General features: G+C 72.7%; 110 protein-coding genes and 5 tRNA genes (1 of these 115 running past the window's edge). 77 read left to right on the top strand and 38 right to left on the bottom strand.

The window, feature by feature from the left end:
* Positions 1–32: the beginning of a sensor histidine kinase gene (locus ACWDD9_RS32170; RefSeq protein ID WP_449813524.1), read on the bottom strand. The gene continues 3757 nt to the left of window position 1, outside the view; 32 of the gene's 3789 nt are visible here — the first part of the coding sequence; the start codon lies at positions 30–32; its stop codon lies beyond the left edge, outside the window.
* A gap of 638 nt (positions 33–670) precedes the next feature.
* Here ACWDD9_RS32170 and ACWDD9_RS32165 point away from each other — a divergent pair.
* From ACWDD9_RS32165 to ACWDD9_RS32110, 12 genes are all read left to right on the top strand, one after another.
* Positions 671–889, top strand: coding sequence for a hypothetical protein (locus ACWDD9_RS32165; protein ID WP_449813523.1), 219 nt, complete (start codon positions 671–673; stop codon positions 887–889).
* Between the two features lie 243 nt (positions 890–1132).
* Entirely contained in the window at positions 1133–1933 is an 801-nt protein-coding gene (locus ACWDD9_RS32160) for a fumarylacetoacetate hydrolase family protein (RefSeq protein ID WP_049658604.1), read from the top strand.
* Entirely contained in the window at positions 1926–3425 is a 1500-nt protein-coding gene (gene gltX, locus ACWDD9_RS32155; RefSeq protein ID WP_074001506.1) for a glutamate--tRNA ligase, read from the top strand. Before ACWDD9_RS32160 ends, gltX begins: the two co-directional genes overlap by 8 nt.
* A gap of 287 nt (positions 3426–3712) precedes the next feature.
* A tRNA-Gln gene (locus ACWDD9_RS32150) sits at positions 3713–3784 on the top strand.
* 36 nt (positions 3785–3820) lie between these two features.
* A tRNA-Glu gene (locus ACWDD9_RS32145) sits at positions 3821–3893 on the top strand.
* A 27-nt stretch (positions 3894–3920) separates the two neighbouring features.
* Positions 3921–3993 (top strand) — tRNA-Glu (locus tag ACWDD9_RS32140).
* A gap of 26 nt (positions 3994–4019) precedes the next feature.
* A tRNA-Glu gene (locus ACWDD9_RS32135) sits at positions 4020–4092 on the top strand.
* A gap of 49 nt (positions 4093–4141) precedes the next feature.
* A tRNA-Gln gene (locus ACWDD9_RS32130) sits at positions 4142–4216 on the top strand.
* A 389-nt stretch (positions 4217–4605) separates the two neighbouring features.
* The gene (gene leuC, locus ACWDD9_RS32125; RefSeq protein WP_388051555.1) at positions 4606–6030 is read left to right on the top strand and encodes a 3-isopropylmalate dehydratase large subunit; all 1425 of its coding nucleotides are present in this window, start codon (positions 4606–4608) and stop codon (positions 6028–6030) included.
* Positions 6031–6033: 3 nt separating this feature from the next.
* Positions 6034–6630 carry a 3-isopropylmalate dehydratase small subunit gene (leuD, locus tag ACWDD9_RS32120; protein ID WP_049659169.1) on the top strand — a complete coding sequence of 199 codons (597 nt, stop codon included), beginning with the start codon at positions 6034–6036 and terminating at the stop codon, positions 6628–6630.
* Between the two features lie 182 nt (positions 6631–6812).
* A complete protein-coding gene (locus tag ACWDD9_RS32115; protein ID WP_369808362.1) occupies positions 6813–7160 on the top strand; it encodes an SCO5555 family protein in 348 nt (115 codons plus the stop codon).
* 133 nt (positions 7161–7293) lie between these two features.
* Positions 7294–8058, top strand: a complete 765-nt coding sequence (locus tag ACWDD9_RS32110) for an HU family DNA-binding protein (RefSeq protein ID WP_449813522.1) — start codon at positions 7294–7296, stop codon at positions 8056–8058.
* A gap of 236 nt (positions 8059–8294) precedes the next feature.
* On the opposite strand, the gene ACWDD9_RS32105 is transcribed toward ACWDD9_RS32110, so the two are convergent.
* Both ACWDD9_RS32105 and cofC read right to left on the bottom strand, forming a co-directional pair.
* Positions 8295–8516 carry a hypothetical protein gene (locus ACWDD9_RS32105; protein WP_030257846.1) on the bottom strand — a complete coding sequence of 74 codons (222 nt, stop codon included), beginning with the start codon at positions 8514–8516 and terminating at the stop codon, positions 8295–8297.
* Positions 8517–8601: 85 nt separating this feature from the next.
* A complete protein-coding gene (cofC, locus tag ACWDD9_RS32100) occupies positions 8602–9294 on the bottom strand; it encodes a 2-phospho-L-lactate guanylyltransferase (RefSeq protein WP_388051558.1) in 693 nt (230 codons plus the stop codon).
* A gap of 219 nt (positions 9295–9513) precedes the next feature.
* Here cofC and ACWDD9_RS32095 point away from each other — a divergent pair, with 219 nt between their 5' ends.
* From ACWDD9_RS32095 to ACWDD9_RS32085, 3 genes are all read left to right on the top strand, one after another.
* Positions 9514–10344: a lysophospholipid acyltransferase family protein gene (locus ACWDD9_RS32095; protein ID WP_049656319.1), complete on the top strand. Its 831-nt coding sequence runs from the start codon at positions 9514–9516 to the stop codon at positions 10342–10344.
* Positions 10341–11342 carry an NAD(P)H-dependent glycerol-3-phosphate dehydrogenase gene (locus tag ACWDD9_RS32090; protein WP_074001509.1) on the top strand — a complete coding sequence of 334 codons (1002 nt, stop codon included), beginning with the start codon at positions 10341–10343 and terminating at the stop codon, positions 11340–11342. Before ACWDD9_RS32095 ends, ACWDD9_RS32090 begins: the two co-directional genes overlap by 4 nt.
* Positions 11343–11431: 89 nt before the next feature.
* The gene (locus ACWDD9_RS32085; RefSeq protein WP_375877281.1) at positions 11432–12577 is read left to right on the top strand and encodes a D-alanine--D-alanine ligase family protein; all 1146 of its coding nucleotides are present in this window, start codon (positions 11432–11434) and stop codon (positions 12575–12577) included.
* Between the two features lie 66 nt (positions 12578–12643).
* Here ACWDD9_RS32085 and ACWDD9_RS32080 read toward each other — a convergent pair whose 3' ends face one another.
* Both ACWDD9_RS32080 and ACWDD9_RS32075 read right to left on the bottom strand, forming a co-directional pair.
* Entirely contained in the window at positions 12644–13162 is a 519-nt protein-coding gene (locus ACWDD9_RS32080; protein ID WP_375877282.1) for a DUF3515 family protein, read from the bottom strand.
* An 83-nt stretch (positions 13163–13245) separates the two neighbouring features.
* Positions 13246–13479: an Lrp/AsnC family transcriptional regulator gene (locus ACWDD9_RS32075; protein WP_049656326.1), complete on the bottom strand. Its 234-nt coding sequence runs from the start codon at positions 13477–13479 to the stop codon at positions 13246–13248.
* A 207-nt stretch (positions 13480–13686) separates the two neighbouring features.
* On the opposite strand from ACWDD9_RS32075, the gene ACWDD9_RS32070 reads away from it, so the two are divergent.
* The 3 genes from ACWDD9_RS32070 to thiD all read left to right on the top strand — a co-directional run bounded on the left by ACWDD9_RS32070 (position 13687) and on the right by thiD (position 16658).
* Complete coding sequence (locus ACWDD9_RS32070; RefSeq protein ID WP_049656327.1) at positions 13687–14652, top strand: thiamine-phosphate kinase; 966 nt, start codon at positions 13687–13689, stop codon at positions 14650–14652.
* Positions 14653–14811: 159 nt separating this feature from the next.
* Positions 14812–15837, top strand: a complete 1026-nt coding sequence (locus ACWDD9_RS32065) for an ATP-dependent 6-phosphofructokinase (protein ID WP_049656329.1) — start codon at positions 14812–14814, stop codon at positions 15835–15837.
* Positions 15838–15860: 23 nt separating this feature from the next.
* On the top strand, positions 15861–16658 hold the full coding sequence (gene thiD / locus ACWDD9_RS32060) for a bifunctional hydroxymethylpyrimidine kinase/phosphomethylpyrimidine kinase (RefSeq protein WP_049656332.1): 798 nt from the start codon (positions 15861–15863) through the stop codon (positions 16656–16658).
* Positions 16659–16840: 182 nt separating this feature from the next.
* Here thiD and rpmB read toward each other — a convergent pair whose 3' ends face one another.
* A complete protein-coding gene (gene rpmB, locus ACWDD9_RS32055; RefSeq protein ID WP_014138233.1) occupies positions 16841–17026 on the bottom strand; it encodes a 50S ribosomal protein L28 in 186 nt (61 codons plus the stop codon).
* A gap of 298 nt (positions 17027–17324) precedes the next feature.
* Between rpmB and ACWDD9_RS32050 the strand changes: the two genes are divergently transcribed.
* The 10 genes from ACWDD9_RS32050 to mutM all read left to right on the top strand — a co-directional run bounded on the left by ACWDD9_RS32050 (position 17325) and on the right by mutM (position 27323).
* Positions 17325–18956 carry a DAK2 domain-containing protein gene (locus ACWDD9_RS32050; protein ID WP_449813521.1) on the top strand — a complete coding sequence of 544 codons (1632 nt, stop codon included), beginning with the start codon at positions 17325–17327 and terminating at the stop codon, positions 18954–18956.
* Positions 18957–19012: 56 nt separating this feature from the next.
* Positions 19013–21232, top strand: coding sequence for an ATP-dependent DNA helicase RecG (recG, locus tag ACWDD9_RS32045; RefSeq protein ID WP_074001511.1), 2220 nt, complete (start codon positions 19013–19015; stop codon positions 21230–21232).
* A gap of 115 nt (positions 21233–21347) precedes the next feature.
* Positions 21348–21881, top strand: a complete 534-nt coding sequence (locus tag ACWDD9_RS32040; RefSeq protein WP_049653379.1) for a hypothetical protein — start codon at positions 21348–21350, stop codon at positions 21879–21881.
* Between the two features lie 168 nt (positions 21882–22049).
* The gene (rsmD, locus tag ACWDD9_RS32035; RefSeq protein ID WP_449813520.1) at positions 22050–22634 is read left to right on the top strand and encodes a 16S rRNA (guanine(966)-N(2))-methyltransferase RsmD; all 585 of its coding nucleotides are present in this window, start codon (positions 22050–22052) and stop codon (positions 22632–22634) included.
* A 49-nt stretch (positions 22635–22683) separates the two neighbouring features.
* Positions 22684–23175, top strand: coding sequence for a pantetheine-phosphate adenylyltransferase (gene coaD, locus ACWDD9_RS32030; RefSeq protein WP_049653382.1), 492 nt, complete (start codon positions 22684–22686; stop codon positions 23173–23175).
* A 187-nt stretch (positions 23176–23362) separates the two neighbouring features.
* Complete coding sequence (locus tag ACWDD9_RS32025; protein WP_449813519.1) at positions 23363–24583, top strand: ATP synthase F0 subunit B; 1221 nt, start codon at positions 23363–23365, stop codon at positions 24581–24583.
* A 174-nt stretch (positions 24584–24757) separates the two neighbouring features.
* Positions 24758–25402, top strand: a complete 645-nt coding sequence (locus tag ACWDD9_RS32020; protein ID WP_449813518.1) for a YceD family protein — start codon at positions 24758–24760, stop codon at positions 25400–25402.
* A gap of 2 nt (positions 25403–25404) precedes the next feature.
* Complete coding sequence (gene rpmF / locus ACWDD9_RS32015) at positions 25405–25578, top strand: 50S ribosomal protein L32 (protein ID WP_030056747.1); 174 nt, start codon at positions 25405–25407, stop codon at positions 25576–25578.
* 20 nt (positions 25579–25598) lie between these two features.
* Complete coding sequence (rnc, locus tag ACWDD9_RS32010; RefSeq protein ID WP_049653387.1) at positions 25599–26390, top strand: ribonuclease III; 792 nt, start codon at positions 25599–25601, stop codon at positions 26388–26390.
* A 54-nt stretch (positions 26391–26444) separates the two neighbouring features.
* The gene (gene mutM / locus ACWDD9_RS32005; protein WP_387830473.1) at positions 26445–27323 is read left to right on the top strand and encodes a bifunctional DNA-formamidopyrimidine glycosylase/DNA-(apurinic or apyrimidinic site) lyase; all 879 of its coding nucleotides are present in this window, start codon (positions 26445–26447) and stop codon (positions 27321–27323) included.
* A 6-nt stretch (positions 27324–27329) separates the two neighbouring features.
* Here mutM and ACWDD9_RS32000 read toward each other — a convergent pair whose 3' ends face one another.
* Positions 27330–28250, bottom strand: a complete 921-nt coding sequence (locus tag ACWDD9_RS32000) for a DMT family protein (RefSeq protein ID WP_049653392.1) — start codon at positions 28248–28250, stop codon at positions 27330–27332.
* 319 nt (positions 28251–28569) lie between these two features.
* On the opposite strand from ACWDD9_RS32000, the gene ACWDD9_RS31995 reads away from it, so the two are divergent.
* The 5 genes from ACWDD9_RS31995 (at position 28570) to ftsY (ending at position 36015) form a co-directional block, all read left to right on the top strand.
* Positions 28570–29922 carry a hypothetical protein gene (locus ACWDD9_RS31995; protein ID WP_449813517.1) on the top strand — a complete coding sequence of 451 codons (1353 nt, stop codon included), beginning with the start codon at positions 28570–28572 and terminating at the stop codon, positions 29920–29922.
* 137 nt (positions 29923–30059) lie between these two features.
* Entirely contained in the window at positions 30060–30359 is a 300-nt protein-coding gene (locus ACWDD9_RS31990) for an acylphosphatase (protein WP_049653395.1), read from the top strand.
* A 424-nt stretch (positions 30360–30783) separates the two neighbouring features.
* Complete coding sequence (locus ACWDD9_RS31985) at positions 30784–30987, top strand: hypothetical protein (protein WP_045702518.1); 204 nt, start codon at positions 30784–30786, stop codon at positions 30985–30987.
* Positions 30988–31141: 154 nt separating this feature from the next.
* Positions 31142–34741 (top strand): chromosome segregation protein SMC, encoded by a 3600-nt coding sequence (gene smc / locus ACWDD9_RS31980; protein ID WP_449813516.1) that lies wholly within the window; start codon positions 31142–31144, stop codon positions 34739–34741.
* A 47-nt stretch (positions 34742–34788) separates the two neighbouring features.
* Positions 34789–36015, top strand: coding sequence for a signal recognition particle-docking protein FtsY (gene ftsY, locus ACWDD9_RS31975; protein WP_416875924.1), 1227 nt, complete (start codon positions 34789–34791; stop codon positions 36013–36015).
* 89 nt (positions 36016–36104) lie between these two features.
* Here ftsY and ACWDD9_RS31970 read toward each other — a convergent pair whose 3' ends face one another.
* Entirely contained in the window at positions 36105–36794 is a 690-nt protein-coding gene (locus tag ACWDD9_RS31970) for a bifunctional DNA primase/polymerase (RefSeq protein ID WP_074001515.1), read from the bottom strand.
* Positions 36795–37423: 629 nt separating this feature from the next.
* Here ACWDD9_RS31970 and nsdA point away from each other — a divergent pair.
* From nsdA to ftsH, 7 genes are all read left to right on the top strand, one after another.
* Positions 37424–38878: a transcriptional repressor NsdA gene (gene nsdA / locus ACWDD9_RS31965; RefSeq protein WP_181970686.1), complete on the top strand. Its 1455-nt coding sequence runs from the start codon at positions 37424–37426 to the stop codon at positions 38876–38878.
* A 289-nt stretch (positions 38879–39167) separates the two neighbouring features.
* Positions 39168–40595, top strand: coding sequence for an ammonium transporter (locus ACWDD9_RS31960; protein WP_449813515.1), 1428 nt, complete (start codon positions 39168–39170; stop codon positions 40593–40595).
* Positions 40592–40930 carry a P-II family nitrogen regulator gene (locus ACWDD9_RS31955; RefSeq protein WP_049659191.1) on the top strand — a complete coding sequence of 113 codons (339 nt, stop codon included), beginning with the start codon at positions 40592–40594 and terminating at the stop codon, positions 40928–40930. The genes ACWDD9_RS31960 and ACWDD9_RS31955 overlap by 4 nt, the downstream gene beginning before the upstream one ends.
* A 190-nt stretch (positions 40931–41120) precedes the next feature.
* A complete protein-coding gene (locus tag ACWDD9_RS31950) occupies positions 41121–43574 on the top strand; it encodes a [protein-PII] uridylyltransferase (protein WP_449813514.1) in 2454 nt (817 codons plus the stop codon).
* A gap of 180 nt (positions 43575–43754) precedes the next feature.
* Complete coding sequence (gene ffh / locus ACWDD9_RS31945) at positions 43755–45320, top strand: signal recognition particle protein (protein ID WP_387975838.1); 1566 nt, start codon at positions 43755–43757, stop codon at positions 45318–45320.
* Positions 45321–45397: 77 nt separating this feature from the next.
* Positions 45398–45922 (top strand): GNAT family N-acetyltransferase, encoded by a 525-nt coding sequence (locus tag ACWDD9_RS31940; RefSeq protein ID WP_082346170.1) that lies wholly within the window; start codon positions 45398–45400, stop codon positions 45920–45922.
* A gap of 92 nt (positions 45923–46014) precedes the next feature.
* Positions 46015–48024 (top strand): ATP-dependent zinc metalloprotease FtsH, encoded by a 2010-nt coding sequence (ftsH, locus tag ACWDD9_RS31935; RefSeq protein ID WP_380779989.1) that lies wholly within the window; start codon positions 46015–46017, stop codon positions 48022–48024.
* Between the two features lie 108 nt (positions 48025–48132).
* Here ftsH and ACWDD9_RS31930 read toward each other — a convergent pair whose 3' ends face one another.
* Positions 48133–48957, bottom strand: a complete 825-nt coding sequence (locus ACWDD9_RS31930) for a class I SAM-dependent methyltransferase (protein ID WP_449813513.1) — start codon at positions 48955–48957, stop codon at positions 48133–48135.
* Positions 48958–49146: 189 nt separating this feature from the next.
* Between ACWDD9_RS31930 and proS the strand changes: the two genes are divergently transcribed.
* From proS to ACWDD9_RS31840, 18 genes are all read left to right on the top strand, one after another.
* Entirely contained in the window at positions 49147–50559 is a 1413-nt protein-coding gene (gene proS, locus ACWDD9_RS31925; protein ID WP_049650399.1) for a proline--tRNA ligase, read from the top strand.
* Between the two features lie 444 nt (positions 50560–51003).
* Positions 51004–51582: a hypothetical protein gene (locus ACWDD9_RS31920; protein WP_049650398.1), complete on the top strand. Its 579-nt coding sequence runs from the start codon at positions 51004–51006 to the stop codon at positions 51580–51582.
* A 476-nt stretch (positions 51583–52058) separates the two neighbouring features.
* Positions 52059–52487, top strand: coding sequence for a 30S ribosomal protein S16 (gene rpsP, locus ACWDD9_RS31915; protein ID WP_049650397.1), 429 nt, complete (start codon positions 52059–52061; stop codon positions 52485–52487).
* Between the two features lie 2 nt (positions 52488–52489).
* Positions 52490–52729: an RNA-binding protein gene (locus ACWDD9_RS31910; protein ID WP_030056773.1), complete on the top strand. Its 240-nt coding sequence runs from the start codon at positions 52490–52492 to the stop codon at positions 52727–52729.
* 172 nt (positions 52730–52901) lie between these two features.
* Positions 52902–53474 (top strand): ribosome maturation factor RimM, encoded by a 573-nt coding sequence (rimM, locus tag ACWDD9_RS31905; protein ID WP_074001521.1) that lies wholly within the window; start codon positions 52902–52904, stop codon positions 53472–53474.
* Positions 53475–53575: 101 nt separating this feature from the next.
* Complete coding sequence (gene trmD / locus ACWDD9_RS31900) at positions 53576–54394, top strand: tRNA (guanosine(37)-N1)-methyltransferase TrmD (RefSeq protein WP_375877492.1); 819 nt, start codon at positions 53576–53578, stop codon at positions 54392–54394.
* 154 nt (positions 54395–54548) lie between these two features.
* Entirely contained in the window at positions 54549–54899 is a 351-nt protein-coding gene (gene rplS / locus ACWDD9_RS31895; RefSeq protein WP_030306736.1) for a 50S ribosomal protein L19, read from the top strand.
* A gap of 78 nt (positions 54900–54977) precedes the next feature.
* On the top strand, positions 54978–55886 hold the full coding sequence (lepB, locus tag ACWDD9_RS31890) for a signal peptidase I (RefSeq protein WP_449813512.1): 909 nt from the start codon (positions 54978–54980) through the stop codon (positions 55884–55886).
* Positions 55887–56109: 223 nt separating this feature from the next.
* Complete coding sequence (gene lepB, locus ACWDD9_RS31885; protein ID WP_074001522.1) at positions 56110–56874, top strand: signal peptidase I; 765 nt, start codon at positions 56110–56112, stop codon at positions 56872–56874.
* A 242-nt stretch (positions 56875–57116) separates the two neighbouring features.
* Positions 57117–58124, top strand: a complete 1008-nt coding sequence (gene lepB, locus ACWDD9_RS31880) for a signal peptidase I (RefSeq protein ID WP_387830492.1) — start codon at positions 57117–57119, stop codon at positions 58122–58124.
* A gap of 160 nt (positions 58125–58284) precedes the next feature.
* A complete protein-coding gene (gene lepB / locus ACWDD9_RS31875) occupies positions 58285–59037 on the top strand; it encodes a signal peptidase I (RefSeq protein ID WP_449813511.1) in 753 nt (250 codons plus the stop codon).
* A gap of 112 nt (positions 59038–59149) precedes the next feature.
* Entirely contained in the window at positions 59150–59623 is a 474-nt protein-coding gene (locus ACWDD9_RS31870; RefSeq protein ID WP_049650392.1) for an NUDIX hydrolase, read from the top strand.
* A 55-nt stretch (positions 59624–59678) separates the two neighbouring features.
* Complete coding sequence (locus ACWDD9_RS31865) at positions 59679–60005, top strand: DUF2469 domain-containing protein (RefSeq protein ID WP_030056781.1); 327 nt, start codon at positions 59679–59681, stop codon at positions 60003–60005.
* 168 nt (positions 60006–60173) lie between these two features.
* Positions 60174–60677: a YraN family protein gene (locus tag ACWDD9_RS31860; RefSeq protein WP_079271927.1), complete on the top strand. Its 504-nt coding sequence runs from the start codon at positions 60174–60176 to the stop codon at positions 60675–60677.
* A gap of 1 nt (position 60678) precedes the next feature.
* Complete coding sequence (locus ACWDD9_RS31855; RefSeq protein ID WP_117489673.1) at positions 60679–62394, top strand: YifB family Mg chelatase-like AAA ATPase; 1716 nt, start codon at positions 60679–60681, stop codon at positions 62392–62394.
* Positions 62391–63587, top strand: a complete 1197-nt coding sequence (gene dprA / locus ACWDD9_RS31850; protein ID WP_117489675.1) for a DNA-processing protein DprA — start codon at positions 62391–62393, stop codon at positions 63585–63587. Before ACWDD9_RS31855 ends, dprA begins: the two co-directional genes overlap by 4 nt.
* A 470-nt stretch (positions 63588–64057) precedes the next feature.
* On the top strand, positions 64058–64981 hold the full coding sequence (whiG, locus tag ACWDD9_RS31845) for an RNA polymerase sigma factor WhiG (protein ID WP_241852776.1): 924 nt from the start codon (positions 64058–64060) through the stop codon (positions 64979–64981).
* A gap of 197 nt (positions 64982–65178) precedes the next feature.
* Entirely contained in the window at positions 65179–65763 is a 585-nt protein-coding gene (locus tag ACWDD9_RS31840; protein ID WP_117491975.1) for a TetR/AcrR family transcriptional regulator, read from the top strand.
* A gap of 69 nt (positions 65764–65832) precedes the next feature.
* Here ACWDD9_RS31840 and ACWDD9_RS31835 read toward each other — a convergent pair whose 3' ends face one another.
* On the bottom strand, positions 65833–66537 hold the full coding sequence (locus tag ACWDD9_RS31835; RefSeq protein WP_449813510.1) for a murein hydrolase activator EnvC family protein: 705 nt from the start codon (positions 66535–66537) through the stop codon (positions 65833–65835).
* A gap of 665 nt (positions 66538–67202) precedes the next feature.
* On the opposite strand from ACWDD9_RS31835, the gene rpsB reads away from it, so the two are divergent.
* From rpsB to ACWDD9_RS31810, 5 genes are all read left to right on the top strand, one after another.
* Positions 67203–68081 (top strand): 30S ribosomal protein S2, encoded by an 879-nt coding sequence (gene rpsB, locus ACWDD9_RS31830; RefSeq protein WP_049657635.1) that lies wholly within the window; start codon positions 67203–67205, stop codon positions 68079–68081.
* A 129-nt stretch (positions 68082–68210) separates the two neighbouring features.
* Entirely contained in the window at positions 68211–69050 is an 840-nt protein-coding gene (gene tsf, locus ACWDD9_RS31825; RefSeq protein WP_449813509.1) for a translation elongation factor Ts, read from the top strand.
* Positions 69051–69311: 261 nt separating this feature from the next.
* Positions 69312–70076, top strand: a complete 765-nt coding sequence (pyrH, locus tag ACWDD9_RS31820) for a UMP kinase (RefSeq protein WP_030056790.1) — start codon at positions 69312–69314, stop codon at positions 70074–70076.
* Positions 70077–70174: 98 nt separating this feature from the next.
* Complete coding sequence (gene frr, locus ACWDD9_RS31815) at positions 70175–70732, top strand: ribosome recycling factor (RefSeq protein WP_049657639.1); 558 nt, start codon at positions 70175–70177, stop codon at positions 70730–70732.
* Positions 70733–71016: 284 nt separating this feature from the next.
* The gene (locus ACWDD9_RS31810; protein ID WP_449813508.1) at positions 71017–72234 is read left to right on the top strand and encodes a phosphatidate cytidylyltransferase; all 1218 of its coding nucleotides are present in this window, start codon (positions 71017–71019) and stop codon (positions 72232–72234) included.
* A gap of 192 nt (positions 72235–72426) precedes the next feature.
* Here ACWDD9_RS31810 and ACWDD9_RS31805 read toward each other — a convergent pair whose 3' ends face one another.
* The 22 genes from ACWDD9_RS31805 to ACWDD9_RS31700 form a co-directional block, all read right to left on the bottom strand.
* The gene (locus ACWDD9_RS31805) at positions 72427–73668 is read right to left on the bottom strand and encodes a tyrosine-type recombinase/integrase (RefSeq protein ID WP_449813507.1); all 1242 of its coding nucleotides are present in this window, start codon (positions 73666–73668) and stop codon (positions 72427–72429) included.
* 3 nt (positions 73669–73671) lie between these two features.
* Positions 73672–73902, bottom strand: a complete 231-nt coding sequence (locus tag ACWDD9_RS31800) for a helix-turn-helix domain-containing protein (protein ID WP_449813506.1) — start codon at positions 73900–73902, stop codon at positions 73672–73674.
* Between the two features lie 257 nt (positions 73903–74159).
* Positions 74160–76148: a DUF3987 domain-containing protein gene (locus tag ACWDD9_RS31795; protein ID WP_449813505.1), complete on the bottom strand. Its 1989-nt coding sequence runs from the start codon at positions 76146–76148 to the stop codon at positions 74160–74162.
* 82 nt (positions 76149–76230) lie between these two features.
* Positions 76231–76500 (bottom strand): hypothetical protein, encoded by a 270-nt coding sequence (locus ACWDD9_RS31790; RefSeq protein WP_449813504.1) that lies wholly within the window; start codon positions 76498–76500, stop codon positions 76231–76233.
* 17 nt (positions 76501–76517) lie between these two features.
* Positions 76518–76877, bottom strand: coding sequence for a hypothetical protein (locus ACWDD9_RS31785; protein ID WP_449813503.1), 360 nt, complete (start codon positions 76875–76877; stop codon positions 76518–76520).
* Entirely contained in the window at positions 76874–77986 is a 1113-nt protein-coding gene (locus tag ACWDD9_RS31780; RefSeq protein ID WP_449813502.1) for a DNA cytosine methyltransferase, read from the bottom strand. Before ACWDD9_RS31780 ends, ACWDD9_RS31785 begins: the two co-directional genes overlap by 4 nt.
* Entirely contained in the window at positions 77983–78552 is a 570-nt protein-coding gene (locus ACWDD9_RS31775) for a hypothetical protein (RefSeq protein ID WP_449813501.1), read from the bottom strand. The genes ACWDD9_RS31780 and ACWDD9_RS31775 overlap by 4 nt, the downstream gene beginning before the upstream one ends.
* Positions 78553–78672: 120 nt before the next feature.
* On the bottom strand, positions 78673–79071 hold the full coding sequence (locus ACWDD9_RS31770) for a hypothetical protein (RefSeq protein ID WP_449813500.1): 399 nt from the start codon (positions 79069–79071) through the stop codon (positions 78673–78675).
* A 14-nt stretch (positions 79072–79085) separates the two neighbouring features.
* Positions 79086–79535, bottom strand: coding sequence for a hypothetical protein (locus ACWDD9_RS31765; RefSeq protein WP_449813499.1), 450 nt, complete (start codon positions 79533–79535; stop codon positions 79086–79088).
* 53 nt (positions 79536–79588) lie between these two features.
* On the bottom strand, positions 79589–79783 hold the full coding sequence (locus ACWDD9_RS31760) for a hypothetical protein (protein ID WP_449813498.1): 195 nt from the start codon (positions 79781–79783) through the stop codon (positions 79589–79591).
* A 31-nt stretch (positions 79784–79814) separates the two neighbouring features.
* A complete protein-coding gene (locus tag ACWDD9_RS31755) occupies positions 79815–79994 on the bottom strand; it encodes a hypothetical protein (RefSeq protein ID WP_449813497.1) in 180 nt (59 codons plus the stop codon).
* A gap of 39 nt (positions 79995–80033) precedes the next feature.
* Positions 80034–80228, bottom strand: coding sequence for a hypothetical protein (locus tag ACWDD9_RS31750; RefSeq protein ID WP_449813496.1), 195 nt, complete (start codon positions 80226–80228; stop codon positions 80034–80036).
* 152 nt (positions 80229–80380) lie between these two features.
* The gene (locus tag ACWDD9_RS31745) at positions 80381–81127 is read right to left on the bottom strand and encodes a hypothetical protein (protein ID WP_449813495.1); all 747 of its coding nucleotides are present in this window, start codon (positions 81125–81127) and stop codon (positions 80381–80383) included.
* A gap of 11 nt (positions 81128–81138) precedes the next feature.
* Entirely contained in the window at positions 81139–81573 is a 435-nt protein-coding gene (locus tag ACWDD9_RS31740; RefSeq protein ID WP_449813494.1) for a hypothetical protein, read from the bottom strand.
* 16 nt (positions 81574–81589) lie between these two features.
* The gene (locus ACWDD9_RS31735; protein WP_449813493.1) at positions 81590–82405 is read right to left on the bottom strand and encodes a hypothetical protein; all 816 of its coding nucleotides are present in this window, start codon (positions 82403–82405) and stop codon (positions 81590–81592) included.
* Between the two features lie 170 nt (positions 82406–82575).
* Complete coding sequence (locus tag ACWDD9_RS31730; protein WP_449813492.1) at positions 82576–82749, bottom strand: hypothetical protein; 174 nt, start codon at positions 82747–82749, stop codon at positions 82576–82578.
* A gap of 16 nt (positions 82750–82765) precedes the next feature.
* On the bottom strand, positions 82766–83152 hold the full coding sequence (locus ACWDD9_RS31725; protein WP_449813491.1) for a RapZ C-terminal domain-containing protein: 387 nt from the start codon (positions 83150–83152) through the stop codon (positions 82766–82768).
* A gap of 50 nt (positions 83153–83202) precedes the next feature.
* The gene (locus ACWDD9_RS31720) at positions 83203–83343 is read right to left on the bottom strand and encodes a hypothetical protein (protein ID WP_387822847.1); all 141 of its coding nucleotides are present in this window, start codon (positions 83341–83343) and stop codon (positions 83203–83205) included.
* A 17-nt stretch (positions 83344–83360) separates the two neighbouring features.
* A complete protein-coding gene (locus tag ACWDD9_RS31715) occupies positions 83361–84632 on the bottom strand; it encodes a hypothetical protein (protein ID WP_449813490.1) in 1272 nt (423 codons plus the stop codon).
* Positions 84629–85276, bottom strand: coding sequence for a hypothetical protein (locus tag ACWDD9_RS31710; RefSeq protein WP_449813489.1), 648 nt, complete (start codon positions 85274–85276; stop codon positions 84629–84631). Before ACWDD9_RS31710 ends, ACWDD9_RS31715 begins: the two co-directional genes overlap by 4 nt.
* Positions 85273–85566: a hypothetical protein gene (locus ACWDD9_RS31705; RefSeq protein WP_449813488.1), complete on the bottom strand. Its 294-nt coding sequence runs from the start codon at positions 85564–85566 to the stop codon at positions 85273–85275. Before ACWDD9_RS31705 ends, ACWDD9_RS31710 begins: the two co-directional genes overlap by 4 nt.
* Positions 85567–85675: 109 nt before the next feature.
* Positions 85676–86380: a hypothetical protein gene (locus tag ACWDD9_RS31700; RefSeq protein ID WP_449813487.1), complete on the bottom strand. Its 705-nt coding sequence runs from the start codon at positions 86378–86380 to the stop codon at positions 85676–85678.
* A gap of 327 nt (positions 86381–86707) precedes the next feature.
* Between ACWDD9_RS31700 and ACWDD9_RS31695 the strand changes: the two genes are divergently transcribed.
* Positions 86708–87835 carry an XRE family transcriptional regulator gene (locus ACWDD9_RS31695; protein ID WP_449813486.1) on the top strand — a complete coding sequence of 376 codons (1128 nt, stop codon included), beginning with the start codon at positions 86708–86710 and terminating at the stop codon, positions 87833–87835.
* On the opposite strand, the gene ACWDD9_RS31690 is transcribed toward ACWDD9_RS31695, so the two are convergent.
* Positions 87819–88625: a GntR family transcriptional regulator gene (locus ACWDD9_RS31690; protein ID WP_449813485.1), complete on the bottom strand. Its 807-nt coding sequence runs from the start codon at positions 88623–88625 to the stop codon at positions 87819–87821. The genes ACWDD9_RS31695 and ACWDD9_RS31690 overlap by 17 nt on opposite strands.
* A gap of 235 nt (positions 88626–88860) precedes the next feature.
* On the opposite strand from ACWDD9_RS31690, the gene rlmN reads away from it, so the two are divergent.
* Positions 88861–89961: a 23S rRNA (adenine(2503)-C(2))-methyltransferase RlmN gene (rlmN, locus tag ACWDD9_RS31685; RefSeq protein WP_074001525.1), complete on the top strand. Its 1101-nt coding sequence runs from the start codon at positions 88861–88863 to the stop codon at positions 89959–89961.
* 26 nt (positions 89962–89987) lie between these two features.
* Here the strand turns inward: rlmN and ACWDD9_RS31680 are convergent, their stop codons facing one another.
* The 4 genes from ACWDD9_RS31680 to ACWDD9_RS31665 form a co-directional block, all read right to left on the bottom strand.
* Positions 89988–91139, bottom strand: coding sequence for a hypothetical protein (locus ACWDD9_RS31680; protein ID WP_449813484.1), 1152 nt, complete (start codon positions 91137–91139; stop codon positions 89988–89990).
* A 60-nt stretch (positions 91140–91199) separates the two neighbouring features.
* Positions 91200–91955, bottom strand: coding sequence for an ABC transporter ATP-binding protein (locus ACWDD9_RS31675; protein ID WP_049651896.1), 756 nt, complete (start codon positions 91953–91955; stop codon positions 91200–91202).
* Positions 91956–92178: 223 nt separating this feature from the next.
* Positions 92179–93573: an aspartate aminotransferase family protein gene (locus ACWDD9_RS31670; protein ID WP_049651897.1), complete on the bottom strand. Its 1395-nt coding sequence runs from the start codon at positions 93571–93573 to the stop codon at positions 92179–92181.
* Entirely contained in the window at positions 93570–94043 is a 474-nt protein-coding gene (locus tag ACWDD9_RS31665) for an Lrp/AsnC family transcriptional regulator (protein ID WP_030306695.1), read from the bottom strand. Before ACWDD9_RS31665 ends, ACWDD9_RS31670 begins: the two co-directional genes overlap by 4 nt.
* 250 nt (positions 94044–94293) lie before the next feature.
* Between ACWDD9_RS31665 and ACWDD9_RS31660 the strand changes: the two genes are divergently transcribed.
* The 3 genes from ACWDD9_RS31660 to ACWDD9_RS31650 all read left to right on the top strand — a co-directional run bounded on the left by ACWDD9_RS31660 (position 94294) and on the right by ACWDD9_RS31650 (position 98635).
* Positions 94294–95787, top strand: coding sequence for a gamma-aminobutyraldehyde dehydrogenase (locus ACWDD9_RS31660; protein WP_049651898.1), 1494 nt, complete (start codon positions 94294–94296; stop codon positions 95785–95787).
* A gap of 219 nt (positions 95788–96006) precedes the next feature.
* Positions 96007–97365 (top strand): aspartate aminotransferase family protein, encoded by a 1359-nt coding sequence (locus ACWDD9_RS31655; RefSeq protein ID WP_049651899.1) that lies wholly within the window; start codon positions 96007–96009, stop codon positions 97363–97365.
* 67 nt (positions 97366–97432) lie between these two features.
* Positions 97433–98635 carry a polyamine ABC transporter substrate-binding protein gene (locus ACWDD9_RS31650; RefSeq protein WP_449813483.1) on the top strand — a complete coding sequence of 401 codons (1203 nt, stop codon included), beginning with the start codon at positions 97433–97435 and terminating at the stop codon, positions 98633–98635.
* Positions 98636–98638: 3 nt separating this feature from the next.
* On the opposite strand, the gene ACWDD9_RS31645 is transcribed toward ACWDD9_RS31650, so the two are convergent.
* Positions 98639–100291, bottom strand: a complete 1653-nt coding sequence (locus ACWDD9_RS31645; protein ID WP_074001528.1) for a PucR family transcriptional regulator — start codon at positions 100289–100291, stop codon at positions 98639–98641.
* 313 nt (positions 100292–100604) lie between these two features.
* Between ACWDD9_RS31645 and ACWDD9_RS31640 the strand changes: the two genes are divergently transcribed.
* The 9 genes from ACWDD9_RS31640 (at position 100605) to ACWDD9_RS31600 (ending at position 111143) form a co-directional block, all read left to right on the top strand.
* Entirely contained in the window at positions 100605–102116 is a 1512-nt protein-coding gene (locus tag ACWDD9_RS31640) for a gamma-aminobutyraldehyde dehydrogenase (RefSeq protein ID WP_449813482.1), read from the top strand.
* A 54-nt stretch (positions 102117–102170) separates the two neighbouring features.
* Positions 102171–103421, top strand: coding sequence for a polyamine ABC transporter substrate-binding protein (locus ACWDD9_RS31635; protein ID WP_375877697.1), 1251 nt, complete (start codon positions 102171–102173; stop codon positions 103419–103421).
* Positions 103422–103461: 40 nt separating this feature from the next.
* Positions 103462–104604, top strand: coding sequence for an ABC transporter ATP-binding protein (locus ACWDD9_RS31630; protein ID WP_074001531.1), 1143 nt, complete (start codon positions 103462–103464; stop codon positions 104602–104604).
* Complete coding sequence (locus ACWDD9_RS31625; RefSeq protein ID WP_049651905.1) at positions 104601–105530, top strand: ABC transporter permease; 930 nt, start codon at positions 104601–104603, stop codon at positions 105528–105530. Before ACWDD9_RS31630 ends, ACWDD9_RS31625 begins: the two co-directional genes overlap by 4 nt.
* Positions 105530–106333: an ABC transporter permease gene (locus ACWDD9_RS31620; RefSeq protein WP_049651906.1), complete on the top strand. Its 804-nt coding sequence runs from the start codon at positions 105530–105532 to the stop codon at positions 106331–106333. The genes ACWDD9_RS31625 and ACWDD9_RS31620 overlap by 1 nt, the downstream gene beginning before the upstream one ends.
* Positions 106334–106396: 63 nt before the next feature.
* A complete protein-coding gene (locus ACWDD9_RS31615; RefSeq protein ID WP_049651907.1) occupies positions 106397–107791 on the top strand; it encodes an NAD(P)/FAD-dependent oxidoreductase in 1395 nt (464 codons plus the stop codon).
* Between the two features lie 226 nt (positions 107792–108017).
* Complete coding sequence (locus ACWDD9_RS31610; protein ID WP_049651908.1) at positions 108018–108449, top strand: hypothetical protein; 432 nt, start codon at positions 108018–108020, stop codon at positions 108447–108449.
* Positions 108450–108573: 124 nt separating this feature from the next.
* Positions 108574–109347 carry a nucleotidyl transferase AbiEii/AbiGii toxin family protein gene (locus ACWDD9_RS31605; protein WP_117489683.1) on the top strand — a complete coding sequence of 258 codons (774 nt, stop codon included), beginning with the start codon at positions 108574–108576 and terminating at the stop codon, positions 109345–109347.
* 272 nt (positions 109348–109619) lie between these two features.
* On the top strand, positions 109620–111143 hold the full coding sequence (locus tag ACWDD9_RS31600; RefSeq protein ID WP_049660358.1) for a CoA-acylating methylmalonate-semialdehyde dehydrogenase: 1524 nt from the start codon (positions 109620–109622) through the stop codon (positions 111141–111143).
* Positions 111144–111557 lie beyond the last annotated feature (414 nt).

Genomic DNA, 111557 nt, shown 5'->3' with positions numbered 1-111557 from the left:
CCGGGGGCCGCCGCCTGTTGGGGGGCTGCCACAGGCTCGCGCGACTCCGGGTTCCCCGCGGCGCCGCTACCCCTTTTGAAACGTCCCTGCACTGGCGTCGCAACCTCTGGACCGGGCGTCCCGCCGCGTCGCCACGGCCTGGACGGTGTCGAGTTTCCATCCGCCCCCCGGCCGGTCCGGGAGAGCGGGCACCGGGGTGGACCACTCCCTACCCACGGTCCGTCGCATTCCAGCACAGCCGGGGAATCCCAACAAGGGCCGCAGGTACCGGGGGTCCGGCGCTACCGACCGCTTGTGCGATCTCACTGACTGTGCGGTAACAGGACCGGAATACCGCCTTTTTCGGACACTCGCCGGATACATGCCAAGCAGACCCGGGATCGGGAAGAGTCACAGACCTTCCGGAATGCCCCTTATCGGGTGGAATGTCGGAAAGTCCCGGAGCGACGATATGTCGGATATCTGTATTTTGCTCGTCAATTTGTGAGCAAAATCACAGTCTAATGTGTAGCTTTGGTCACGGTCTCTATGGAATGAGATCTCGTAACCTGGCTGTCTCCGGAGCACGGCCCCGATCAGCCTGCCCAGAACCCCTCCGAATCAATCGGAATCCATCAGGCCGGTGCCGATCCGCCGCGGTCGGCCAGGCCATGACCACGAGGTGCTCTCGATGTCCCAGGCGAAGAACGCCACCAAGTCCACGCTGTCCTGCCGCCCCACGGCGAACCCGCGCCGGACGACGCTGGCCTCGGTCGAGGACTTCAGCACGATCCCGGGTGCCCGCAAGCCCGAGGACGTCCTGACCTACGGCACCGAGCTGCCGGTCGCCACGGCCAACCCGCGCCGCACCCAGCTGATGGTCGCCCCGGTCGTCGTCCCGCAGGACTGACCCCGCACGGCACCGCACCGCACCGCGCCGAGGGCGCCGTCGTCACACCGGTGGCGGCGGCGCCCTCGGCGTCGCGCGGTGCGCGCTTCCGTCCCGACCGTCCTGAACAGGGGCAAAGCGGTCAGCCGGGGCCCCACGCGATAGCCTGGAGGCCGATTGACGGGGCCGCGCCCACTGCGGGCGGGAGCCCACCAGCGCCCGGGCGCGCCCCGGGCGGCCGACGAAGCGAGGGGTAGCCCAGCCGTGCGCATTGCCAGGTTTTCCGTCCGGGAAGGGAGCCCTGCCGCCGGCAGCGTCTCCTTCGGCGTAGTGGAGGGCGACCCTTCCCGGCCCGAGTCGCTGGTCGTCCACGCGCTGGCCGGCCACCCGTTCGGCCAGCCCCAGCCCACCGGCGAGAGCTACCGCTTCCAGGACGTCCGGCTGCTCAGCCCGATGCTCCCGAACAAGATCGTGGCGGTCGGCCGCAACTACGCGGCGCACGCGGCGGAGCTGGGCAACGACGTCCCGGACGTCCCGCTCACCTTCTTCAAGCCGTCCACCTCGGTGATCGGCCCGACCGAGAGCATCGCCTACCCGCCGTTCTCCTCGGACGTCCACCACGAGGCCGAACTCGCCGTGGTGATCGGCCGGATGTGCCGCGAGGTGCCGCTGGACCGGGTGCCCGAGGTGATCCTCGGCTACACCTGCGCCAACGACGTCACCGCCCGGGACGTCCAGCAGCGCGAGGGCCAGTGGGCCCGGGCCAAGGGCTTCGACACGGCCTGCCCGCTGGGCCCGTGGATCGAGACCGACCTCGACCCGAGCGACCTCGCGATCACCTGCACGGTCAACGGCGAGCTCCGCCAGACCGGCCGCACCTCCCTGATGGTCCGCTCGGTCGCCGAGCTGGTCGTCCACATCTCCGAGGCCATGACGCTGCTGCCCGGCGACGTCATCCTCACCGGCACGCCCGCAGGGGTGGGCCCCCTCAACGTCGGCGACGAGGTCGCCGTCTCCATCGAAGGCATCGGCACTCTCACCAACAAGGTGATCAAGCGTGGCTAACACTGACCCGGCCGTCCGGGTTCGCTTCTGTCCCTCCCCGACCGGCAACCCCCACGTGGGCATGGTCCGCACGGCCCTGTTCAACTGGGCCTACGCCCGCCACAACGGCGGCACGCTGGTCTTCCGGATCGAGGACACCGACTCCGCCCGCGACTCCGAGGAGTCGTACAACCAGCTGCTCGACGCGATGCGCTGGCTCGGCCTGGACTGGGACGAGGGCCCCGAGGTCGGCGGTCCGGACGCGCCGTACCGGCAGTCGCAGCGGATGGACATCTACGCCGATGTCGCCCGCCGCCTGCACGAGGCCGGCCACGCCTACCACTGCTACTGCTCCACCGAGGAGCTGGACGCCCGCCGCGAGGCCGCCCGCGCGGCCGGCAAGCCCTCCGGCTACGACGGCCACTGCCGCGAGCTGACGGAGGAGCAGGTCGCCGTCTACAAGCTGGAGAAGCGCGAGCCGATCCTGCGCTTCCGGATGCCCGACAAGACCCTCTCCTTCGACGACCTGGTGCGCGGCACGCTCACCTTCGAGCCGGAGAACGTCCCGGACTACGGCATCGTCCGGGCCAACGGCGCCCCGCTGTACACCCTGGTCAACCCGGTGGACGACGCCCTGATGGGCATCACCCACGTGCTGCGCGGCGAGGACCTGCTGTCCTCCACCCCGCGGCAGATCGCGCTGTACGCCGCGCTCGCCGAGATCGGCGTCGGCGACGGCACCACCCCGCGCTTCGGCCACCTGCCGTACGTGATGGGCGAGGGCAACAAGAAGCTCTCCAAGCGCGACCCGCAGTCCTCGCTCAACCTGTACCGCGAGCGCGGCTTCATCCGCGAGGGCCTGCTCAACTACCTGTCCCTGCTGGGCTGGTCGCTGGCCGAGGACCGCGACCTGTTCGACATGGACGAGATGGTCGCCGCCTTCGACGTCGCCAAGGTGAACGCCAACCCGGCCCGCTTCGACCTGAAGAAGTGCGAGGCGATCAACGCCGAGCACGTCCGCCGGCTGGCCCCGGAGGACTTCGTCCGCCGTCTGGTGCCGTTCCTCCAGGGCGCCGAGCTGCTGCCGGCCGAGCCCACCGCCGAGCAGCTGGACCTGCTCGCCAAGGTGGCGCCGCTCACCCAGGAGCGGATGGTCGTGCTGAGCGAGATCGTGAACATGGCCGGCTTCCTGTTCGTGGCGCCGGAGAAGTTCGCCCTCGACCCGGACGACGCCGCCAAGGTGCTGACCGCGGACTCCCGCCCGGTGCTGGAGGCCAGCATCAAGGCGCTGGAGGAGCTCGCGGACTTCACCCCGGAGCCGATCCAGGCCGCGCTGCGCGAGGCGCTGGTGGAGGGGCTGGGCATCAAGCCCAAGTTCGCCTTCACGCCGCTGCGGGTGGCCGTCACCGGCCGACGGGTCTCCCCGCCGCTGTTCGAGTCCATGGAGCTGCTGGGCCGCCCGGAGACGCTGCGACGGCTGCGCGCCGCCCTGGACGCCCTCCCGGCCGCCTGAGGCGCCCTCCTGGGCGCTCTCTGACGGATCCCTGCCGGACCGGCCCTCCACGGGCCGCCGAGCAGGCCGCGGGCCCGGCCTCGTGCCGGGCCCGCGGCGTACCCGGAGGTCATCCGCAGGCCTCCCGCAGGCCGCCCGGGGTTATCGATTTTGGAGCCGGGGCCGACGTCGGGTAATGTTCTTTCTGCGCCGCCCGGGAGGGAACGGACGAGGGAACGAAAGCCCCTCGGAAGGGACCGACCGAGAGGCGCAACGCCTGAGAAGGGCCCGCAGGGGTTCAACTCTGGTGGGGTATGGTGTAATTGGCAGCACGAGTGATTCTGGTTCATTTAGTCTAGGTTCGAGTCCTGGTACCCCAGCGCAGTACGTGAGTACAGCACACAAAAGAAGATCAAGCCCCCGTTGTGTAGCGGCCTAGCACGCTGCCCTCTCACGGCAGTAGCGCCGGTTCGAATCCGGTCGGGGGTACGGATCCCGCAAGGGATCACCTGGAAAGCCCCCGTTGTGTAGCGGCCTAGCACGCTGCCCTCTCACGGCAGTAGCGCCGGTTCGAATCCGGTCGGGGGTACGGATCCTGCAAGGGATCGCCAGGAAGCCCCCGTTGTGTAGCGGCCTAGCACGCTGCCCTCTCACGGCAGTAGCGCCGGTTCGAATCCGGTCGGGGGTACTTCAGAGCAGGAAGCCGGTGGGCTCGCCCATCGGCCCTTGCTTTGTGTTGGGGTATGGTGTAATTGGCAGCACGAGTGATTCTGGTTCATTTAGTCTAGGTTCGAGTCCTGGTACCCCAGCCAGAAATTGGAAAGGCCCCGGTTGTCCGGGGTCTTTTTCGTTGTGCGTCGAAGGCTTTCCGAAAGGGCCCCACCCGGTCACGGGTGGGGCCCTTTCGGCGTTCCGCGAGGCCTCCGCGCGACCCTTCCCGGGGGTCTCCGCAGGCTCCTCCGGGCAGCCCTCGCGGAGCCTCCGCGGAGCCCGGCCGGCCAGGGGCGGACGGGGGGGCGGACGGGGGGTCGCGCACTGTCCATGCGCTAAGACCGCGATCTCACTCCGCGAGACACAAGTTCAATCTCCGGCGAAAAGCGCCACTCTGGACGGGAGCGGCCCGGGAGTCTCAGGGCGGCGCACACGCTTTGACCTCGACGACACGAGAAGGCCGGCAACGCGGCCGGCTGGAGGGAATCCGATGGGACGGACACTCGCAGAGAAGGTCTGGGACGACCACGTCGTGCGGCGCGCGGAGGGCGAACCCGACCTCCTCTTCATCGACCTCCACCTGCTCCACGAGGTCACCAGCCCGCAGGCCTTCGACGGGCTGCGGCTGGCCGGCCGTACGGTCCGCCGCACCGATCTGACGATCGCCACCGAGGACCACAACACCCCCACCCTCGACATCGACAAGCCGATCGCCGACCCGGTCTCCAAGGTGCAGCTGGAGACGCTGCGCAGGAACGCCGCCGAGTTCGGCGTCCGGATCCACTCGCTCGGCGACGTCGAACAGGGCGTCGTGCACGTCGTCGGCCCGCAGCTCGGCCTGACCCAGCCCGGCATGACCGTGGTCTGCGGCGACTCCCACACCTCGACCCACGGCGCTTTCGGCGCGCTGGCGTTCGGCATCGGCACCAGCCAGGTCGAGCACGTGCTGGCCACCCAGACCCTGCCGCTGGCGCCGTTCCGGACCATGGCGGTCACCGTCGAGGGCGACCTGCCCGAGGGCGTCACCGCCAAGGACCTGATCCTGGCCGTCATCGCGAAGATCGGCACCGGCGGCGGCCAGGGCTACGTCCTGGAGTACCGCGGTTCGGCGATCCGGAGCCTCTCCATGGAGGCCCGGATGACCGTCTGCAACATGTCGATCGAAGCCGGCGCCCGGGCCGGCATGATCGCTCCGGACGAGACGACCTTCGCCTACCTCCAGGGCCGCCCGCACGCCCCGCAGGGCGAGGACTGGGACGCCGCCGTCGCGTACTGGCGGACCCTGGGCACCGACGAGGACGCGGTCTTCGACCACGAGATCTTCATCGACGCGAGCGAGCTGACCCCCTTCGTCACCTGGGGCACCAACCCGGGCCAGGGCGCCCCGCTGGGCTCGAACGTGCCGGACCCGGCCTCCTTCGCCGACCCGCAGGAGCGCCTGGCCGCCGAGAACGCCCTGACGTACATGGGCCTGGAGGCCGGCACCCCGCTGCGCGAGGTGAAGGTCGACGCGGTCTTCGTCGGCTCCTGCACCAACGGCCGGATCGAGGACCTGCGGGCCGCCGCGGCCGTCGTGGAGGGCCGCCGGATCGCCGACGGCGTACGGATGCTGGTCGTCCCCGGGTCCGTCCGGGTCGCGCTCCAGGCCGTCGAGGAGGGGCTGGACAAGGTGTTCACCGCGGCCGGCGCCGAGTGGCGCCACGCGGGCTGCTCGATGTGCCTGGGCATGAACCCCGACCAGCTCGCCCCGGGGGAGCGCTGCGCCTCCACCTCGAACCGCAACTTCGAGGGCCGGCAGGGCAAGGGCGGCCGCACCCACCTGGTCTCCCCGCAGGTCGCCGCCGCGACCGCCGTGCTGGGCCGCCTCGCGTCCCCCTCCGACCTGACCGCCGACGTCGCTCCCGTGGAGGCCTGAGCCATGGAGAAGTTCACCACCCACACCGGCCGGGCCGTCCCGCTGCGCCGCAGCAACGTGGACACCGACCAGATCATCCCCGCCCACTGGCTCAAGAAGGTCACCCGATCCGGTTTCGAGGGCGGCCTGTTCGAAGCCTGGCGCAAGGACGAGTCGTTCATCCTCAACCGGCCCGAGCGGCAGGGCGCCACGGTCCTGGTGGCCGGTCCCGAGTTCGGCACCGGATCCTCCCGGGAGCACGCCGTCTGGGCGCTCCAGAACTACGGCTTCCACGCGGTCATCTCCTCGCGCTTCGCCGACATCTTCCGGGGCAACTCCCTGAAGAACGGCCTGCTGACGGTCGTCCTGCCGCAGGAGACCGTGGAGCGGCTCTGGGCGCTCACGGAGAGTGACCCTTCGGCCGAGATCACCGTCGACCTGGAGGCGCGCGAAGTACGGGCCGAAGGCGTCACGGCGGCCTTCGAACTGGACGACAACGTCCGGTGGCGGCTGCTCAACGGGCTGGACGACATCAGCATCACGCTGCGGAACGAGGCCGACATCGCGGCCTTCGAGGAGACCCGTCCGGCCTTCAAGCCCCGTACTCTGCCGGTCGCCTGAGTTCCCCTCAGAACAAGCATTCTGACGATCCACCGCGTGGCCCGTGCCCCCCTCGGGGGGGCCGGGCCATCCGTCGTTCCGGAGCACGAGTTAGCGCCGGGGCCCGCCCCGGATTGCCCATTTGGCTTTGCGGAAGAGGGGCCCGCGCAAGTACAACTGCGGGTAGATGGCACAATCAGTACATGCACCGGCACCATGAACCTCCGTACGCGGGCGGCGAACCCGCGACTGAGGACTCCATGGGCCGGCCATCCGAACGCCGAATTGACGACCGGCCGGACGTCACCTCCGCACCAGCTGAGGGGCCGGACGACCAGGAAGTCGTAGCGCTCTACGCGCTTGTGGCCGAGCGGTTGAAGCAAGCTCACGCCCGCGTGCATGCGCTGAACGTGTCTGCCGATGCAAAGACCGCTCTCACCCGTCAACTCCTCATCGTCACCGAGACCGCCAAGCGCGATCTTCCGGAGGCGGCAAGGCGGTTGAGTCGCTTTGTACATGACCTCGACGAGGGGCCCCCGCCGCTCGACTGAGGTCGCCGACGCGCAAATCCATTGCGACACTAGGGTGATTCGCGCGTTTGGTAATTGAAAGTCCGCAGATACATACCTAACGTGCGAAAAGAACGGATGGAATCATCCGGCGCCCGTTTCCGAAGGGGAAGACGTGAACAAGGCTCAGCTTGTCGAAGCGGTGGCCGAGCAGCTGGGCGGTCGCAAGGCTGCCGCAGAGGCCGTCGACGCAGTGCTCGACACCATGGTCCGTGCCGTTGTGGCCGGTGACCGGGTCTCGGTGACCGGGTTCGGCACCTTCGAGAAGGTGGAGCGCTCCGCGCGCTTCGCCCGCAACCCGCAGACCGGTGAGCGCGTCAAGGTCAAGAAGACCTCGGTCCCGCGCTTCCGTCCGGGCCAGGGCTTCAAGGACCTGGTCAGCGGCAGCAAGAAGCTGCCGAAGGAAGGCCCCTCGGTGAAGAAGGCCCCCAAGGGCTCCCTCACCCCGGGCAAGAGCGGCGTGGCCGCCACCCCGGCCGCCAAGCGTGCCGCCACCAAGCGCGCCGCCGCCGCCGCTGCCGCCGCCCCGGCCGCCAAGAAGGCCGCCGCCAAGAAGACGGCGACCACGGCCGCCGCCAAGAAGGCGACCACCACGGCTGCCGCCAAGAAGACCACGGCGACCGCCAAGAAGTCCGCCGCGAAGACCACCGCCGCGAAGACGACGGCCGCGAAGACCACCGCCGCCAAGAAGGCGACGGCGACCGCGACCAAGGCCGCCGCCACCAAGAAGACGGCCGCCGCGAAGAAGGCGACCACCACGGCCGCCGCCAAGAAGACCACGGCCACCGCCAAGAAGGCGGCCGCCACCGCCAAGAAGACGGCGCCGGCGAAGAAGACCGCCACCCGCAAGACCACCGCGCGCAAGACCTCTGCCAAGTAAGTCCCGCGCGACCGTCTTCGGACGGCCTTCGGCCCAGAGCCGCGGCACCCCCCCTCCCGTGAATTCGCGGAGACCGGTCGCCGCGGCTCTTTCGATTTCCGGGCGCTTAGTCAGGAATCCGCGGCGTGCGTCGGCAGGGGGCGGTTCCGAGCGGGGTGGCGGGGTGCGGGCCGGTCCCCGGCGGGGCCGGTCGGGCCCGAAGGTTCCGCGGGCCTCGGCGGAGCCCGACGGGGCCGTCAGCCCTCGGCGGGGTCGGGGAAGGTCTGGAGCGTCACGAAGACCACCCGGCGGGCCTCGCCGGTGCCCTCGGTGCGGATCCGCACCCGCTGTCCGGGGCGCAGCAGCCGCAGGCCGCCGGCGTCGAAGGCGGCCGCGTCGAACGGCACCGGGGTCCCGTCGTCGAGCAGCACGGAGCCGGCCCGGGTGGCGGGGTCGAAGGTGAACGCGGTGGCCTGCATGCGTGCAGCATAGCGAGCGGCCCCGCCCGGGCCGGGGAGCAGGTCGGCGCCGGGCCGGGCGGGCTCCGGAGGGGCCGGGACGGGCTCAGCGCAGGCTCAGGCGGGCGAACAGCGCGCTGGTGTGCGGGCCGAGGCCGAGCGCCGCGGCCTCGCCGAGGTCCGTCCCGGTGTCCACGTCCCGGCGCACCGACTCCACGTCCGGCAGGCGCAGTTCGAGCGCGCCGCCGGCCGCGTGCCGGGCCCGTGAGCCGTCCCCGAAGGCGGGGGAGAGCGGGCGCCCGGGCGTGCAGGCGAGCAGGGTGGTGCCGAGGCCGGGGGAGTCCGGCAGGAAGGCCCGGCCGTCCGGCGGCACCGCGCCCAGCACCCGGGTCAGTTCGGCCGGGCGCAGCGCGGGGAGGTCCGCCGAGAGCGCCGCCAGCGGGGCCCGCGGGGCCAGGGCCAGGGCGGCCGCGGCGCCGTGCGCCAGGGCCCGGTTGAGGCCGCCGCCGGGCTCGTCGGCGACCACCAGGGCGCCGAGCGCGGCCAGCCGGGCGCCGGCCTCGGCGTCGCGGGTGACCACCAGGACCCGGTCGACGTCCGGGGTGGCCAGGGCGGCGGCGACGGTGTCCAGGGCGAAGGACAGCGCCAGGTCGGCCCGGTGCGGCCCGGCGTACGGGGCCAGTCTGCTCTTCGCCAGGGCGAGCGGCTTGAGCGGGAGCACCAGCGACCAGCCGGCCGTGGGTGCGGGGGGCGCGACGGGCTCACTGGGGCGTACGGTGTCCTGGGTCACCGGCGTCATTCTGGCGCCGGTCCCGGAGCCCTCGCCAGGCCGTTCGAGCTGTGCGGACGTGCGTTTGATCACGCCCGCCGGGCGGGTTGGCGCGGTTGCTCGACAGCCGGTGAGCGGGCGGGCGACACTGTTCCGCGCCCGTGGCCCGGGCACCGGCGGAAGCGGTGCGCGGCACCGGGACACCATGACCGCGGTAATCCGTGCCGCATCGGATGAGAAGGAGCTGGGGTGGCCCGCCGCTCGTACGCCAAGTTCGGCAACGCCGACTACGGCATCTGGTACCGCTTCGCGGCCGTGCTGGTGAAGCCGGTGACGACCGCCCTGGTGAAGCCCGACTGGCGGGGCTGGGAGCACGTTCCGAGGAACGGCGGCTTCATCGCCGCGGTGAACCACAACTCGATCATCGACCCGGTGATCTACGCGCACTGGCAGTACAACAGCGGGCGTCCGCCGCGCATTCTCGGCAAGTCCTCGCTGTTCTCCGTCCCCTTCATCGGGTTCATGCTGCGCAAGACCGGCCAGATCCCGGTGTTCCGCGAGTCCACCGACGCCGCGCAGGCGTTCCGGGCCGCGATCGACGCGGTCAACGGCGGCCAGTGCGTGCAGTTCTACCCGGAGGGAACGCTCACCCGGGACCCTGACCTCTGGCCGATGACCGGCAAGAGCGGGGTCGCCCGGGTCGCGCTGATGACCGGTGCGCCGGTCATCCCGGTCGCGCACTGGGGCGCCCACGAGATCATCCCGCCGTACGGCCGGCCCGGTTTCGGGAAGGGCCGGTTCAACCTGTTCCCGCGGCACCGGGTCACCGTCGCGGCCGGGCCGCCGGTGGACCTGAGCCGGTACCAGGGGCAGGAGCTCACCGCCCAGGTGCTCGCCGACGCGACCGAGGACATCATGACGGCGATCACCGCCGTGCTGGCCGAAGTCCGGGGCGAGGAGCCGCCGGCCGAGCGCTACGACATGCGCAAGGCCGCCCGGGAGCGCGCCGCGGCAGCGCTGGCCGAGCGCCGGCGCGCCAAGGGCGAGCCGGGCAAGGGCACCGAGGAGGCCGGCAAGTGACCCGTTGCGCCGTGATGGGAACCGGCTCCTGGGGCACCGCGTTCGCGATGGTGCTCGCCGACGCGGGCTGCGAGGTCGTGCTCTGGGCCCGCCGCCAGGAGCTGGTGGACGCCGTCAACTCCACCCACGAGAACCCGGACTACCTGCCGGGCGTCCGGCTGCCCGACACCGTCCGGGCCACCACCGACGCCGCCGAGGCGCTGGCCGGCGCCGACTTCGCGGTGCTCGTGGTGCCCTCGCAGACGCTGCGCGACAACCTGGCCGCCTGGACGCCGCTGATCGAGCCGCAGACCGTGCTGGTGAGCCTGATGAAGGGCATCGAACTCGGCACCGCCAAGCGGATGAGCGAGGTGATCGACGAGGTCACCGGGGTCGGTCAGGAGCGCGTCGCGGTGGTCAGCGGGCCCAACCTGGCCAAGGAGATCGCCAACCGGCAGCCCGCGGCCAGCGTGGTCGCCTGCTCCGACGAGGCGGTCGCCAAGCGGCTCCAGGCGGCCTGCCACACGCCGTACTTCCGGCCGTACACCAACACCGACGTGGTGGGCTGCGAACTCGGCGGCGCGGTCAAGAACGTGATCGGCCTGGCGGTCGGCATGGCGGCCGGCATGGGGCTGGGCGACAACACCAAGGCGACGCTGATCACCCGCGGGCTGGCCGAGACCACCCGGCTCGGCGAGGTGCTGGGCGCGGACCCGCACACCTTCGCGGGGCTCGCCGGGATGGGCGACCTGGTGGCCACCTGCTCCTCGCCGCTGTCCCGCAACAACACCTTCGGCATGAACCTGGGCCGGGGCATGACGCTGGAGGAGGCCCGCGCGGCCACCCGGCAGACCGCCGAGGGCGTCAAGTCCTGCGAGTCGGTGCTGGACCTGGCCCGGCGCAACGGGGTCGACATGCCGATCGTCGAGGCCGTGGTGGACGTGGTGCACAACGGGCGGCCGACCCAGGAGGCGCTGCAGGCGCTGATGTCGCGTTCGGCCAAGCCGGAGCGGCGCTGACCCGAGCGGCGCTGACCGGAGCGGCGGCGCCGAGGGTGCGGCGCCGCTGACTTCCCGGAAGGGCCTCGCACGGTAGTCTCAAACCCGATATGAGCATCGAACAGTCCTCCCCGAACCGGTCCGACCGGAAGCCGCGCGTCGCGCTGGTCTTCGGCGGGCGCAGCTCCGAGCACGCGATCTCGGTCTCCACCGCGGGCAGTGTGCTCAGGGCGATCGACCGCGACAAGTACGACGTGCTGCCGATCGGCATCACGCACGAGGGCCGCTGGGCGCTGACCAGCGACGAGCCGGCCCGGATGGCCATCACCGACGGGAAGCTGCCGGACGTGGCGCACGTCGCCGAGGGCGTCGACGGCCAGGTCGCGCTGCCGGTCGCCCCGGGCGACCGCGAGGTGGTCCTGACCGAGCCGGGCAGCGCCCCCAAGGCCCTCGGCGAGGTCGACGTGGTCTTCCCGCTGCTGCACGGCCCGTGGGGCGAGGACGGCACGCTCCAGGGCCTGCTGGAGCTCTCCGGCGTCCCGTACGTCGGCAACGGCGTGCTGGCCAGCGCGGCCGGCATGGACAAGGAGTTCGCCAAGCGGATCCTCGCCTCGCACGGTCTGGACGTCGGCCGCTACACCATCGTGCGGCCGCGCGACTGGGAGACCGAGGCGGGCCGCGCGGCGGTGCGCGAGCGGGCCGCCGAGCTGGGCCTGCCGCTGTTCGTGAAGCCCTGCCGGGCCGGCTCCAGCATCGGCATCACCAAGGTGAAGGACCTGGCCGACCTCGACGCGGCGATCGAGGAGGCCCGCCGGCACGACCCCAAGCTGATCATCGAGGCGGGCGTGACCGGCCGCGAGATCGAGTGCGGCGTGCTGGAGTTCGAGGACGGCCCGCGGGCCAGCGTGGCCGGCGAGATCCTGGTCGGCGAGGGCTTCGACTTCTACGACTTCGAGGCCAAGTACATCGACTCCTCGGACGTGAAGATCCCGGCGGACCTCACCGCCGCGGAGCTCGCCGAGATCCAGCGCCAGGCGGTCGAGGCCTTCGAGGCGCTCGGCTGCGAGGGCCTGGCCCGGGTGGACTTCTTCCTGCTGGAGGACGGCACCTGGATGATCAACGAGATCAACACCATGCCCGGCTTCACCCCGATCTCGGCCTTCCCGAAGATGTGGGAGGCCAGCGGGGTCTCGTACCCGGAGCTGATCGACCGGCTGCTCGCGACGGCGCTGCGGCGCTCGACCGGACTCCGTTAGCGGATTTGTGGAGGGCGGGCCGGGAGCTTCCCGGCCCGCCCTCGGTGCGTCGGGGACCCGTTCGGCTCAGCCCGGGACGTTGGCCTTGACCGCGCCGCTCAGGGCGGCCGCCGGGTCGAAGGGGTTCTTCGCGGCCCCGGCCGGGACGGTCACCTCGACGTAGGCGGCGCGCATGGTCGTCACGAAGCGGTAGCCGCCGTCGGCGAGCTTCTGCGACCACCAGGTGACGTCGTCGACGCTCGGGGACCAGTCCGAGGCGTGGTCGCCGTCCAGCTCCTCCGGCCGGTCGATGCCGCAGCGCAGCACCGTCCGGGGCGAGTCGCCCCAGCCGGCCACGTACGGCGAGGCGGGCGACGGGTCCCGGCGGGCGTGGCCGAGTAGGTCGGCGGGCAGCGCGGCGGCGAGCGCCCGGCAGTACCCGGCCGCGCGGCCGGTCGGCTGCGGGACCTCGACCGCCGGATCGGCCGGGCCCCAGCTGCCGACCAGCGCGACGACGGCGCAGGTCAGGGCGACGGGCAGGGCCAGCCAGCGGACCGGGGCCGGCAGGGCGGTCAGCGCCTCGGGGACGCGCAGTTCTCTGGCCACCCGCCGATGGTAGCCGGGGCCCGGACGGCCGGGACGGGCCGGTGCGCCGGCTCACGGGCACACCGGCTCACGGGTGCACCGGCCTACAGGTGCACCACGGGACAGGTGAGCGTGCGGGTGATGCCGTCGACCTTCTGGACCTGGGCCACCACCATGCGGCCCAGCTCGTCCACCGTCTCGGCCTCGGCCTTGACGATCACGTCGTAGGGGCCGGTGACGTCCTCGGCGCTCAGGACGCCGGGGACCCCGGCGATGGTCCGGGCCACGGCGGTGGCCTTGCCAACCTCGGTCTGGATCAGGATGTATGCCTGTACCACGGGGACCTCCCGGCGGCCGGTTAGGGGGGATAGCCGCCGTGATCGCCCGGTCAGGTGTGTGGGTGGGTGGGCTCACCGGCAGTCTGATCACCACGCTACCGCGCTGCGGGCCGGGGAGGGGAGACCTCGATGCTCCCGAAGGGCGTACGCTGCGCGCGGGGGAGCGCGACGGGGACCGAATCGGATGGAAACGCGAGAGGACGGCAGATGCAGGGGACCGTGGGCGAGCTCGGCGAGTTCGGCCTCATCAGGGAGCTGACCGCCCGGGTACCGCTCACCGATGCCGTCGACCTCGGCCCGGGTGACGACGCCGCGGTGGTACGGGCTCCGGACGGCCGGGTGGTGGCGACCACGGACGTCCTGATCGAGAACCGGCACTTCCGCCGGGACTGGTCCACCGCCTACGACGTGGGCCGCAAGGCCGCCGCCCAGAACCTCGCCGACGTGGCCGCGATGGGGGCGGTGCCGACCGCCATCCTGCTCGGCCTGGTCGCCCCCGCGGACCTGCCGACCACCTGGGCCACCGAGTTGATGGACGGGCTGCGCGACGAGTGCCAGGTGGCCGGGGCGACGGTGGTCGGCGGCGACGTGGTGCGCGGCGACACCGTCACGCTGGCCATCACGGCGCTCGGCGACCTCCAGGGGCGGGCGCCGGTGACGCGCTCCGGCGCGCAGGTCGGCGACGTGGTCGCGGTGACCGGCTGGCTCGGCTGGTCGGCCGCCGGCCTGACCGTCCTCCAGCGCGGCTTCCGCTCCCCGCGCGCCTTCGTCGAGGCGCACCGCCGGCCCGAACCGCCGTACCACGCGGGCCCGGCGGCCGCCGACCTGGGCGCGACCTCGATGGTCGACGTGAGCGACGGGCTGGTCGCCGACCTCGGCCACGTCGCCCGGGCCAGCGAGGTGGACATCGACCTCAAGGCCGCCGACTTCGACGTCCCGGCGCAGATGGCCGACATCGGCCAGGCGGTCGGGGTGGACCCGCTGGTCTGGGTGCTCTCCGGCGGCGAGGACCACGCGATCGTCGCCACCTTCCCGCGCGGGATCCAACTCCCGGCCCGCTGGCGGGTGGTGGGCGAGGTGACCGGCCGCCCGACGGGCAGCCGCAGCGGCCGGGTGACGGTCGACGGCGCGCCCTGGGACCGGGTCGGCGGCTGGGACCACTTCGCCGAGTAGCGCGCGGCCGCGCGCCGATCCCCGTACGGCGGGCGGCGCGTGACGCTCCGGTGCGCGGGGGACGGGCTTCGCGGGTGCGTTGTGCGTAGGCTTGCGACACCCCGGCCCGCCCGTCCGGCGCGGGCGGCCCGAACCACTGCGAGCGGGAGCACACCACAGATGCGCATCGGTGTACTGACCAGCGGCGGCGACTGCCCCGGCCTCAACGCGGTGATCCGCTCGGTGGTGCACCGGGGCACCGACGTCCACGGGGACGAGATCGTCGGCATCCTGGACGGCTTCCTCGGACTGATCGAGGGCCGCACCAGGACCGTCACGCACGACGACGTCACCGGCCTGCTCACCCTCGGCGGCACCATCCTGGGCTCGGCCCGGGTGCGGCGGGACCGGATCGCCTGGGCGGTGGAGAACGCCAGGACGCTCGCCCGGGAGATCGGCATCGACGCGCTGATCGCGATCGGCGGCGAGGGGACGCTGACCGCCGCCAAGCTGTTCAGCGACGCCGGACTGCCCGTGGTCGGGGTGCCGAAGACCATCGACAACGACATCGACGCCACCGACGTGACCTTCGGCTTCGACACCGCCGTGCACGTCGCGACCGAGGCGATCGACCGGCTGAAGACCACCGCCGAGTCCCACCAGCGCGTCATGGTGGTCGAGTTGATGGGACGGCACACCGGCTGGATCACCCTCACCGCGGGCATGGCGGGCGGCGCGCACGGCATCCTGATCCCGGAGAAGCCCTTCGACATCGAGGCGGTGGCCCGGATAATCGAGGACCGCTTCGCGCGCGGCAAGAAGTTCGCCATCATCGCCGTCGCCGAGGGCGCCTCCCCGGTGCCCGGCACCATGCGCTTCGACCACGGCGAGGTCGACCAGTACGGCCACCGGACCTTCGGCGGGATCGGCAACCGGCTCGCCCACGAGCTGGAGGACCTGCTCGGCAAGGAGGCCCGCCCGGTCATCCTCGGCCACGTCCAGCGCGGCGGCACCCCGACCGCCCGGGACCGGGTGCTCGCCACCCGGTTCGGCTGGCACGCGGTGGAGGCCGTCCACCAGGGGGCGTTCGGGCACTTCACCGCGCTGCGCCGGACCGGCATCGAACTGCTGCCGATCGGCGACGCGGTGACCCGGCTGAAGACGGTGCCGGAGGACCGCTGGGCGGAGTCCGAAGCGGTGCTGTGAAACGGCGCGGGTAGGTTGGGGCCATGGCTTCGACTGCTCCCCCCCGCGTGCTCACCGTCGCCGGCTCCGACTCCGGCGGCGGCGCCGGCATCCAGGCCGACCTCAAGGCGATGCTCGCCCTCGGCGTCCACGGCATGAGCGTGATCACCGCCGTCACCGCGCAGAACTCGCTCGGCGTCCAGGGCTACTGGGAACTGCCCGCCGAAGCCGTCCGGGCGCAGTTCCGCAGCGTGGTGGACGACATCGGGGTGCAGGCCGTGAAGACCGGGATGCTCGCCTCGGTCGAACTCGTCGAGACCGTCGCCGAACTGCTGGCCGGGGTGGACGCCCCGGTGGTGGTCGACCCGGTCGGGGTCTCCAAGCACGGGGACGCGCTGCTGGTCGCCGAGGCCGTCGCCACCGTCCGCGAGAAGCTGCTGCCGGTCGCCACCCTGGCCACCCCCAACCTGCACGAGGTGACCCAGCTCACCGGGCTGGCCGTCGAGGACGAGTCGCAGATGCTGGACGCCGCCAAGGCGCTGGTCGACCTCGGGCCGCGCTGGGCGCTGGTCAAGGGCGGCCACCTGCCGGGCGAGGCCGCCGACCTGCTGTACGGCGGACCGGACGAGGTGCACTGGTTCCGGGCACCGCGCTACGACAACCGCCACACCCACGGCACCGGCTGCACGCTGGCCAGCGCGATCGCGGCCGGCCTGGCCAAGGGCGAGCCGCTGCCGCTGGCGGTGGCCTCGGCCAAGGAGTACATCACCGGCGCGATCGCCGGGGGCTTCGCCCTGGGCGCCGGCATCGGCCCGGTCGACCACGCCTGGCGCTGGCGCTAGCGGAGGCCCGGAACGTCCGGAACATCCGGAACGTCCGGAAAACAGCGGTGGGCGGACTCCTCAGAGGAGCCCGCCCACCACGGTCACGTCCGGAAATCGGCGCAACCGGCCACGGAAACAGTGGAGCCGGCCCATCCGAGGATGAACCGGCTCACTGGAGGACCGGCATGCCGGTCTGCGCGTCAGCGCGAGACCTTACCGGCCTTGATGCACGAGGTGCAGACGTTGAGCCGCTTCGGCGTCCGCCCAATCACAGCGCGCACCGTCTGAATGTTGGGGTTCCAACGACGGGGGGTACGGCGGTGAGAGTGGGAGATGCTGTTGCCGAAGCCCGGCCCCTTGCCGCAGACGTCGCAGTTGGCAGCCACAGGAGTCACTCCAAGACTTCAGATCAGATACTTTCGAAAACCCCGCTCAGCCACCAGAACACTCGCGTGAACCAGACCGGACAAGGGGGTGAGCCTGGACGGTTCCAGGCAACCGGAAGAGCATACAACGCTTGCTTCCGTCCCACGAAACTACCATGACCGGCCGAGTGATCGCTCCTGCCCGCCGGACCGGACGGCCCTCCCCGCCCCCCGATAACCTGCCGGTATCACCCCTTGCCGCCGCCCGGCCCGCGTCACCGCCCCGGGCCGCCGCGGCGTCCCGTCCGGAGGAGACCTGGTGCTGCACACGCTCGACGCCCCGGCCGTGCGCACCTGGTGCCAGCTCGCCCTGCGCGCGCTCGGCCAGGCCCGCGAGGAGATCGACGCGCTCAACGTCTACCCCGTCCCGGACGGCGACACCGGCACCAACCTCTACCTGACCGTCGAGTCCGCCGCCGCCGAGGTGGAGAGCCGCTTCGCCGACCCCGCCGCCGACCCGGCCCCCGGGCTGGCCGAGACGGTCCGGGCGATGGCCCGCGGCGCGCTGATCGGCGCCCGGGGCAACTCCGGGGTGATCCTCGCCCAGTGGCTGCGCGGCACCGCCGAGACGCTCGCCGAGGGCGGCGGCGCCGAACAGCTGCGGGCCGCCCTGCAGCGGGCCGCCGACTCCGCCTACCAGGCCGTCGCGGAGCCCGTCGAGGGCACCCTGCTGACCGTCGCCCGGGTCGCCGCCCGGGAGGCCCACCGGGCCGGGGACGGGCTCGCCCAGGTCGCCGACACCGCCTACCGGGCCGCCCGGGACGCGCTGCGGCACACCCCCGAGCAGCTCGCCGTCCTGGCCGAGAACGGGGTGGTGGACGCCGGCGGGCGCGGTCTGGTGGCCGTCCTCGGCGCGCTCGCCGACGCCGTCGCCGGGCAGCAGCCGATGGGGCCGGTCGCGCTGCGCGGGGACGTCCGGGCCGTGGAGAGCTGCGAGACGCACCTGCGGCCGCCCGGCCCCGGCCACCCCGCCTTCGAGGTCATCTACCTGCTGGACGCCCCCGACGAGGCACTGCCCGCGCTGCGCGAGCGGCTCGGCGGGCTCGGCGACTCGCTGGTGATCGGCGGCGGCGACGGCCTGTGGAACGTGCACGTCCACGTGGACGACGCGGGCGCCGCCGTGGAGGCCGGGGTCGGCGCCGGGCGCCCGCACCAGATCCGGATCACCCACTTCGCCGAGGCCGCCGCCCGCTCCGGCACCGCCGCCGAGCGCGGCGAACGCGAGGAACGGGCCCGCGCGGTGCTCTCGGTGGTCTCCGGCGGGGGCCTGGCCGAGCTCTGCGAGCAGGCCGGCGCCGTCGTCCTGCACGCCGACCCGGACCGCCCGCCGGCCAGCGCCGAGCTCGCCGACGCGGTGCGCCGCTCGGCCGCCCGCGAGGTCGTCCTGCTGCTCAACGACCCCGAGCTGCGCGCCGCCGCCGGGGCCGCCGCCGACCAGCTGCGCGAGGAAGGGGTGCGGATCGCCGTCCTGCCCACCCGCTCGCCGGTGCAGGGGCTGGCCGCGCTCGCGGTGCACGAGGGCGGCCGCCGCTTCGACGAGGACGTGGTCGCCATGACCTCCGCCGCCGGCGCCACCCGCTACGCGGAGCTGGCCGTCGCCGAGGGGGAGTCCTGGACGATGGCGGGGGTCTGCCAGGCCGGGGACGTGCTCGGGCTGATCGACGGCGACGTCGCGGTGATCGGCGCCGGGCTGGCCGAGGTCGGCGAGAGCGTGCTGGACCGGATGCTCGGGGCCGGCGGCGAACTCGTCACCCTGGTCCTCGGCGGCGGCACCGACGAGGCGCTCGCCGACCGCCTGGTCGCCCACGTCCGGCACCGCCGGCCCGAGGTGGACGCGGTGGTCTTCCACGGCGGGCAGGAACCGGCACCGCTGCTCATCGGGGTGGAGTAGGGGCGGGGGCCGCCCTTGGCCCGGTTTGTCGGCCCGGTGGTGTAAACAAGGCGCTGATGGGCGCTCTCGATGAACCACTGACCAAGCTCGTCGGCGACCGCACCGCGAAGGTGCTCGCCGACAGCCTCAAGCTGCGCACGGTCGGGGACCTGCTGCACCACTACCCGCGCCGCTACGTCGAGCGCGGCCAGCTCACCAGCCTGGACGAGCTGGAGGTCGACGAGCACGTCACCGTGCTGGCCCGGATCGAGAAGGTCACCCTGATCCCGTTCCGCGGCCGCAAGGGCGACCGGCTGGAGGTGGTCGTCACCGACGGCCGCAGCCGGCTCTCGCTGGTCTTCTTCAACCAGGGCTGGCGGCAGAAGGAGCTCAGGGCCGGCGCCCAGGGCCTGTTCGCGGGCAAGGTCGGGGTCTTCAACCGGACCCGCCAGCTGGTCTCGCCGGACTACCAGCTGCTCGACGAGGACGCCGGCTCCGACGCCGCGCGGCAGTTCGCCGGCCGGCTCATCCCGGTCTACGGCGCCAGCGCGCAGATGCCCAGCTGGAAGCTGTCGATCTGCGTCGAGACGGCACTCACCAAGCACCTCGGCGACGTCGGCGAGCCGCTGCCCGCCGAACTGCGCGAGCGGCACGACCTGATCCCGCTGCCCGAGGCGCTGGAGCTGATCCACCGTCCGCGCGGCCACGCCGACCGCGAGCGCGCCCAGAGCCGGCTGCGCTGGGACGAGGCCTTCGTGCTCCAGGTCGCCCTCGCGCAGCGCCGGGCCGCCGACTCCGCCCTGCCCGCCAAGCCGCGCGCGGCCCGCGAGGGCGGCCTGCTGGACGCCTTCGACGCCCGGCTGCCGTTCACCCTCACCGAGGGGCAGCGGAAGGTCTCCGCCGAGATCGCCGCCGACCTCGCCACCGACCACCCGATGCACCGCCTCCTCCAGGGCGAGGTCGGCTCCGGCAAGACCCTGGTCGCGCTGCGCGCCATGCTCGCCGTGGTGGACGCGGGCGGCCAGGCGGTGCTGCTGGCGCCCACCGAGGTGCTCGCCCAGCAGCACCACCGCTCGGTCGTCGAGATGATGGGGGACCTCGCCGAGGGCGGCATGCTCGGCGGCTCCGACCTCGGCACCCGGGTGGTGCTGCTGACCGGCTCGATGGGCGTCCCGGCCCGCCGCCAGGCGCTGCTCGACATGGCCTGCGGGGACGCCGGGATCGCCATCGGCACCCATGCGCTGATCGAGGACAAGGTGCAGTTCCAGGACCTCGGCCTGGTCGTGGTGGACGAGCAGCACCGCTTCGGCGTCGAGCAGCGGGACGCGCTGCGGGCCAAGGGCGAGCAGCCGCCGCACCTGCTGGTGATGACCGCCACCCCGATCCCGCGCACCGTCGCGATGACGGTCTTCGGGGACCTGGAGACCTCCGTCCTGGACCAGCTGCCGGCCGGCCGCTCGCCGATCTCCACCCACGTCGTCCCGGCGCTGGAGAAGCCCAACTTCCTCACCCGGGCCTGGGAGCGGGTCCGCGAGGAGGTCGCCAAGGGCCACCAGGCGTACGTGGTCTGCCCCCGGATCGGGGACGAGGAGCCGGCGGCCGACCCGAAGAGGAAGAAGCGCAAGGCCGCCGAGGACGGCTTCGAGGAGGTCGCCGACGCGGGCGCGGAGAGCGACGAGCGGCGGCCGCCGCTCTCGGTGGTGGAGACGGCCGAGAAGCTGGCGAAGGGCCCGCTGAGCGGCCTGCGGGTGGAGATCCTGCACGGCCGGCTCGCGCCGGAGGCCAAGGACGAGGTGATGCGCCGCTTCACGGCCGGCGAGGTGGACGTGCTGGTCGCCACCACGGTGATCGAGGTCGGCGTCAACGTCCCCAACTCCACCGCGATGGTCATCATGGACGCCGACCGCTTCGGCGTCTCCCAGCTGCACCAGCTGCGCGGCCGGGTCGGCCGCGGCAGCGCGCCGGGCCTGTGCCTGCTGGTCAGCGAGATGCCCGCGGGCAGCGCCGCGCGGGCCCGGCTGGACGCGGTGGCGGGCACCCTGGACGGCTTCGAGCTGTCCCGGATCGACCTCGAACAGCGCCGCGAGGGCGACGTGCTGGGCCAGGCCCAGTCCGGGGTGAAGTCCTCGCTCAAGGTGCTCTCGGTGCTGGAGGACGAGGAGGTCATCCTCACCGCCCGCACCGAGGCCACCCGCCTCGTCGCCGAGGACCCGGACCTGGCCGCCCACCCGGAGCTGCGCACCGCGCTGGAGAGCCTGCTCGACGAGGACCGCGCGGCCTACATGGAGAAGGGCTGAGCCGCCTCCGGACGGGCCGCGCGGCCCCGGAATTGTCAGACCCCCGGGAGAGAATGAAGGTGTTCAGGGCGCACCCCCAAGGTGCGTTCCTGGCACGACACTTGGGGGTCAAGCCATGGCATTCCGTCATCTCAACGAGCTCCCGCTGGGCGACAAGGTCTTCCGGATCGAACTCGCCAGCGACGACGACCGCGAGGTCACCCTCACCCTGACCGGCTGGCGCGAGGGGGCGGCCGCCGCACCGCTCGCCTCGGGCAAGCTCCGCCTGCCGGTCGAGGACGTCGCCTCGCTGCGGATCGCGCTCAACCGCGCGCTGCGGGCGCTGGCGATCGTCGCCGACGTCTCCGAGCCCATCCCCGACCGCGACGTGCTGCGCGAGCTGTACCCCGGCCACGGCGCCCCCTGGGTGCCGCAGCACGAGGAGGAGCTGGTCCGGCGCTTCCACGACGGCGAGACCGTCGCCCGGATCGCCGCCCGCTTCGGCCGCACCCCCGACTCCGTCCGGACCAAGCTGCGCGAGCTCGGGCACGACCCGCGCCGCCCCGAGTTCTGCCCGCCCGACGGCTGCCTGTCCTGGTCCCGCTACGCCTCGCCGGCCCTGCTCGGCGCGAGCGTCCCGGCCCAGTCGGCGGGCTCCGAGGCGAGCTGACCACCCGAGTGCGCGGCCGCGGCCCGGTGGGGGATTCCCCGCCGGGCCGCGGCCGTCCGGCGTGGGCACAGGGCCCGTCCGGCGTGGGCACAGGGCCCGTCCGGCGTGAGCGCGGTGCGGTGATCGGGATAGCGTGGTCGGGCAGCGACGAAAGGACCTCCCACCACCATGACCCGCGTGATCGCCGGGGCGGCCGGCGGCCGCCGGCTGGCCGTACCGCCCGGCCGGGGCACCCGCCCGACCTCCGACAAGGCCCGTGAGGCGATGTTCTCCACCCTGGAGGCGCTGCGCGGCACCCTGCACGGGGTCCGGATGCTGGACCTGTTCGGCGGATCCGGCGCGGTCGGGCTGGAGGCGCTGTCCCGCGGCGCCGAGCACGTCCTGCTGGTCGAGGCGGACGCCCAGGCGGCCCGGGTGATCCGGGAGAACGTCCGGACGATCGGCCTGCCGGGGGCCGAGGTGCGGGCCGCCAAGGCGGAGAAGGTGATCGTCGGCCCGCCCCCGCAGAGCCCGTACGACCTGGTCTTCCTCGACCCGCCGTACGCGGTCACCGACGAGGAGGTCCGCGAGATGCTGATCACACTCCTGGCCGGGGGCTGGCTCGCGGAGGACACGCTCGTCACCGTGGAGCGCAGCACCCGCGGCGGCGGGTTCGCCTGGCCCGAGGGTTTCGAGGAGCTGCGCTCCCGCCGTTACGGCGAGGGCACGCTCTGGTACGGTCGCGCCGCCGCCGCGGCCGGCGATCAGGAGTAGCGGGCCGCGGCCCGCAGCAGCCGTCACCCCACGAGGGAGCACACACGCCATGCGCCGAGCCGTCTGTCCCGGTTCGTTCGACCCGATCACCAACGGCCACCTCGACATCATCGAGCGGGCCTCGAAGCTGTACGACGTGGTGCATGTCGCGGTCCTGATCAACCGGAACAAGCAGGGAATGTTCACCGTCGAGGAGCGGATCGGCCTGATCGAGGAGGTCACCGCCGGCTTCGGGAACGTGGTGGTCGAGTCGCACCACGGCCTGCTGGTGGACTACTGCCGGGAGCGCGGCATCCCCGCGATCATCAAGGGCCTGCGCGCGGTCAGCGACTTCGACTACGAGCTCCAGATGGCCCAGATGAACCACGGGCTGACCGGGGTGGAGACGCTGTTCGTGCCGACCTCGCCGACGTACAGCTTCCTCTCCTCGACGCTGGTCAAGGAGGTCGCCTCGTACGGGGGCGACGTCTCGCACCTGCTGCCGGAGACGGTGCACGGCCGGCTGGTCGAGCGGATCGCGGAGCGCAAGGCGGCGCAGTAGTCCACTGCCTGTCGGTTCCTGCCGGTTCGTCACGTCATGTCCGTTTGCCCGGAGACCGGTTCGGCTCAGGCGTTGTGACCCCGCTGGGCAGTGGCCGTACAGTCTGTATCCCTGCCCCGCGGTGAGGTTCACCGCGTCGGGCCTGCCTCCGCCGGACCGTCGGCGGCACACGGAAAGACGAAGCCCCGTGGACGTGCAGAACAAGGTCGACGAGATCGTGGCGGCGGTCGAGAACGCCCGCTCGATGCCGATGTCGGCCTCCTGCGTGGTGAACCGGGCCGAGCTGATCGGCCTGCTCAACGACCTCAGGTCGGCCCTGCCCGCCGAACTCGCCCAGGCCCAGTCGGTGATGGCCGACCACGAGCAGGTGGTGGCCGGCGCCCAGGCCGAGGCGGACCTGATCATCCAGGGCGCGCACGCCGAGCGCGGCTCGCTGATCTCCGACACCGAGGTGGTCCGCCAGGCCCAGGCGCAGGCCGACCGGATCCTCGCCGAGGCGCGTGCCGAGGTCGACGCCAAGCTGGCCGAGGCCGACGACTACGTGGACAGCAAGCTCGCCAACTTCGAGGTCGTGCTCACCAAGACGCTCGGCGCCGTCGGCCGCGGCCGCACCAAGCTGCGCGGCGACTCCAGCGTCTTCGAGGCCGAGCCCGAGGGCGAGAGCGACGGCGAGGAGTTCCGCCCGCAGCGGATCAGCCCGAGCCCGGAGGTCGACGAGTACGTCGATGTGAAGCTCGCCACCCTGGAGAACGTGCTCGGCGCCACCCTGGAGGCGGTCGGCAAGGGCCGGGACAAGCTGCTCGGCAAGCGGCCCATCGACGAGCTGGGCGCCTACCTGGCCGCCGCCGACCAGGCCCAGGAGGCCAAGGAGCGCGCCGAGGCCGTGGCCGCGGGCTTCGCCCACGACCCCGACGGCGGGGACATCGCCTGGTACCGCGAGGACGTCCCGCAGCAGCAGACCTGGCCGGAGCAGACCCCGGCCGCGGCCGGCTGGCAGACCCCCGGCACCGACCAGTACGCGGCGGCCCAGCAGCCCGGCGGGCAGTACGCCGAGGTGTACGGCGGCGGCTACGACCCGGCCGGCCAGGGGGACCCGTACAACACCCAGTGGGGCCAGCAGCAGGGCGGCTACCAGCAGCAGGGCTACCCGGACCAGCGGCAGGAGGGCTACGGCTATCCCCAGCAGCAGCCGGGCTACGCCGCGCAGCCGTACGACGACTACGCCTACCCCCAGCAGCCCGCCCTCCCGCTGGCCGTGCCGCACCAGCAGCAGGGGCACGGGCAGGCCCAGGGCCACGGACAGGCGCAGGGCCACGGACAGGCCCAGGGCCAGGGGCTGGACGAGACCAGCTTCTTCGACACCAGCATGATCGACATGACCAGGCTGCGGGAGCTCGGCGGCCGCTGAACCGGCCCCGCCGCGACGGTGCGGGAGTCTCCTGACGGGACCGAAGTTGGGCCTGACGGGAGACTCCGGTAGTCTGACCACTCCGGCCTCTCCATGTCCGGCTGTTGGCTTGCCCGCGCAACGCCGACCGGACGGAGACGCAATCGAAGAACCCCCCATGGAAGTCAGGACACCGTGAACCGCCTCGACCACCGCGACCCCCTCGTGTTCGACACGCACGAGCTCGGTCGTCGCCCGGGCTCGATGCGCAAGGTGAGCCGGACCCTGGAGGCCCCCGAGGGCTTCGGGATCATCGACGTGATCGGCGTGCCGGAGAAGAGCCCGATCGAGCTGGAGCTCCGCCTGGAGTCCGTGGTCGAGGGCGTGCTGGTCACCGGCACGGCCGAGGCGGGCGTCGAGGGCGAGTGCGTCCGCTGCCTGGAGCCCGTCGAGTTCGACATCGACGTGGACTTCCAGGAGCTGTACTACTACCCGGAGTCCGACGAGCGCCACCGCGCCCGGACCACCGGGACCGAGGACCTCGACGAGGACTCGGAAGAAGAGACTTACCGTCTGGAGGGCGACTTCTTCGACCTCCGGCCGGTGCTGCGTGACGCGGTGGTGCTCGCACTGCCGCTGCAGCCGGTGTGCCAGGAAGACTGCCTGGGCCTGTGCTCCGAATGCGGAGCGCGCCTGAGCGACGACCCGGCGCACCACCACGATGCCGCCGACCCCCGGTGGGCGGCTCTGCAGGGACTCTCCGCCGCCCCCGGCGACGAGGGTGACGGATCTAAGAACAGCGACACCCGTGAGGGTCTCGCCGAGAACCAGGAGAAGTAGCCGTGGCTGTTCCGAAGCGGAAGATGTCGCGCAGCAACACGCGCCACCGTCGGTCCAACTGGAAGGCCGTTGTTCCGGCCCTCGTGGCGTGCGACCGCTGCCACGAGCCGAAGCTGGGCCACATCGCGTGCCCGAGCTGCGGCACGTACAACCGTCGCCAGGTCCTCTCGGTCTGATCGGCGGGGTGTACGGATCGATGTCGGACGGTAACTCCACCCGCAAGGCGACCATCGCCCCGAAGGGTTCCTCTTCGGGCGGCGGCAAGGCCGGCGGGCCGGCTTCGACCGAATACGACGTTCTGGAAGGGCGCCTCGGGTACACGCTCGAGCGCGCCCTTCTGGTACGTGCCCTGACCCACCGCTCGTACGCGTACGAGAACGGTGGGCTGCCCACCAACGAGCGCCTGGAGTTCCTCGGCGACTCGGTGCTGGGCCTCGTGGTGACCGACACCCTCTACCGCGTCCACCCGGACGTCCCGGAGGGCACGCTCGCCAAGCTGCGCGCCGCGGTGGTCAACTCCCGCGCGCTCGCGGACGTCGGCCGCGGCCTGGAGCTCGGCACGTTCATCCGCCTCGGCAAGGGCGAGGAGGGTACCGGCGGCCGCGACAAGTCGTCGATCCTCGCCGACACCGTCGAGGCCGTGATCGGCGCCATCTACCTGGACCAGGGACTGGACGCGGCCACCGAGTTCGTCCACCGGCTGTTCGACCCGCTGATCGAGGAGTCCTCTCAGCTCGGCGCCGGCCTGGACTGGAAGACCAGCCTCCAGGAGCTCACCGCCTCGGTGGGCATCGGAGTGCCGGAGTACGTGGTCATGGAGTCCGGTCCGGACCACGAGAAGACCTTCACCGCGGCGGCCCGGGTGGCCGGCGAGGACTTCGGCAGCGGCGTCGGCCGCTCGAAGAAGGAAGCCGAGCAGAAGGCCGCCGAGAGCGCCTGGCGCGCGATCAAGGAGAAGTACGCCGACCGGCTGCCCGCCGGCGCGTGATCCCGCAGTAGCCTTCACTCCTGCTGATCCGTACCGAGCAGGAGGCGTGTTCCCGTGCCCGAACTTCCCGAGGTCGAGGTCGTCCGCCGTGGTCTGGCCACCTGGGTGGCCGGACGGACGGTCGCCGACGTCCAGGTGCTGCACCCGCGCGCGGTGCGCCGCCAGCCGGCCGGCGCGGCGGACTTCACCGCCCGGCTGACCGGCACCACCCTCGGCACCGCGCAGCGGCGCGGCAAGTACCTGTGGGTGCCGCTGGCCGGCACCGGGGCGGGGTTCTCGCTGATCGGCCACCTCGGGATGAGCGGCCAACTCCTCGTCCAGGACCCGTCCGTACCCGACGAGACCCACCTGCGGGTCCGGCTGCGCTTCGCCGACGGCGGGCGCGAACTGCGCTTCGTCGACCAGCGGACCTTCGGCGGCCTGGCGGTCGAGGAGGCCGAGGACGGGGACCCGGAGGGCACCCCGGTCTCGATCGCGCACATCGCCCGCGACCCGCTCGACCCGCGCTTCGACGACGCCGCCTTCGTGGCCGCGCTGCGCGCCAAGCGGACCACCGTCAAGCGCGCCCTGCTCGACCAGACCCTGATCAGCGGCGTCGGCAACATCTACGCCGACGAGGCGCTGTGGCGCTCCAGGCTGCACTACGACCGCCCGACCGCGACGCTCACCCGCCCACAGGCCCTGCTGCTGCTGGCCAACGCCCGGGACGTGATGAGCGCGGCGCTCGCCGTCGGCGGCACCAGCTTCGACAGCCTCTACGTCAACGTGAACGGCGAGAGCGGCTACTTCTCCCGGGACCTCGACGCCTACGGCCGCGAGCAGGAGCCCTGCCGCCGCTGCGGCACCCCGATCCGGCGGGCGGCCTGGATGAACCGCTCCAGCTACTTCTGCCCCCGCTGCCAGCGCGTGCCGCGCGCCCGCAGCGAGGGCTGAGGCGGCTTACTTCCGGGCGAGTTCGGGTTCGTCGGCGGCCGGTTCCCCGGGCGTGCCGTGGGTGTCCTGGCCGAAGTAGGCGACCCCGACCGCGGCGACCACCGCCAGCAGGAAGCCGATCACGCCGAGCCAGCCCAGGCCGGCCTTGGAGGAGTCGCCGAGCCAGAGCACGCCGACCGCGCCGGGCAGCACCGTCTCGCCGACCACCAGCGCGGCGGTCGCGCCGTTCACCGAGCCGATCTGGAGCGCCACGGTGTGGATGTACATGCCGCCGATGCCGCCGACCAGGACCGCGTACAGCGCCGGGTCGGAGAGCAGCTCGCCGAGCGCGAACGGCTCGATGCCGTTGAGGATGCGCACCCCGACGCCCAGGGCGCCGAAGCCGAGGCCGGAGAGCAGGCCGGCGACGATCGCGCCGTTGGCGCCCATCCGCCGCACCAGCAGGCTGCCGCCGACCAGCAGCACGGTGGTGACGATCAGCAGCCACCAGTGGAAGGCCATCGCGGTGTGGTGGCCGCCCTCCGGCCCGGCCGAGACGGCCAGCAGCACCAGCGCCGAGCAGAGCACGGCGATCGAGGCCCACTCCAGCTGCTTGAGCCGGATGCCCAGCAGCTTGATGCTGAGCACCGCGGTGATCACCAGGTTGGCGCTGATGATGGTCTGGGAGAGGAACAGCGGCAGCAGCCGGGCGGCCAGCGCGCCGAGCCCGAAGCCGATCAGGTCGAGCACCGTGCCGAGGATGAACTCCCAGGTGACGGCGGCCTTCGCGGTCGAGGACAGGCTCGGGCCGCCGTGCTCGGTGGTCGAGCTGGTGGCGCCCTTGGCCGCCTCCTCCCGGGCGGAGCGGCGGGATCCGACAGCCTGGAGGACCGAGCCGGTGCCGTAGCAGGCGGATGCCGCCACGGCGGTGACGAGGCCGATGATCACCGAGAACTCCGATCGGGAGGTGGGTCGAGAACGGTCTGGGTAAAGAAAGGGCAATGGGACCGGTGGTCCGGGACCACTATGCCCGCCCGCACGGTACGGTCGGCACGCCCCCCGGAGTGCCCCGGAGCGGGGCCGGGCCTGCCGGGACGTACGTTCGGCGGCCTCCCGCGGTTCCCGCGCGGGCCCCGACTCAGGGGTCACCGGGGGAAACATCATCCCCGAGGAGGGGGCGGCCCCGGCGGTCGGCGGGGAGTCTTGTCAGTACCAGTATGCGAAGGGTATGGCGTGCTCAGGGGCCGGTCACGGTAGCGTCGGGGGCATGAGAACCCTTGCACGACGTTCCCGGGGCGCCGGGCCGCTAGCCCTGGTGGCGGCGCTGCTCGGGCTGCTGCTCCTGCTGGCACCCGCGGCCTCGGCGGCCGGCGGCCTGAGCGACGCCACCGCCGCCCTGAAGAAGGGCCAGGTCTACGTCGACCCGGCCATGACCAGCCGCTTCAGCCAGGCCCAGGCCGACGCCCTGACCAAGAAGATCGACAAGGCCGACAAGCCGATCTTCGTCGCGGTCGTCCCCGACTCGCCGGCCTTCGCCAAGGCGACGGTCTTCAAGGACCTCCGCACCACGGTCGGCGTCGACGGCGTCTACGCGGTCTGGCGCGGCGACCAGTTCACCGCCCGCGCCGACCGCGGCGCGCTCGCCGCCGGCGTCCCGGAGCGGATCTCCGGCGCGGCCTTCCGCTCCCACAACGGCGACATCGACGCCACCCTGAACGACTTCGTCGACCAGGCCGCCCCGCAGACCAAGGGCACCGGGGTCAACCACAGCACCTCGATCGCCTGGGTGGTCATCCCGGTGGTGCTGGTCGCGCTGGCCGGCGCCGGCGTCTTCCTCCTGTTCCGCCGCGCCAAGCAGCGCAAGGAGGCGCAGGCCCGGGCCGAGCTGGAGCAGCTGCGCCGGGTGGTGGACGAGGACATCACCGCCTTCGGCGTGGAGCTGGAGCGGCTCGACTTCAGCCCGGCCGCGGCCGACGCGGACGACGCCCAGCGCACCGACTACAGCCACGCCCTGGACTCGTACGAGAAGTCCAAGCGGCTGATGGACGAGGCGAAGAAGCCCGAGGACGTCAAGCAGGTCACCGAGGCGATCGAGGACGGCCGCTTCTCGCTGGCCACCCTGGCCGCCCGGCGGGAGAAGAAGCCGCTGCCCGATCGCCGTCCCCCGTGCTTCATGGACCCGCGGCACGGCCCGTCCGTCAAGGACGTCGACTGGACTCCGGCCGGCGGCGCCGCGCGCACCGTCCCGGTCTGCCAGGCCGACGCGGACCGGCTCGCGGCCGGCCTCGACCCGGCGATCCGCACCGTCGACACCGAGCACGGCCCGCAGCCGTACTGGAACGCCGGCCCGGCGTACGCGCCCTGGGCGGGCGGCTACTTCGGCGGCTTCGGTGGCGGCGGCCTGCTGCCGGGCCTGCTGGTCGGCACCATGCTCGGCTCGATGATGAGCTCCCCGGCCTACGCGGCCGCGCCGATGATGGACGGTGGCCACGGCTACCAGGACCAGCACGAGGGCGGTGACTTCACCGGCGGTGACTTCAACGGCGGCGACTTCGGCGGGTTCGGCGGCGGTGGCGATTTCGGTGGTGGCGGCGGCGACTTCGGCGGCGGGGACTGGTAACCCGCTCGACCGACCGCACGCTCCCGCGGCCCCGCCGGTTCTCCGGCGGGGCCGCTCCCGTTCGCGCGGGGGCGTCGTCCGCGGAGGCGGGCCGGGGCCGAGCTGTGACCGGGAGCGTGGACGGCTAGGGTCGGGGCATGCACGGTCGCGACGCCCACAGTGAGGAACCGGTCCGGGTGACCGCCTGGGTCCGGGGGAAGGTCCAGCAGGTCGGGTTCCGCTGGTGGACCAGGGCACGGGCGCTGGAGATCGGACTGAGCGGCTACGCCAGCAACCTCGGCGACGGCCGGGTGCAGGTGGTGGCCGAGGGGCTCGCGGCCGACTGCGAGCAGCTGCTGGCCCGGCTGCGCGGCCCGGGGACCCCGGGGAACGTCAGCGGGGTCACCGAGATCTGGACGGCCGTCGGCCCTGGCTACGAGGGTTTCGAGATCCGCTGAGCCGCGCCGGGCCGGGCCGCCGGCGGTGCTCCGCGCGGGCTCCCGGGAAAAGATCCGGAACCGGCGGTGTCACGAGGTTGCCATCCGGGCAGACTCGTGGTTGACTCCGCATCGAACGATGATCCACGAGCACGCGGTGGACCCGTCCCGAAGCCCCCCAGGCGTGATGACACCGCCGGGCAGGTGACAGGGGCGCGGTAGCGTGCGGTGATCGTGTTGACCCTTTCCGTCTTTGGTGAGACGCTGGAAGCCCGCGCACACGACCGCGTTCTCCCGGTAGGCGCATGCCCCCGTGAGCCCAGCTCACGGTGGTTGTGCCGCAGTGCCCAGCCAGCACTTCCGGTGACGCGCCGCGCGTGCGTCCCCCTTCCCCCTAGACCTGTACCGTTCCGGTTCGGTCACTCAGCGTGGAGGACCATTCATCATGGCAAAGGCGCTTCTCGGGTACGTCGGCGGCCCCGACCCGCGAATGCTCTCCGAGATGCGACGGCTTCAGCAGCGCGTCCAGGACCTTGAAGCGGAGCTCCTTCGGATGCAGGCTGAGAACGACGCTCTCACCGCTGTCGCTGACGAGCACTCGCTGCTCAACAGCATCGATCTGGATCAGCGGGAGCCGGCTCTCACCTGAGTCCCGCCCGGTCCTCGCAGATCGACGCCGTTGCGCACCGAGCCGCCCCGAAAGGGACGCAGCTTGCAAGGGACGCCCTGATGTGGCGTCCCTTCGTCGTGTCCGGCTCCGGATACAGTCGGTTCCCGTCTGAGCGATAGAGGGGACCGGCCGCGTGCACCTGAAGAGTCTGACGCTGCGCGGGTTCAAGTCCTTCGCCTCCAGCACCACCCTGCGCTTCGAGCCCGGCATCACCTGCGTCGTCGGCCCGAACGGCTCCGGCAAGTCGAACGTGGTCGACGCGCTGTCCTGGGTGATGGGCGAGCAGGGGGCCAAGTCGCTGCGCGGCGGCAAGATGGAGGACGTCATCTTCGCCGGGACCAGCGGGCGCGCCCCGCTCGGCCGGGCCGAGGTCAGCCTCACCATCGACAACACCGACGGCGCCCTGCCGATCGACTACTCCGAGGTGACCATCACCCGGACCATGTTCCGCAACGGCGGCAGCGAGTACGCCCTCAACGGTGAGACCTGCCGCCTGCTGGACATCCAGGAGCTGCTCTCCGACTCCGGCATCGGCCGCGAGATGCACGTCATCGTCGGGCAGGGCCAGCTGGACTCCGTGCTGCACGCCGACCCGATGGGCCGGCGCGCCTTCATCGAGGAGGCGGCCGGCGTCCTCAAGCACCGCAAGCGCAAGGAGAAGGCGCTGCGGAAGCTGGACGCGATGCAGGCCAACCTCAACCGGGTCCAGGACCTGGTGGCCGAACTGCGCCGCCAGCTCGGACCGCTCGGCCGGCAGGCCCGGATCGCCCGCCGGGCCGCCGGCATCCAGGCCGACCTGCGCGACGCCCGGCTGCGGCTGCTCGCCGACGACCTGTGCGCGCTCCGCCGGGCCGTCGAGGCCGAGGTCGCGGACGAACTGGCGCTGCGGCTGCGCCGCACCACCGTCGAGCAGGAGCTGGCCCGGGCGGTGCAGCGCGAACGCGTCCTGGAGGCGCAGGTCGAGCAGCTCGGCCCCGGACTGGAGACCGCCCGGCAGACCTGGTACCGGCTCTCCGCGCTCGCCGAGCGCACCCGCGGCACCGTCGGGCTGGCCGAGGCCCGCGCCCGGCACGCCGCCGCCGGGGGCCGGGGCGAGGAGCGGCGCGGGCGCGACCCGGAGGACACGGAACGGGAGGCCGCGCGGGTCCGCGAGGAGGAGGCCGCGCTGACCGAGGCGCTGGAGGAGGCACGGTACGCGCTGGCCGAGGCGGTCGAGCGCAAGGACGGACTGGAGCGGGAGCTGGCCGCCGAGGAGCGCCGGCTGCGGGACGCCGCCCGGGCCATCGCCGACCGCCGGGAGGGCCTGGCCAGGCTGCAGGGGCAGGCCGCCGCCGCCCGGTCCAGGGCCGCCGCCGCGCAGGCCGAGATCGGCCGGCTCGCCGAGGCCAGGGACGAGGCGCTGCTGCGCGCCGAGGCCGCCCGGGGCGAGCTGGACGAACTCCAGCGGCAGGTGGACGGCCTGGCCGGGGAGGACGAGCAGGCCGAGGCCCGGTACCGGCGGGCGCGCGAGCACCTCGCCGCGGTGGAAGGGGAGCTGGCCGCGGCCCGGGAGGCGTCCGCCGCCGCCGAGCGCGAGCGGGCCGGGCTGACCGCACGGCACGAGGCGCTCTCCCTCGGCCTGCGCCGCAAGGACGGCACCGGCGCGCTGCTGGACGCGGGGGAGTGGCTGGGCGGGCTGCTCGGCCCGGCGGCCGCGCTGCTGCGGATCGAGCCGGGGTACGAGGTGCCGCTCGCGGCGGCGCTCGGTGCGGCGGCCGACGCGGTGGCCGTCGACTCGCCGTCCACCGCCGCCGGGGCCCTGCGGCTGCTGCGGGCCGAGGACGCCGGCCGGGCCGCGCTGCTGATCGCCGGTACCGCCGGCTCCGCCGAGGCGGCCGAGCCGGCGGGGGAGCTGCCGGACGGGGCCCGCTGGGCGGCCGAACTGGTCGACGGCCCGGCCGAGTTGCTCGGGGCGGTCCGGCGGCTGCTGGCCGGGGTGGCGGTGGTCGCGGACCTCGACCGGGCGCTGCGGCTGGTCGCCGGGCACCCCGCGCTGTGCGCCGTCACCGCCGACGGGGACCGGCTCGGCGCCGGCTTCGCCCAGGGCGGCTCCGGCGGCGCGCCGAGCCTGCTGGAGACCCAGGCCGCGGTGGACGAGGCGGCCCGGGCGATCGGCGAACTCACCGTCCGCTGCGCCGAATCGGCCGAGCGGCTGGCCCGACTCGCCGAGCAGCGACGGGAGTCGGCCGCCGAGGTGGAGCAACTCGCCGAGCGGAGACGGCAGGAGGAGAAGGAGCGGGCCCAGGTCGCCGGGGCGCTCGGCCGGCTCGGCGGGCAGGCCCGCGCCGCCGCCGGCGAGGCCGGTCGGCTGTCGGACGCCGCCGCGCGCGCCGAGCAGGGGCTGGCCGAACTGCTCGACGGCGCCGAGGAGCTGGCGCGGCGCCTGGCCGCCGCCGAGGAGTCGGCCCGGGCCGGGGAGGACGAGCCGGACGCCGCCGAACAGCAGCGGCTGGCCGGGGCCGCGAGCGACGCCCGGCAGGCCGAGCTGGAGGCCCGGCTCGCGGTGCGCACCCACGAGGAGCGGGTCCGCGCCCTGGCCGGCCGGGCCGACCAGCTGGACCGGGCCGCCCGCGCCGAGCGCGAGGCGCGCGCCCGGGCCGCCGAGCGCCGCCGGCGCGCCGAGCACGACGCCTCGGTGGCGAACGCCGTCGCGGCGGGCGCCCGGCAGCTGCTGGCCTGCCTGGAGGTGTCGCTGGCCCGCGCGGACGCCGGGCGGGCGGCCGTCGAACAGGCGCGGGCCGAGCGCGAGCACGAGCTGCGCGAGCACCGGGAGCACGGCCGCGGGCTCAAGGAGGAGCTGGACAAGCTGGTCGACGCCGGGCACCGGGACGAGGTGCTGCGGGCCGAGAAGCGGCTGCGGATCGAGCAGCTGGAGGCCCGCGCGCTGGAGGAGTTCGGCATCGACGGCGGCGAGCTGCTCGCCTCGTACGGGCCGGACCAGCCCGTCCCGCCGTCCGCGCCCGAGGAGGGGACGGAACCGGGCGAGCCGTACCCGTACGTCCGGGCCGAGCAGGAGAAGCGGCTGCGGGCGGCCGAGAAGGCGTACCAGCAGCTCGGCAAGGTCAACCCGCTGGCGCTGGAGGAGTTCGCCGCGCTGGAGGAGCGTCACCGGTTCCTCGGCGAGCAGCTGGACGACCTCAAGCGCAGCCGGCGCGACCTGCTGGACATCGTCCGGGAGGTGGACCAGCGGGTCGAGCAGTTGTTCACCTCGGCGTACCACGACACCGCCGCCCAGTTCGAGGGCGTCTTCGCCCGGCTCTTCCCGGGCGGGGAGGGCCGGCTGGTGCTGACCGACCCGGAGAACATGCTCGCCACCGGGGTCGAGGTCGAGGCCCGGCCGCCGGGCAAGAAGGTCAAGCGGCTGTCGCTGCTGTCCGGCGGCGAGCGCTCGCTGACCGCGGTGGCGCTGCTGGTCGCGATCTTCAAGGCCCGGCCCAGCCCGTTCTACGTGATGGACGAGGTGGAGGCGGCGCTGGACGAGACCAACCTGCGCCGGCTGATCGGGATCATGGAGGAGCTGCGGGAGAGCTCCCAGCTGATCGTGATCACCCACCAGAAGCTCACCATGGAGTCGGCCGACGCCCTCTACGGCGTGACCATGAAGGGCGACGGCATCTCGCAGGTGATCAGCCAGCGGCTGCGCGAGGAGCACCGGGAGCGCCGGCCGCGGGCCGTACGCACCGCATCGGTGTAGGGCGGCTGCGGTCCATCCGGGCTCCGGTCGCGGATACTGGAGCGGATATGGAATACGTGATCCTTGCCGTAGTCATCGCCGTGGTCGCCATCGGCGCGATCGCCGGCCTCGTCGTTTCCGGCAGACGACGCCAGCAGCTGCCCCCGAAGTCGCAGGCGCCGGTCATCACGGCGCCGAAGCCCACCCCGCAGGAGCCCCAGGTCGGCGAGGAGGCCGCGCCGCCGACCGAGGCGCCCCGCCGCACCGTCGAGGAGGTGCAACTCCCGGAGGCCGAGGCGCCCGCCGAGGTCGAGGCCACCGAGGCCGAGGTCGTCGAGACCGCTGAGGCGGCCCCGGCCATCGAGGTGCCCGAGCCCACCGCCGGCCGGCTGGTCCGGCTGCGCTCGCGGCTCTCCCGCTCGCAGAACTCGCTCGGCAAGGGCCTGCTCTCGCTGCTCTCCCGCGAGCACCTGGACGAGGACACCTGGGAGGAGATCGAGGAGACGCTGCTCACCGCGGACGTCGGCGTCGCCCCCACCCAGGAGCTGGTCGAGCGGCTGCGCACCCGGGTGAAGGTGCTCGGCACCCGCACCCCCGACGAGCTGCGCGCGCTGCTGCGCGAGGAGCTGGTCGAGCTGGTCGGCAAGGACTCCGACCGTGCCGTGCGCTCCACCAAGCACGAGGAGGGCCCGGCGGTGGTCCTGGTGGTCGGCGTCAACGGCGTCGGCAAGACCACCACGACCGGCAAGCTGGCCCGCGTCCTGGTCGCCGACGGCCGCACGGTGGTGCTCGGCGCCGCCGACACCTTCCGCGCCGCCGCCGCCGACCAGCTCCAGACCTGGGGCGAGCGGGTGGGCGCGCGCACCGTGCGCGGCCCGGAGGGCGGGGACCCGGCCTCGATCGCCTTCGACGCGGTCAAGGAGGGCATCGCCGAGGGCGCGGACACCGTGCTGATCGACACCGCCGGCCGCCTGCACACCAAGACCGGCCTGATGGACGAGCTGGGCAAGGTCAAGCGGGTCGTCGAGAAGCACGGCCCGGTGGACGAGGTGCTGCTGGTGCTGGACGCCACCACCGGCCAGAACGGCCTGATCCAGGCCCGGGTGTTCGCCGAGGTGGTCGACATCACCGGCATCGTGCTGACCAAGTTGGACGGCACCGCCAAGGGCGGCATCGTGGTCGCGGTCCAGCGCGAGCTGGGCGTGCCGGTCAAGCTGATCGGCCTGGGCGAGGGCGCGGACGACCTGGCCCCGTTCGAGCCGGGGGCGTTCGTGGACGCGCTGATCGGCGACTGACAGCCTCCGCGAAGCGTTCGATCAGGGAAGCGCACGAAGGGCCCGCCCCCTCCAGGGGGCGGGCCCTTCCGCGTGCCGGGGCGGGGCGGTCAGGAGGCCATCCAGGCCGGCTCGGCGGTGCGCTCGCGGCCGCGGTGGCAGGCGTAGGCGAGGGTGCCGAGCAGCAGCCGGGCCTCCGGCGGGCAGCCCGCGTTGTCGCGGGTGGGGCGGCGCAGCCAGCGGACCGGGCCGAGGCCGCCGAGGACGGTGGGCGGGGCGGCGACGTGGCCGCCCTCGCCGTGGCAGACCAGGTCGAGCGCGGCGTCGTCCCAGCCCATCCGGTACAGCAGGTCGGGCAGGCGCCGGGCGGTGCCGGCGGCGACCAGGAACTGGAGCCGGCCGGTGGGGGGCGCGAGCACCGGGCCCACCTGGGTGCCCATCCGCTCCAGCCGGACCAGGGCCTGGAGGCCGGCCTGCTCGGGGACGTCCAGGACGTCGAAGGCGCGGCCGGTGGGGAACAGCACCGCGCCCTCGGTGCGGGCGGCGCGGGCCCGGCCGCCGCCCCGCACGGGGTGCAGACCGGGTGCGGCGCAGCGGGGGGAGCCGCAGGGACAGCGGGGCGGGGCGGTGGCGCCGGCGACCGGGGTGCCGGTCTCCGGATCGCCGGTGACGACCGCCCAGCCCCAGCGGCCGGTGTACTCCGCGGCGGCCTGGGACGCGGTGACCTTGGTGCGGCGGCGCGCGCCCAGCGGTGCCAGCCGCAGGTGCCCCAGTCGAAGTTCGCCGAACAGGTTGTCCATGCCTCCCCCAACAGGTTCTTGTTGCCGATGGTTACGGGACGGTGACTGTGTGTTGATTGTCAGCCGTGTGGTGCGTAGTGCGGTGGCGGCGCGCAGCGCGTGGTGTGCGCCTGTTCCGGCGGTGCGCCTCGGGCGCCGCCTTGTGGGGGCGGCGCCGATGCCGGATCGTCGTGTTCGTGGGGCTGTCGCCGTCCCGAGTGGACGGTGAACTCGCCTGTGGCTGCGGTGGGTTGCGGGTTCCGCCGGGTCCTCCGGGATGGGCCGGGGGACTTGGCGGCCCGCATATGCCGGGCCGTCGGGACTCCCTAAGTGAAGCGTGTGCCCCCGGGCTTCGGTTCACTCCTGGGGGTGGCGAAAGGTGGCGTTTCGCCAGGGGCGCTCCCACGGGCCCCTCACGGGGCATTACGTTCAGCGTGCGGATGTCGTCGAGGAGTCTGTCCCGGGCCGTCGGGCAACGGGAGTTGGGAATCTGACGGATCGTCCGCAACGATGGCACACCAGTGCGAGGGCGCTGCGGTACGGCGGCGCCGCGGCACCTCAGGCACGGCACGTCTGGCAAGAGCCCGCAACCGTCGGGCGGTCACGATCGGGGGCCCCGGTAGGGGCCGGGCGGGATGGGGACGTTACCCATGGCAGAGAAGCAACCGAATGAGAAGCTGACCACGTGGTTCGCCCGCAGTGGCTGGTCCAAGGGCGAGTTGGCCCGCCAGGTCAACCGCAAGGCCCGGCAGATCGGCGCCCACCACGTGTCCACCGACACCTCCCGGGTGCGCCGCTGGCTCGACGGCGAGCAGCCCCGCGAGCCGATCCCCAAGATCATGTCGGAACTCTTCTCCGAGCGGTTCGGCTCGGTGGTCTCCATCGAGGACCTCGGCCTGCGCGCCGCGATCCCGGTCTCCACCGTGGGCGGCGGCGTCGACCTGCCGTGGAGCGGCCAGCAGACCGTCCAGCTGATCAGCGACTACTCCCGCAGCGACCTCATGCTCAACCGCCGGGGCTTCCTCGGCACCTCACTCGCGCTGACCGCGGGCGCCGCGCTGATCGAGCCGATGCAGCGCTGGCTCGCCCCCGGCCCGAGCGGCGTCCCCACCCCGATCCTCACCGCGGCCAACGGCGGCGAGGCCTTCACCGGCCGGCTCTCCGAACCCGAGCTCGAACTGCTGGAGCAGACCACGGTCATGTTCCGGCAGTGGGACGCCCAGAACGGCGGCGGGCTGCGCCGCAAGGCCGTCGTCGGCCAGCTGCACGAGGTCACCGACCTGCTCCAGGAGACGTACAGCGAGGACACCACCAAGCGGCTGTTCCGGCTCACCGCCGAACTCGCCCACCTGGCCGGGTGGATGTCGTACGACGTCGGGATGCACCCGAGCGCGCAGAAGTACTACGTGCTCGCCCTGCACGCGGCCAAGGAGGCCGGCGACCGCCCGTTCGGCGCGCTGATCCTCACCGACATGAGCCGCCAGATGATCCACCTCAACCGGGGCGAGGACGCCCTGGAACTCATCCACCTGGCCCAGTACGGCAGCCGCGACGCCGCCACCCCGCGCCAGCAGTCCCTGCTGTACGCGATGGAGGCGCGCGCCTACGCCACCATCGGCGAGGTCAACCGCTGCGCCCGGGCGATCCGGCTGGCCGAGGACACCTTCACCGACATCCGGGACGGGGACCAGGACCCGGACTGGCTGAAGTTCTTCTCGCCCGCCGAGCTGAACGCCGAGAACGCCCACTCCTTCCGCGACCTCGCGTACCACTCGGACAACGCCGAGCTGTACGCCTCGCTGTCCGCGCCGGTGATGGAGACCGCGGTCGACCTGTTCCGCCAGGACGCCGACCACGTGCGCTCGTACGCCTTCAACCTGATCGGCATGGCCAGCGTCCACCTGCTGCAGAAGGAGGCCGAGCAGGCGGTGGTGATGGCCGAGCAGGCGGTGGACATCGCCACCAAGGTGCGCTCGGAGCGGCTGAACTCCCGGGTCCGCAAGACCACGGAGGCCGCGTCGGCCCGGTTCAAGGGTGTGGACGCGGTGAGCCGGCTCAAGGAGCGGGTGGTCCAGGACATCCCGGAGTTCGTCTCGGTGGTCTGACCGGAGGCCCGCCAGGGCCGTCCGCAGGAAAGAGCTCCACCGACCGTGGCGGCCGCCGCCGTCACGGTCGGTGGCATGTCCGGCGTCCGGTGGTCGGCCCCTGCCGGGCCGCGGCGGCCGCGGTTCACGCAGCCGTAACCCGCGCGTCGCACGCGTCACCGCGGTGAAACAACCGGCCGCACCGGCCGAAACCAGCCTTCGGCACGCTCCTCCTCAACGCCGACACCCCGGGTGGCACCACGGGACGGGTCCCCGGGTGCGGATCGGCCTGGACGCAGAGGAGACGCCGATGCCGGACGGCTTCAGCGCGGGCGACACCGCCTTCGTACTCATCAGTGCGGCCCTGGTCATGCTGATGACCCCAGGGCTGGCCTTCTTCTACGGGGGCATGGTCAGGGCCAAGAGCACGCTGAACATGCTGGCGATGAGCTTCCTCTCGCTCGGCATCGTCAGCGTGCTGTGGGTCCTCTACGGCTACTCGCTCAGCTTCGGGTCCGACTCCTTCGCCGGCCTGATCGGCAACCTGGACCACCTCGGGATGCGCGGCCTCGGCCTCGACGAGCTGACCGGCTCCATCCCGGTCACCGCCTTCGCGCTGTTCCAGCTGATGTTCGCGGTCATCACCCCGGCGCTGATCAGCGGCGCCGTCGCGGACCGGGCCAGATTCGCCGCCTGGGGCCTGTTCATCGCGCTCTGGGTGACGGTCGTCTACTTCCCGGTCGCGCACTGGGTGTTCTTCTTCGACGGCGGCCACGGCGGCTGGCTGGGCGACCGCAACGGCGTGATCGACTTCGCCGGCGGGACGGCCGTGCACATCAACGCGGGCGTCGCCGGCCTCGCGCTCTGCCTGGTGCTGGGCAAGCGGATCGGCTTCAAGAAGGACCCGATGCGCCCGCACAGCCTGCCGCTGGTGATGCTCGGCTCCGGGCTGCTCTGGTTCGGCTGGTTCGGCTTCAACGCGGGCTCGGCGCTGGCCGCCAACGGCGTCGCCGCGATGGCCATGGTGAACACCCAGGTCGCCACCGGTGCGGCGCTGGTCGGCTGGCTGGTCTACGAGCGGTTCAGGCACGGCGCCTTCACCACGCTGGGCGCCGCCTCCGGCGCGGTGGCCGGACTGGTCGCGATCACCCCGGCCTGCGGCTCGGTCAGCCCGCTCGGCGCGGTGGCGATCGGACTGGTCGCGGGCGCGGTCTGCTGCGCCGCCGTCTCGCTCAAGTACCGCTGGGGCTTCGACGACTCGCTCGACGTGGTGGGCGTGCACGCGGTCGGCGGGGCGGTGGGCTCGCTGCTGGTCGGCCTGTTCGCCACCGGCGGGGTCGGCCAGGGCGTCAAGGGCCTGTTCTACGGGGGTGGGATCGGCCAGCTGGGCAAGCAGGCGATGGGCGTGGCGGTGGTCGCGGCGTACTCCTTCGTGCTGTCCTGGCTGCTGGCCAAGGCGGTCGACCGGCTGGTCGGCTTCCGGGTCTCCGGCGAGGTCGAGACGGCCGGCATCGACCAGGCCGAACACGCCGAGTCCGCCTACGATTTCACCGCCGTGGGGGCGGGGCTGGCCCGGGCCCTGCCGGGCCTGGCCGCCGCTGCCGCGACGTCCGCCGCCGAGCGGTCCGCCGGACGGTCCACCCAACGGACCGGCGAACGGACCGGCGTCGCGGAACCCGGTGCCGCCCAGCCCGCCGTGCAGCCCGCCGAGAAGAGGACCGAGGTCGACGCCCGATGAAGCTCATCACCGCCGTGATCAAGCCGTACCGACTGGACGAGGTGAAGTCCGCCCTCCAGGCCTTCGGGGTGCACGGCCTCACCGTCACCGAGGCCAGCGGCTACGGCCGCCAGCGCGGCCACACCGAGGTGTACCGGGGGGCCGAGTACACCGTGGACCTGGTACCGAAGGTCAGGATCGAGGTCCTGGTCGAGGACGAGGACGCCGAGGACCTGATCGACGTCCTGGTGAAGGCCGCCCGGACCGGGAAGATCGGCGACGGCAAGGTGTGGAGCGTGCCGGTCGACACCGCCGTACGGGTCCGCACCGGCGAGCGCGGCCCGGACGCCCTGTAGCCCGGCGGCCGGTCGCCCCGCGCCGGACGGCGGGCCCGTTCACCCGGGAGGGTGCGGGTCCGCCCGGCGGCGTACCGGCGCTTCCGTACCGGCCTCTCCGGAGCGGCCGAACGGCCGAACGGTCGACCCGAGGGCAGGACGGTTCACCAGCAGGACGGTTCACCCAGCACGACGGACGGGACCCACGCGCATGACCTCCGAGACCAGCCCCTCCGACCCCGTCGACCCCTCCGACCCCGTCGGCTGTGCCGCCGCCGCCCGGGCCGCGCTGCTCGCCGCCCCCGGCCCGGGCGGCCGCCCCCGCCGCCGGGCGCTCGCCCGGCTCACCGACGACTGGCTGGCCGGGCTGCTCGCGGCCGCCGGCGACCCGCCCGGCGTCGCGCTGGTCGCGGTCGGCGGCTACGGGCGGGGCGAGCTGTCCCCGCGCAGCGACCTGGACGTCCTGCTGCTGCACGACGGTCCGGTCGCCGGGGAGCTGCCCGAGCGGATCTGGTACCCGGTCTGGGACTCGGGCGCCAGGCTCGACCACGCGGTGCGCACCGTCGCGGAGGCCCGCGCGGTCGCCGCCGCCGACCTCAAGGCCCAGCTCGGCCTGCTGGACGCCCGGCACCTCGCCGGGGACCGGGCGCTCACCGACGCGCTGCGCGCCGCGGTGCTCACCGACTGGCGCGCGAGCGCCCCCGCGCGCCTGCCCGAGCTGCGCGAGCTGGGCCGCGAGCGGGCCGAACGGCAGGGTGAGCTGTCCTTCCTGCTGGAGCCCGACCTCAAGGAGGCCCGCGGCGGCCTGCGCGATGTCGTGGCGCTGGACGCGATCGCCGCCAGCTGGCTGGCCGACGCGCCCCGGGACGGCCTGGACGACGCCGCGCGGTGGCTGGCCGATGTGCGGGACGCCCTGCACCTGGTCACCGGCCGGGCCACCGACCGGCTCGGCCTCCAGGACCAGGACCAGGTCGCCGAGCGGCTCGGGGTGCTGGACGCCGACACCCTGCTGCGCCGGGTCTACGAGGCCGCCCGCACCGTCGCGTACGCGGGCGACGTCACCTGGCGGGCGGTGGACCGGGTGCTCGCGGCCCGCGGCGGCCGCGGCCGGCGGGTGCGCCGGCTGGGCATCCCGTTCGCCGGCACCGGACGCGGCGCCGGCGCGGTGGCCCGGGGCGCGGTCGAGCGGCGGCCGCTCGCCGAGGGCGTGGTCGAGCAGGACGGCGAGGCCGTGCTCGCCCAGGGCGCCCGACCGGCCGCCGACCCGGTGCTGCCGCTGCGCGCCGCGGCCGCCGCCGCGCAGAACGGGCTGACCGTCTCGTACGCCACGGTGCGCCGGCTGGCCGCCGAGTGCCGCCCGCTGCCGGTGCCCTGGCCGGACGAGGCGCGCGAGCAGCTGGTCACCCTGCTGGGCGCGGGGGAGTCGGCCGTCCCGGTGTGGGAGGCGCTGGAGGCGGAGGGGCTGGTCCGCCGGCTGATCCCGGACTGGGAGCGGGTGCGCTGCCGTCCGCAGCGCAACGCGGTGCACCGCTGGACGGTGGACCGGCACCTGGTGGAGACGGCGGTGCGGGCCGCCGCGATGACCCGCCGGGTGGCCCGCCCGGACCTGCTGCTGGTCGCCGCGCTGCTGCACGACATCGGCAAGGGCTGGCCGGGGGACCACAGCGAGGCCGGCGAGGTGATCGTCCGCGACCTCGGCGCCCGGATGGGCTTCGGCCCCGAGGACACCGAGACCCTGGCGGTGCTGGTCCGCCACCACCTGATGCTGGTGGACACCGCGACCCGGCGCGATCCGGACGACCCGGCCACCGTCGAGGCGGTCACCAAGGTGGTCGCCACCCTGCCCGAGCTGGAGCTGCTGCACGCGCTCACCGAGGCGGACGCGCTGGCCACCGGCCCGGCCGCGTGGAGCGGCTGGCGGGCCTCGCTGGTGGAGGGCCTGGTGGCCCGGGCCGCGGACCGGCTGGCCGGGGCGGGCACCCCGCCGGCGGAGAGCGCGCCGACCGCAGAGCAGGAGCGGCTCGCGGTCGAGGCCGCCCGGACCGGGCAGCCGGCGCTGTCGCTGCGGGCCCGGTCCGAGGGGGCGGAGCCGGGCGCCGAGCCGATGGGCGTCGAGCTGAACCTGGCCGTCCCGGACCGGCCCGGGCTGCTCGGCACCGCCGCCGGGGTGCTCGCGCTGCACCGGCTGGCCGTCCGCTCGGCCGGGCTGCGCGAGCTGGACCCGGTGGGCGCCGGGCCGGTGCTGCTGCTGTCCTGGCGGGTGGCGGCCGAGTACGGCGAGCTGCCGGAGGCGGCCCGGCTGCGGGCCGACCTGCGCCGGGCGCTGGACGGCTCGCTGGACGTCACCCGCCGCCTCGCCGAGCGGGACGCCGCGGCCCCGCGCCGCCGGGGCATCCCCACCCCGCCGCCGCTGGTCGCGGTGGCGCCCGCGGTGGCCTCGGCGACCGCGACCGTGCTGGAGGTCCGCGCGCACGACGCCCCCGGGCTGCTGCACCGGATCGGCCGGGCGCTGGACGGGGCGGGCGTGCGGGTGCGCACCGCGCACGTCTCCACGCTGGGCGCGGAGGCCGTCGACTCGTTCTACCTGACCGACGGGGCGGGCCGTCCGCTGACCGCCCGGCGGGCCGGCGAGGTGGCGGCGGCGGTCCGGGCCGCACTGGGCTGACGCGCCCCGGAGGGCTCCGGCGGCGGGGGCCGTCGGGCCTCGGCGGCGAGGGTGGAGGAGCGCCCGGAACGGGGGTGGAGGAGCTTCGGGAGCAGGGGTGGAGACCGTACCCGGGGCGGCCGGATACCCTGGGGGGCGACGACCGTACCGATTCCGATGCCGCAGAGGACCCGCGACGACGTGTTCGACACCCTTTCCGATCGCCTCGCAGCGACGTTCAAGAACCTCCGGGGCAAGGGCCGCCTGAGCGAGGCGGACATCGACGCCACCGCCCGCGAGATCCGCATCGCGCTGCTGGAGGCGGACGTCGCGCTGCCGGTCGTCCGGGCCTTCATCAAGCAGGTCAAGGAGCGGGCGCTCGGCGTCGAGGTCTCCGGTGCGCTGAACCCGGCGCAGCAGATCATCAAGATCGTCAACGAGGAGCTCATCTCCATCCTCGGTGGCGAGACCCGACGGGTGCGGTTCGCCAAGAGCGGCCCGACGGTGATCATGCTGGCCGGTCTCCAGGGCGCCGGTAAGACCACCCTGGCGGGCAAGCTCGGCCACTGGCTGAAGAAGCAGAAGCACACCCCGCTGCTGGTCGCCTGCGACCTCCAGCGCCCCAACGCGGTCAACCAGCTCCAGGTGGTCGCCGAGCGCGCCGGCGTGGCCTTCTACGGCCCGCAGCCGGGCAACGGCGTCGGCGACCCGGTGCAGGTGGCCAAGGACTCGATCGAGTACGCCAAGCAGAAGCAGTACGACGTCGTCGTCGTCGACACCGCCGGCCGCCTGGGCATCGACGCCGAGCTGATGCAGCAGGCCGCCGACATCCGCGCCGCGGTGAACCCGGACGAGGTCCTGTTCGTCGTCGACGCGATGATCGGCCAGGACGCGGTCACCACCGCGCAGGCCTTCCTCGACGGCGTCGACTTCACCGGCGTGGTGCTCTCCAAGCTCGACGGCGACGCCCGCGGCGGTGCCGCCCTGTCGGTCGCGCACGTCACCGGCCGGCAGATCATGTTCGCCTCCAACGGCGAGAAAGTCGACGACTTCGACGCCTTCCACCCGGACCGGATGGCCTCGCGCATCCTCGGCATGGGTGACGTCCTCTCGCTGATCGAGAAGGCCGAGCAGACCTTCTCGCAGGAGGAGGCGGAGAAGATCGCCGCCAAGCTGCGCGGCGGTCCGAAGCAGTTCACCCTGGACGACTTCCTGTCCCAGCTGGAGCAGGTCCAGAAGATGGGCTCGATCTCCAAGCTGCTCGGCATGCTGCCCGGCATGGGCCAGATCCGGGACCAGATCAACAACATCGACGACAAGGACGTCAACCGGGTCGGCGCGATCATCAAGTCGATGACCCCGGCCGAGCGGGCCGAGCCGGAGCTGATCAACGGCTCCCGCCGGGCCCGCATCGCCAAGGGCTCCGGTGTCCAGGTCGGCGAGGTGAAGAACCTGGTCGAGCGGTTCTTCGACGCCCGCAAGATGATGTCCGCGATGGCCTCCGGCAAGGGCATGCCCGGCATGCCGGGGATCCCGGGCATGGGCGGCGGCGCCAAGAAGTCCGGCAAGAAGGCCCCGCAGGCCAAGGGCAAGCGCAAGAGCGGCAACCCGCTGAAGCGCGCCCAGGAGGAGGCCGCGGCCGCCGAGCGCCGCGCGCTCGGCCCGGGCGCCGGCCAGGGCCCGGCGGACGGCGGCGCGTTCGGCCTCGGCGCGGGCAAGGGCCCGGCCGACTTCGAGCTGCCCAAGGAGTTCAAGGACCTGCTGTAGTCCTCCGACCGGCTCCCGTCGGCCCGTCGTCCGGTGTTTCCGGGCGGCGGGCCGATCGCGTGTCCGATGATGGGGGCATGCGAGTGATGATCAGGGCCCCGAGGGCCGAGGACACGGCCGGGTACGCCGAAGCGGTCCGGCGGTCCGCCGAACACATCGGACGGTGGAACCCGGTCGAGCCGGACGGACTGCCCGACCTGCTGAAGCGCCAGGGGTCCGGGCTGCGCACCTTCCTGATCGTCGACCGGGAGACCGGCGGACTGGTCGGCAAGGTGAACGTCGCCAACATCGTGATGGGCCGGTTCTGCAACGCCTCGCTGGGCTACGACTCGTACGTCCCGTTCAACGGCACCGGGCGGATGACCGAGGGCATGCGGCTGGTCGTGGACCGCTGCTTCGCCCCGCAGACCGCCGACGGGCTCGGGCTGCACCGGCTGGAGATCAACGTGCAGCCGGAGAACGAGCGCTCGATCGCGATGGCCAAGCGGCTGGGCTTCCGGCACGAGGGCTTCACCCCGCGGATGCTGTTCCTCCAGGGGGACTGGCGCGACCACGAGCGGTTCGCGCTGACCGCCGAGGAGTGGCCGGGCGCAGCGGCATAGTCGCTGGTGGGAGGGGTCGGCGCGGCCGTCCGGCGGTCCGGGCGCGGCGTTGCGATTGGCCCGCCCGAGCACCTGTCCGTATTGTCCGATGGGTGACCGAACCCGTGCCGCCACGTCAGACCCCCGACCAGCCCTGGCGTTCGGAGGGCGCCCCGCCCCCGCCGCCGCCCAAGCGCCGGATGCCCGGCGGCTGGGTGGGCCTCGCCCTCACCGCCCTCGTGGTGTTCCTGATCTCGGACCTGCTGCTGTCCTTCTTCGGCCCCGCCGGTGCCACCACGATCTCGTACACCGAGTTCAACAACCAGCTGAACAAGGGCAACATCACCAAGATCTACGCCAAGGGCGACGCGATCGAGGGCACCCTCAAGAGCGCCCAGCCCAAGCCGGACGGCGGCAAGGGCGACTACACCGAGTTCGACACCCAGCGGCCCTCCTTCGCGGGCGACAACCTCTGGACCACCCTGCAGCAGCAGGGCGTCGAGGTCACCGCCACCTCGCCGGTCCAGCAGCGCAGCTTCCTCACCAACCTGCTGATCTCGCTCGCCCCGATGCTGCTGCTGATCTTCATCTGGGTGCTGCTCGCCCGCCGGATGGCCGGCGGGCTCGGCGGCGGACCGCTCGGCCGCAAGGCCCCGCCGAAGCCGGTCACCGCCGAGGAGGGCAAGCGCACCACCTTCGCCGACGTGGCCGGCATCGACGAGGTCGAGGCCGAACTCACCGAGGTCGTCGACTACTTGAAGAACCCCGAGCGGTACCGCAGGCTCGGCGCCAAGATGCCGCGCGGCGTGCTGCTGAGCGGCCCGCCCGGAACCGGCAAGACCCTGCTGGCCCGGGCCGTGGCCGGCGAGGCGAACGTGCCGTTCTTCTCCGCCTCCGCCTCCGAGTTCATCGAGATGATCGTCGGCGTCGGCGCCAGCCGGGTCCGCGAGCTGTTCGCCGAGGCCCGCAAGGTCGCCCCGGCGATCATCTTCATCGACGAGATCGACACCATCGGCCGCCAGCGCGGCGCCGGCGGCGGCATGGGCGGGCACGACGAGCGCGAGCAGACCCTCAACCAGATCCTCACCGAGATGGACGGCTTCAGCGGCTCCGAGGGCGTCATCGTGATCGCCGCGACCAACCGGGCGGACGTGCTCGACCCGGCCCTGCTGCGCCCCGGCCGCTTCGACCGGCGGATCACCGTCAGCCCGCCCGACCGGGAGGGCCGCGCGGCGATCCTGCGCATCCACAGCCGCAGCGTCCCGCTGGCGGGCGACACCGACCTCAACCAGCTGGCCAAGGTCACGCCGGGGATGACCGGCGCCGAACTCGCCAACCTGGTCAACGAGGCCGCGCTGCTGGCCGTCAAGCGCAAGCAGGACGCGGTCAACGAGCGGGACCTCTCGGACGCGCTGGAGAAGGTCCAGCTCGGCGCGGTGCGGCCGCTGGTGATGCCGCAGGAGGAGCGCGAGCGCACGGCGTACCACGAGAGCGGGCACGCGCTGCTGGGCATGCTCCAGCCCGGTGCGGACCCGGTCCGCAAGATCACCATCGTGCCGCGCGGCCGGGCGCTCGGCGTCACGCTCTCCACCCCGGAGAACGACCGCTACTCGTACACCGAGCCGTACCTGCGCGGCCGGATCATCGGCGCGCTCGGCGGCATGGCGGCCGAGCAGGTGGTCTACGGGGTGATCACCACCGGTGCGGAGAGCGACCTGGAGCAGGTCACCAACATCGCCCGCGGGATGGCCGGACGCTGGGGGATGAGCGAGCGGGTCGGCCGGCTCACCGCGGTGCCCTCCGACCCGCAGGGCGCGTACGGGCTCTCCGCCGCGCCGACCACCCTGGACGCGGTGGACGAGGAGGCGCGGCGGATCGTCTCCGAGTGCTACGACGACGCGGTGCGGATCCTGACCGAGCAGCGGCACCGGCTGGACGCGCTGGCCGCGGCGCTGCTGGAGGCGGAGACGCTGGACGAGGCGGCGGCGTACCGGGCGGCGGGGGTGCCGCGGGAGGGCTCCGAGGGGGCCGAGGGTTCCGACGGGCCGGCCGGCGGGTCCGGCGGGCCTGGTGGGTCCGACGGGGCCGACGGGGCCGACGGGAAGTCGATCGACCGGGCGTGAAGCCGGGGGCCGGGGCGCTCGCCATGGTGGCGGGCGCCCCCGGTTTTTCGTCCCCTCTGCGGACTCCTCGCCCCTCCTCTGCGGCCTCCTCGCCCCTCCTCGTCCCGCCTAGCGCGACCGTTCGGCGACCAGGTAGCGGAACAGGTTCTCCATCCGTACCGAGCCGTCCGCGCGCAGGTACGGCTGGAGCACCTCCTCCAGCTCCTTGGCCACCAGCGAGGCCCCGGAGAACTCCTCGGCCGGCTCGAACAGGCCGGTGGAGAGCAGCCCGCGCACCGCGCTGTCGAGGTCGGCGTAGGCGAACGGGCAGCTCACCCGGCCGCTGCCGGCCGGACGCAGGCCGGCCGGGGCCAGCAGGTCCTCCAGCGCGCCGGGCGCGCTCAGCTCGAACGGGTCGCGCGCGGTGGTCCGGCCCGCCATCCGCCGGGCCACGTCCAGCACCGGGGCGCTCTCGCAGCGCTCCGGCGGGCCCCAGGCGGCCAGCACCACGTGCCCGCCCGGGAGGGTGAGCCGGGCGGCCTCGGCGACCACCGGCCCGGCGTCGGCGGCCCCGGGCAGCTGCTCGAAAACCGTCACCAGCGAATGGGCCGAGCGGGCGACGGCCGCCGACGTCCGGGGCCCCGCGCACACCCGCAGCCGGCGGTCGTGGGCCAGCTCGCGCAGCTCGTCCCGCGGCTCCTGCCCGGCGACCTGGGCGCCCCGGCCGGCCGCGAGCAGCAGGGCCAGCCCGGAGCGGCAGCCCAGGCCCAGCACGCTGCTCGCCGGGCCGACCTCCAGCCGGTCGTAGACCGCCTCGTAGAGCGGCACCAGCATGCGTTCCTGGATCTCCGCCCAGTCGCGCGCCCGCGCGGGGCGGGCCGCCCCGGTCCGCGGGTGGTGCGGGCGTGCGCCCGTCGGTCGTGCGGTCGTGCCGGTCGTGCGAGCTGAAGCCATGGCGGCCTCCCATCCGGTCCTTCGGTGCGCTGCTACGGCTCCCCCAAAGTCCCGCCCCACACCAGCGAACAGCGGGTCGGGCCCGGCGTCCAGAGGGGTGCAGGGTGGTGCGCGCGTGTCGCGGTGGTGCGCCCCCGCCCGGTGATACCGATTCGAAACCGGGGCCCCGGGCCCCGTACCATTCGCCCCATGGCTAAGGCACCCGTTCTCACCCCTCAGGCGGAAGACTTCCCGCGCTGGTACCAGGACCTCATCAACAAGGCCGAGCTGGCCGACAACGGTCCGGTGCGCGGCACCATGGTCATCCGACCGTACGGCTACGGCCTGTGGGAGCGGATGCAGCAGGAGATGGACGCGCGGATCAAGAAGGCCGGCGCGCAGAACGCCTACTTCCCGATGTTCATCCCGCAGTCCTACCTGACCAAGGAGGCCGAGCACGTCGAGGGCTTCGCCCCCGAGCTCGCGGTGGTCACCCACGGCGGCGGCAAGCAGCTGGAGGAGCCGGTCGTCGTCCGGCCGACCTCCGAGACGATCATCAACGAGTACTTCTCGAAGTGGGTGCAGAGCCACCGCGACCTGCCCCTGCTGATCAACCAGTGGGCCAACGTGGTCCGTTGGGAGCTCCGCCCGCGCGTCTTCCTGCGCACCACCGAGTTCCTCTGGCAGGAGGGCCACACCGCCCACGCCACCTACGAGGACGCCCGCGAGTACGCCTCGATGATCCACACCCAGGTCTACGGCGACTTCATGACGAACGTGCTCGGCATCGACGTCGTGCTCGGCCGCAAGACCGCCAAGGAGCGCTTCGCCGGCGCCATCAACACCCTCACCCTCGAGGGCATGATGGGCGACGGCAAGGCGCTGCAGATGGGCACCAGCCACGAGCTGGGCCAGAACTTCGCCAAGGCGTTCAACACCACCTACCAGCTGCAGGGCGCCGAGCGCGAGTACGTCTGGCAGACCTCCTGGGGCGTCTCGACCCGCATGGTCGGCGGCCTGATCATGTCCCACGGCGACGACAACGGCCTGCGGGTGCCCCCGCGCCTGGCCGCCGTCCAGGCCGTCGTGCTCGCGATCAAGGGCGACGACGCGGTCATCGCCAAGGTCCGCGAGATCGGCGCCCAGCTGGAGGCCGTCGGCATCCGGGTCGTGGTCGACGACCGCACCGACACCCCGTTCGGCCGCCGTGCCGTCGACTGGGAGCTCAAGGGCGTCCCGCTGCGCATCGAGGTCGGCCCGCGCGACCTGGAGAACGGCACCGCGATGCTGGCCCGCCGCATCCCGGGCGGCAAGGAGCCGGTCTCCATCGACGCCCTGGCCGCGCTGCTCCCGGGCGTGCTGGAGGAGGACCAGGCGCTGCTGCTGCGCCAGTCCCGCGAGCGCCGCGAGTCCCGCACGGTCGACGTCAAGACCATCGACGAGGCCATCGAGGCCGCCGCGACCGGCTGGGGCCGGATCTCCTGGGCCGACCTCGGCGCGGAGGGCGAGGCCAAGCTGGCCGAGCAGGGCGTCACGGTCCGCTGCATCGTCGCGGCCGACGGCTCGGTGCCGCTGGCGGACGACCAGGAAGGCAATGTCGCGCTCGTCGCCCGGGCGTACTGACATCCGTTCGGTGTTCGGTGGATGTCCGGTGGATGTCCGCCGGGCGCCGGTCGCCCACGGGTAATGACCGGCACCGGCGACATTTGCCCGGAATGCGGATGGGTAAGAATCCGGTAACTGTTCCGGTGCGTCCCCGCGGGGGACATCCCTACTGGCCGGTCAACTCCCGGTATTAACCGAATAGCGGTACGGTGTACGGCCCGTGGCCCTGTCAATCCGGCAGGCCCACGGGCCGTACGTCCTGGGTGGCGACAGCCCGCCCCCCGGACGGAATTCATCAGGCCCGCCGACGTTGCGACGGGCCCAAACCGGCAGGGGGTTGGTCTTGCGTCAGATCCGGAACGCGCAATTCGCGCGCGGCCTCGCATTCCTGGGAGTTCCCTGTGAATTCCCCGGGAACGAGAACATGCGGAACATCGGCTCGCACTCCATCGTTGGTCTAGCGTGAGCACGACACAGCCCCTCGTTCTCGCGGCCGAACTGGCCGCCGCCTGGAGTGACATCCAGGCCTACCACCAGGACCTTCCCGATCTGGCCTCGCCCGAGGCCCTGATCGGCGAGTCCTCCTCGGCCTGCGGGACGCGGCTCGGTTTCGAGCGCCTCCTCCACGAGGCCGCCCACGGTCTGGCCGCGGCCCGGGACATCCGGGACACCTCGCGCGCCGGCCGCTACCACAACCGGCGCTTCCTGATGCTCGCTTCCGAGCTGGGCCTGGCGCACCCGGTCGAGCCGCACGCGAGCAGCGGCTTCTCCCAGGTGACCATGCTCAAGGAGACCCAGGAGCGGTACGCCGAGACCATCGAACGCCTGGACCGTGCCCTCGGGGCGCACCAGGAGGCGGTGGCCGGCGACGGCGCGACGCGCGCCTTCCGCGGCCCGGCGGCCCGGCACGGCTCCTCCGGGGGCGGCGTGCGGGTCAAGGCGGTCTGCGGGTGCGGGCGCAACGTCCGGGTCGTTCCCTCGGTGCTCGCGCAGGCGTCCATCGTCTGCGGCGCGTGCCAGCAGCCGTTCAAGATCGCTTAAGTCGCTCATGCCGCTCACGTCGCTTGAGCGGTTGACGTCCCGACGGGCTGCTGTGCGGGCAGCGGTCCGGCCGGATGGGCGGCGCGGAGCGGAGTGGAGCGGTACGGGCGGTGCACGCGGGGCCGGCGGTACCGGCAGCGGCGGCAGCGCCGAGTGAGCGGTGACAGGCGGTAGCAGTACCAGGCAGTACAGGCAGTACAGGCCGTACGAGCAGTACGGAACGAGCGGTACAGCAGGACAGCGGTGATGTCTTCGGGTTGGACCGGGAGCGGGGGCTCCCGGTCGAGCCCTGACCGGGTGCCCGGTCCCGCGTACAGGCGGTTCTCGCCGATGTGGCAGAATGGACAGCTGAGTACTCGGCAGCCGAGCAGGACCCCTCTCTCCTACGGCTGGCGTGTCCCTTGAACGGTCCGCCCCGCAACCCCACGCGACGGCGAGCCCGCTCACCCACGTCAACACCAGGAGAATCCACTCCCGTGGCAGTCAAGATCAAGCTGAAGCGTCTCGGCAAGATTCGCTCCCCGCACTACCGCATCGTCGTCGCCGACGCCCGCACCAAGCGTGACGGTCGCGCGATCGAGGAGATCGGCATCTACCAGCCGACCTACAACCCCTCGAAGATCGAGGTCGACAGCGACCGCGCCCAGTACTGGCTGTCCGTCGGCGCCCAGCCGACCGAGCCGGTGCTCGCCATCCTGAAGCTGACCGGCGACTGGCAGAAGTTCAAGGGCCTGCCGGCTCCGGCTCCGCTGCTCGTTGCCGAGCCGAAGGTCGAGGACTTCTCGCACCTGTTCGCGAAGGCCGTCGCCGGCTTCGAGGACGCCACCACCGGTGTCGCCATCACCCCGAAGGCCAAGAAGTCGGACAAGGCCGAGGCCGAGTCCGACGCCGCCGCCGAGGCCTGATCGTGATCGAGGACGCCCTCGACCACCTGGTGAAGGGCATCGTCGAGCACCCCGACGAGGTGCAGGTGCGCTCGCGCAACCTGCGTCGGGGGAACACCATCGAGGTGCGAGTGCACCCCGATGACCTCGGCAAGGTGATCGGCCGGGGCGGCCGTACGGCGCGCGCTCTGCGCACCGTGGTCGGCGCCCTCGGCGGTCGCAACGTCCGGGTCGACCTGGTCGACGTGGACAACATTCGCTGACGCCGCTGCTCGTTCAGCCGTCAGGGCTTGTGAGGCCGACCGGGACGCATGTCGTCCCGGTCGGCCTTTCGCATTTCCATCAGCATTTCCGTCGCTTCATGGCTTAGCAGTCCGTCGCTTCGCAGCCCGTCGCTTTTCGTTGCGGCTCAGGAACTCCAGGAGAACGATCACCGTGCAGCTCGTCGTCGGCAAGATCGGCCGTGCCCACGGCATCAGGGGGGACGTCAGTGTCGAGGTCCGCACCGACGAGCCGGAGCTCCGGCTCGGCCCCGGTGCCGTCCTGCTCACCGACCCCGCGTCGACCGGACCGCTGACCGTCGAGTCCGGCCGGGTGCACAGCGGCCGGCTGCTGCTGCGCTTCGCCGGCGTCAAGGACCGCAACGCGGCCGAGGCCCTCCGCGGCACCGTGCTCATCTCCGAGGTCGACCCGGAGGAGAGCCCCGAGGACCCGGAGGAGTACTACGACCACCAGCTGATCGGCCTGGACGTGGTGCTGCTGGACGGCACCCCGGTCGGCGAGCTGACCGAGATCGTCCACCTGCCCTACCAGGACCTGCTCACGGTCAAGAAGGCCGACGGGACGGAGGTGCTGGTGCCCTTCGTCAGCCAGATCGTGCCGACCATCGACCTGGAGAACCAGCGCGCCGTGATCACCCCGCCGCCCGGGCTGATCGACATGGAGCAGGCCGAGGTCGCGGGGACCTCCTCGGCCGAGCGCGGCGAGGACTCGGAGGAGTCGGAGTGACCGTCGAGGAGCGCGCCGGGGCGGGTGTCGAGGTCGGCGCCGAGGCGGCGTCGAGCGGTGCGGTGTCGACTGGTGCGGTGTCCGGCGGGGTGCAGAGCGGCATGCGGATCGACGTCGTCACGATCTTCCCGGAGTACCTGGAGCCGCTGGACGTCTCGCTGGTCGGCAAGGCCCGCGCCCGCGGGCAGCTGGACGTGCACGTCCACGACCTGCGCGGATGGACCCACGACGTGCACCGCACGGTCGACGACAGCCCGTACGGCGGCGGCCCCGGCATGGTGATGAAGCCCGAGCCGTGGGGCGAGGCGCTGGACGCGGTGGTCGCCGGCGGCCCCGAGGGCCAGGTGCCCACCCTGGTCGTGCCGACCCCGAGCGGGCGCCCGTTCACCCAGGAGCTCGCCCAGGAACTGGCCGGGCGCCCCTGGCTGGCCTTCACCCCCGCCCGGTACGAGGGCATCGACCGCCGGGTGATCGAGGAGGCCGCCACCCGGATGCCGGTGGTCGAGGCCTCGATCGGCGACTACGTGCTGGCCGGCGGCGAGGTCGCCGTGCTGGTGATGGTCGAGGCGATCGCCCGACTGCTGCCCGGAGTGCTCGGCAACGCCGAGTCCCACCGCGATGACTCCTTCGCGCCGGGCGCGATGGCCGACCTGCTGGAGGGCCCGGTCTACACCAAGCCCGCCGAGTGGCGCGGCCGTACGGTGCCGGACGTGCTGCTCAGCGGCAACCACGGCAAGATCGCCCGCTGGCGCCGCGAGCAGGCCTTCGCCCGGACCCTGGCGAACCGGCCCGACCTGGTCGAGCGCTGGCAGTACGGCGCCTTCGACAAGAAGGAGCGCGAGGCGCTGAGCATCCTCGGCCTGGCCTGGGACGAGGGGCTCGGCCGATTTCGGTCCACGGCCGTTGATGTGGAAGAATAGGCGGCTGCTGTCTGTCGCTGGTTCCCTCCTGTAGGGGACACGTGGACCGGCGCCCTCGCCACGGGGGGATCGCCGTCAGCCGATGCGGCCCGCAGCGAACCCCATTGTGACGATTTTCCGTGGGCGGCCCGTGGCGCCTGCGATGGAGAGCAACATGAGCAACAAGCTCGCTGCTGTCGACGCGGCCTCGCTGCGTAGCGACATCCCGGCCTTCCGCGCCGGTGACACCCTGAAGGTTCACGTCCGGGTCATCGAGGGCAACCGCTCCCGTGTCCAGGTCTTCCAGGGCGTCGTCATCCGCCGCCACGGCGCCGGCATCGGTGAGACCTTCACCGTTCGCAAGGTCAGCTTCAACGTCGGCGTGGAGCGCACCTTCCCGGTGCACACCCCGGTCGTCGAGAAGATCGAGGTCGTGACCCGCGGTGCGGTTCGCCGCGCCAAGCTGTACTACCTGCGTGACCTCCGCGGCAAGGCCGCGAAGATCAAGGAGAAGCGCGACCGCTGATCCACCGGCCCCCGGCCTCGCCGGGGGATCGGAACGCTCTGAGGGGGCCGAGTGGCCGCAAGGTAAGCTCACCCCCCGATGAGCACGCACGAACCACCCGCGGACCGCGACGGCAGTCCCGCACCCACCGGTGCGGACTCGCTGTCGCGGTCCGCGGTCGTTTCCGGGGGTGGCGTCGTCGGCGCGGAGCGCGCCGACGGGCCGGAGCACGCTGAGGTACTGGAGCAGGCCGAGGGCCCGGAGCGGACCGGCGGCTCCGGCGGCGACGGCTCGGACCAGTCGGACGAGTCGGAGCAGGACGAGGAGCCCGGGCGCTCGCGTTCGCGGGACCTGCTGCTGTTGGTCGGGATCTGCCTGACGGCCCTGCTGCTGGCGAACGCCTTCGTCGCGCGTCCCTTCTCGGTGCCCTCCGGGTCGATGGAGGAGACCCTGCGCCCCGGCGACCGGCTGGTCGCGTACCAGCTCGCCTACGCCTTCGGCGGCCATCCCCAGCGGGGCGACGTCGTGGTCTTCGACGGGAGGGGCTCCTTCCTCCGCGAGTCGGCGAAGCCACCCACGTTCTGGGACGGCCTGCGCTCGTTCGCCCAGGACCTCGGGCTGGCCCCGGCCGGGGACACCGTCTACGTCAAGCGCGTGATCGGCGTCGGCGGGGACCGGGTGACCAGCACCGGGCCGGGCGCGCCGATCACCGTCAACGGCGTGCCGATCGACGAGACCTCCTACCTGTCCCCGGGCGACGACCCGTCGAGCGTGGCCTTCGACATCGTCGTGCCGGCCGGCAAGCTGTGGGTTATGGGCGACCACCGCAGCGCCTCCCGGGACTCCCGCGACCACCTCGGCGATCCCGGTGGCGGCTTCGTGCCCGAGAAGAAGGTGATCGGCCGGGCGGACTGGGTGGTCTACCCGTTCTCGCGCTGGACCAGCCTGGACCGGCCCGCGGCCTTCGCCGCGACTGCGGGGACAGGCGGTCATGGGGACCAGGGGTAGGGGGCGGCTCGACGACCGCCCGGCTGCCGGAGGCCCGAGTGCGGGGGGACCGGCCGCAGGGGGTCCGGCTACGGCCGGTCCGGTGCGCGGGGGACCGGGGGAGGACGGTGCGGCAGGCCGTGGACCGGCAGGGGCCCCGTCGGCGCGCGGCCGGGCCGAGCGCCGTCGCAGTGCCCGCAAGGCCGCCCGTCGGCGCAAGCGCTCGCTGGTCCGCGAAGTGCCCATGATCGTCCTGGTGGCCCTGCTGGTGGCGCTGGTGATGAAGACCTTCCTGGTCCAGGTGTTCGTGATCCCCTCGGGTTCGATGGAGCAGACCATCCTGATCGGGGACCGGGTACTGGTGGACAAGCTGACCCCCTGGTTCGGCAGTGAGCCGCAGCGCGGCGACATCGTGGTGTTCAAGGACCCGGGCGGCTGGCTGGAGCGCGACCGCAAGCCGTCCGAGGACGGCCCGGTGCTGGGCGCGGCCAAGCAGGTGCTGACCTTCGTCGGACTGCTGCCCTCCGACAACGAGCAGGACCTGATCAAGCGGGTGATCGGCGTCGGCGGGGACACCGTCGAGTGCTGCGACGCGCAGGGGCGCCTCAGCGTCAACGGCCACCCGGTGGAGGAGTCCTACCTCGCGCCCGGCAACCCGCCGTCCCGGCAGGCCTTCAGGATCCAGGTGCCGCAGGGGCGGCTGTGGGTCATGGGTGACCACCGGGACGTCTCCGCCGACTCCCGTTTCCACATGGGCAATCCGGGACAGGGGACGATCCCGCTGAGCGGCGTGGTCGGTCGCGCGTTCGTGACCGCCTGGCCGCTGGACCGCTTCCATCAACTCGATGCGCCCGGTTCACTCTCCTCTCTCGCCCGGATGCCGCAGGCCGGCGGAACTGCCGCGGGATCGGTGGGCGTTGGGCCGGTTCCTGCGGAACCGCCGCTCGTTATGGGGGTGTTGGGCATCCTTCCGCTCGTCGTTCGCCGGTCGGGGCGGCCTCCGGAGTGAGCCGCACCGGCCGCCGACCGGACGGGCCTCGCGTGTGGGACCGCGAGCCGGATGCCTTGGAGTGATAGAGAAGTGCAGGTGCGGCCGGGAGTGGTCCCGGTCGCGGGCCGAGGCTGTGCTGGTGTCAGGGGAGTCCGCGGTGGGCAGCCCTGAGGCGTTCATGGTCGTGGTGAGCGTGGTGCCCGCTGTGCGGCACTCTGAGCGCGGGCGCGCGGGCGTCCGCACAGCAGGGAGGAGACGTTGTGGGGGATTTGGTGATCGGCGCCCGATCAGGCGCCGGAGAGCCCGAGGGCCCAGGCCGTCGGGCGGACCGGTCCACCGAGTCCGCGGCCTCCTCGGCCTCGGTCGAGGACGCGGCGGCGCAGACCGCCGACGGGCAGGGCGGTGCCGGGTCGGAGGACTCCCCGGGCTCCCCGCACGCGGAGGCCGAGTCCGCGGACGGCTCGGAGTCGGAGGCTCCGTCCAAGCCGCGCAAGCAGCGCTCGTTCTGGAAGGAACTGCCGATCCTGGTCGGCATCGCGCTCATCCTCGCGCTGGTGATCAAGACGTTCTTCGTCCAGGCGTTCTCCATTCCGTCGGAATCGATGCAGAACACGCTGCAGGTCGGCGACCGCGTCCTGGTCGACAAGCTGACCCCGTGGTTCGGGGCCGAACCCGAGCGCGGTGAGGTCGTGGTGTTCCACGACCCGGGCGGCTGGCTGAGCGACGAGCCGACCCAGCAGAGCAGCAACTCCTTCCTCCGCGGTGTGCAGGACGTGCTCAGCTTCGTCGGCCTGATGCCCTCCGCCAACGAGAAGGACCTGATCAAGCGGGTCATCGCGGTCGGCGGGGACACCGTCGAGTGCGAGGGCGAGGGGCCGGTCAAGGTCAACGGCGTCGCGCTCAACGAGCCGTACGTCTACCAGGGCAACACCCCGTGCGGCGACCACCCGTTCGGCCCGGTCAAGGTGCCCAAGGACCGGATCTGGGTCATGGGCGACCACCGCGCCAACTCGCTGGACTCCCGCTTCCACATGGACCAGCCGGGCGGCGGCACCGTCCCGGTGGACAACGTGATCGGGCGTGCCTTCGTGGTGGCCTGGCCGGTCGGCCACTGGTCGACGCTGCCGGTGCCGGACACCTTCGACCAGAAGGGCCTGGCGGCGGCCGCGCCGATGGCGCCCCCCGTGGCCGGTGCGGTGGGGGCCGTCGCCCTGCTCCCGCTGGTGCGGCGGGTGCGTGGCCGGGCGGAGAGCCGCAAGGAGTCCTGAGCTCCACCGGATCGTGTTCCGCCGGGTTGGCCCCGGCTCTTGCGCGGGCCGTGGTACCGACGAGTAATCTGCTCGGACGTGCCACGGCCCGCCGGCGTTTCCGCCCGTGCCTCCGGCGTGCCAGTGGTGTTCTCCGGTCGGCCAGAGGTGGACGGTGTCGATGAGCAGTGTCGTGGAGCAGACGGCCGACCACCCGACCGCGCCCGCCCGTGCGGGCCGTCGGCCCGCCGCGGTGCTGCAGGGCGTCGCCCTGGCACTCGGGCTGGTGCTGATGGTCGGCGGCTTCGCGCTGATCGCGATCGACTACCGGCCGTACAAGATCCCCACCGCCTCGATGCACCCGACGCTGCGCGTCGGGGACACCGTGCTCGCCCGCAAGGTCGGCGGCGGCGACATCGGGCGGGGCGACGTGGTGGTCTTCCGGGACCAGGCCTGGGGCGGCGAACTCATGGTCAAGCGGGTGGTCGCGGTCGGCGGGGACACCGTCGCCACCAGCGGGGCCGATCACCGGCTGACGGTCGACGGGCAGCCGGTGGACGAGCCCTACCTCGCGACGCAGGGCGGCCAGGGCCAGCCGTTCAGCGTGACGGTGCCGCAGGGCCGGCTGTTCCTGCTCGGCGACAACCGGGTGGGCTCGCTGGACTCCCGCACCCACCTGGAGGTGGACGGCGGGACCGTCCCGGCCGAGGCCGTCGAGGCGAGGGTCGAGGCCACCGTGCTGCCCTTCGGCCGGACGGGCCTGCTCGACCGGGTCACGGACTTCGACGGCTTCGCGGGCCCGAAGGCCTCGCCGCCGGGGCCGCTGGAGCCCTCCGCCTACGCCGCCGTCGCGGGCGCGGCGCTGATCCTCGTGACCTCGGCGGTGGGCGGGGTGGCGGGTCTGGCCCGCCGGCTCCGGGGGCGCAACTCCTGAGCGGGGCCGCCGCCCCGCGGGCCGCTCTGCCGAACATCGCCCCGGACGACCACGCCGGGTGGCAGGATCGGTAACGCCACCGATGCGAACGGAAGGAGCGTGGAGCGCCGCCATGACAGCACGGCGCCGCAGAGCGGCGCGGATCCTGCTGCTGGACGGGCTGGACCGCATCCTCCTCTTCCTGGGGGCCGACCCGGCCACTCCGGGGGAGACGTGGTGGTTCACGCCCGGGGGAGGCTTGGAGGCGGGGGAGGACGTGCGGGAGGCCGCCGAGCGGGAGCTCGCCGAGGAGACCGGCCTGCGGGGTGTGGACCTGGGGCCCTTGGTGGCGTACGGCACGGTGTCGTTCTCCTTTCAGGGACAGCGCTACGAGCAGGAGCAGTGGTTCCACCTGGCCCGGACCACGGAGACGGTGCTGGACCACTCGGGCATGGGCGCCGACGAGCACGCCCAGTTGCTCGCGGCGCGTTGGTGGACGGTCGAGGAACTGAGGGGGACCGCCGAGACGGTCTATCCGGTCGGTCTGGCGGACTTCCTGGAGCGGCTGCTGGTCGAGGGCCCGCCGGTGGACCCGGTACGGCTCTGACCGTGGGTGCGGTGGTCCACAATGGGTGGACGTGACAAGTTGAGGGGACGCCTGGATGAGTGCCGAAGATCTCGAGAAGTACGAGACCGAGATGGAGCTCAAGCTCTACCGGGAGTACCGGGACGTCGTCGGCCTGTTCAAGTACGTGATCGAGACCGAACGACGGTTCTACCTCACCAACGACTACGAGCTGCAGGTGCACTCGGTCCAGGGCGAGGTGTTCTTCGAGGTGTCGATGGCGGATGCGTGGGTCTGGGACATGTACCGGCCGGCCCGGTTCGTCCGCAAGGTCCGGGTGCTGACCTTCAAGGACGTGAACATCGAGGAACTCGCGAAGAGCGATCTGGAGCTGCCCTCGGACGAGTCCGGCTTCGGGAACTGACGTTGGACGACTCCGTCCCGCGTTGTCCAGCCGAATTTCGCGGGAACGGGGCTTCTCACCCCTGCGGGTGACAGGAGTTGTCCACAGGTCCGAGTTATCCACAGGGAACGGGAATTCCCGGGCCTCGCCGTGCGCGTTGGGGCAGCCTCCTCGGCGGAGGTGGTCACCATGCAGCACACCGTCGTGCAGGACCAGGCCGTACCGGACACGGCCGCAGCCGGGAAGGCCCCGCGGGCGATCCCGGACCGCAGCACCAGGAACGGGCTCGGCCGGTACGGGGAGCGGGTCGCCGCCCGCCGCCTCGCGGAGGCCGGGCTCCGCATCCTGGACCTCAACTGGCGCTGCGCCGAGGGCGAGCTGGACATCGTCGCCCTCGACGGCGACACCGTGGCGGTCTGCGAGGTGAAGACCCGCTCCGAGCGGGGTTTCCAGCAGCCCACCGAGGCCATCGACCGGGCCAAGGCCGCCCGGCTGCAACGCCTGGCCGAGCGCTGGATGGCCGAGCGCTGGCCCGATCACTTCGCCCGGCTGGCCGGCCCCGGCTACGACCCGGGGCCCACCGATCCGCAGTGGCCTCCCGCCCCACCGGGCGGGGTGCGGATCGACCTGGTCGCGGTGGTCAACCGGGCGCGGGGTGCGGCCCTGGTCGACCACCTGCGGGGGGTGGTCTGAGATGGCCTTCGCCCGTACCTGTTCCGTCGCGCTCGTCGGCGTCGACGGAGTGATCGTCGAGGTCCAGGCCGATCTGGAGCCCGGGGTGGCCGCGTTCACCCTGGTCGGCCTGCCCGACAAGGCGCTCACCGAGGCCCGCGACCGGGTCCGTGCCGCGGTCGTGAACAGCGGCGAGGCCTGGCCGCAGCGGAAGCTGACGGTCGGCCTCAGCCCCGCCTCGGTGCCCAAGAGCGGCAGCGGCTTCGACCTCGCGGTGGCCTGCGCCGTGCTGGCCGCCGCCGAACGGCTCGACCCCTCCGCGATCGCCGACCTGCTGATCATCGGCGAGCTGGGGCTGGACGGCCGGGTGCGGCCGGTCAGAGGGGTGCTGCCGTCGGTGCTGGCCGCCGCCGACGCCGGGTACCAGCGGGTCGTGGTCGCCGAGCAGACCGCACCCGAGGCCTCGCTCGTCCCCGGGGTGACGGTGATCGGCGTCCGCAGCCTGCGCCAGCTCGTCGCCATCCTGACCGGCGCGGCGGCACCGGAGGAGCCGCCCGATCCGATCGGGGGCAGGCCCGATCCGCTGATGGCCGGCCTGATGCTGCCCAGCGCCGGCGTGCGGGGCCTGCCCGACGACAGGGCGGCCCGGCTGGACATGGCGGACGTGGCGGGCCAGTACGAGGCCCGACGGGCGCTGGAGATCGCCGCGGCCGGAGGGCACCACCTCTACCTGAAGGGCCCGCCGGGCGCGGGCAAGACGATGCTGGCGGAGCGGTTGCCCGCGCTGCTCCCGCCGCTGACCCAGAAGGAGGCGCTGGAGGTCACCGCCGTCCACTCGGTGGCGGGGCTGCTCCCGGCCGGGCGCCCACTGATCGACACCGCGCCCTACTGCGCCCCGCACCACTCCACGACGATGCCGGCCATCGTCGGCGGCGGCAGCGGTATGCCGAGACCGGGAGCGGTCTCGCTGGCCCACCGGGGCGTGCTCTTCCTGGACGAGGCACCGGAGTTCCCGGTCCGGGTGCTCGACGCGCTGCGCCAGCCGCTGGAGTCGGGCGAGGTGGTGATCGCCCGCTCGGCCGGATCACTGCGGCTCCCGGCCCGCTTCCTGCTCTGCCTGGCGGCCAACCCCTGTCCGTGCGGCCGGTACTCGCGGCGGGGCGAGGGTTGTGAGTGCACCCCCGCCATGGTCAGCCGCTACCAGGGGCGGCTCTCCGGGCCGCTGCTGGACCGGGTCGACCTCCAAGTCCAGGTGGCCCCGGTGACCAGGGTCGAGCTCATGGAACGGGACACCACGGCGGAGACCACCGAGACCGTCGCGGCCCGGGTGCTGGCCGCGCGGGAGCGGGCGGCGGCCCGGCTGGCGAACACCCCGTGGCGGACCAACGCGGAGGTCCCGGGCCACGAGCTGCGCACCCGCTGGCAGCTCACGGCCGGCGCACTCAACGACGCCGCACGGCAGTTGGAGCGGGGGCTGCTGACCGCTCGGGGCCTGGACCGGGTGCTCCGGGTCGCTTGGACGGTGGCCGACCTCGCCGGACGCGACCGGCCGGACCAACGGGACGTGCGCACCGCCCTGGTCCTGCGCACCGGGGTGGAGCACGGACTGCCGCTGACTGAGCGGGTCTTCGGGCGGCTCGGCGGAATCCCGGCCCAGCGCGCCAGCCCGGACGGCGACTTGTCCGGGGAGCCCGAGACGCCTGACGAGCGTTCGCGAAACCAGAAGGGTGAGGCATGAACCAGTTGCTGAGGCAACCTCGAATTCCCGGTGGTTCCGATGCCGGGCCCGGCCCCGGGGCCACCACCGAGACCGAGCCCGAACGCCTCGCCCGGGTGCTGCTCGGCCGACTCAGCGAGCCGGGGGACGCGGTGGTCGGTCGATGGCTCGCTCAACTTCCCGCCGTCGACGTGGTGAAGGCGATCCGGGACGGGACGGTGCCAGACCACCCCGGACTGGACGCCACCCGACTGTCCGGGTACCAGGCGCGGCTCCCGGGGCTGGACCCGCGGATGGACCTGAAACGGGTACGGGACGTCGGTGGGCGGTTCATCATTCCGGGGGACACGGAATGGCCCAGCCAACTCGACGACCTGGGTGACGGACGCCCGATCGGGCTCTGGGTGACGGGCACCGGCTCGCTGCGGCTGCTCGCGCTCCGCTCGGTCGCGATGGTGGGCTCCCGCGCCTGTACGGCCTACGGCGCCCACGTCGCGGGGGAGCTGTCCGCCCAACTGGCCGAACGCGGCTGGGTGGTCGTCTCCGGAGCCGCCTACGGGATCGACGCGGCCGCGCACCGCGGGGCGCTCGCGGTCGGTGGGACGACCGCCGCCGTACTCGCCTGCGGCGTCGACGTGGCCTATCCCAAGGGCAACGCCGAACTGATCCGGCGGATCGGCGTCCAGGGCCTGCTGGTCAGCGAACTCCCGCCCGGGGAGCACCCGAACCGCTTCCGCTTCGTCCTCCGCAACCGGGTCATCGCGGCGCTCACCCGGGGGACGGTGGTGGTCGAGGCGGCGGTGCGCAGCGGAGCCCTGAGCACGGCCCGACGGGCGCGGGACCTCAACCGCCACACCATGGGCGTCGCAGGCCCGGTGACCTCGGAACTCTCCGCCGGGGTGCACGCCCTGATCCGCAGCGGCGGTGCCACCCTGGTCACCGACGCGGCCGAGATCACCGAGCTGATCGGGGCGATCGGGGAGGACCTCGCGCCGCAGCGCAGCGGCCCGGTGCTCCCGCGCGACCTGCTGGAGCCGGCGGTGGCCCGGGTGCTGGAAGCCGTGCCGGCGACGGCGGAGGGCGCGCCGGTCGAGCGGCTGGCCCGGCAGTCCGGCCTCCCGCCGGACGAAGTCCTGCAACGGCTCTACGAGCTGGGGTCGCTCGGCTACGTGGAGCGGCACGGCGCGCACTGGCGCGTGGTGCGGAGGAGGTGAGCGCTGGGACCGGGAACACGTTTGGGTAGAGGGAACGCATGTCGGATCCGCCCGGCTGACCTGCCGATCCGGTTCTGCTGTCCGTCGCCCGGATCCGGTGTGCGAACGCCACCGGATCGGGGGACGACCGAGTGGCGGTAGCGCTTTGCAGTGAGTTGGTCACGCTACGCTCCACATGCCTTCCCTATCAGCACATGACTCGGCAGAACGGCGCAGACCAACGCATGCCCACACACATTCCCGGACACAGAGTGACCGGTGGCGCTCGGTCCTCGGGAGGGCCGCGGACCGAGCGGCGCCCCGCGTCCGACTACCCGTCCAAGTCGGCGGGGACGATGGGAGGCCTGTCCCGCCAGGGCGGGCGGCCGACGGTGGTGCCCCAGCCTACGGATGCGGCCCGGGGTGCCGAGCCGGCCCCGGGCGCCGGCGCGGCCGACCTCGACGGCGCGCCTGTCGGGGCGCCCGCCGGTGTGCCCCCCGGCGCGGTCGCGGCCGGCGCGCCCCGGCCGCCCGGCAGTGCGCCGGCCCGGGGCGCCACCTCTCCGGCGCTCGCCTCGCCGGTGTCCCCGCTCCGCCGGGAGAAGGCGGCGGACGGCGGCCAGGGGCAGGATGTCCGGGAGGTCGCGGCCCAGGGGCGCACCGCCCTCGAAGAGCTCTGGCGCTCCTACAAGGAGACCGGGGACCAGCGGCTGCGGGAGCAGCTGATCCTCCACTACTCACCGCTCGTCAAGTACGTGGCGGGGCGGGTCGGGGTCGGCCTGCCCTCCAACGTCGAACAGGCGGACTTCGTCTCCTCGGGGGTCTTCGGACTGATCGACGCGATCGAGAAGTTCGACATCGACCGCGCCATCAAGTTCGAGACCTACGCGATCAGCCGCATCCGGGGCGCGATCATCGACGAGCTGCGCGCCCTGGACTGGATCCCGCGCTCGGTGCGGCAGAAGGCGAAGGCGGTCGAGCGGACGTACGCGACGCTGGAGGCCCGGCTGCGCCGGACGCCGCACGAGCCCGAGGTCGCGGCCGAGATGGGCATCGCGATCGAGGACCTGCACGCCATCTTCAGCCAGCTGTCGCTCGCCAACGTGGTCGCGCTGGACGAACTGCTCCACCCGGTGGGGGAGGGCGGCGACCGGCTGAGCCTGATGGACACCCTGGTCGACCACGGTGCGGACAACCCGGTCGAGGTGGCCGAGGACCGCGAGCTGCGCAGACTGCTGGCCCAGGCGGTCAACACCCTCCCCGAGCGGGAGAAGACGGTGGTGACGCTCTACTACTACGAGGGCCTCACCCTCGCCGAGATCGGACAGGTGCTGGGGGTGACGGAGAGTCGGGTGAGTCAGATCCACACCAAGTCCGTCCTCCAGCTGCGCGCCAAGCTGTCGGACATCCGGTAGGGCGCCGACGACAAGGGCGCCGGCAGCCGGGGACCGACAGCAGGGTGCCGGCAGCGAAGGTGCCGGCCGGAGGGTGTCTGCCGTCGGTCGTCAGAAGCCGGTCGCCGGGCCCGGGCCCCGTTCCGATGCGCGGCGCCGTACCGGCCGGAGGTAGGGCTCCGTACAGTGGGACCGTGCCGAAGATCCGAGCGGCCACGGTGGCCGAGCATCGCCAGCTCCAGCGGGCAGCCCTCCTCGATGCTGCCCGCATCCTGCTGACCGAGGGTGGCATGGAGGCCCTGACCTTCCCCGCGCTCGCGGCGCGCGCCGGGCTGGCGCGCTCCTCGGTCTACGAGTACTTCCGCTCCCGCGCCGCCGTGGTCGAGGCGCTCTGTGAGGTGGACCTCCCGCTCTGGGCGGCCGAGATCGAGGCCGGGATGGCGAGCTGCGACACCGCCGTCGAGCGGATCGAGGCCTACGTCCGGGGCCAGCTGGCACTGGCCGCCGACCCCCGGCACCGCGCGGTGGTGGCGATCTCGGCGCTGGAGCTCGACGAGGCCGCGCGTGAGCGGATCAGGGCGGCGCACGGCAGGCTGGCCGGTCTGGTCGGCCGGACGCTGGAGGAACTCGGCCACGAGCAGCCCCGGCTCGCCGCGGCCCTGGTCCAGGGTGTCGTGGAGGCGGCGACCCGCAGGGCCGAGCAGGCCGCGACCGGGGGCCGCGCCGGCTGTGCGACCGAGAGCCCCGAGGAGATCGCCGACGCCGCCGTCGCGATGGTGCTGCGCGGGCTCGTCCGCGCCTGAGCCCGGCTCCGGGCCTGCCCTCGGCCCCGGCCCTGGCTCTAACCCGCACCCCACCCCCGGCCCGGCGCCCTACCCGTCCCCGCCGTCCAGCGGCAGCAGCCGGGCCGTGCCCGCGCCGAAGAGGGCCAGCGGGTCGAGGTAGCGGTTTCCGCGCAGCAGCCCCCAGTGCAGGCAGTCGCGCCCGGCGCAGTGCCGCCCGTCCGGAGCGAGCAGTCCGATCGTCTGTCCGGCGGCCACCGGGGTGCCGACCGGGACGGTGCCGGTGACGGGCAGATAGGTGGTCCGGAGCGGGGGAGAGCCCGAGCCCGGGTGGGAGACGGTCACCACCGGCCGTCCCGCCACCGGCCCGGAGAACGTGACCACTCCGGGAGCCGCCGCCCGGACCTCCGCCCCGGGTGCGGCGGCGAGGTCCACCCCCCGGTGCCCGGCGGCCCAGACCTTCGCCGGCGGCTCGAACCGGCCCAGCACCCCGTCCGAGCCACCCACCGGCCAGGCCCGCGCACCACCCCGCCCGGCCTCGCCGCCCGGGCCCGGGACGCCGACCGCACCGACCGCACCGACGGCACCGAAGCCTCCCAAAGCCCGTGAGGCTCCTGAGACGCCCGAGGCATAGGAAGCCCCCGGCGCCGCGAGCACGACCACGAGCACCACCGCCACCCACAGCGGCAGCACCCCGTGAGCCCGCCGACCGGCCCGACCCACCTGGCCCACCCCGATCACCCCGATCACCCCGATCACCCCGATCACCCCACCGAACCACCCGCGACCAGTCATGCCCGCAGGCTCGCCCCCGCGCCGCCCCCGCACCACCCACATCCGGATTCCTGTGGACAAACCGCCCCCACGCCCGAGCGCCATCCCCCAGGCGGGTGTACGGGCGCCGCCATCCGGTGTACAAACGGCATACCGGTGACGGACCCGGGGCAGGCGGTCGACCGACCCGCGTCCGCCCCCGCACCCGCCTCCGCGCCCACGCCGAGCTCCACCTCCGACTCCACCCCCGGCCGCCCCGCGCGACCCGCCCCGACCCCGCCGCCGCCCCACGGGAACGCTGCCGCAGCCCCACCGGAACCCGCCCACCCCGGCCGTTCCCCGGGCTCCTCCCAGGTCCTCGGCGGGCCCCCGGCCACGCGTGGAGTCGCCCGCCCCTCGGCGCTTCCCGTACACTTCACACGCGACCCGGTCCGCCGGGTCGACTTCGCACGCCCCGCCACCGGCGGCCGGACGCGGTTCGTCCGCAGCCCCGCCAGGTGCGAGTGCCGCTCGGTCCGCCGAGCCCGACCGGCCCCCGGGCCGGAAGGGTGGTAGCGGCTCGGCACGTTCGGGGCGTCAGGCGTGGCTGTCACCTGGCCGCCACGGACAAACCGAGACTGACCCGGTTGTGGGCTATCGCTGCGACGCAGTGCCGCTGCCGGGCCGTAACACCAAGGAGTACGGCAATGGCCGTCGTCACGATGCGGGAGCTGCTGGAGAGCGGCGTCCACTTCGGTCACCAGACCCGCCGCTGGAACCCGAAGATGAAGCGCTTCATCATCACCGAGCGCAACGGCATCTACATCATCGACCTCCTGCAGTCGCTGAACTACATCGACCGCGCCTTCGAGTTCATCAAGGAGACCGTTGCCCACGGCGGCAGCGTCCTCTTCGTCGGCACGAAGAAGCAGGCCCAGGAGGCCATCGCCGAGCAGGCCACCCGCGTGGGCATGCCCTACGTGAACCAGCGCTGGCTCGGCGGCATGCTGACCAACTTCTCGACCGTCTACAAGCGCCTTCAGCGTCTGAAGGAGCTCGGCGAGCTGGACTTCTCGGACGTGGCCGGCTCCGGTCTCACCAAGAAGGAGCTCCTGGTCCTCCAGCGCGAGCACGACAAGCTGGAGAAGACCCTCGGCGGTATCCGCGACATGCAGCGCGTTCCCAGCGCCGTCTGGATCGTGGACACCAAGAAGGAGCACATCGCGGTCGGCGAGGCCCGGAAGCTCAACATCCCGGTCGTCGCCATCCTCGACACCAACTGTGACCCGGACGAGGTCGACTACAAGATCCCGGGCAACGACGACGCGATCCGCTCCGTCACCCTGCTGACCCGCGTGATCGCCGACGCCGTGGCCGAGGGCCTGAAGTCCCGCGCCGGTGTCGCCAAGGGCGACGCCAAGGCCGAGCCGGGCGCCGACCAGCCGCTGGCCGCCTGGGAGAAGGACCTCATCGAGGGCGAGAAGAAGGCCGAGGAGGCCCCCGCCGAGGCCGCCGCCGAGGCCCCCGCCGCCGAGGAGGCCGCTGTCGAGGCCCCCGCCACCGAGGCGCCGGCCGAGCAGGCCTGACGTACCAAGGGTGAGGGGCACCGGCCGGTACGAAGCCGGCAGGTGCCCCTCTCTCCCGCGCCGGGGCCGAACCAGCGGTCCCGGCGCATCCCCACGCAGACACGCGAGACGCGAGAAGAGATTCACACCATGGCGAACTTCACCGCCGCGGACGTCAAGAAGCTCCGTGAGCTCACCGGCGCCGGCATGATGGACTGCAAGAAGGCCCTGGACGAGGCCGAGGGCAACGTCGAGAAGGCCGTCGAGCTCCTGCGCATCAAGGGCCAGAAGGGCGTTGCCAAGCGCGAGGGCCGTGACGCCTCCAACGGCGCCGTCGCCGCGCTCATCGCCGAGGACAAGAAGTCCGGCGTTCTGGTCGAGCTGAACTGCGAGACGGACTTCGTCGCCAAGGGTGACAACTTCGTCCAGGTCGCCGACGCCATCGCCGCCCACGTCGCGAAGACCGCCCCGGCCGACCTGGACGCCGCCCTGGCTTCCGAGATCGAGGCCGGCAAGACCGTCCAGCAGTTCGTCGACGAGGCCAACGCGACCCTGGGCGAGAAGATCGTCTTCCGTCGCTTCGCCCAGTTCGACGGTGACAGCTTCGTCGCGGTCTACCTCCACAAGACCAGCCCCGACCTGCCGCCGGCCGTCGGCGTCCTGGTCGAGCTGGACAAGGAGAACGCCGAGGTCGCCAAGGACGTCGCGCAGCACATCGCCGCCTTCGCGCCGAAGTACCTGTCCCGCGAGGAGATCCCGGCCGAGGAGCTCGAGAACGAGCGCCGCGTCGCCGAGGCCACCGCCCGCGAGGAGGGCAAGCCGGAGGCCGCCCTGTCGAAGATCGTCGAGGGCCGCGTCACGGGCTTCGTGAAGGAGAACTCCGTCCTGGAGCAGGCCTTCGCGAAGGACAACAAGAAGACCGTCGCCAAGGTCCTCGAGGAGAACGGCGTCGCCCTCAAGCGCTTCGCCCGCTTCCGCGTCGGCGCCTGAGCCACGTTCCACCTGGTCCCCGGCCCCCTTACGCTGGGAACCGCCCCCGCCCGCTGACCGGGGCGGGAGGAACGCCGAACGGGCTCACCCCGCGCCTACCGCCAACGGGCGGGCTCGCGTCGGCACCATGAACGACGAGGAGGCCATTGCCGTGCAGGACACCGAACCGGTTCCCGCGGCAGTGGCCTCCTCGCGTGTACGCGCAGGCCGGGCATCCGCACACCCGCGTCTGTGACCAGTAGGTGCAAAAAGGAGAAGTCCATGCAGGAGACGCAGGAGACCGCGCAGGACCCCAAGGCCGGCTCGCGCCGCCGGGTGCTGCTCAAGCTGTCCGGTGAAGCCTTCGCCGGTGGTGGCGGGCTCGGCGTCGACCCGGACGTCGTGCACGCGATCGCCCGGGAGATCGCCACCGTCGTCCGTGCCGGTACCGAGGTCGCGGTGGTCATCGGCGGCGGCAACTTCTTCCGGGGCGCCGAGCTCCAGGTCCGCGGCATGGACCGGGCCCGCTCCGACTACATGGGCATGCTCGGCACCGTCATGAACTGCCTGGCGCTGCAGGACTTCCTGGTCAAGGAAGGCATCGAGACCCGGGTCCAGACCGCCATCACCATGGGCCAGGTCGCCGAGCCGTACCTGCCGCTGCGGGCCGTCCGGCACCTGGAGAAGGGCCGCGTGGTGATCTTCGGCGCCGGTATGGGCATGCCGTACTTCTCCACCGACACCACGGCCGTCCAGCGCGCCCTGGAGATCCACGCCGACGTCCTGCTGATGGGCAAGAACGGCGTGGACGGCGTCTACGACTCCGACCCGCGGACCAACCCGGACGCGGTCAAGTTCGACGCGCTGGAGTACTCCGAGGTCATCGCGCGCGACCTCAAGGTCGCCGACCTCACCGCGATCACGCTGTGCAAGGACAACAACCTGCCGATGCTGGTCTTCGAGCTGCTGGCGGAGGGCAATATCGCGCGTGCGGTGAAGAGTGAGAAGATCGGCACACTCATCAGCCAGGATTCTGTCCGGGCCTGAGCAGCAACCAGCCGTACGGGACGGCGGCGGCGCCGTGACCGGCCGCCGCGCCGACACCGGTCGGGACAACAGCAGATGAACCGGACAGGGAGACCACAGTGATCGAAGAGACCCTCCTCGAGGCCGAGGAGAAGATGGAGAAGGCCGTCAGCGTCGCCAAGGACGACCTCGCGGCCATCCGCACCGGCCGCGCGCACCCGGCGATGTTCGCCAAGATCGTCGCGGAGTACTACGGCGCCGTGACGCCGATCAACCAGCTGGCCTCCTTCTCGGTGCCGGAGCCGCGGATGGCGGTCGTCTCGCCGTTCGACAAGACCGCGCTGAAGGCCATCGAGCAGGCGATCCGCGACTCCGACCTGGGCGTCAACCCGTCCAACGACGGCTCGATCATCCGCGTGGTGCTGCCCGAGCTGACCGAGGAGCGCCGCCGGGAGTTCATCAAGATCGCCCGCACCAAGGGCGAGGACGCCAAGGTCTCGATCCGCGCCGTGCGCCGCAAGGCCAAGGACGCGATCGACAAGCTGGTGAAGGACGGCGAGGTCGGCGAGGACGACGGCCGCCGCGGCGAGAAGGAGCTCGACGACACCACGGCCAAGTACGTGGCCCAGGTCGACGAGCTGCTGAAGCACAAGGAAGCCGAGCTGCTCGAGGTCTGATGAACGACGCCCCTGACGCCCCCGGCTACTGGGGCCCGTCCGACCAGCAGTTCCAGCCCTACCGCCCGGCGCCGCACCCGCAGGCCGCCCCTGTCCCGGCCCACCCGGCGCCGGGGTACGGCGCGCGGCCTGCGGCGCCGGCCCCGGGGCATCCCGGTCACCCGGGCGGCCACGCCGTGCCCCCGGGCACGCCGGGCGTCCCCCCGGGAGCGCCGGGCCTCCGTTCGGATCAGCCGCAGCAGCCTCCGGTGTACTGGGGCGGCGACGCGGAGGAGACTCAGGTCATGCCTCCCGTACCGGCCGAGCCCGGCCCGCCGCCCGGCACGCCCGACCACGGTCGGTCGGCCGGCCGCGGTCGGCCCGCGGCCCACGGGCGGGCCGCCACCGGCGGCCCGGCCGACCCCGCCGAGGGGCAGGCCCGGGGGGCCGGTCGGCTGAGCGGCCCGCTGTTCCGGGACGAACAGCCCGAGCCGGCGCCGCCGGGCGTCACGGAGACGGTCGTGCTGCGCGCGATATCCGACGACGCCGCCCCCGGTCACGGCACCCCGCCGCACCCGGGGGCACCGGTGCATCCCGCGCCGCCGGCGAACCACCTGGCGGCCGGGCAGCCCCGCTTCGTGCCGTCGTCCCTCCCAGGGCAGGAGACACCCGTGGCCGCCCAGCCCGCTCCGCAGCCGCAGCCGCGCAAGCAGCGCGGCGGCCGTAACCTCCAGGCCGCCATAGGCGTGGGCGTCGGCCTCGGTGCGGTGATCATCGCCTCGCTGTTCGTGGTGAAGGCGCTGTTCCTGGTCGTCGTGATGGCCGCGGTCGCGGTCGGCGTCTGGGAGCTGACCAGCCGGCTCGCCGAGCGCAAGCAGATCAAGGCGCCGCTGGTCCCGCTGGTCGTGGGCGGCATCGCGATGGTCGCCACCGGCTACTGGTCCGGCATCCAGTGGGCCGCCGCCTCGCTCGCGCTGACCGGGCTGGCGGTGATGGTCTGGCGGATGGCCGAGCCGCCGGAGGACTACCTGCGGGACATAACGGCAGGCGTGTTCACGGCCTTCTACGTGCCGTTCCTGGCCACCTTCGTGGCGATGATGCTGGCGGCCGACGACGGCCCCCAGCGGATCGTGCTCTTCCTGATCGTGACGATCTGCAGCGACACCGGCGCCTACGCGGTGGGCTACAAGTTCGGGAAGACCAAGCTGGCCCCGACGATCAGCCCGGGCAAGACCCGCGAGGGCCTGGCCGGCGGCATCGGCCTGTCGATGCTGGCGGGCGCGCTGCTGATGGAGCTGATCATCGACGGCGGCAGCTGGTGGCAGGGCCTGATCCTGGGCGGCTGCGCGGCGGTCACCGCGACCCTGGGCGACCTGGGCGAGTCGATGATCAAGCGCGACCTCGGGATCAAGGACATGGGCACGCTGCTGCCCGGCCACGGCGGCATCATGGACCGGCTGGACTCGCTCCTGCCGACCGCCCCGGTGGTCTGGCTGCTGCTGGCGGCCTTCGTCGGCAGCTGACCCGCCCGGGCGGGACGTACGAGGTGAGGGCCCCGGACGCCTGGCGTCCGGGGCCCTCGCGCGTCTGCGACACTGGAACAACCATGCCTAAGCCCGGAGAACATTGACGGGTGAAGCAACAAAGGGCCCCCTACCAGCGGTTTTCCCGCCGGTAGGGGGCCTTTGTGTGTGCTCTGGGCCGTCCCTGGGCCGTCAGGCCGTTGGTTCGTCCGGCAGGAACAGTCGGTCGACGGCCTTCCGGGCGCGGTCCTGGCTGTTCGGCATGAGGTGGGCGTACACCCGGAGGGTCAGGGCCGGGTCCGCGTGGCCGAGGTAGTCGCTCACGGCCCGGATGCTTTCCCCGGCGTCCAGCAGCACCGAGGCGTAGAAGTGCCGCAGGGCGTGCATCCCATGCTCCCGCGCGGAGGCGTAGGCCTCGCCGCGACGCGGGGTCGGGATGAGGCCAGCCGCGGCGATCGCGGGCTTCCACTCCTGAAGGTTGAAGTTGCTCCGCCAGACCAGCCCGTCGGCGGTGTTGGTGAACAGCAGCCGGTAGGTCACCTTCGGCCCGTCCGGGGTCTTCCACGGGAGCGTGACAGGCACGGGCTTGTACGCGTCCATGTGGGCGAGGACGGCAGCAGCGACGGAGCTGGGGAGCGGCACGTCCCGCTCCTTGTTGCACTTCGGGGGAGCGAACACTGCCTTCCCCCGGATCTGCTTCACCTGCCGGAGCACTCGTACGGTGCCCGACTCGAAGTCGAACGCGTCGTCCTCCGCGAGGCCGACGATCTCCCCCTGCCGGAGACCGCACCCGGCACCCAGGTCGGCCATCGCCTGGTATCGCTCCGGTAGGGCGCCGCGTACCGCGAGCACCTGTTCCGGGAGCCAGGGCACAATTCGGCGGGCCTCGACGGTCGGCGGGCGGACCGATGCGGCGCCGCACGGGTTGCGGTTCAGTAGCCCGTCGTCCACGGCGGCAGACAAGACCGCTCGCACGTCGGAGTAGATGTTCCGGGCGTACCCGCCCGAGATCGGGCTCTGCTCCAGCTCCTTCACCAGCTCCTGGATGTGGGACGGGCGGAACGAGTCGAGCGGCCGCCGGCCGATCCGGGGGAAGGCGTGCAGCCGGAGCCTGGTCTCCACCAGCACCTGACTGGCCGGGTCCGTGGTCTGGGCCTTGAGCCACCGTTCTGCGAACTGCTGGAACGTGGTCCTGCCCGCCCTCGGGTCGACGTACTGGCCGCGCGACATGTCGGCCTCGGTCTCGATCAGCCAGATCTCGGCCTGGCGCTTTTGCCGGTCGGGGAAGCTCTTGCTCTTCTCCCTGCCGTCCGGGCCTTCGTAGCGGGCTCGGTAGCGCTTGCCCGTGCTGTAGCGGTCCGTGCGGACGCGGTGGGGCTTGCCGTCAGGGCCCTTCTCGGTCTTGTACCAGCGGTCCTGGACGTGTCCGGCCATGGGTCAGGCCGCCTCTCGGCTCTGGTCCGCCACCCACTGGGCGACGGCGTCGGGGTGGTAGCGGACGTGCCGGCCCGCCCGGAAGCCGGGCGGGCCGGTGCGCTTGCGGCGCCACTGGTAGACGGTCTCCAGCGGGACCTTGAACATCGCGGCGACGTCCTTGGGCTCGAGGTAACTGGTCGGCAGGGGGCGGATGTTCGAGTCGGCGCTCGTGTTGCGGCCCCTCGGGGGCATGGCGAATCCTCCGTCTGCGGGTACGGATGGTGGTTGCGGTGAGTGACGGCCCCTGCGTGCGGACGGGGAATGGGGCCGGAAAGTGTCAGGGATGTCAGGGAAAATCGCTGACCTGCGGTTTTGGCTCCTGGCGGGGCGTCAGGGATTGTCAGGGATGTCAGGGAAATTCGGCTTTTCCCTGACATCCCTGACGTTCCCTGACGGGCGGTCAGGGGCTGTTTTGGCTGGTCAGGGATTTTCCCTGACATCCCTGACGGTTACGGGGCTTCTGTTCCGTCCACGGCGGTGGCGAGGGCGGGGTGAACACGGAACGTGATGGCGGCCTGGCGGCCCCGGCGGCCGTCGGCGGGGGGCTGGTCGGTGCGGAGCCAGCCGTGCTGTTCGAGGAGGGTGAGGGCGGGTTCGACGTCGGCGACCTTCTTGAACCGCCGGGACGACGCGACGGCGTCGTGGGCTTTGATGTGGGTGCGGTGGGTGCCGTCCTTCTTGGGGCGCTGGAGCCACTGGAGGAGGGTGTGGGCGTCTTCGGTGGCGGGGTCGGCGGCGATGAGGTCGAAGACGGCGAGGGTGTGGGCGGTGTAGTAGTCGGCGATCCGGGCGGCCCGGTCGACGGTGGTGGCCTCCAGGTCGGCCCGCCAGGCGCCGGGGTCCTGGTCGGAGGCGATGTGGTCGGCGAGGTGGAGCAGTACGGCGATGCGGGCGATGTGGCCGACGAGCTTGCCGGCCCAGTCCCGGATGTGGGCGAGCGGCTGGTCGGGGCGGAGCTGGACCTCCACGCGCTCCTGGAGCTTCTCGATGGCGAGGTCGGCGGCCTGGCTCATGAGCACGGTGACCGGGTCGGTGAGGTCGGTCATGGCGCGGAGCAGGCGGGTCAGGTCGCGGTCGTAGGCGGCCGCGACGGCGTCGGGGATGGGGGTGGTGCGGATCTTGCGGTAGCCCAAGTTGGACGGCGGGAGGGAGTAGAGGAAGCGGGCGAGCAGGCCGCGGTCGCGGGCGCCGGGGGCGGCGCCGAGTTCCTGGAGGACGGCGGGCTGCGGGGTGACACCGATGGTGAGGGCGGGCCGGTCGGTGGTCGGCTGCTCGCGGGTGATGCGGTCGGTCTGGAGCCGCTCGCCCTTGTGGGCCTGGAGGAAGACGCCCAGGTTGGGCTTGCTGCTGTAGCGGCCGGCGATGCTGTCGAACAGGTCGCCCTCGGGACTGAGGGCGGCGAGGCAGCGGTGCACGCCGAGGTGGTGGGTGACGGTCTCGGGGGTGATGTCCCCGGACAGCGTCAGCCGCGGGTTCGGCGGGACGACGATCTCCTCGGCGAGCATCTTCGCGGCGGAGATCTCCGCCACCAGGTGGGCGCGGTCGATGTCGGGGTTCTTGCGGGCCTTGGCCATCAGGGCCTCGACCTCGGCGGTCGCGGCGTCGCGGGCGGTCTCGGCCTCGATGATCCGGGCGCGGGCCTCGGCCTGGAGCTCGGCCTCGACCTTGTAGACGGGGCCGGTGGTCAGCCCGAACACGTCGCTCTTGCGGCTGGCGGGGGGCATCGCGCAGACCAGGTAGAGGTTGGACTGCTCGCACCAGCCGGGGCGGATCTGGACGCCGACGCGGCCGCCGGCGGCGGTCGACAGGGCGGCGAGGGCCATGGTGGCGGCCATGTCGGGCGGGGTCTGGGTGAACTCCGCGACGGCCTCGACGTAGGCGCGGACCCACGTCGGGAGGGCGTCGACGGGGAAGGTGGGCAGCGTGCCGTGGGAGCCGAGCGGGACGGGGTCCAGCCAGGTGTCACCGGAGGCGAGGTCCGAGAGGGCGGCCAGGGCGGCGGTGCGGACGGCCTCCAGGTCGGTCTGGCCGTCGCCGGCCATGTGGGCGAGGCGGCCGGCGGCGGCGTTGATCCGGCGGCGTTCGGCGGCGGTGCGCACGATCTCGGCGTAGTAGTCGCCGTTCGCGGCGGTGGGGGTGGCCGCGACGCAGGTGTGCAGGTAGCCGGGCCCGCCGACGCGGACCAGGTCGCCCTGTCCGCGCAGGACTTCGGCCAGCAGCACCGGGTCGACGGGCCGTTCGCCGTCGGCCATGCGGGTGATGGTGCGCCAGATCGTCTCGTGCGCAGGGTGGTAGAAGGTGCTCGGGTCGCCGATCTGGGCGGCGAGCGCCGGGATCTGGGCGGGGTCGAGCAGGGCGGCGCCGATGACGGCCTGCTCGGCGGCCTTGACCTCGGGCTCGGGCCGGAACGGGATCACGGCCGCGTACTCGGTGCTCACGCGGGCTCCTCTCGTCGGAGCAGGGCGGCCCGAGCCCGGTCACGGGGGCTTCGGGCGCGGACCGCCCGAAGGGAAGGGGCGGTCAGAGGTCGAGCGGGAGCTGTCCGTCGCAGACGGCGGCCGGGGCGGGCGGCATCAGGGCGTCGAGGGCGGCCTGGTGGGCCGGGTCGCCGAGCAGGCAGATGACGCGGCCGTCGGTGGTGACCAGCCACTCGGGGTCGGCGTGGACCAGGCCGACGGCGGCCTCGCGGGTGGTGCAGTGGACGGCGCGCTCGTCGTGGCGGTCGGTGCCGTAGGTGGTGCCGCACACGTCGCAGACGGCGACGTGGCAGGTCACGGACTTGATGGACACGGGGATCTCCGGGCGGGTCAGAGGTCGAAGAGAGCGGCCGGCTCGACGGCCGGGGCGGTGGCCTCGCGGGCCTTGGCGGCGGCGAGGCGGGTGGCGTCGTGGCAGTGCCGGCACCAGGCGGCCAGCCCGCGCTTGGGCAGGGCGGCGGCCAGGTGCGGGGGCAGCAGCAGCGCGGCCGGGTCGGCGGGGGCGGCGAGCAAGCGCACCCAGCCGCGGCCGTGCCGGGTCTGGTAGGCGCCGTGGACGGCGGGGCAGCGGCCGCCGTCCTTGTCGTGGCTGGTGCCGCAGGTGCCCCGGCACTGGCAGCGGCCGGCCGCCGCAGCGAGGACGGCCTCCCACAGGGCGGCCCCGGCCAGCGGCGGCACGCGCCCGGTCACGCGGCCGCCCCCAGACCGGCGTCGCCGGTGGTGGCGCGGTCGAGGAGGATCCGCAGGGCGGCGGCGGCCTGCGCGGGGACGACGCCGTTGCCGAGCGCGCGGAGTTGGGCGGTGCGGGACAGGCCGGGGACAGCGGTGACGTGCCCGGCTGGGAGGCCCATCAGCCACTCGACGAAGACGGGGTTCAGTCGTCCCCGATCGTCAGTTGGCCGGGGTGCGGCCCGTCCGAGGAGCGTTTCCCACCGGCGGACGGCCGGGCCGTACGGGCCCCAGTCCGGTCCTCCGTCGTGGCCGTCGACGTCACCGCGCCGGTCAAGGTCGGGTTGCCCCGGCTGAACGTGGCGCTGGTGCGGTCGCCGTCGGCGGCGGTCGTGGTCGGCAGCAGGGAGATCGTGTGCCGCAGGTTCATCCCGCCCCGGCCGGTGTGCCCGGTGCCGGTGGCCTCCGACACGGTCGGGGTCGGCAGCAGCTCCACCACGGTCGGCAGGCCGTCCGGGATGCTGCGGCCACGGGAGTCGCGGGCCCTGGGGGTGGGCGGGCCAGGCGAGGAGGAAGACGCGGGTGCGCTGGTGGGCGGCGCCGACGTCGGACGCTCGCACGCTCGTCCATTCCGCATCGAACCCGAGGCCGGCCAGGTCTCCCAGAACGGCGCCGAGAGCGCGAAGAGCGAGGGGCCGTCCGGTCGCCGGGTCCAGATCCTCCGATCCGGGTCCCACTCCAGCAGCGTCGCCGCGGGTGGCTTTCGCCGAGAGGAGGCCTTGGACATTCTCGATCACCACCAGGGAGGGGGTCAGTTCGCGGACGGCGCGGGCGACCTCGGCCCACAGGCCGGACGCGGCGCCGGGCACGATCCCGGCCCGCAGGCCGGCCAGGCTGACGGACTGGCAGGGGAAACCGGCGGTCAGCACGTCCACCGGCCCGACGTCGGCCCAGTCCACGGCGCGGATGTCGCCGAGGTTCGGGACGTTCGGGTGGTGGTGGGCGAGGATCGCCGAGGCCCCGGGGTCGGGGTCGGCCACCCACGCCAACTCCCCGCCCAGCACGCGCTCGACGGCCATGTCCAGGCCGCCGTACCCGGTGCACAGCGACCCGATGCGCGGCCCGCTCACGACGTCGCTCCGAGCAGGGAGGCGACAGCCGGGCCACCGAACTCGTTGACGTGGTCGGCGAGGCGGGCGACCACGCGCTTCGCGGTGCGGGTCAGCTCCGCGCGGGGCAGCGGCACGGGCGGGGTGATCAACTCGTCGGCGGGCAGCGGCAGGAGGATGTCGGCGGTGAGGGTGAGCACCGGCCGGTGGTCGGGGATCGGCTCGACCTGGGCCGACCAGGGGCCGCGCTGGTAGCAGTCCCGCTCCCAGTCGAGCCACCGGCCCGGCCCGGGGCGGGCGGCGAGCGCGCGGTGCGGGAGGGGGACGGTGATGCGCAGGACCAGGTCGGCCGGGGCGTCCTCGGCCGGGGTCGCGGTGACGGCGAGCAGGTCGGGGCGGATGCGCACGTAGCCGGGCATCATGGTCGGGGCCGTGGCGACGGTCCACGCCAGCATGGCGACCTCGGCGCCGGAGATCAGGATGTCGCTGTCGTCGAGCTGGTCGGCGTGCTCGCCGAGGTAGAGGCCGAACCGGTCGTCGTGGTCGTCGTCCACGAAGGCGAGCGTGGAGTGGTCGAACTCGGGCATGCTTGGTCCCGTCTCTGTTGGGATGCACGGCCCCGCACCAGCCGCTGTCTTGGCGGATCGTCGGCTGGTGCGGGGCTTCGTGCTGTGCGGGTGATGTGGCTCTGGGACGGTCCGGACCGCTCAGCTGTTCCTGGGGCCGCAGAGGCAGTTCTCGGGGTCGGCGCCCCGGCCGGTCCGGCAGGCGCAGTACCGGCCCCAGGCCGGGGGGTCGACGGGATTGCCGTCGCGGTGGTCGCACGGCCCGGGCTGCCAGTCGTCGTGGACGTCGTCCTCGTCCTCGGGCGGGATCCAGCCGAGCCAGCGGCAGGCGATCCAGCGCGGGACGACCAGCAGACGGCGGAAGCGGTCGGGGGTCCAGCAGCCGCAGTTGACGTACTCGGCGTCGCCGTACTCGTCGGTGTCGTGGTCGTCGCCCCAGTAGCCGTCGCCCCCGCACCGGGGGCACTTCGGGTCGGGGGTGTCGATCAGGTAGAAGACGGGGCGAGGCAGGCTGAAGTAGTACAGGCGCAGGCGGGCCATGCGGGTCCTCCAGGTCAGGCGCCGTGGATGGCGGCCGCGAGGGCGTCGAGGAGGGTGTGGTGGGCGTCCAGGGCGGCGGGCCGCCCGCTGGTGATCTGGTCCTGTTCCTGGTCGTCGCCGAGGGCGAAGGTGGCGTCGAGGGCGGCGTGCACGGCGTCGCGGACGGTGGTGTCGGTGGTGAGGAGGAACAGCGCGTCGCGGGCGGCGGTGAGGTGCGCGCGGGCGGTGCGGACGGCGGCGATCTGCTCGGCGGGCGTGCTGTCGGGGTCGCTGGTGGTGGCGGTCCACAGGGCGTAGACGGCGGCGCGGTAGGCGGTCAGGGCGGTGAGGAGGTGTCCGCCGGCGGTCTGGAGGTCGTGGCGGTGGGTGGCGCGGCGGGCGGCGCGCTGCTGGAGGTGGATGGTGCCGAGGCTTCCGGTGAGGGTGCCGATGACGGCGATGAGGCTGGCGAGCACGGTGTCCACGGGGTCCTTGGGGTCCTTCTCGTTCGTGGGGTGCGGGCTGGGGTGGGCGGGCGTCAGTAGACGGCGGGCTCGTCGTCCCAGCCGTCCGGGTCGTCGTCCGCCGCGTCGCCGGTGTCCGTGTCCTGCCACGGGTCGTCAGCGGCGTCGTCGGCGGCGTCGGCCGCTCCCCGCTCCTCCGCCCAGCGGGTGTAGTTGGAGCGGTCCTCGGTCCAACCGGCGAGGAAGTGCTTGTCCTGGTCGTCGTGCATGGTGAGCCTTTCGTGTCGGTGGGCGGGCTGGTCAGTCCTCGAGTTCGTCGGTGGGGTACTCGCCGTGCCGGGCGGCGTCGGCGAGTCCCTCGTGCTCGTGGGCGAGGGTGAGGAGTTCGTCGTGGGCGTCGGGGCTGGTGGCGGTTTCGGCGGCCCGGGTGAGGGCGGCGGCCTCTTCGAGGTGGTAGCGGATGGCGTCGGCGCGCTTCATGGCGGTGCTCCTTCGGTGGGTGCTGATCGGTCGGGGGGGTCAGCGGCTGGTGGGGGCCGGGGCGGCGTCGGGGAGGGGCGCGAGGTGGCCGAGCATGTCGTTGAAGGCGCGGAGGACGTCGCCGATGACGTAGGCGATCACGACGGCCATGACGCCGGTGGCGGTGTAGATCAGGAGGGTGAGGACGGCCCGGCGGACGCGGGCCCGGCGGACGGCGCGGAGGCGAGGGTTCATGATCGGGTTCCCCTTCTGGCTGGGGTGGTTCTGGGTGAGGTAGGGCGGTAGGTAGGGGGCCGGTAGGCGGTAGGTAGGCGGGCTCTGACCTGTGGTTCCTACCGCCCTACCGGCTCCCGGGAGGGGCCCTTGGAGGGGGCGGGGGAGCGGGGTCAGGCGGTCTTCTGGAGGACCGCCGGGACGGTGCCCGGGGCGCGCTCGGGGAGGCCCTTCAGCAGCACTGCCTGACGGTTGCGCTGGCGCCCGTCGAAGGTGAGCTTCTTGCCCTCCACGACAGGGGCTCCGAGGGCCTCCAGGTGGTCCTTCAGGTCGGCCTGCTCCCAGCCGCCGAACAGGCCCCGCTTCTGGCCCTCGGCGAGGAGGTCCGGGAGGTGGGCGGCGGTGCCCTGGTCGGACATGGCGGCGACGTGCCGGACGAGGGCGTACAGGTCGGCGTCGGCGGGGGCGTCCTGGGGCTCGTCGGCGGGGGCGCCGGCGCCGTCCGGCTCGGCGGGGGAGGGGGTGCCCGCCGACGGGCTCGCGCTCTCGGCCTTGGCGTCGGGGGAGGCCTTGGCCGCGGCCTTTTTGGCGGCCTTCTCCTCGGCGGCTTTCTCCCGGGCCTCTTCGTCGGCGGCGGCGAGGTCGGCGGCGGCCTTGGTGTTGCCGACGGAGACCGCGACGATCACCCACAGGACGAGGAGGACGGTGATGGTGGTCGGCGCGTACCGGGCGACGGGCCGGGCCAGCACGGGGGAGAAGAACAGGCCGAGGCCGATCGCTCCCCCGACCTGCTGCTTGGTCACCTTCAGCTTGGCGGCGTGGGGCCGGGCGGCGCGGATGATCAGGCGGGTGCCCAGGCCGAGCGCGGTGAGGTTCGCGCCCTTGAGGTAGCTGGTCCGCTCCTGCTGCTGCTCTTCCATCGACTCGTCCATCAGGCACCAGCCATGCCCTTGATGACGGAGCCGAGCACGGTGAGGGGCAGCGCCCAGAGGCCCTGGGCGGCGGCGTAGACGGACGGCACGGTGGCGCCGAGCACGGAGTCCTTGATCGCGTGCGGCTTGGTGCCGAACAGGATGATCGTGAGGATCGCGGCGACGGCGCCGGCGCCGACGTTGCCGAACGCGGCCTCCTGCGAGATGAAGGCGTGGGTGAGGGCCTCGCCGACCTGGCCCGGCGCGCTGAAGGCCTGTCCGGCCCCGGCGGCGAAGGTGCCGAAGGCGATCATGAGCCAGGCGGTGTGCTCGGCCTTGAACTTCTTGGCGAGCTTGCCCTGCTTGTCGGCCTTGCGGTTGCCGATGATGATCCAGACGGCGATGGTCAGGCAGAGGCCGCCGGAGCCGAACGAGCCGAGCATCTGGGTGTCCATGTCGATCTCCTGACGGTCAGTGGTGGGTGGAGGAGAAGAGGGCGATCAGGGGGGCCAGGCCGAGGGCGCCGATCAGGGCGGAGGCGAACGGGACCCGGACGAGGATCAGGACGGTGATCCCGATGGGGCCGCGGACCTCGCTCACGCGGACGTGGCCCCATCCGCGCATCCGCTGGTCGATGCCCCAGCCGATGCCGGCGCCGAGCGTGGCGACGACCAGGGGGACGTGGGCGGCGAGGGTGACCAGGCCCATCTGGTAGCCCGCGACGCCGGAGGCGGCGGTGAGGATGCACCAGCGGCGGAAGCGGCGGGCGCGCTCGGAGTGCGGCTGGCGCCACAGCACGGACGCCCGGCGCTCCTGGACGATCTGCTCGGCGCGGTAGCGGTCCTCGCGTTGCTCCGGGGTCTCCCCTGCCTTGCGGAAGGCGCGCTCGCGACGCAGGTGGGCCTGCTCGGCCTGCTCCTGCGGGGTCATGCTGATCATCTCGCGGAGGCTCTGGCCGGCGGTCCGCGGCTTGTCGTCGTCCGCCTCGTCCTCGTCCGCGCCGTCCTCGTCGTCGGCCTGCTCGGCTTCGGTGGCGGAGTCGGCCTGCTCCTGGTCGTCGTCCTCGACGGCCTGGTCCTCGACGGCGTCGGCGGCGCCGGGGGTGGTGTCGGGGGCGGTGTCCTTGCGGAGGTCGATGTATACGGGCTCGGCCGTGAACTGCGGTGCGGCGAAGGCGGGTTCGGCGGTGCGCTGGTTCCACGGCCCGCTCTTGCGCCACCACTCGACCACGGGCTCGGGCATGCCGACGGTGGGCGGCTGGGAGGGGGGAGGGGGGACGGCGGTCATCGGGTCCACCTCCGACGGATCAGCTCGCGGACGAAGGCGACGGCGATCGCGAAGTCCGCCGCGAAGAAGAAACAGCAGAGCATGTAGCCCATGGGTTCTCCCTGTTCAGGGGCGGTGCACACCTCCGCACACCTGGAGCGTGCGGGGACGTGCACCACCGGGGACGGGGGTCAGGAGGAGCGCCACCAGGAGCGGGGCGCCGGCGCGGTGTGCCAGGCGGTGGTGGACCGGCTGGTGCGGTGGGAGTCGATCTGGCGCTGGCCCTCGCGGTCCGCGTCGCGGACGGCGGCGGCCCGGCGCTGCTGGCCGGACTGCGGCTGCTGGGTGCGGCGGAAGATCTGCATCAGGTCACGCGCTCCTTCAGCGGTCGACGACGGGCTTGTCGAGGTCGCGGTGGGTGAGGCGGACGGTGGCGCCGGTCTTGGCGAGGCGCCGGGCGAGGGCCATGGCGACGGTGGCGGCGCGGTGCCGTCCGCCCGCGCAGCCGATCGCGATGGTCAGCGGCGCCTCGGTGGGCCCGGCATCGTAGGCGTCGGTCAGCAGCGCGGTGCCCGCGATCAGCTCGTGGATGCCCGGGGTGCCGAGTACGGCCTGGCGGACGGGCAGGTCGTGGGCGGTCTGCTCGCGCAGGGCCGGGTCGACGTGCGGGTCGCGGAAGTGGCGGCGCAGGTCGAGGACGACGGTCGCCTCGGGCGGGGTGCCGTGCAGGTAGCCGAAGCTGACGACCTCGATGGTGGTCAGGGCCATGACAGTGCCCTCCGGGTGCGGCGTGGCGGGGTGGAGCCGGGGGGAGAGGATCAGATCTCTTCGCAGAGCAGCCGGTAGCAGGCGTCGCAGAGCGGGCGCACCCACTCCTCGTTGCAGACGTCCTGGACGAACGGGTCCAGGACGTCCTCGACGTCCGGCTTGGCCTCGCCGCAGTAGTCGCAGGTCTTCATGTCGGTCTCCTTCGAGGTCAGGTGGCGGCCGGCGGGTCGTTGCGCTCGGCGACGACGTGGCGGCGCAGGCGCACGGCGTAGTCGTTGCGGCAGCCGAGCGCGTCGCGGACCTTCTTCGTGCTGAGCTCCTCGTCGCGGGCGGCGAGGTCGTCGGCCAGGACCCGGACCCGGGCGATGTCGGCCGGGTCGAGGGGGCGTTCCCCGGCGGTCGCGGAAGCGTTCCCGACAGGGTCGTCCGAGGGCTCGATCCCGGGTGTCCCGGAGTCGGGTGCGGGTGCGTACGACCCCGTTCGGTAAAGGGCTTCGAGGCTTTCGGCGGTGATCGGGGAAGCGTTCCGCAGCCCGTCGGGAACGGTGTCGAGGTAGACGCCGTCGGACGGTCCGGAGGGCAGCGGGAGGGTGAGGGCGGGGAACGGGTCGTCGGGCATTCCCGGCCACAGGTCGGCCGGCGCCGGGAGCGCGCTCAGCTCCGCCACCCGGGCCCGGGCGTTGAGCCGCTGGGCCAGCAGATCGGCCGTCAGGCCGGGGACGGTGACACCGTGGACGTACTCCCAGGCGATCCGCCACGCCTCGTCGGCCGACAACGCTCCGTAGGCGGCAGCGGACAGCAGCCGGTCGGCGACCGTCCGGACCTCGGGGTGGTGCTCGGCCCGCTGGCGGGCGTGCTCGGCCTTCTCCTTCGCCTGCTTCTTCTCGGCGGTGGTCGGGCCCCGGCCGCCGTGGGTCTGCAGGTCGGTCAGCCAGACGGCGCCGATGCTGGACAGGGCCAGCACGAACGCCACCCAGTGGTAGTGCGGGTACTGCGCCCAGCCGTGGGCGAAGTTGATCCCGGCGGCAACCGTCCCGGCGGCCCAGGCGCCGAGGCGGTAGGTGTGGGTGGAGCGCTCGCCCTCGGCCTGGGCGCCCATGGCGACCAGCGCCCACGCGCCGCCCTCCAGCATCGCGGCCAGCAGCACCGCGAGCAGGACAGCGACCTTGGCGTGGTCGAGCGCGGCGACCTGGGAGACCACGGCCGGCACGATCGAGCAGGCCTGCACCAGCCGGACGAACGCCCGCGCGGGGCTCGCCGCGACCCAGCCGGTCACCCGGCCGAACCGCGCGGCCCGCGCCGCCCGCCGCCGCTCCTTCGCCTCCTCGGCGGCACGCTCGTCGGCCAGGCGCCGCAGGCGGGCCGCCTCGGCGTCCAACCGGCGCTGCTCGCGCTCCTCCCGCAGGTCCGCCCGGGTGTCGGCCCGCTCGGCCCGGCGGTCCTCGCGCCGCTCGGAACGGAAGTCGTTCAGCCCGCTCACCGCTGCCACCCCCGCTCCGGGGAGAACCTGGCGGCCGCGGCGGCCTGCTCCCAGTTCAGCTGCCCGCGCTGGGTCAGCGCGTCGGCGAGGGCGGCCACCCGGCTCCAGAGCAGGTCGAGCAGGGCGTCGGTGCGGTCGTGCAGCGCGGCCAGGTCCCGGCACGGGTCGCCCCCGGTGCCGTAGGTGACCTCCTCGCCGAAGTTCTCGTACACGGCCTCGTTGATCCTGTCCCGGTCGCCGAGGGCTCCCGCCTCGGCCGCCCAGCCGCGGGTCCCGGTCCACAGGCCGGCCTCGCGCAGCCACCGGTCCTCGGCCCGCTCACCGGCGGCCAGCATGACCAGGGCGTCGTAGAGCGGAGCCGAGAAGCTGCGGCTGACGGTGACCCCACCGGCGCCGCCCGGACGGCTCGGGTCCTTGCCCAGGTCGTCCGAGACCCAGACGCTCTCGAACGGCAAGCCGAAGTACAGCGCGACCGCGACGTGGCCGGCCTCGTGCACCGCGATGGCCCGCCGCAACAGGTCGTCCGGCAGAGCGAGGACCTCGTACAGCGGCGTCGGCCCGTCCACCATCACCGTGGGGTTGCGGGTGGTCAGCCCGGTGTCGGCGTCGAAGTGCCACCCGGTACCGGTCAGGGTGTCGTTCACGCCGCCACCCGCTCGACGCCGGCGATGCGGTGGATGACGGCCGGGCGCCGCAGCGGCACCGGCGCGATGCTCAGCAGGCGCTCGGCGTAGGCGGCGAGCACCGGGTCCTCCCGGCGCAGGTCCGCCAGGACGTCGTCCGCCGCGTCCATCCGGGCCTCACGCTCGACCACGCTCTCACCGGGCACCCCGGTGAACAGCCGGGCGAACGCGGAGTCCGCGACGAGACCGAGCGCCAGCTCGGCGAACTCTTCCGGCGTCAGGGCCGTCTGCCCTGCAACAATCGACCTCACGGGTCTACCTCTTCCTAGTTGGTGGTGGGCCCGGCGGGGGCGGCTCCTCTTCCGGCCAAGGACACGGGAGCCGTCCACCGCGCAGGGCAGTGGCGGGTTGAGCTGCGGGTTAGTGCTCCGGGACCAGCTCGCCGGTGCCGTAGCGGCGGGAGCCGTCGGCGCACCGGATGATGTGGCGCTTGCCGGTGCGGAACGGGCTCCAGGCCTCGATCAGGCGGCGCTCGTCCTCGCCGACCAGGTCCAGCGCGCTCGCCGGCTGGGCGGCCAGCAGCTCGGCCACGAGGGCCTCGACGCGGCCGTTGCGGGTCCGGTCGACCACGCGGTCGCCCCTGCTGGCGGCCACCTGGGTGAACTCCTGGGCCGCCACGGCCAGGTGCCCCCGGTCCAGCTCGGAACGCTCGCTGGCGGGAGCCTGCTGCTGGTGCTCCGGCTCGGCGTTGGCGGAGGCCTGGCACGGGTTGCACAGGCTGCTGGCGTTGGCCCGGTTCAGCCTCGTCCCGCACTTGGCGCACCTGGCGCGGTCCTCCTTGGCGGCGGAGCGGCCCGTGGTCTCGGCCAGGGTCGCCGCGCCGGCCGCGAGGACCGTTCGCCAGTCCTCCTCGCTGATCTTGCCGCTCCAGCGCGGCGCCCGCGTCCCGGTCAGCCGACCGAGGCGGCACGCCACCGCACGGCGTCGCCGCTCGGTCCCCTGGGCCTCCGCCACCCACGCCCCCGCCGACATTCGGCAGGGGCGGCTGGTCAGCGACGCCACACGGCGGGCGTAGGAACGACCGGTCACGGTCGGGGCGGCGGGTGTGCGGAGTGCGGCAGGCATGGCGAAGCCTCCAGGGGCACGTGCGTATCGCGGGGGAGCCCAGACCGGGCAGGAGCGGGAGTCACGAGAAAGCAGGTGGCACCTGTTCAGCGAGCCTGTCGGCTAACTGGTGCGCACCAGTAGTTTGCAACTGGTGCGCACCAGTGTCAAGTGGTTCGCTGCTGGTGCGTGCCGGTCTGTCAGTTCCGGCTGCATCACCATGGAACTGCGTGCGCCAACAACCCGGTAGCCAGCAGGGGTTAACCCAGTTTTGTTAACCCCTCATGCCTGGCCCCACTGGTGCGGCATGCTGTGGATGACCGGCATCGCCACGGCAGAGGTGGGCACATGGCAGAAGGGCTTCGGCAAGCTCGCAAGGATCGGGGCTGGTCTCAGGACCGGCTGGTCCGTGAGATCGTCCGGTATGCCGAGCAACGGCTTCTGGACGTGGCCTCTCCGGCGAGCTTGAAGGTCTACATCTCCGAGTGGGAGAACGGCCGGCGGGCCGTCTCCGGCGGCTACGCGACCATTCTGCGGGCATTGTTCGGAAAGACCGACGACGAGCTGTTCGGTGCTCCGCCCCCGGCCGCGCCTGCGGCTGACGGCTATGACGAGCTGATCAGTCGTATCGACGCGGCCCGGGGCCTGAGTCTGGGCATGGTGGATACCTTGCTAGACCAGACGGAGCTGTTGCGACGCCTCGACCGTCAGATGGGTGCGGCGGCGCTGGTCGACCAGATGCGTGCGCACCTTGATGCCCTGGAGGACGCGCTGACCTTTGCCGTCCTGCCGGATGCCAGGCGGCCGGTAGCCACGGCCCTGGCGGGGGCCGCCACCCTTGCGGCGTGGCAGGCGCTGGACTCCGGGGCGGTTGAGCGCGCCTGGCGTCACTACGAACTGGGCAAGAGGGCGGCGTCCGAAGCCGAGCAGCCCATGTACCTGGCTCACGCCATGGCGGAGCAGGCCTACGTCCTGGCTGACGCCGGTCGTCCGGAGATGGCCGTGGACCTGGTGCGCGACGCACACCGTACAGGAGGCGGCAAGGTGTCCCCGCGGCTTGCGGCCTGGCTGTTCGCGGCGGAGGCCGAGCTGTGCGCGAAGGCGGGGCTTGCGAACGACTGCCGGATGGCCCTTGACCAGGCGGCGGCCGTGCTGCCGGCGGGGGACGAAGCGCGAGACCCGGACATGGTGAGCATCTTCCTGAACGCCAACCACCTGGCGCGCTGGCGCGGGAACGCTCTCGCGATGCTGGGCGAGGATGCCGCGCTGGCAGAGCTGTACGTCGCCCTGGAGGGGATGGATCCGGCGTTCGCGAGGGCTTCGGCGGGGCTGCGGTGCGACCTGGCACAGGCCCACCTGGTGCGGGGAGAGGTCGGCCAGGCCCAAGAGCATCTACAACAGGCCCGCCTCCTGGCGAACCGAACAGGCTCGGTTCGCTACAGGAGGCGGATCGAGGGTCTTACCGGGCGCCTGTAGGTCGCTGCGGGCGGTTGGCCAGCAGGTGGAGCAGGGCGACCAGTGTCCCCGACCCGAGTAGCTCGTCCCGAGCGATCATGCCCGGCACATCAGCGAGGGGAATCCACTCGATCCGCCCGGCCTCCTCGGCGTCGGTCGGCTCTCCAACCTTGGTGGCGCCCCTGGCCACGAAGATCTCGTGAGGGGAGTCCACCATGCCGACCATGGGCTGATAGGTGACCACGTGCTCGACGGAGCCGGGGCGCCAGCCCGTCTCCTCCTCGACCTCCCGAGCGGCGGCGGCGCCGGCGTCTTCACCGGCGTCCACGATTCCGCCAGGCAACTCCCAGCCGAACCGGGCCGGGACGAAGCGGTACCGCCAGAGCATCAAGACGCGGTCCTGGTCGTCCACCACAGCCGTGATGGCCACGTGCTGAAGCCGCACCACGTGGTGCTCGAAGCGTTCGACGCCGGGAGGCTCGACGTCTACGAGTGCGAGCTTCACCCACTCGTTGTCGTAGACCAGTCGCTCGCCGTGGATGCGCCACGGCTTCAGCTCTTGCTGTGGCGTCCCCGTGGCCGTGCGCTGTCCCTCCGTGCTGCGAGCGCTCACGAAGTAGCCGCTTCCCTGCCGGGCGACCACCAGGCCTTCGGCGGCAAGCCGCGACAGAATCAGGCGGACCGTCGTCCGGCCGATGCCGAGGTCAGCCGACATGGTGCGTTCGGACGGCAGCTTGGCGCCGACGGCGAGCTTGCCGGAGTCGATCCACTGGCGAATGATCTGTTCCACCCGCTCCGTCTTCTCTCCCATGCCCTTTCGCACTCTCCCGCCCTCCGTAACTGGTGCGCGCCAGTCTATGCGCGCGTGGTGGTGTCGTTCGATGCTTCCCCGCACCAGCCGGTAGGGCGGTGGGGTGTCTCTACGGACCGGGCCGTCTGTGGGCCGTCCGGAGGCGGCCAACGATGACAGATGACGGCCAGCGTTGAGCCCGCCTCCCCAGGCACGGACGGGTCCAACGCTCGGCGTCTGCGACACTGGAACAACCATGCCTAAGCCCGGAGAACTCACCTTTGTCGCGCCGCGCGGCGCCAAGCCCCCGCGACACCTCGCCGACCTGAGCCCCGCCGAGCGCAAGGAGGCCGTCGCCGAGCTGGGCGAGCAGCCGTTCCGCGCCAAGCAGCTCTCCAACCACTACTTCGGCCGGATGTCGAACGACCCGGCGAGCTGGACGGACATCCCCGCCGCCAGCCGGGAGAAGCTCACTGGGAGCCTGCTGCCCGAGCTGATGTCGGTGGTCCGGCACGTCTCCTGCGACGACGACGCCACCCGCAAGACGCTCTGGAAGCTGTTCGACGGCACGCTCGTGGAGTCCGTGCTGATGCGCTACCCGGACCGGGTCACCATGTGCATCAGCTCGCAGGCCGGCTGCGGCATGAACTGCCCGTTCTGCGCCACCGGCCAGGCCGGTCTGACCCGCAACCTGTCCACCGGCGAGATCGTCGAGCAGATCGCCTCCGGGATGCGAGCGCTCAAGGCGGGGGAGATCCCCGGCGGCGAGGCGCGGCTGTCCAACGTGGTCTTCATGGGCATGGGCGAGCCGCTGGCCAACTACAACCGGGTGCTGGCCGCGATCCGCCGGCTGACCGACCCGGCCCCGGACGGCTTCGGCCTGTCCCAGCGCGGCATCACGGTCTCCACCGTCGGCCTCGTTCCGGCGATGAACCGGTTCGCCGACGAGGGCCTCAGCTGCCGTCTGGCGCTGTCGCTGCACGCCCCGGACGACGAGCTGCGCGACGAGCTGGTCCCGGTGAACACCCGGTGGAAGGTCGCCGAGGTGCTGGACGCGGCCTGGAACTACGCGGAGAAGTCCGGCCGCCGGATCTCCATCGAGTACGCGCTGATCAAGGACATCAACGACCAGGCCTGGCGGGCCGACCTGCTCGGCCGGCTGATCAAGAACCACCGGGTGCACGTCAACCTGATCCCGCTGAACCCGACCCCGGGTTCCAAGTGGACGGCCTCCCGGCCCGAGGACGAGCGCGAGTTCGTCCGCCGCCTCCAGTCGCACGGCGTGCCGACGACCGTCCGCGACACCCGCGGCCAGGAGATCGACGGCGCCTGCGGCCAGCTCGCCGCGGCGGGCTAGGACAGGCGCCAGGCGCGTGGCGCGGGTCAGCGCAGGCCGGCGGCCGCCAGTGCGGCGGTCGCCCCGCCGGTCAGCAGCAGTGTGCTGCCCACTGCGAGGGTGCGCAGCGCGACCGCGCCGAACAGCAGCCGGGGCGAGGTGCCGAGGCGCAGCAGCGCGTCGGTGACCTCCCGGCGGTCGGTGCGGACCTCGGCGAGCCGGGTGACCACCGCGGCGGCCGCGCAGCCGAGCACCAGGCAGGCCTCGACCGCGGGCAGCGCGTCGGCGCTGTCGGGCGTGCCGATCCAGTAGCGGACGGTGGTGAGCACCAGCGCGACGGCGAGGGTGAGCACGGCCAGCGGTGCGCCGAGCCGCCGGGCCTGGGCGGTGAGCCCGCGCCCGGCCAGCAGCCGCAGCGGGGTGGGCCGTCCGACGGCGAGCAGCCGCCCGGCCCAGCCCAGCAGCGGGCCGGTGAGCAGGGCGAGGCCGAGCGCGCTGGCGGCCCAGCCGCCGAGGGCGGCGGTGCTGGTGCTGCCGAGCCCGGCGGGCAGGTGGATCGGGCGGCCGTCGGCGGCGGCGCCGGGGCGCAGGGCGATGAGTTCGAGCGCGGCGCCGATGACGCCCAGTCCGGTCGCCAGGGCGATCCGCCAGACGCCGAAGCCGGTCGGGGCCTGGGTGCGGCCGCCGGGCAGGGTCTCGGTGACGGGCACCGCGCAGGCGGCGGCGGTGCCGGCGCTGAGCGGGACCAGGGCGAGCAGGGCGACCGGTGCGGCGGCCGGCAGCGGCACGCCCATGCCGAGGTCGGGGGCGAGCCCGGGCCCGGCGACGTCGTTGCGCAGCACCAGGAAGGCCAGCAGGGTCAGCACGCTGCCGAGGGTGGAGGCGAGCGCGACCTCGCCGGCGATCAGTGTCCGGATCCGGTGGGAGCCGGCCCCGGCGGCGGTGAGGCCGGCGATCCGCTCGGGCCGCCGGGCGGGCACCGCGCGGGCGGCGACGGCCGCGAACCAGGCGACGGCGGCGAGCGGGGGCAGGCACCAGAGCAGCCGGACCAGCGGGCCGGCGCCGCCGGCCGGGTCGCTCATCGCCCGGCCGAGGGAGCGCAGCAGGAAGGCGGCGACCACGGCGGCGGCCAGCGCGGTGAGCAGCCAGCGGCCGAGGTCGGGCACCCGGTAGCCCCGGGCCAGACGGAAATAGAACACGTCGACTCTTTCAGCGGCTCGGCGGCGTTCGGTGGCTCGGCGTTCGGCGGCCCGGCGCCGTCAGCGGCGGGTGGCCGTGACGGCGGGTGCCCCGTTGGCCCCGGGGGCGGTGGTGCCGCGGGGGACGGGGGCGACGGGGGCGGTGAGCCGTCCGTCGACGAGGGCGACGGCGCGGTCCGCGAACCGGACGAGTTCGGCGTCGTGGGTGGCGAGGACGAGGGTGAGCTGGTGGGACCGGGCCGCGCTGGTCAGTATCCGCATGACCTGGTCGGCGGCCTCGCGGTGCAGCGGGGCGGTGGGGTCGTCGGCGAAGACCACGGGCGGCAGCGGGGCCAGGGCGCGGGCGACGGCGACCCGCTGGCGCCGGCTCTGGACGAGCCGCTCTGGGCGCAGCCGGGCGCAGTCGCCGACGTCGAGGCGTTCCAGCCACTCGTCGGCGGCGGTGTAGGCGGCCTTGTTGCCGGCCCCGGCGAGCAGCAGCGGCAGGGCGACGTTCTCCCGGGCGGTCAGTTCGGGCACCAGGTGGGGCTCCGAGCCGACGAAGCCGAAGCGGTCGCGGCGCAGCCGTTCGCGGCCGGCCCGGGCGAGGGTGTGCACGGGGGCGCTGTTGAACCAGACCTCGCCCTCGTCGACCGGGAGCTGCGCGGAGAGGCAGCCGAGCAGGGTGCTCTTGCCGGAGCCGCGCGGGCCGGTGACGGCGAGCACCTCGCCCTCGCGGACGCCGATCGAGATGCCGCGCAGGGCGGGGGTGCCGTCATGGGACTTGACGATCCCTCGGGCCCACAGCACGTCGTTGTCAGGCGGTGCCGCTGACATGAGGATCCATCCTGGGTGGCCGCAGGGATATGACAGTCGTCAGATTAGAACGAGGGGGCCGGGTCGCGGTTGCGGCGCACTGGTCCATCACGGGCAAATCACCCGCATTCAGGCATGTTTGGTCGTACGACTGTGATGTTGAGCGGACCGGGGACGCCGAAGGGCGGCCCCGCGGGGAGCGGGGCCGCCCTTCGGCGGAGGGTGGGGAAGAAGGCTCAGGGGATCAGATCTTCGCCCACGCGTCGGTGAGGCTGGTCCGCAGGATCTGCTCGATCTCGTCGAAGGTCGACTGGTCGGAGATCAGCGGCGGGGCCAGCTGGATGACCGGGTCGCCACGGTCGTCGGCGCGGCAGTACAGGCCGTTGTCGAAGAGGGCCTTCGACAGGAAGCCGTAGAGGACGCGCTCGACCTCCTCGTCGTTGAACGACTCCTTGGTGACCTTGTCCTTCACGAGCTCGATGCCGTAGAAGTACCCGTTGCCGCGGACGTCGCCGACGATCGGCAGGTCGCGCAGCTTGTCCAGGGTGCCCAGGAACGCCGACTCGTTGTCGAGCACGTGCTGGTTCAGGCCCTCGCGCTCGAAGATGTCGAGGTTGGCCAGCGCCACCGCGGAGGAGACCGGGTGGCCACCGAAGGTGTAGCCGTGCAGGAAGGTGTTGTCACCCTTGTAGAACGGCTCGGCGAGGCGGTCCGAGATGATCGTGGCGCCGATCGGGGAGTAGCCCGAGGTCATGCCCTTGGCGCAGGTGATCATGTCGGGCTGGTAGCCGAACTTGTCGGCGCCGAACATGGTGCCCAGGCGGCCGAAGGCGCAGATGACCTCGTCCGAGACCAGCAGCACGTCGTGGCGGTCGCAGATCTCGCGCAGGCGCTGGAAGTACCCGGGCGGCGGCGGGAAGCAGCCACCGGCGTTCTGCACCGGCTCGACGAAGACGGCGGCGACGGTCTCGGCGCCCTCGTTGAGGATGGCCACCTCGATCTCGTCGGCGCACCAGCGGCCGTAGGCCTCGGGGTCGACCGTGCCGTCGGGGCCCTCGAGGAAGGCCGGGGCGCGGTAGATGTTGGTGTTGGGCGCCTTGTGGGTGCCCGGGACCAGCGGCTCGAACGGGGCCTTCAGGCCCGGCAGGCCGGTGATCGACAGGGCGCCCTGCGGGGTGCCGTGGTAGGCGACGGCGCGCGAGATGACCTTGTACTTGGTCGGCTTGCCGGTCAGCTTGAAGTACTGCTTGGCGAGCTTCCAGGCGGTCTCGACGGCCTCGCCGCCACCGGTGGAGAAGAAGACCTTGTTCAGGTCGCCCGGGGCGTAGTTGGCCAGGCGCTCGGCCAGCTCGACGGCCTTCGGGTGGGCGTAGCTCCACACCGGGAAGAAGGCGAGCTCCTTGGCCTGCTTGGCGGCGGCCTCGGCGAGCTCCTCACGGCCGTGGCCGGCCTGGACGACGAACAGGCCGGCGAGGCCGTCGAGGTACTTGCGTCCCTTGTCGTCCCAGACGTAGGTGCCCTCGCCCTTGACGATCGTCGGCACGGGGGAGTTCTCGTACGACGACATGCGGGTGAAGTGCATCCACAGGTGGTCGTAGGCGGTCTTGGAAAGGTCCTTCTGCGCCGGGTCGGCTGTCATCGGGTGCCCCAGGTGTAGGTCTGTTTCCGGAGCTTCAGGTAAACGAAGCTCTCGGTGCTCCGCACGCCGGGAAGCGCGCGGATGCGCTTGTTGATCATTTCGAGCAGGTGCTCGTCGTCCTCGCAGACCAGTTCGGCCAGGAGGTCGAACGAGCCTGCGGTGCAGACGACGTAGTCGACCTCGTCGAGGGCGGCCAACGCGTCGGCGACGGGTTCGATGTCGCCCTCGACCCGGATGCCGACCATCGCCTGGCGGGTGAAGCCGACGGTGAGCGGGTCCGTGACGGCGACGATCTGCATCACGCCCTGGTCGAGCAGCTTCTGGACGCGCTGCCGCACGGCCGCCTCGGACAGGCCGACGGCCTTGCCGATGGCGGCGTACGGGCGGCGCCCGTCCTCCTGGAGCTGCTCGATGATCGCCTTGGAGGCGGCGTCGAGGGGAACGCTGGCGTTCCGGTCGCGGTTGGCCACGCGGCCACTGTGCCTGATCGTTCGCGCGTTCGCAAGCGTGGAAACTGCTGATTTCGTCGTGATCTTGGAAAACGTATGCGGATTTCATTGCCGGAGCGCACTCCGCCTGTCGATACCAGCAGTCGTGCGGCTACCCTGGCACCGTACGCGCGCGCCCCCGAGGGCCGCCGCACGTACCGCCACCAGTGGACCGCGCCGCTCCGGGTGCGGCCACTCGGGACCCTTCGTACGCCGGACCCGCCGACGTACCATGGCGCCGGAATCTGCAACGCCGCAGGCCCAGACCGAGGAGAGATCCGTGAGCGACCTTCGCACGCTGCGCAACTACATCAACGGTGAGTTCGTCGACGCGGTCGACGGCCGCACGCTCGACATCGTCGACCCGACCACCGGCGAGGTCTACGCGACGTCGCCGCTGTCCGGTGCCGCTGACGTGGACGCCGCCATGGCCTCGGCCGCCGCCGCGTTCCCGATCTGGCGCGACTCCACCCCGAGCACCCGGCAGAAGCTGCTGCTCAAGATCGCCGACGCGGTCGAGGCCCGCGCCGACGAGATCGTCGACACCGAGGTGCGCAACACCGGCAAGCCCCGCGCGCTGACCCTCTCCGAGGAGATCGGCCCGATGGTGGACCAGATCCGGTTCTTCGCCGGTGCGGCCCGCATGCTGGAGGGCAAGGCCGCCGGTGAGTACATGGACGGGATGACCTCGATCATCCGCCGCGAGCCGGTCGGCGTCTGCGCCCAGGTCGCGCCGTGGAACTACCCGATGATGATGGCCGTCTGGAAGTTCGCCCCGGCCATCGCCGCGGGCAACGCCGTCGTGCTGAAGCCCTCCGACACCACCCCGGCCTCCACCGTGCTGCTGGCCGAGATCATCGGCGGCGTGCTCAAGGAGCTGGAGCTGCCGGCCGGCGTCTTCAACGTCATCTGCGGCGACCGCGAGACCGGCAAGCTGATGGTCGAGCACAAGACCCCGGCGATGGCCTCCATCACCGGCTCGGTGCGCGCCGGCATCTCGGTCGCCGAGTCCGCCTCCAAGGACGTCAAGCGCGTCCACCTGGAGCTGGGCGGCAAGGCCCCGGTCGTGGTCTTCGAGGACGCCGACATCGCCGAGGCCGTCGAGGGCATCTCGGTGGCGGGCTACTTCAACGCCGGCCAGGACTGTACGGCCGCCACCCGCGTGCTGGTCCACGAGTCGATCCACGACGCCTTCGTCGAGGCGCTGGCCAAGGCCGCGGCCGAGACCAAGACCGGCGGCGTGGACGACGAGGACGTGCTGTACGGCCCGCTGAACAACGCCAACCAGCTGAAGCAGGTCTCCGGCTTCATCGAGCGGCTGCCCGCCCACGCCAAGGTCGAGGCCGGCGGCCACCGGGTCGGCGACAAGGGGTACTTCTACGCCCCGACCGTCGTCTCCGGCCTGAACCAGGACGACGAGATCATCCAGAACGAGGTCTTCGGCCCGGTCATCACCGTGCAGAAGTTCACCGACGAGGACCAGGCCGTCGAGTACGCCAACGGCGTCGAGTTCGCGCTGGCCTCCTCGGTGTGGACCAAGGACCACGCCCGCGCCATGCGGATGTCGCGCCGCCTGGACTTCGGCTGCGTCTGGATCAACACCCACATCCCGCTGGTCGCCGAGATGCCGCACGGCGGCTTCAAGAAGTCCGGCTACGGCAAGGACCTGTCGGCGTACGGCTTCGAGGACTACACCCGGGTGAAGCACGTCATGACCGCGATCTGAGCGGGTCGTGACCGTTGGACGAGGTATGACCGCGATCTGAGCGGGTCGTGACCGTTGGACGAGGTATGACCGCGATCTGATTCAGGTCGTATGAACCGACCATGGGCCCGGGTCTTCTCGACCCGGGCCCTGTGTCTTTGCACCCTGTCGACGGTTGGCGCGACCGGCTGACACGATGGAACTGCCCTTCGGGGACGGGCCCGCCCTAGCCTTACCGGCATGAGCATTCCCACCGCTGACTCAGCCGCCGGCCAGGCCGTCAAGGCCGTCGACCGCGCGCACGTCTTCCACTCGTGGTCCGCCCAGGCGCTGATCGACCCCCTCGCGGTGGCCGGCGCCGAGGGCTCGTACTTCTGGGACTACGACGGCAACCGCTACCTCGACTTCTCCTCGCAGCTGGTCAACACCAACATCGGCCACCAGCACCCGAAGGTGGTCGCCGCGATCCAGGAGCAGGCGGCGAAGCTCTGCACCATCGCCCCCGGCTTCGCGGTCGAGGCGCGCAGCGAGGCCGCCCGGCTGATCGCCGAGCGCACCCCCGGCGACCTGGACAAGATCTTCTTCACCAACGGCGGCGCCGAGGCCAACGAGAACGCCATCCGGCTGGCCCGGCTGCACACCGGCCGGCAGAAGGTGCTGTCCACCTACCGCTCGTACCACGGCGCCACCGCCAACGCGATCGCCCTCACCGGCGACCCGCGGCGCTGGCCCAACGAGAGCGGCGTCTCCGGCGTGGTGCACTTCTGGGGGCCGTACGCCTACCGCTCCAACTTCCACGCCGAGAACGAGGCGCAGGAGTGCGAGCGCGCGCTGGAGCACCTGGAGCAGGTGATCGCGTTCGAGGGGCCCGGCACCGTCGCGGCGATCATCCTGGAGACCGTGGTCGGCACCGCGGGCATCCTGGTCCCGCCGGCCGGCTACCTGGCCGGGGTGCGGGAGATCTGCGACCGCTACGGGATCGTGTTCATCCTGGACGAGGTGATGGCCGGCTTCGGCCGCACCGGCGAGTGGTTCGCCGCCGACCACTGGGGCGTCACCCCGGACCTGCTCACCTTCGCCAAGGGCGTCAACTCGGGCTACGTGCCGCTGGGCGGCGTGGCGATCAGCGCCGAGATCGCGGCCACCTTCGCCGAGCGGCCCTTCCCCGGCGGGCTCACCTACTCCGGCCACCCGCTGGCCTGCGCCTCCGCGGTGGCGACCATCACCACCATGGCGGAGGAGGGCATCGTCGAGAACGCCAAGCACATCGGCGAGACGGTGCTCGGCCCCGGCCTGCGCGAGCTGGCCGAGCGGCACCCGTCGATCGGCGAGGTCCGCGGCCTCGGCGTGTTCTGGGCGCTGGACCTGGTGAAGAGCCGGGAGACCCGCGAGCCGCTGGTGCCCTACAACGCGGCCGGCGCCGCCAACGCGCCGATGGGCGAGCTGGCCGCGGCCTGCAAGCAGCGCGGGCTCTGGCCGTTCGTCAACATGAACCGCTTCCACGTCGTCCCGCCGTGCACCGTCACCGAGGAGGAGGCCAAGACCGGCCTCGCGGTCCTGGACGAGGTGCTGTCGCTCACCGACGCGCACACTGTCTGACGTACCAACCAGGACGGCCCCGAGCACCCGCGTGCCCGGGGCCGTCCCACGCTCCGGAAGGCCGCTCATGCCCAGCAGCTCCACCCTGACCCGCCGTCCTCCCGCCTCCAGCCCCGTCCGCCGGCGTTCCGTGCTCGGCGGGGCCGCGCTGCTCGGCGCCGGCGTGCTGACCGGTTGCGGCATCCCGGCCGCGTACGTGGCCGAGGACCGCCGCTCGGCGCCGGACCGTTCGGAGGACGACAAGCGGCTCGTCTTCTCCAACTGGACGCAGTACATCGACACCGACGACGCGGGCGGGCGCCCCACCCTGGACGCCTTCAGCGAGAAGACCGGGATCGCGGTCGGCTACACCGAGGACATCAACGACAACGACGAGTTCTTCGGCAAGATCAGCCCGGTGCTCACCCAGGGCGCCGCCCCCGGCCGGGACCTGATGGTGATCAGCGACTGGATGGCCGGGCGGTACGTCTCGCTGGGCTGGGTGCAGGCGATGGACCGGGCCAACCTGCCCAACGTCACGGCCAACCTGGACCCGCAGCTGGCCGAGCCGGCCTTCGACCCCGGGCGCCGGCGCAGCGTGCCGTGGCAGTCCGGGATCACCGGCATCGCCTACAACCGCAAGGCGCTCGGCCGGGAGATCAGGTCCACCGCCGACCTGTGGGCGCCCGACCTCAAGGGCCGGGTCACGCTGTTCGCCGGGCTGGACGAGGCGCTCGGGCTGCTGATGCTCTCCCAGGGCGCGGACATCGCGAAGTTCACCGACGACGACGCGCGCCGCGCGATGGACCTGGTGCAGAAGACGGTGGACAGCGGCCACGTCCGGCGCTTCACCGGCAACGACTACACCAGCGACCTCGCCTCCGGTGCGGCGCTCGCCTGCCAGGCCTACTCCGGCGACGCCGTCCAGCTGACCGCCGAGAACCCGGACATCGAGTTCGTGGTGCCGGAGGAGGGCGGCGAGCTGTGGGCGGAGAGCCTGATGATCCCCAACCGGGCCGCCCACAAGCGCAACGCCGAGCTGCTGATCGACTACTACTACCAGCCCGAGGTGGCCGCCGAACTCGCCGCGTTCGTCCAGTACATCTGCCCGGTGCCGGCCGCCCGCGAGGTGCTGGCGGCCAGCGGCGACAAGGAGAAGGCCGAACTCGCCGAGAACCCGCTGGTGTTCCCGACCGACGGGATGCGCGCCCGGCTGCACACCATGCGCGACGTCACCTCGGCCGAGCGGCCCGAGCTGCACAAGGTCTGGGGGCGCATCACCGGGGTGTGACCGCTACCGCCGGACGGCGTCCAGGGCGAGCAGCGCCACGTGCAGGGAGAGGCAGGACTCCACCTGGTCGAGGTCGACGCCGAGGATCCGCTCGACCTTGTGCAGCCGGTCGTAGAAGGACGGCCGGGACAGGTGCGCGGCGTCCGCGGCGGCCGACTTGTTCCGGCCCTGCTCCAGGTAGATCCGCAGCATCTGCACCAACTGGCCGTTGTGCTCGGCGTCGTGGGCCAGCAGCGGGCCCAACTCCCGTTCCACGTACGTCTGCAGCCGGGCGTCGTCGCGCAGCAGGTGGAGCAGGCCGCGCAGCCGGACGTCCGGCAGGCGGTAGTAGGAGGAGCTGCGGCCGCCGGGCGCGTCGTGCAGGGCGGCGTCGGCGACCTGGGTGGCCTCCAGCAGGGTGCGCCGGGCGTCGCGCACCGAGCCGACCGAGGAGCCGACCGCGACCACCGGGCCCGCCGGGTCGCCGCCCTCCCGTCCGGCCTCGGCGGACATCCGGCGCAGCGCGGCGGAGAGGGCGTCCAGCGAGGCGTGCTCGTCCTGCTGGGTGCCGAGCGTGATCAGCAGCCCGACGGCCTCGTCGTCCAGCGCGCCGACCAGGGCGGTCAGCCGGCAGGCCCGGACGGCGCCGGCGGCCAGTTCGGTGAAGTCGCGCAGCCGGGCCTGCGCCTCCAGCGCGGCCGGGATCGGGCCGCGCCGCTGCCGCAGCACCACGCCGACCAGCCGGCGGCCCTCCAGCGGGATGCCGAGGGCCTGGGCGCGCAGCGCCGCCTCGGAGACGGTCAGCGCGTGGGTGAGGATGCCGGACAGCAGGGTGCGGTGGGTCTGCCGCTCCAGGCTCTCCCGGTCGCGCACCACCAGCCGGTTGAGCGCCAGCGCGGAGGCGCCGCGCTCCAGCAGCATGGTGTGCGGGTGGGCCTCGCCCTCGGGCAGCGGGCCGGGCTCCTGCACCAGCACCAGCCGGCCCCAGTCCTGGCCGCGGGCTCCGACGGTGGTGACCAGCCAGCCGCTGCGCGGGTCGTGGCCGGTGCGCCCAGCCGGACGGACGCCGCGCGAGCGGCGTTCCCAGTCCTCCAGCACCTCGGCCTCCGGGCGTCCGGCGGCGTCGTGGGCGAGCACCTGGTGGGCCAGGTTCTCCAGGACGACCGGGGCGCCGGCCATCCGGGACACCTGGCGGATCACCTCGGGCGGCTCGGCGCCCTCCACCACCAGCTCGTTGAAGACCTGGTGGACCGACTCGGAGATCCGCAGCTGCTCCAGCTGGGAGTTGACCACCAGGGCGTGCACGGCCTCGGTGACGGCGACGAAGCGCAGCTCGCGGCGGAGCGTGATCAGCGGCAGTCCGCGCTGCTCGGCGGCGTTGACCAGGGCGCGGGGGAGCGAGTCGAAGTAGCGCCGCCCGAACTCGACGACCAGGCCGGCCACCCCGACCTCGTCCAGCTCGCGCACGTAGCGGGCCAGGCCCTCGCGGTCCTCGGGCAGGGCGATGCCGGTGGTCAGCACCAGTTCGCCGCCGCGGAGCATCCCGGCGACGTCGGGCAGTTCGCTGACGTGGACCCAGCGGACCGGCCGCTCCAGGTGGTCGGCGCCGGCCACCACCTGGGGCAGGCCGCGCCGCATCACGTCGAGGTCGAGGACTCGGGCGACGGTGGGGAGCATCGCGGGCCTCCGGGGGCTGTGGAGAGCGGAGCCGGGGCTCCGGGCGTTCTGGTTTCGGGTGACGCGGTCAGGGTGACGCGGTCGGGGTGTGCGGTCAGGGTCGTGCAGTCAGGGTGTCAGGTAAATCATCCATCCCCCCGACGACCTGTTGCCCTGCCCGCACCCTTGCACCCTGTAAGGCCCTTCGTGCCGAGGTTGTCGAAGTGACCCTTGTCACCCCAACCCCGCAGCAGGCAAGGTCAGCGGGACCGCAGACCCCCACCGCGGACGCGTGACCCCGCAGCGGTCGAACCACGGCACTTGGAGGAACCAGATGGACCTGACCGACTTCGGCCCGGGCGCGCAGTACATCGCGGGACGCCAGACCAGGGGGAGCGGCGAGCCCTTCCAGGTCGTCAACCCCGCCGACGGCAGCGTGGTCGAGCAGGTCGCGCTGGCCACCGCCGGGGACGTGGACACCGCCGTCGCCGCCGCCAGGGCGGCCCTGCCCGGCTGGTCCTCGGCCACCCCCGGTGCGCGCTCCGAGGCGCTCACCCGGCTGGCCGCCGTGCTGGCCGGGGCGGCCGACGACCTGGCCCGGGTGGAGACCGCGCAGACCGGCAAGCCGGTCAAGCTGGCCACCGAGTTCGACGTGCCCGGCACCGTCGACAACGCCGCCTTCTTCGCCGGCGCCGCCCGCAACCTGGAGGGCAAGGCGGCCGGCGAGTACTCCGGCGACCACACCTCGTACGTGCGGCGCGAGGCGGTCGGCGTGGTCGGCTCGATCTCGCCGTGGAACTACCCGCTGCAGATGGCCGCCTGGAAGATCCTCCCGGCGATCGCCGCGGGCAACACCATCGTGCTCAAGCCGGCCGAGCTGACCCCGCTGACCTCGCTGATGTTCGCCCGGGCCTGCACCGCCGCCGGCATCCCGGACGGCGTGGTCAACGTGGTCACCGGCGCCGGGCGCACCGCGGGCGAGCACCTGGTCGGGCACCCGGACGTCGCGATGGTCTCCTTCACCGGCTCCACCGGCGTCGGCAAGCGGGTCGCCGAGATCGCCACCGCGGGCGTCAAGCGCACCCACCTGGAGCTCGGCGGCAAGGCCCCGTTCGTGGTCTTCGACGACGCCGACCTGGACGCCGCGGTGCACGGAGCGGTCGCGGCCTCGCTGATCAACGGCGGCCAGGACTGCACCGCCGCCACCCGCGCCTACGTCCAGCGCCCGCTGTACGACGCCTTCGTGGCCGGGGTGGCCGAGCTGTACGCGGCGATCCGGATCGGCGACCCGCTGAGCCCGCGCACCGACCTCGGCCCGCTGGTCTCGTACGCCCACCGGGACCGGGTGGCCGGCTTCGTGGAGCGCGCCCGCTCGTACGCCACCGTGGTCACCGGCGGCCGGGCCCCGGAGAAGGGCCACGACGGCACCGACCTCACCCGGGGCGCGTACTACCGGCCGACCCTGATCACCGGCGCGGCGCAGGACAGCGAGGTCGTGCAGGGCGAGATCTTCGGCCCGGTGCTGGTGGTGCTGCCCTTCGACGGCGACGACGAGGGCCTGCGGCTGGCCAACGACACCCCGTACGGGCTGGCCGCCTCCGCCTGGACGAGCAACGTGCACCGCTCGCTGCGCGCCACCCGGGAGATCGCGGCCGGCTGCGTCTGGGTCAACGACCACATCCCGATCATCAGCGAGATGCCGCACGGCGGCTACAAGGCGTCCGGCTACGGCAAGGACATGTCCCAGTACTCGCTGGACGAGTACACCCAGGTCAAGCACGTCATGTTCGACACCACCGCGGTGGCCCGCAAGGACTGGCACCGCACCGTCTTCGGAGACAGATAACCCCCGGACCACGCGGGTGCCCCCACACCCCATCTCCCCCAGGAGGCCCGTTCCATGGCGTTCAACGAGCTCACCGACGGTCTGCCCGAACCGGTCCGAAGGGCCTGGGAACGCAGTCTGACCAGCGGCCGGGCCGCGCTCGGCCGCCGCACCCTGCTGCGCGCCGCCGCGCTGAGCGCCGGAGCGGGCACCCTGGCCGCCTGCGGGATCCCGGCGGCCCCCCGGGCGACCGGCGACTCGACCGCGAACGCCGCCAAGGACCTCTCGGAGACGCAGAAGGAGGTCGACTTCTCCAACTGGCCGTTGTACGTGGACACGGACGAGAAGGACAAGGAGAAGCACGGCACCCTGGAGGCCTTCACCGAGGCCACCGGGATCAAGGTGAAGTACAACGAGGACGTCAACGACAACGTCGAGTTCTTCGGGAAGATCAAGCCGCAGCTCGCCTCCGGCCAGGACACCGGCCGCGACCTGATGGTGCTCACCGACTGGATGGCCGCCCGGCTGATCCGGCTCGGCTGGGTGCAGAAGCTCAACCCGGCGAACGTCACCACCGCGATCACCAATATCGAGTCGCGCTTCCGCGCCCCCGACTGGGACCCGGGGCGGCTCTACTCCTACCCGTGGGCCGGCATCCAGACCGTCGTCGCGTACAACCGGAAGGCGACCAGGGGGAAGGAGGTCACCAGCGTCTCCCAGCTGCTGGACGATCCCGACCTCAAGGGCCGGGTCACCTTCCTCTCCGAGATGCGCGACAGCATCGGGATGGTCCTGCTGGACCAGGGCAGGAGCACCGAGAGGTTCACCGCCGACGACTTCGACGGCGCGGTCGCCCGCCTCCAGAAGGCCGTCGACAGCAAGCAGATCCGCCGCTTCACCGGCAACGACTACGGCCAGGAGCTCTCCGCCGGCGACATCGCGGCCTGCATCGCCTGGGGCGGCGACCTGATCCAACTGCGCGCCGACAACCCGGACATCGAGTTCGTCATCCCGGAGAAGGGCTACATCGCCTCGACCGACAACATGCTGGTCCCGGCCAGGGCCCAGCACAAGGCGAACGCGGAGAAGCTGATCGACTTCTACTATCAGCCGAAGATCGCGGCGCAGCTGGTCGCGGGCATCGGCTTCGTCTCCGCCGTCACCGGGATGAAGGACGAGCTCGCCGGCATCGCCCCGGACACCGCGGCCAACCCGCTGGTCGTACCCACCCCCGAGATGGCGGGCAGGGCGCACGTGTTCCGCACGCTCTCCGAGAGCGAGGAGAGCGACTTCGAGCAGAAGTTCTCCAAGCTCATCGGCGCCTGACCCCCGCTCCCGGCAGAGAATCCCAGGAAGACACCACCCCATGACAGACCAGCAGCGCGACGCGGCCGTCGGCGGCGACGTCCGGCTCACCGGCATCGGCAAGACCTACGGCTCCTTCACCGCCGTCCACCCGCTCGACCTGACCGTCCCGCAGGGCTCGTTCTTCGCCCTGCTCGGCGCCTCCGGCTGCGGCAAGACCACCACCCTGCGCATGATCGCCGGCCTGGAGGAGCCCACCAGCGGCACCGTCCTGATCGGCGGCCAGGACGTCACCGCCCTGCCCCCGTACAAGCGGCCGGTGAACACCGTCTTCCAGAGCTACGCGCTCTTCCCGCACCTGGACATCTTCGAGAACGTCGCCTTCGGCCTGCGCCGGCGCGGCAGGAAGGACGTCAGGAAGCAGGTCGAGGAGATGCTCGAGCTGGTCGAGCTCGGCCAGTACGCCCGGCGCAAGCCGCACCAGCTCTCCGGCGGCCAGCAGCAGCGCGTCGCGGTCGCCCGCGCACTGATCAACCACCCGCAGGTGCTGCTCCTGGACGAGCCGCTCGGCGCGCTCGACCTCAAGCTCCGCCGCCAGATGCAGCTGGAGCTCAAGCGGATCCAGACCGAGGTCGGCATCACCTTCGTGCACGTCACCCACGACCAGGAGGAGGCCATGACCATGGCCGACACCATCGCGGTGATGAACGGCGGCCGGGTCGAGCAGCTGGGCGCCCCCGCCGACCTGTACGAGAACCCCGCCACCACCTTCGTGGCCAACTTCCTCGGCCAGTCCAACCTGCTGCCCGCCGAGGTCACCGGCACCGAGGGCGGCGACCTGCTGCTCAGCGCGGCCGGCGCCCGCCTCGCGGTGCCGAAGGCGCGCTGCGCCACCGACGCCAAGCGCGTCCACCTGGGCGTGCGCCCGGAGAAGATCACCATCACCCACGCCTCCGAGCAGGTCGCCGACGGCCGCAACCGGCTGGCCGGCACGGTGCTCGACTCCAGCTTCATCGGCGTCTCCACCCAGTACGTGGTGCGCACCGACGGCGGCCAGGAGGTCACCGTCTTCGAGCAGAACATGGAGCGCGACGCGCGGATCGTCCCCGGCGCCGCCGTCCAGCTGCACTGGAACCCGGCGCACTCCTTCGCCCTCGACGCCGCCCAGGCGATCGACGCGGGCACCGCGGAGGAGGCCGCATGACCACCACCACCCCGGCCGCGCCACCCCAGGTCATACCGCTGGAGGGACCGGCGCCGAAGCCCAGGCGCAAGCTCACCCCGTACTGGCTGCTGCTTCCCGGCATCGCCTGGCTGGTCGTCTTCTTCGCCGTCCCGCTGGTCTACCAGGCGTCGACCTCGCTGCAGAGCGGCTCGCTCGAAGAGGGCTTCAAGGTCACCTGGCACATATCGACCTACTGGGACGCCCTGGTCGAGTACCGGTGGCACTTCCTGCGCTCGTTCTCCTACGCGGCCGTCGCCACCGTGCTCTGCCTGGCCGTCGGCTACCCGCTCGCGTACACGATCGCCTTCAAGGCGAGCAAGCGCTGGCGCAACGTCATCCTGATCCTGGTCATCGCGCCGTTCTTCACCAGCTTCCTGATCCGCACGCTGGCCTGGAAGACCATCCTGTCCGACGGCGGCCCGGTGGTCGGCGCGCTGAACGCGCTGCACGTCCTGGACGTCACCAACCTGCTCGGCCTGACCAGCGGCGACCGGGTGCTGGCCACGCCGCTCGCCGTGGTCTGCGGCCTGACCTACAACTTCCTGCCGTTCATGATCCTGCCGCTGTACACCTCGCTGGAGCGGATCGACCCGCGCCTGCACGAGGCGGCCGGCGACCTCTACGCCCGGCCGTTCACCACCTTCCGCAAGGTCACCTTCCCGATCTCGCTGCCGGGCGTGGTCGCGGGCACCCTGCTGACCTTCATCCCCGCCTCCGGCGACTACATCAACGCCCAGCTGCTGGGCTCGCCGAGCGAGCAGATGGTCGGCAACGGCATCCAGAAGCAGTTCCTGAACGTGCTCGACTACCCCACGGCCGCCGCGCTGAGCTTCATCCTGATGGCCCTGATCCTGGGCATGGTGACGGTCTACATGCGCAAGGCCGGGACGGAGGATCTGGTCTGATGTCCCGGATTTCCAAGTGGATCCGCGCCCACCTGGTGGTGCTGGCCGGCCTGCTGGCCCTCGCCTACCTGGTGCTGCCCAACCTGGTCGTGCTCGCCTTCTCGTTCAACAAGCCGGTGGGCAAGTTCAACTACGAGTGGAACGAGTTCTCCACCGACGCCTGGACCAACCCCTGCGGCGTGGCCGACATGTGCCAGTCGCTCTCGCTCAGCCTGCAGATCGCGGTGCTCGCCACCATCGGCGCCACCGTGCTCGGCACCATGGTCGCCTTCGCGCTGGCCCGCTACCGCTTCCGCGGCCGCTCGGCCACCACCGCGATGATCTTCCTGCCGATGGCCATGCCCGAGGTGGTCATGGCCGCCTCGCTCGGGACGCTCTTCCTCAACATGCGCATCCCGTTCGGGTTCACCACCATCCTCATCGCCCACATCATGTTCTGCCTCAGCTTCGTGGTGACGGCGGTCAAGGCGCGCGTGATGAGCATGGACCCGAGGCTCGAACAGGCCGCCCAGGACCTCTACGCGACCCCCGTCCAGACCTTCCTGAGGGTCACCCTGCCGCTGGCGGCGCCCGGCATCGCGGCGGGCGCGCTGCTCAGCTTCGCGCTCTCCTTCGACGACTTCATCATCACCCAGTTCAACTCGGGGCCGACCACGGTCACCTTCCCGATGTTCGTCTGGGGCGCCTCGCAGCGCGGCATCCCGGTGCAGGTGAACGTCATCGGCACCGCGATGTTCCTCGCCGCCGTCCTGCTGACCGTCGTCGGCCAGTGGCTGGGCAACCGCCGGAAGGCCACCGCCTGACGTACGGTCGACGACGGTGGCCAGTACAACCATCACCTATTCGTAGAAAGTGGCTGATAATGCATGGACTCCGCCCGCGCACTCAGTGACGCCAGGCCCACCCCCTTCTGGCTGGAGGATCCCGGCCGGCCGGCGGCACTGCCCGCCCTGGTCGGCGACACCACCTGCGACCTGCTGGTCGTCGGCGGCGGCTACTCCGGCCTGTGGACCGCCCTCATCGCCAAGGAACGCGACCCCTCGCTGGACGTCGTGCTGGTCGAGGGCAACGAGGTCGGGTGGGCCGCGTCCGGGCGCAACGGCGGGTTCTGCGCGGCCAGCCTGACCCACGGCTTCGGCAACGGCCTGGACCGCTGGCCGTCCGAACTGGCCCAGCTGGAACGCCTCGGTGCCGCCAACCTCGACGGCATCGAGGCCACCCTCAAGCGCTACGGCATCGACGCCGAGTGGGAGCGCACCGGCGAGATCGACGTCGCCACCCAGCCCCACCAGGTCGAGGAGCTCCACGAGATCGCCGAGGCGGTCGCCCGGTACGGCTTCGACATCACCGTCCTGGACGCCGACCAGCTGCGCGCCGAGGTCGACTCGCCGACCTTCCTCGGCGGCCTCTGGGACAAGGAGGGCGTGGCGATGGTCCACCCCGCCAAGCTCGCCTGGGGCCTCAAGGACGCCTGCCTGGGCCAGGGCGTGCGGATCTTCGAGCACACCCGGGCCACCGACCTGCGGGAGCACGGCAGCGGCATGGCCGTCCGCACCCCGTACGGCCGGGTCTTCGCCCGCAAGGTCGCGCTCGGCACCAACGTGTTCCCGTCGCTGCTCAAGCGGGTCCGCCCGTACGTCGTCCCGGTGTACGACTACGCGCTGATGACCGAGCCGCTCAGCGAGGAGCAGCTCGCCGCGATCGGCTGGCGCGGGCGCCAGGGCCTCGGCGACAGCGCCAACAAGTTCCACTACTTCCGGCTCTCCGCCGACAACCGGATCCTCTGGGGCGGCTACGACGCGGTCTACCACTTCGGCGGCCAGGTCCGGCACGAGTACGACCAGCGGCCGGAGACCTTCCGCACCCTGGCCAACCACTTCTTCCGCTGCTTCCCGCAGCTGGAGGGCCTGCGCTTCACCCACGCCTGGGGCGGCGCGATCGACACCTGCAGCCGCTTCTCGGCGTTCTTCGACACCGGGTACCGGGGCAAGGTCGCGTACGCGGTCGGCTACACCGGGCTCGGCGTCGGCGCGACCCGCTTCGGCGCCGAGGTGATGCTCGACCTGCTGGCCGGCGAGCGCACCGAGCGCACCTCGCTGGAGATGGTGCGCAGCAAGCCGCTGCCGTTCCCGCCCGAGCCGGTGCGCTGGGCCGGGATCGAACTCACCACCCGGTCGCTGGAGCGGGCGGACCGCAACGGCGGCCACCGCAACCTCTGGCTGCGCACCCTCGACCGGCTGGGGCTCGGCTTCGACAGCTGAACCGCTCAAACGCTGAACCACTGGAACGCTGAAATGCTGAACCGCTGATCTGCCGAAACGACTGAAGCCGTTGAAACCGTTGAAACCGTTGAAACCACGAACGCCCGTAGCCGGGTGCCCCTAGTCGTGTAATCGGGACCCGCCGTCCGCCTCTCCTTGGTGACGGCGGGTCTCGCTCTTCCCGCCGTCTCCGAACAGTACGAACGGCAAGAAGCGGGGACACGACATGGAGACCACCGGACTGCACTGGCTCGCCCAGGCGGCACCGGACCCGGAGGCCTTCCGGGACCAGTGGGAGCGCACCGGGCTGGGCCTGGTGCTGCTGCCGGCCGGCCGGCGTTGGGACGTCCTCTCCGTCCCCGGACGGCTCGGGCGCCCGGCCGCGGAGGTCCTGGACCCGCGCACCCGCGGTCCGGTCCTCACCGACTTCGGGGGCGGGCAGGTCAGCTTCCTGGTGCCCGTCGGCACCGCCGCCCGCTGGATCGGCACCGGCGTGCGCGGTGCGGGGGAGGGCACCTGGATCGTCGTCCCGCACCCCGGGCGCCGCAGCCGGGGCGTGCGCTGGCTGGTCCCGCCGGACGGCTCCGGGCGGCTCACCGACCCGGTGCTGCTGGAGCTCGCCCTGCACGAGGCGGCGGCCCGGCTCGGCGGCTGGTGAGCCCCGCCGTCTCGTGCGGAACCGGGGGCCCGGGGGGCGTGAGGAGGTGCCTGGGGGCGCCCGGTAGCGCTCCGGGCGCCCGGCGACTGGCGCGCGGAGCGGGCGGTCGCGTCAGACTGGAGGCGTGACCACCGTCCCGCACGCCGTCGACGCGTCCCTCCGCCCGGGCCCCGCCCAGCTGCGCCTGGCCGCGCTGGCCGCACCCGTCTGCGACCGGTACGGCCTCGCCCTGGCGGGAGGGCACGCGCTGCGCGCCCACGGCGTCGCGGCCTGCCCGCAGGACGGGCTGACCCTGGCGACCGGCGGCGCCGACCTGCCGGAGGTGGCCGCCGCGCTGGGCGAGGCGTACCGGACGGCGGGCGGCGGGGCCGTCGAGCGGCCGGGCACACCGCGGCTGGAACAGCTCACCGTCCGGCTGGCGCTGGGCGGGCGGTCGCACTCGGTGGAACTGCGCAAGGAACCGCTGGGACACCGGCCGGTCCGGTTCGACCTCGGTGCGCCCGGACCGGACGAGCCCCCGGCGGTGCTGCCGGTCGTCGCCCTGGAGGACGCGGCCGCGCTGACCACCGCGCTGCTCGTGGACCGGGGCATGCCCCGCGACCTGATCGACGTGCACGCCCTCACCCGCTGCTACCGGGAAGGCGAACTGCTCGCGCTGGCAGCCGAGTTGGACCCGGACTTCCAGCCCGCGGCGCTGGCCGAACGGCTGGAGGCGCTCGCCGAGGCGGCGGACGGGCGGTTCCGCGCCCGGGGCGTGCCGGCCGGGGAGGTGGCCGAGCTGAAGCGGTGGGCGCTGGCCTGGGCGCAGGACCTGCGGCTGGACCTGCTGGAGACCCGGGAGGCGGCGGACGGGCTGCACGACCCGTACCTGGAGGAGCCGGAGGACGGGGAGTCCTGACGCCCCGGTCCCGCGGGTGCCCGCGGTGTTTGGGTGCCCGCGCCGTTGGGGGCATTCGTGGTGGGTTCACACGTTCGGGCGAGTGACCGGACGACCTGTAAGGCTGAATCCACGATCCCCGTCAGCCTGTTCGTTGAGCTGCGCCGGAGCGGCCACCAGACTGGGAGACGAGCGCGGTAGCCCCGTGATTCCCGTCGCCCGGCCCACGTGCGGGCGGCGCCAGACCGGACCGGTGGCAGGACGCCGCCCGGGACTTCGGAGGCAGACGGACCTTGAGCAAGCACATCATTCACTGGATCGGCGGCAAGCCCGTCGCCACCGCCGGTGCGGCCCCCCGTCGCGGCGAGGTCTTCGACCCGGCCACCGGCCAGGTCGCCGGCCAGGTCGACTTCGCCGAGATCGCCGAGGTCGACCAGGCCGTGGCCGCCGCCGCCTCGGCCTTCACCGAGTGGCGCACCGCCTCGATCGCGAAGCGGACGACGGTGCTCTTCGCCTTCCGCGAGCTGCTGAACGCCCGCCGCGACGAGCTGGCCTCGATCATCGTGGCCGAGCACGGCAAGGTGCACTCCGACGCGCTCGGCGAGATCGCCCGCGGCCTGGAGGTCGTGGAGTACGCCTGCGGCATCCCGCAGCTGGTCAAGGGCGGCTTCACCGAGCAGGCCTCGACCGGCGTCGACGTCTACTCGATCCGCCAGCCGCTCGGCCCGGTCGCGATCATCTCGCCGTTCAACTTCCCGGCCATGGTGCCGATGTGGTTCTTCCCGATCGCCATCGCGGCCGGCAACACCGTCGTGGTGAAGCCCTCGGAGAAGGACCCGTCCGCCGCCAACTTCCTCGCCGAGCTGTGGAAGGAGGCCGGCCTGCCGGACGGCGTCTTCAACGTCGTGCACGGCGACAAGGTGGCCGTCGACCGCCTGCTGGAGCACCCGGACGTCAAGTCCGTCAGCTTCGTCGGCTCCACCCCGATCGCCCGCTACGTCTACGAGACCGGCACCCGCTACGGCAAGCGCGTGCAGGCCCTGGGCGGCGCCAAGAACCACATGCTGGTCCTGCCGGACGCCGACCTCGACCTCGCCGCCGACGCCGCCGTCAACGCGGGCTTCGGCGCGGCCGGCGAGCGCTGCATGGCGGTGTCCGTGCTGGTCGCGGTCGACCCGATCGGCGACGAGCTGGTCGAGAAGATCAAGCAGCGGATCGCCACCCTGAAGGTCGGCCCCGGCTGCAACGGCGAGTCCGAGATGGGTCCGCTGGTCACCGGCCAGCACCGGGACAAGGTCACCTCCTACGTGGAGTCCGGGGTCGCCGACGGCGCCGAGCTCGCGGTGGACGGCCGCAAGCACCCGGTCACCGCCGAGGACCGGAACGGCTCCCCGACGGCCGACGGCTTCTGGCTCGGCCCCACGCTGTTCGACCACGTGAAGCCCGGCATGTCCGTCTACAACGACGAGATCTTCGGCCCGGTCCTCTCGGTGGTGCGCGTCGACTCGTACGAGGAGGGCCTGGCGCTGATCAACGCCAACCCGTACGGCAACGGCACCGCCCTCTTCACCAACGACGGCGGCGCGGCCCGGCGCTTCCAGTTCGAGGTGGAGGTCGGCATGGTCGGCATCAACGTGCCGATCCCGGTCCCGGTCGCCTACTACTCCTTCGGCGGCTGGAAGGCCTCGCTGTTCGGCGACGCCCACGCGTACGGCCCGGACGGCGTGCAGTTCTTCACCCGGGGCAAGGCCGTGACCCAGCGCTGGCTGGACCCGTCGCACGGCGGCATCAACCTGGGCTTCCCCACCAACAGCTGATCCGCACGGCACCACCGGCCGGACCCCTCTCCCCGGGGTCCGGCCGGCCGTCTTTGCACGACGTTTGCATCGGTGCGTGGAAGCGCGTACAGTTCTTCGAGCTGCCTGGCAGGGAGCACCGGACACGCATCTGCGCGGACGGTCCCGCGGTGGCCAATCCTCTGAAACACCACTTCCGGTTCGTGCCGGTCGTTTGCGCTTTTCGGCGCTGTGACCTGGTGCTTATTCGGCGTGCTCGTTTTATCGGGTTGCGGTCGGATTCGCTTTTCGGAGCGGGGATCGGCTAGAGTTTGAAACGTCGGACAGGGCGTCAAACCCTGGAAGACACCGGCGAGTTGGATGAACGAAGCCCCGGAAACGGAGCGGAAAACATCTGATAAGCTGGAAACACGAAAGAACGAAGCCCGGAGGGTC

This window comes from Kitasatospora sp. NPDC001119, from assembly GCF_053598475.1.
This window is presented reverse-complemented; position numbering and strand designations above follow the sequence as displayed.

What these genes read in the sequence shown, in the direction of transcription:
- ACWDD9_RS32165 (WP_449813523.1), top strand. Translation starts at nt 671, where the DNA reads ATGTCCCAGGCGAAGAACGCCACCAAGTCCACGCTGTCCTGCCGCCCC.
- leuC (WP_388051555.1), top strand. Translation starts at nt 4,606, where the DNA reads ATGGGACGGACACTCGCAGAGAAGGTCTGGGACGACCACGTCGTGCGG.
- leuD (WP_049659169.1), top strand. Translation starts at nt 6,034, where the DNA reads ATGGAGAAGTTCACCACCCACACCGGCCGGGCCGTCCCGCTGCGCCGC.
- ACWDD9_RS32115 (WP_369808362.1), top strand. Translation starts at nt 6,813, where the DNA reads ATGCACCGGCACCATGAACCTCCGTACGCGGGCGGCGAACCCGCGACT.
- ACWDD9_RS32105 (WP_030257846.1), bottom strand. Translation starts at nt 8,516, where the DNA reads ATGCAGGCCACCGCGTTCACCTTCGACCCCGCCACCCGGGCCGGCTCC.
- cofC (WP_388051558.1), bottom strand. Translation starts at nt 9,294, where the DNA reads ATGACGCCGGTGACCCAGGACACCGTACGCCCCAGTGAGCCCGTCGCG.
- ACWDD9_RS32085 (WP_375877281.1), top strand. Translation starts at nt 11,432, where the DNA reads ATGAGCATCGAACAGTCCTCCCCGAACCGGTCCGACCGGAAGCCGCGC.
- ACWDD9_RS32070 (WP_049656327.1), top strand. Translation starts at nt 13,687, where the DNA reads ATGCAGGGGACCGTGGGCGAGCTCGGCGAGTTCGGCCTCATCAGGGAG.
- ACWDD9_RS32065 (WP_049656329.1), top strand. Translation starts at nt 14,812, where the DNA reads ATGCGCATCGGTGTACTGACCAGCGGCGGCGACTGCCCCGGCCTCAAC.
- thiD (WP_049656332.1), top strand. Translation starts at nt 15,861, where the DNA reads ATGGCTTCGACTGCTCCCCCCCGCGTGCTCACCGTCGCCGGCTCCGAC.
- recG (WP_074001511.1), top strand. Translation starts at nt 19,013, where the DNA reads ATGGGCGCTCTCGATGAACCACTGACCAAGCTCGTCGGCGACCGCACC.
- ACWDD9_RS32040 (WP_049653379.1), top strand. Translation starts at nt 21,348, where the DNA reads ATGGCATTCCGTCATCTCAACGAGCTCCCGCTGGGCGACAAGGTCTTC.
- rsmD (WP_449813520.1), top strand. Translation starts at nt 22,050, where the DNA reads ATGACCCGCGTGATCGCCGGGGCGGCCGGCGGCCGCCGGCTGGCCGTA.
- coaD (WP_049653382.1), top strand. Translation starts at nt 22,684, where the DNA reads ATGCGCCGAGCCGTCTGTCCCGGTTCGTTCGACCCGATCACCAACGGC.
- rnc (WP_049653387.1), top strand. Translation starts at nt 25,599, where the DNA reads ATGTCGGACGGTAACTCCACCCGCAAGGCGACCATCGCCCCGAAGGGT.
- ACWDD9_RS31995 (WP_449813517.1), top strand. Translation starts at nt 28,570, where the DNA reads ATGAGAACCCTTGCACGACGTTCCCGGGGCGCCGGGCCGCTAGCCCTG.
- ACWDD9_RS31990 (WP_049653395.1), top strand. Translation starts at nt 30,060, where the DNA reads ATGCACGGTCGCGACGCCCACAGTGAGGAACCGGTCCGGGTGACCGCC.
- ACWDD9_RS31985 (WP_045702518.1), top strand. Translation starts at nt 30,784, where the DNA reads ATGGCAAAGGCGCTTCTCGGGTACGTCGGCGGCCCCGACCCGCGAATG.
- ftsY (WP_416875924.1), top strand. Translation starts at nt 34,789, where the DNA reads ATGGAATACGTGATCCTTGCCGTAGTCATCGCCGTGGTCGCCATCGGC.
- ACWDD9_RS31970 (WP_074001515.1), bottom strand. Translation starts at nt 36,794, where the DNA reads ATGGACAACCTGTTCGGCGAACTTCGACTGGGGCACCTGCGGCTGGCA.
- nsdA (WP_181970686.1), top strand. Translation starts at nt 37,424, where the DNA reads ATGGCAGAGAAGCAACCGAATGAGAAGCTGACCACGTGGTTCGCCCGC.
- ACWDD9_RS31960 (WP_449813515.1), top strand. Translation starts at nt 39,168, where the DNA reads ATGCCGGACGGCTTCAGCGCGGGCGACACCGCCTTCGTACTCATCAGT.
- ACWDD9_RS31955 (WP_049659191.1), top strand. Translation starts at nt 40,592, where the DNA reads ATGAAGCTCATCACCGCCGTGATCAAGCCGTACCGACTGGACGAGGTG.
- ACWDD9_RS31950 (WP_449813514.1), top strand. Translation starts at nt 41,121, where the DNA reads ATGACCTCCGAGACCAGCCCCTCCGACCCCGTCGACCCCTCCGACCCC.
- ACWDD9_RS31940 (WP_082346170.1), top strand. Translation starts at nt 45,398, where the DNA reads ATGCGAGTGATGATCAGGGCCCCGAGGGCCGAGGACACGGCCGGGTAC.
- ACWDD9_RS31930 (WP_449813513.1), bottom strand. Translation starts at nt 48,957, where the DNA reads ATGGCTTCAGCTCGCACGACCGGCACGACCGCACGACCGACGGGCGCA.
- proS (WP_049650399.1), top strand. Translation starts at nt 49,147, where the DNA reads ATGGCTAAGGCACCCGTTCTCACCCCTCAGGCGGAAGACTTCCCGCGC.
- trmD (WP_375877492.1), top strand. Translation starts at nt 53,576, where the DNA reads ATGCGGATCGACGTCGTCACGATCTTCCCGGAGTACCTGGAGCCGCTG.
- rplS (WP_030306736.1), top strand. Translation starts at nt 54,549, where the DNA reads ATGAGCAACAAGCTCGCTGCTGTCGACGCGGCCTCGCTGCGTAGCGAC.
- lepB (WP_449813512.1), top strand. Translation starts at nt 54,978, where the DNA reads ATGAGCACGCACGAACCACCCGCGGACCGCGACGGCAGTCCCGCACCC.
- lepB (WP_074001522.1), top strand. Translation starts at nt 56,110, where the DNA reads ATGATCGTCCTGGTGGCCCTGCTGGTGGCGCTGGTGATGAAGACCTTC.
- lepB (WP_449813511.1), top strand. Translation starts at nt 58,285, where the DNA reads ATGAGCAGTGTCGTGGAGCAGACGGCCGACCACCCGACCGCGCCCGCC.
- ACWDD9_RS31870 (WP_049650392.1), top strand. Translation starts at nt 59,150, where the DNA reads ATGACAGCACGGCGCCGCAGAGCGGCGCGGATCCTGCTGCTGGACGGG.
- ACWDD9_RS31865 (WP_030056781.1), top strand. Translation starts at nt 59,679, where the DNA reads ATGAGTGCCGAAGATCTCGAGAAGTACGAGACCGAGATGGAGCTCAAG.
- ACWDD9_RS31860 (WP_079271927.1), top strand. Translation starts at nt 60,174, where the DNA reads ATGCAGCACACCGTCGTGCAGGACCAGGCCGTACCGGACACGGCCGCA.
- ACWDD9_RS31855 (WP_117489673.1), top strand. Translation starts at nt 60,679, where the DNA reads ATGGCCTTCGCCCGTACCTGTTCCGTCGCGCTCGTCGGCGTCGACGGA.
- dprA (WP_117489675.1), top strand. Translation starts at nt 62,391, where the DNA reads ATGAACCAGTTGCTGAGGCAACCTCGAATTCCCGGTGGTTCCGATGCC.
- ACWDD9_RS31835 (WP_449813510.1), bottom strand. Translation starts at nt 66,537, where the DNA reads ATGACTGGTCGCGGGTGGTTCGGTGGGGTGATCGGGGTGATCGGGGTG.
- rpsB (WP_049657635.1), top strand. Translation starts at nt 67,203, where the DNA reads ATGGCCGTCGTCACGATGCGGGAGCTGCTGGAGAGCGGCGTCCACTTC.
- tsf (WP_449813509.1), top strand. Translation starts at nt 68,211, where the DNA reads ATGGCGAACTTCACCGCCGCGGACGTCAAGAAGCTCCGTGAGCTCACC.
- pyrH (WP_030056790.1), top strand. Translation starts at nt 69,312, where the DNA reads ATGCAGGAGACGCAGGAGACCGCGCAGGACCCCAAGGCCGGCTCGCGC.
- ACWDD9_RS31810 (WP_449813508.1), top strand. Translation starts at nt 71,017, where the DNA reads ATGCCTCCCGTACCGGCCGAGCCCGGCCCGCCGCCCGGCACGCCCGAC.
- ACWDD9_RS31805 (WP_449813507.1), bottom strand. Translation starts at nt 73,668, where the DNA reads ATGGCCGGACACGTCCAGGACCGCTGGTACAAGACCGAGAAGGGCCCT.
- ACWDD9_RS31800 (WP_449813506.1), bottom strand. Translation starts at nt 73,902, where the DNA reads ATGCCCCCGAGGGGCCGCAACACGAGCGCCGACTCGAACATCCGCCCC.
- ACWDD9_RS31775 (WP_449813501.1), bottom strand. Translation starts at nt 78,552, where the DNA reads ATGCCCGAGTTCGACCACTCCACGCTCGCCTTCGTGGACGACGACCAC.
- ACWDD9_RS31770 (WP_449813500.1), bottom strand. Translation starts at nt 79,071, where the DNA reads ATGGCCCGCCTGCGCCTGTACTACTTCAGCCTGCCTCGCCCCGTCTTC.
- ACWDD9_RS31760 (WP_449813498.1), bottom strand. Translation starts at nt 79,783, where the DNA reads ATGCACGACGACCAGGACAAGCACTTCCTCGCCGGTTGGACCGAGGAC.
- ACWDD9_RS31755 (WP_449813497.1), bottom strand. Translation starts at nt 79,994, where the DNA reads ATGAAGCGCGCCGACGCCATCCGCTACCACCTCGAAGAGGCCGCCGCC.
- ACWDD9_RS31750 (WP_449813496.1), bottom strand. Translation starts at nt 80,228, where the DNA reads ATGAACCCTCGCCTCCGCGCCGTCCGCCGGGCCCGCGTCCGCCGGGCC.
- ACWDD9_RS31745 (WP_449813495.1), bottom strand. Translation starts at nt 81,127, where the DNA reads ATGGAAGAGCAGCAGCAGGAGCGGACCAGCTACCTCAAGGGCGCGAAC.
- ACWDD9_RS31740 (WP_449813494.1), bottom strand. Translation starts at nt 81,573, where the DNA reads ATGGACACCCAGATGCTCGGCTCGTTCGGCTCCGGCGGCCTCTGCCTG.
- ACWDD9_RS31735 (WP_449813493.1), bottom strand. Translation starts at nt 82,405, where the DNA reads ATGACCGCCGTCCCCCCTCCCCCCTCCCAGCCGCCCACCGTCGGCATG.
- ACWDD9_RS31730 (WP_449813492.1), bottom strand. Translation starts at nt 82,749, where the DNA reads ATGCAGATCTTCCGCCGCACCCAGCAGCCGCAGTCCGGCCAGCAGCGC.
- ACWDD9_RS31725 (WP_449813491.1), bottom strand. Translation starts at nt 83,152, where the DNA reads ATGGCCCTGACCACCATCGAGGTCGTCAGCTTCGGCTACCTGCACGGC.
- ACWDD9_RS31720 (WP_387822847.1), bottom strand. Translation starts at nt 83,343, where the DNA reads ATGAAGACCTGCGACTACTGCGGCGAGGCCAAGCCGGACGTCGAGGAC.
- ACWDD9_RS31700 (WP_449813487.1), bottom strand. Translation starts at nt 86,380, where the DNA reads ATGCCTGCCGCACTCCGCACACCCGCCGCCCCGACCGTGACCGGTCGT.
- ACWDD9_RS31695 (WP_449813486.1), top strand. Translation starts at nt 86,708, where the DNA reads ATGGCAGAAGGGCTTCGGCAAGCTCGCAAGGATCGGGGCTGGTCTCAG.
- ACWDD9_RS31690 (WP_449813485.1), bottom strand. Translation starts at nt 88,625, where the DNA reads ATGGGAGAGAAGACGGAGCGGGTGGAACAGATCATTCGCCAGTGGATC.
- rlmN (WP_074001525.1), top strand. Translation starts at nt 88,861, where the DNA reads ATGCCTAAGCCCGGAGAACTCACCTTTGTCGCGCCGCGCGGCGCCAAG.
- ACWDD9_RS31675 (WP_049651896.1), bottom strand. Translation starts at nt 91,955, where the DNA reads ATGTCAGCGGCACCGCCTGACAACGACGTGCTGTGGGCCCGAGGGATC.
- ACWDD9_RS31670 (WP_049651897.1), bottom strand. Translation starts at nt 93,573, where the DNA reads ATGACAGCCGACCCGGCGCAGAAGGACCTTTCCAAGACCGCCTACGAC.
- ACWDD9_RS31660 (WP_049651898.1), top strand. Translation starts at nt 94,294, where the DNA reads ATGGCGCCGGAATCTGCAACGCCGCAGGCCCAGACCGAGGAGAGATCC.
- ACWDD9_RS31655 (WP_049651899.1), top strand. Translation starts at nt 96,007, where the DNA reads ATGAGCATTCCCACCGCTGACTCAGCCGCCGGCCAGGCCGTCAAGGCC.
- ACWDD9_RS31650 (WP_449813483.1), top strand. Translation starts at nt 97,433, where the DNA reads ATGCCCAGCAGCTCCACCCTGACCCGCCGTCCTCCCGCCTCCAGCCCC.
- ACWDD9_RS31645 (WP_074001528.1), bottom strand. Translation starts at nt 100,291, where the DNA reads ATGCTCCCCACCGTCGCCCGAGTCCTCGACCTCGACGTGATGCGGCGC.
- ACWDD9_RS31640 (WP_449813482.1), top strand. Translation starts at nt 100,605, where the DNA reads ATGGACCTGACCGACTTCGGCCCGGGCGCGCAGTACATCGCGGGACGC.
- ACWDD9_RS31635 (WP_375877697.1), top strand. Translation starts at nt 102,171, where the DNA reads ATGGCGTTCAACGAGCTCACCGACGGTCTGCCCGAACCGGTCCGAAGG.
- ACWDD9_RS31630 (WP_074001531.1), top strand. Translation starts at nt 103,462, where the DNA reads ATGACAGACCAGCAGCGCGACGCGGCCGTCGGCGGCGACGTCCGGCTC.
- ACWDD9_RS31625 (WP_049651905.1), top strand. Translation starts at nt 104,601, where the DNA reads ATGACCACCACCACCCCGGCCGCGCCACCCCAGGTCATACCGCTGGAG.
- ACWDD9_RS31620 (WP_049651906.1), top strand. Translation starts at nt 105,530, where the DNA reads ATGTCCCGGATTTCCAAGTGGATCCGCGCCCACCTGGTGGTGCTGGCC.
- ACWDD9_RS31615 (WP_049651907.1), top strand. Translation starts at nt 106,397, where the DNA reads ATGGACTCCGCCCGCGCACTCAGTGACGCCAGGCCCACCCCCTTCTGG.
- ACWDD9_RS31610 (WP_049651908.1), top strand. Translation starts at nt 108,018, where the DNA reads ATGGAGACCACCGGACTGCACTGGCTCGCCCAGGCGGCACCGGACCCG.